Below are 112,705 nucleotides of genomic sequence, written 5' to 3'. Positions count from 1 at the left end.
CACCGCATGGCCGACCAGCTGAGCGGTAGCGTCCGACTGGTTTTCCAGCCCGCTGAAGAGGCCATCGGCGGTGCGCGGGAAATGATCGCCGACGGGATCCTCGAAGGAGTCGACATGGCGCTTGGGTTGCACAACCGCCCCGAAATCGCTGTCGGCAGCTTCGGTATCGTTGAGGGCTTTGCCAATGCCTCGGTCGATACGTTCGATCTGACGATCCACGGCAAGTCGGGCCATGCGGCGCGATCCTATGCCGCGCTCGATCCTATCGTGGTGGCCGCCCAGTTCATCAACCAGGTGCAGACCGTCATCTCGCGAGATGTGCGGGCACTCGAGTCCTGCGTGATCTCGATCGGGTCCATCCATGCAGGCGAGGCACGCAACGTCATCCCCGGGTCCTGCACCATGACCGGCACGATCCGCAGCCGCCATCCTGAAGCGCGGGCCACCGCCGAAAGACGCCTTCGCCAGATCTGTGCGGGGCTCGAGACCGGGACGGGCGCGGGCATGGCGCTGACATTCGTGCACGGGACACCCGGCATCCGCAATGAACCGAAGATGCTTGCCGCAACGCAGACGGCCATCGAGCACCAGTTCGGCGACGTCGCGCTGCGCTATGAGCCAAGTATGGGAGGCGAGGACTTCGCTCTGATCGCCGAAGCCGTGCCATCGTTCCGCCTGCTCGTCGGGTCTTCGCAGCCGGGCCGCAACGACAGGGTCCACAACGACGACTACCAGCCCGACGAGCGGTGCATCGCCTTCGGCACCGAGGCGCTGGCCCGCGCGAGCCTCGACCTGCTTCGATGAGCAGCCGCGCGTTCAGCGATGATTTGAAGCGGAACGGGGGGGCGGGTCAGCAGGTGAAACAACTGGTGGGAGTGTGTGTTGGCGGGTGAAAGAAAACCCTCGCGAGGCTGTCGCCAGATGACGCCGAGATCCGGTGAATTTAGCAGGAACTGGCACGGATCTCGGCGGAGCATATCCTTCTAAAGGCTGGTCCTGCCCGCAGCCCGCCTGTGCAATGTAGCAAGTGCCTGTTTCACGCGCTTTACGACGTACAAACGTCTATGGCCTAGAGAACGTCTCGGGACATCATCTACACGAAGGGGCTCACTTCGTCGCGTTGTTGTGGGCGACCACCCTTGGACGCGCTCGGCAGGTCGATCCGACGTACGATGTCTGCCTGTTCGAGCGCTGCAATCGCCATGTCGATCTGCTCCTGTTTCGCTGGCCCGGCCAATTGCATACGGCGCACCTCTCGTCTGGAAAACTCGGTCCAGCCCTTATGTTTGATCAACTAGATCAAGGCAGGCCCGGAGCGCTCTTTCGCCGACACCGAAGCAGCGCATAGCTACGCTTCGCCATGGGGAAAACGTAGTCCAAGAAGAATGTGGTGACCTTGCGCACCAATACCGCCTCTGTCCGAAGAGTATCTGCCCTCGGCTGGCACGCCCAATTCATGCAGGAAGGACCAGGGAGTGCCGATCAGCCAGCCCGCCAGCTCGTCACGCACTTGTAGCAAGCCCTTGGGCTGACTTTGCATAAGCGTTGCGAACTTCTAAATTGTGACATCTGACAGAGATGGGCGGTGCTCGCGGTCCATCTTCATTCGGGTGGCGGGGATGACCCAGAGCACGGCATCTAGATCGATCTCATGCCGGATTGCGCCGCGCACTTCCTGTGAGCGAGCGGCGGTAGTGCCAGCAATTCGAGTGCCCGTTCTCCGGCGCCGCTGCGCTGCCATCCAAGGCGGGATATCGTCGATCTGAAGCGCTGGCTGATTGGCTTGTTTTGCCACCTTGGCGGCAGCGGGCAGCAGCTCTTCTAGATTACCCAACCATCGCGTGGGGTTGTCTCCCGTCCGCTGCCCGGCAACGGTCGCCCAGGACAGCACCAACTTGATGCGCCCGCGCAGCCGAGATGCAGTCTCGGTCTTGCTCAGCCAGACTGGTTCGAGCACCCGCAGAACATCCTGCACGGTGATGTCCTGCACCAGCATGTCGCCCAGCGCTGGCTCGACGTAGGTCTTGAGGGTGTTGGCCCGTTGTTGGCGATGCTTGGGATTCTAAAGGCATCCGACTTTGCGGTGAGGCCATTTCTCTACGGCGTCCCGAAACGTCATACCTCGGCGCTCTGCGGCCGCGAGTGCGGACTGAGCAGCCTTTCGCTCTTCGCGTGGGTTGATCCCCCTCCAGATCTTCCCCTTGATTTCGCGTGCGCGGTCTCTGGCCTCTGCGAGCGGCACATCGGGATAGCCCCCAAGCCCGATCTCATGTCGCTTACTTGCTATCGAAACGCGCAACACCCAGGTTCTGCCGCCCTTCGGGGTGAGCTGGAGTTGCAGGCCGGAGGGGCCGCCCATTGCGAAATTCTTTTTCCCCCCAGCCCCGGGGTGGCGCAGACGCTTCACCTCGAGCGCAGAGAGTTCTTTGGCAACTTTCGGCAAGAATCAGATTTCATCTTACCCGCCAAAATAGGATGCCAATATTCGACCCTTCATTGCAGCGAACCGCAGCTCTGCATCCGCACACTTGTGCGGTAAGGTGTTGTGACGAGGGGGTAGATTTCTTCTGTCTGCAGTTCCTTGCAACCTAAGTCTGGCGGGCCGAGCCTCCGACAACCTTCTGTTGAATTCGTGCCGCGTCCCTTGCATCGAGGATGAAATGCCTGCGGACCCGGGCGCTACCTTACGCAAGGGTGACGGTGTGCCAGCGCTGCTCAACACCGAGAACAAACCCAGCGCTTGACGCCTTTGCGCATCCCGCAGACACGCGCGTCTTGAGCCCGTGGGGCAAGGCACCACGATGATGCCTTGCCCTGTCTTGTGCTGCACCGCGCCAGCAGCACTGGCTGGCGCGGCTGCTTACGGCCGGATCGGGATCAGGCGCCGAAGCCGCCCGCCGTCGGCGTGGTGACGATGACGGCCTCGCCCGGGGCGACGCTGGTCTGATCGCTGGCCGACAGGACTTCAATGTCACCGGAAAGGCGCCGGATCTCTGTGCGGCCGCACCGGCCCGCGCCGCCACCGGCAAGTCCCTGCGGTGGGTTGCTGCGGTGTGAGGACAGGATCGAAAGATCCATCTCCTCGAGGAAGCGGATCACCCGGGTGGTACCATCACCGCCCCGCACCCGGCCCGCGCCGCCCGAGCCCTCGTCGATGCCGAACCGCTCGAGAAGCACCGGGTAGCGGCTCTCGAGGATCTCGGGGTCGGTGAGCCGCGAGTTGGTCATGTGCACATGCACCCCCGACTGCCCCGAGAACTCGTGCCCGTCATTGAGCCGCCCCGCAGGCGCACCGGCGCAGATCGTCTCGTAATACTGGTGCGTGTCATTGCCGAAGGTGAGATTGTTCATCGTCCCTTCGCTGTTCGACAGTGCCCCGAGCGCGCCGAAGAGCGCGTTGGTGACATGCTGCGAGGTCTCGACGTTGCCCGCGACCACCGCCGCCGGGTAGGTGGGCGCCAGCATGCAGCCCTCGGGGACGATGATGCGGATGGGCCGCAGGCAGCCCGCGTTCATCGGGATCGGTGCCTCGACCATGACGCGGAAGACATAGAGCACCGCGGCGCGGGTGACCGGTTCGGGGGCGTTGAAGTTGTTCTTCTCCATGCCGGAGGTGCCGGTGAAATCCACCACCGCCTCGCCCTTGTCGCGGTCGATGGTGATTTTCACCTTGATGACCTGTCCGGTGTCGGTGGGGTACTCATATGAGCCGTCCTCGAGCCTGCCCAGAACGCGGGCGACCTCGGCGGCGGCGTTGTCCTGCACGTGACCCATGTAGGCCTGCACCACGTCCAGCCCGAACTGGTCGATCATCCGCCGCAGTTCCGCCGCGCCTCGGGCGTTTGCCGCAACCTGCGCCTTGAGGTCGGCGACGTTCTGGTCGGGATTGCGGCAGGGATAGGCGTGATCGGTCAGCAGATCGCGCAGCGGCCCATCGCGGAACCGCCCGTTCTCGACCAGCAGGAAGTTGTCGATCAGGACGCCTTCCTCGTCTACCGAGGTGGCGCGCGGGGTCATGGAGCCGGGCGCGATGCCGCCCACATCCGCGTGGTGCCCACGCGATGCGGTCCAGAACAGGATCTCGCCATCCTCGAACACCGGGGTGACAACCGTGATGTCCGGCAGGTGGGTGCCGCCATTATAAGGCGCGTTCAGCGCAAAGACATCGCCGGGGCGCACCTTGCCCGCGTTCTGGCGAATGATCGCTTCGACCGAGCGGTCCATGGACCCAAGGTGCACCGGCATGTGCGGCGCGTTGGCCACCAGCGCCCCATCCCGGTCGAAGACGGCGCAGGAGAAATCGAGACGCTCCTTGATGTTGACCGACCGCGCGGTCTTTTGCAGGGCGACGCCCATCTGCTCGGCGATGTTCATGAAGAGGTTGTTGAACACCTCCAGCAGCACAGGATCCGCCTTTGTGCCCGCAGCGCCCGCGTGCGCGGCGGCCTCGGTGCGGGTCATCATGACGTGGTCATAGGCAGAGACTTCGGCGCGCCAGCCCGGTTCGACGACGATGGTCTGGTTCTTCTCGATGACCAGCGCGGGGCCCTGAACGTGGCGGCCCGGAGTGAGCGCATCGCGGCGGACCACGGCGGCCTCGTGCCAGCTGCCGCCAGAGAACACGGGCACGCGGGCCTCGATCTCGGCGGCGCCGTCGCCAAGCGCAAGCGTATCGTCTGCCGTTGTCCCTTCGGGGGCCTCGCCCTCGACCTCGACCGCCTCGACGATCAGCGGGGCGTCGGGGTCGGTAAAGCCAAACTCGGCCTCATGCGCGGCCTCGAAGGCGGCGCGGGCGGCGGTCTCGTCGCCGTCCCATGTCACGGGCAGGGCGGTGTCGGTCCCAGCATAGCGCAGATGCAGGCGGCGGCGCAGGTCGATGTCCTCGCGTACGCCTTGCTCTGCCAGCGCCTGCAGGACCTGGGCCTCGAGCCGTTCCAGCGCTGGGCCAAGGTTGGCTGTGTCACCAAAGACGCCTTCCAGCCCCTGCTGGCGGCTTTCGGTCACCCGCGCCAGCCCGATGCCGTAGGCTGACAGCAGCCCCGACAGCGGGTGGATCAGCACGCGGCTCATCCCCAGCGCATCGGCCACGAGGCAGGCATGCTGACCCCCGGCACCGCCGAAGGCGTTGAGCAAATAGCCGGTCACGTCATGGCCGCGCTGCACCGAGATCTTCTTGATCGCATTGGCCATGCTTTCCACGGCGATGCGCAGGAAACCCTCGGCGACCTCCTCGGGGGCCTTGTCGCCTGCGATCTCGGCGAATTTTGCTGCCACAGTGCCCTGGTCCAGCGGCTGGTCCTGATCGGGGCCGAAGATGGCGGGGAAATAGGCAGGGTTGAGCTTGCCCAGCATGACGTTGGCATCAGTCACCGTCAGCGGCCCGCCGCCGCCATAGCAGGCGGGGCCGGGATGGGCGCCGGCGCTGTCAGGCCCCACGCGGAAACGGCCGGGATCGGCGTGCAGGACGGACCCGCCACCGGCAGCCACGGTGTGCACCTGCACCATCGGGGTACGCATGCGGACGCCCGCCACCTGCGTTTCGAACGTGCGCTCGAAGGCGCCGTCGAAATGCGCCACGTCGGTCGAGGTGCCGCCCATGTCGAAGCCGATCACCTTGTCATGCCCGGCGATCTGCCCGGTGCGCGCCATGCCCACGACGCCCCCCGCAGGCCCCGACAGGATCGCGTCGCGTCCCTTGAAGCGGTCGGCGGCGGTCAGCCCGCCCGAAGACATCATGAAGAGCAGCGTCGGCCCGGCCTCGTCCGGAGGGGTCGCACCAAGCGCCCGCGCCACCCGGTCGACGTAACGCGACAGAATTGGAGTGAGGTAGGCGTCAACCACGGTGGTGTCCCCGCGCCCCACCAGCTTGATGAGCGGCGAGACTTCGTGACTGACCGAGACCTGACCAAATCCGACCTCCTTCGCCAGCGCCTCCAGCGCCTGTTCATGGGCGGGCGAGGCCCAGGCATGCATCAGCACGATGGCCACCGCGTCGATACCATCCGCCTTGGCCTGCTGCAGAGCGCCGCGGGCGGACTCAGGGTCGAGCGCCTGTTCCACGGTGCCATCGGCGCGCACCCGTTCGTCGATCTCGATCACCCGTTCGTAAAGCTGTTCGGGCAGCACGATGTCCTTGGCGAAGATCTCCGGGCGGTCCTGGTAGGCGATTCGCAGCGCATCGCGGAACCCCTTGGTGATGAGCAGAAGCGTGCGGTCCCCCTTACGCTCGAGCAGCGCATTCGTCGCGACGGTGGTGCCCATCCGTACGGTTCCGACAAGGCTTGGGTCGATGGTTTCTGCGCCGGTGGCCGTTTTCAGGTGACGGCGAATCCCTTCAATGGCGCTGTCCTCGTAGACGCCGGGGTTCTCCGAAAGAAGCTTCATCGCGGTCAGATTTCCGTTTGGATTCCGTGCGATGACATCGGTGAAGGTGCCCCCGCGGTCGATCCAGAAATCCCATTCCTTACGGCCTGCCTGCTCATTCATTGATCTTCTCCATACAAAACGATGATAATTTGCTTACATTTTGTTGACGAAAGTTTGGTGTGTCTGTCAAGCTTGTCACACGTCATCAGGCGGCGGGCCGGTCCCGTCGCACAGAAAACGGACACGGACGGGCAATGACCCGGACCGACAGAGAGGAGTACGACCAATGACCATCCGCATGCCGCTGTTTGCAGGCGCCCTTGCCGCCCTTGCCGCCCCCGCCATGGCCGAAACCTGGGACATGCCCACGCCCTATGGCGACAGCGTGTTCCACACCCAGAACATCACCCAGTTTGCCGAGGACGTTGCAGAGGCCACCGGCGGTGAACTCGAGATCACCGTGCATTCCGCCGGTTCGCTCTTTGCCCACCCCGAGATCAAGGATTCCGTCCGCCGCGGCCTCGCGCCCATCGGCGAGACGCTGATGTCGCGCCTTGCCAACGAGGATCCGATCTTTGCCATCGACTCGATCCCGTTCCTTGCGTCCAACTACGAAGACGCTGAAAAGCTGTGGGAGGCCTCGCGCCCCATGGTCGAAGAAAAGCTGACCGAGCAGGGCCTGACGCTGCTCTATGCCGTGCCGTGGCCGGGCCAGAGCCTGTTCTCCGCCGGCCCCGTCGAAAGCACCGCTGATCTCGAAGGTGCTGCCTTCCGTGCCTACAACAACGCCACCGAGCGCCTCGCGCAACTGGTGGGCGCCGTGCCGACGCAGATCGAAACGGGCGACATTCCCACGGCCTTCTCCACGGGTCGCGCTGACGCGATGATCACCTCGCCCTCGACCGGCGTGTCGTCGCAGGCTTGGGACTTCGTGTCGAACTACACCGAGCTGCAGGCATGGCTGCCCAAGAACATGGTGATCGTGAACACCCGGTCCTTTGACGCCCTCTCGGATGAGGTGAAGGACGGACTGCTCGAGGCGGCCGCCGAGGCCGAGACCCGCGGATGGGAAATGTCGCGCAATGAGACTGCCGCACAGATCGCGACGCTTGAAGAGAACGGCATGACCATCTCGCAGCCCAGCGAGACCCTCAGCGATGAGCTGTCCGCCATCGGCGAGACCATGACCACCGAGTGGCTCGAAGAGGCGGGCGAAGAAGGCCAGTCGGTCATCGACGCTTACCGCGGCGAGTAACAAACCCGCCCCGGGCCACGCGTTTGCGGCCCGGTGCTGCGGCATATTCAAGAAAGGCTGCCGGGAAAAACCGGCGCCGCCCGCGATCAACAGCAGGGAAGAAAACACCATGAGACAGACACTCGACCGGCTTTATACCGGTGCCCTTGTCCTTGCGGCGGCCTCGTTTGCAGCCATCGCGGGGCTGGTCCTCGTTCAGGTTCTCGGACGGCTTGTGGACCGCGCCGCCCGCGTCTTCGGCTTGCCGCCAGTCGGCATCACCGTACCTTCGCTGGCCGAAATCGGTGGAATGCTGTTCCTGTCCGCCGTCTTTCTCGGGCTGGCTGGCACGCTCATGCGCGGCGGCCATGTGCGCGTGGGCCTGCTGACCAAGGCGCTGCCCGAGGGCATCGCCCGGGCGCTCGAAGCTCTGGTGCTGGTGATTGCCGCAGGGCTTTGCGTCTTTGCGACTTACTCATCGCTGCTGCAGGCCTGGGATTCCTGGGCCTATGACAGCGTGTCCTTCGGTATGGTGCGAGTGCCGCTGTGGATTCCGCAGGGGGTGATGACCCTGGGGCTCGTGTTGTTGTGTGTCGCCCTGCTTGACGGTCTCGTCACGATCCTGCGCGGCGGCACCCCGGCCTATGCCGGTCACGAGGCGGGAGAAGCCTGATGGAAATCGCCGTTCTTGGACCCCTTCTTGTTGTCGTTCTTTTCGTAGCGCTTGCCGCGGGCCTCTGGATCGGCTTCGCGCTGATCGCGGTGGGGCTGGTGGCAATGCTTGCCGCCTCGACCGCGCCGGTCACGCTGGTCTTCGGGACCAAGGTCTGGGGCAGCCTGACGATCTGGGACCTGACTTCTCTGCCCATGTTCATCTGGATGGGCGAGATCCTCGTGAGATCGCGGCTGTCGTCAGACATGTTCGAGGGGCTCGCCCCCTTCACCCGCCGCCTGCCGGGCCGCCTGCTGCACGTCAACGTGCTGGGTTGCGCGCTCTTTGCCGCCGTGTCGGGTTCGTCCGCCGCGACCACCGCCACCATCGGCCGCATGTCGGTGCCCGAACTGCTCGCGCGGGGCTATGATCCCAAGATGGCCATCGGCACCCTGGCGGGGGCGGGCACCTTCGGCTTTCTCATCCCGCCGTCAATCATCCTCATCGTTTACGGCGCCGCGACCGAGCAGTCCATCGCCCAGCTGTTCCTTGCCGGTCTCGTGCCGGGGGCGATGCTGGCAGCGATGTTCTCGGGCTACATCATGTTGTGGTCGCTTCTGAACAAGGACAAGATGCCGGAGCCAGAGGCCGCCGCCGCCGACGGAGACAGCCTGCGCGCGCTGATGCGGCTGCTGCCGGTGGTGGGCCTGATCGCTGCGGTCATCGGGTCGATCTATGCCGGCATCGCGTCGCCCACCGAGGCGGCGGTGATCGGCGTTGCGGGCGCCATGATCCTCAGCTGGGCCACCGGCGCGGTCAGCTGGCGCGGGCTTGGGGACAGCCTTCTGGCGGCCACCACCACCACCTGCATGATCGCCTTCATCATGGCCGGCGCAGGCTTTCTGACCGTTGCCATGGGCTACACTGGCATTCCGCGCGGGCTGGCCGCATGGATCGGAGCGATGGAGCTGTCGCCCTTCGCCCTTCTGGCCGCCCTCACACTGTTCTTCATCGTCATGGGCATGTTCCTCGACGGCATTTCAATCGTGGTACTGACCGTGTCGATCTTCCTGCCCATGGTGACGGCAGTGGGGATCGACCCGATCTGGTTCGGCGTTTTCCTCGTCATCGTCGTGGAGATGAGCCAGATCACCCCGCCGGTGGGCTTCAACCTCTTCGTGCTGCAGAAGATCACCGGGCGCGACATCCTGCAGCTGGCAGGCTATGCGCTGCCGTTCTTCGGGCTGCTCGTAGTGGCGGTTGCACTGCTGTCTGTTTTCCCGCAAATCGCACTGTGGCTGCCAAGGACGATGTGACGATGACCGACGACGAATGCTTCAACGTGGGGCCGGTGGTATCATCGGCCCATCTTGCCAACTCGGCCATGCCCGAGGTGTCCGAGATGGAGTTCGCCATGGCCATGGGCAACCACGCCTTCCAGCGCTGGATGACCCGCTGCATGGATGCCGCCGGGGCGTCCGGCATGGCGCCTTTGGAAATTCAGGTGCTGCACCTCGTGCATCACCGCGAACGGCCAAAGACCCTTGCGGACATCTGCCTTGTCCTCAACATCGAGGATACGCATACCGTCAACTACGCCCTGCGCAAGCTGGCAGAGCGCCAGCTGATCGAGCAGGGGCGCAAGGGCAAGGAGAAGACCGTCTCGATCACGGCGGCCGGGGCCGAGCTGTGCCTGAAATACGGCAAGGTGCGCGAGGCTCTGCTGATCCGGTCGCTCAAGGCCACCGGGATCGACTCTTCCGAAGTGTCCCGCCTTGCGGCGCTGCTGCGGGCGATGTCGGGCGGCTACGATCAGGCGGCGCGCGCGGCGGCCAGTCTCTAAAAGAGCGCCTTTGCCGAAAGCATGGCAAGCAGGTCGCAGACCCGCTTGCCCCGCATCACTACGTGGGTGCGCCTCACGCATCGGTGCCACAGCGTCGCTTTCGATGGCCGACCGGATTGCCCCCCGTGATGCGTCAAGCATTGCAACCTCCATCCCGGCGTACAAAGCTGGCGGCTGGGGTGCAGCCCCGCCCGAAGCCGGGGCCCTCGGATGTGCCCCGAACAGGCAAGCCGCGTTGCTGAAAATCCGGAAGGTCAACCGAGGCGGGGCTTCAGCCGGCTTGCGACGATGGGAGCGATGGCCTAGGGGGCGGAGACCCCATTCAAGCAGGACGGCCCAAGATGACCATCAGTACCCTCGTTACCCATTCCGGCGGCTTCCATGCGGACGAAGTGCTGTCCACCGTCATCCTGACACGCCTTTATCCCGAGGCCGAGATCGTCCGCACCCGCTCGCCGCAGTGGATCACTCCCGCCGAGGGCCGCCTGATCTATGACGTGGGCGGGGCCTACGACCCCGAGGCGGGCATCTTTGATCACCACCAGCGCGAAAGCCCGCTGCGTGAGGACGAGACGCCCTACAGCTCGTTCGGGCTGGTGTGGAAGCACTTCGGCATGGACTACCTGCGCAGCTTCGACATTTCCGAAGACCAGCTCGAGGGCATCCACGGCTCGTTCGACCGCAGCTTTGTCCTCCCTGTGGATCAGGTCGACAACGGGGTGGTCAGCCAGTCCGAGGCGGGCCCGCTGGCCTCGCTGACGCTGCCCGGCCTGATCGAGACGCTCAAGCCGGTGTTCGACGACACCGATCCCGAAAGCGAAACCCGCGCCTTTCACGCCGCCGTCGCCATCGCCAGGCAGTTCGTCGAGGCCCGCATCGGCCGCAGCGCTGCCAAGCGGCGCGCCGAGGTTCTCGCCCGCGAGGCAATTGACGCCGCCGGTGACAGTCCGATCCTCGTGCTGCCCATGGGCATGCCTTTCCGCCCCGCGGTGACCGAGGCAGGAGCCGATCATCTGCTCTTCGTGGTGACCCCGCGTGGGGACAACGATTGGACCATAGGCGGAATTCGCAAGTACGATCAGGGCTTCGAGCAGCGCGCCGACCTGCCGGAGGCATGGGCCGGGCTGTCCGGCGAGGCGCTTGAGGAGGCGTCGGGCGTCAAGGGCGCCAAGTTCTGCCACAAGGCGCGTTTCATCGCCGCTGCCAGCAGCCGCGAGGCGATCATGACGATGGCGCAGCTTGCCGTGGACGAGGCGTTGCGCGTCAACCCCGACCTTGCCGCAGGCGCGACCTCCGCGACCTGAACCAGCGGGGGTGACGGTCGTCAGGCATCGCCGTGGCAGACCACGAGCGGGCGCATCGCCGGGTCTGACCGCCGACGCGTACATTTCCGGTGGTGACTGCAGCCGCATCGGCGCCGAGGCCCGCGCGTGTCGCGGGCCGTGAATCCCGGGGCATCAGGCGCCGCTTTTCTCCATTTCGGCCATCGCGGCCATGGCGGCCATGCGCTCTCGGGCGTGAATCCCGAGCATGAGCAGGGCGGGCCAGAGCAGGTAGGCCTCGATCTCGATGTTCTCGCCGAAGGTCAGCAGGATCATCACCATGCAAAGCCCCAGCGGAAGCCGCCCCGCAGGCCCCACCGCCGCGTCCCGCAGCGCAAGCCCGGTGTGCCACACAAGTGGCACGGCAAAGGCCAGCAGGCCCACCAGTCCCTTTACGAATAGCAGCCCGAACCACGTGTGGTGGCTGCCGATGGGCATGTATTCCACGAGGTGCGGGCCAGGCTGCACGGTGCCATGTCCGAACCAGGGCGCCTCTTCGCGCCAGCGTTCCTGTGCGATGCGCTGCAGTGTGGCGCGCACGCGGGTGCTGTCGGCGCGGGCCGACTTGAACCCGTCCACGGCAGCCATCGCACGGTCGGCCAGCCATGGCCCGGTGATGGCCAGCGAAGCGGTCAGCCCCGACAGCGCAGTCCATGCCCACGATCGCAGGACCAGCGGCATCAGGCGCGGGCCGATTGTGCAGGCGACGAGACCCACCAGCCCCATGCGTGATTTCGATGCGAGGATCATCAGCATCCCGGCGCCGATGCCGGCAGCCTTCCACTTCCGCTCGGGTTCTTCGAGGGCGAACAGCACCATGGTCACGCCCAGCAATGCCGCAAACGGCGACCACGGGGCGAAGAACTGCCAGCGCGGCGTCCAGGATGCGGGATCCCAGGTAAAGAAATAGACCGAGAAATACTCCGGCCCCGGTCCGCCCACCGCCTTGAGCGGCGAAGTCCAGATGCGTTCTGGCAGGCCGACATAGGGCGCGGCCAGCAGGATCGGCGCAAGGCACAGCGTCCAGAACCCAAGACGGCACTGCGCCCGCACCAGAACCTCGCGCCGGATGGGCAGCACTGCACCGGCAAAGGGAAAAAGCGCCAGCAACGCCCAGCCCTTGGCCCAGCCGATCGAGGATTTGATGGTCTGCTTGAGGCCCAGCCCCCAGCCCAGGTGACCGGCCCAAAGTGCCAACAGCATCACCAGCATGCCGATCCACCATCCCCAGATCACCGCGGGCACCGGGCCGGTGGGCGCAAGGTCCCGGCGCATGGCCGGCCCGAGGTAAAGCGCCAATGCCGCGAGCATGGCTAGCAGCCACGCCAGCACCGGCCCTGCAACGTAGAGCCCACCCACCGCGTAAAGCGGCCATGTCCACAGGATCACCCGTTCGACCGCGCGTTCGGCCGGGTTGGCGCCGATGCGGGTGCTGATGCCTGTGCTTGGGTTCATGCACGCAACGCTCATGTCGTTGTGCCCTTTTCGCGGATGAGGCTGGTGATGATTTTGCGGCGGATCCAACCCAGTGACAGCGCAAAGAGCAGCAGCATGCTTGCGGCACCGCCCGCGGCGATCGCCAGCTTGTCGCGGGGCGAGGTCGGGCGGTCGGGCAGGGTGGGGTCTTCGAGCACCTGCACCAGCGGATACGAGGCGTAGACATCCGCCTTGCTCGACTGGGTGCGCGCGATGGCAGAGGCAAAGACCGCTTCGGCCACGTCAAAGTCCCGCTGCAGGTCTTCGAGCCGGGCAGCATCCGGGCCAAGCCGGTCCAGCCGTGCGCGCTGGGCAGTGAGAAGCGCCTCGAGCGCCACCAGTTCCGCCTCGAGCCCCGCGCGTTCACTGTCCTGCCGGACAAGGTCGGTCATCAGCTCGGCCCGGCCGCCGTCAAGCGCCTGTTCCAGCGCTGCCGTCACCCCAAGTGCTGCGCCGCGCGCCGCCGCTTCGGCGCGGGCCGAGGACATGGCGGCTCGGGCCTTGCGCACCTGTGGATGCTGTGCGCCGTACTGTGAACGGGCCTGCACCAGTTCGGTCTCGGCCTCGGCAAGCGAGTCCAGAAGCGCAAGGTAGGTGCTGTCGGTGTTCACCCGCAGGACCGCAGCGGCGCTCGCGGGATCAAGACCCAGCCGTTGTTGAAGCTCGGCCACCGCCGCGACCTTGCGGCCAAGGGCGGCGCGGGCGGTGTCGACGCGCGATTGCAGGGCATTGGCCTCGGCGCGGAGGCTGTCGTAATGGGTGGCGGACTGCAGACCGCTGCGGGTGCGCAGCTGGTCGATGTCGGCGCGGGTCTTTGCGACCGACGCCTGGTAGTCGTGTATGGCATCGAGGCTGCCGGTCTGGCGGCTGTTCAGTTCGTCGCTGCGCAGGCGGTCGATCTCGTCGAAGAAGGCGGCAAGAAGCGCGTCGCCCCGGGCCTGAGCCGCCTCGGGGGCGGGGCCGGTAAGGCGGATGTGGATGAAGGCGGTCTGATCGACCAGCTCGATCTTGGGTTTGCCCAGCTCACTCGGGGCTACACCGGCGCGCGAGGCAGCATCGGCCAGAACCCGGTCCGCCATGAGCAGGCGCTTGTAGGTTTCGGTGGGGCTGATCGAATTGCTCGAAAAGGCCGAGTTTGCGTGGCTCGAGGCCTGGCCGATCTCTGCAAGGTTCACAGACGACGCTGAGCCGGATCCGGGCAGGATCAGCGACATCTGGGTGGCAAAGACCGGCGCAGCGGTCTTGAGATAGCCGGTGATCGGAGCCCAGATGCCCGCAAGGCCAAGGGCGCAGATCCCCGCATAGCGCGGCAGCCGCCCCAGGTCGCGGGCCGAGCCGCCAAGCGCGATGCGGCGCCAGCCGGGCCGGGGAAGCTTCAGCTTGGCGCGGGTCAGGGGCTCTTGCAGGGGCAGGCTGTCTTGCAGGGTCATGGGCATCTCCTTTGCCCGCAACCCTAGCGCCGCTGTCCCCGCCATGCCGCTGCGCGGCCGGTGGGGGCAGGGGCCTTAATGTGCCGTTAACTATCCCATCGGATAGGACACCTACCGGATAGAACGGCGGTGCGCTCAGAACAGCTCGGCGTCGCGTGCGACGATGGCCGCCTGCGTGCGGTTGTTAACGTCGAGCTTGCGATAGAGCGTCTTCATGTGCAGCTTGATCGTCGGTTCGGTCAGGTCCAGATCGCGGGCGATTTCCTTGTTGGACTTGCCTTCGGTGAGTCCGCGCAGGACCTCGAGCTCGCGCTTGGTGAGGCGGCTGGCGATGGGGTGGTCCGTAGTGTCGTCCTGGCCCTGCATGAAATCGATGGGAGCGTATTGTTCGCCCATGGCCATGAACCGCACGGCGTTGACCAATGATTTCGCAGGCAGGGTCTTGGGCACGAAGCCCGCCGCCCCGAGGTTCAGCGCTTGCTGGGCAATCTCGCGCGTGGCCTGCCCCGAAATCAGCGCGACCCGCTGGCCACCGTTCATCGAAATCGCCTCGGACAGGCTGGTCAGCCCGTCCATGCCCGGCATCTTGTAGTCCAGCAGCACGAGGTTGTAGGCCTCGTTGCGCCGGATGCGCTCGCAGGCTTCGTCGAAGCTCGAGGCGCTGTCGAGTTCCATGTCGCCCTCGGCGCCGAGGTAGGCAATCAACGTGTCGCGCAGAAGATCGTGGTCGTCGGCAATCAAAACTCTCATGGGCGAATCCTGTGGCGAAGTTGCACCTCAGGATACACGTTTCAGGGGTTTAATTAAGGCGTTGGTAACCAAATCTGCTGCCGCTGGGGTATATTGGCCTATCCGACCGGATAGGCGGAGGTGTTTCGGCATGGTTAATCGCACCTTCGGACGGGGGCGGGGCACAGACGCCTCGTTTTGGCGCCGCTGCGCCCTCGGCCTCGCCTTGGGCGAAATTGCGCGAGCGGGACGGGCAGGGAAATGTCGGGGAAACGCCAACCCCGGAGAGCCCCATGTATCACCACGCCCTGTTCTACCCCGCCAAGCCCCATGATCTGCCCACGCGCCCCGTGCTTGATCTGCCCGTGGTCGACGCCAGCACCTCGGACACCATAGAGGCCCTGCTGGGCGGTACCGCGCGCAGCGTCTATTTCCTCAATGCCCATTGCGCCAATGTCTGCGCCACGGACCGTGCCTATGCCGCGGCGCTGGCGCGGGCCGATGCGGTGCTGCCTGATGGCATCGGTGTGGAGCTGGCCGCCCGCAGCATGGGCAGCGGGCTGACCGAGAACCTCAACGGCACGGATTTCACCCCGGCGCTGCTGCAAGAGGCAGCCCGGCGTGGTCTGTCGGTCTTCCTGTTCGGTGCCGCTCCGGGCACCGCGGAGCGCGCGGCGGATGCGTTGCAGGCGCGCATTCCCGACCTGATCGTGGCGGGAACGCGTGACGGCTACGATGGCGGGGCCTGCGAGGTCAGCGCCGTGCATGCCATAAACGCCTCGGGCGCGGACATCCTTCTGGTCGCCATGGGCGTGCCGAAACAGGAGCTGTGGATCGACCGCAACTTGCCCCAGCTGCGCCCCCGGCTGGTGCTGGGCGTGGGCGCGCTGTTGGATTTCCTTGCCGGCAACGTCAAGCGCGCGCCCGCGCCGGTGCGCAAGCTGCGGATGGAATGGGCCTGGCGCCTGGCCATGGAGCCGCGCCGTCTCGCAAAGCGCTACCTCGTGGGCAACACGACGTTCCTCAAGCGTACAGTGCGCCGTGCGATGACCGGAGCGGGGCCCGATGCCGTCACCAAGCGGCTCGTGGACTTCGGGCTCGCGTCCTGCCTTGCCATGCTGCTGGCACCGGTGCTGGGGGCGATCGCCCTTGCGGTGCGGTTCGACAGCCGGGGGCCGGTGCTATTCCGACAGACCCGCGTGGGCCGGGACGGCAAGCCGTTCACCATCCTCAAGTTCCGTACCATGCACCCGGATGCCGAGGCGCGGCTTGCCGAGCTGAAGGCGCAATCCGATCGTGACGGCCTGTGCTTCAAGTCCCGCAACGATCCCCGGGTGACCCGTGTGGGGAGGCTGCTGCGCCGGACCTCGCTGGATGAGCTGCCTCAGATATTCAACGTGCTGCGCGGTGACATGTCGCTGGTGGGGCCTCGCCCGGCGCTGCCCTCCGAGGTCGCCGCCTATCCCCGCGGGGCCCGTGAACGGCTGGCGGCACGGCCGGGCATCACCGGGCTTTGGCAGGTGTCCGGGCGGGCCGAGATCGGCTTTGACCGGATGATCGACATGGATCTGGCCTATGTCCGCTCGCGCAGCCTGCTGCTCGACCTGATGCTGCTGGTGCTGACGGTTCAAGCCGTCCGCTCCGGGCGCGGAGCTTACTGACCGCGCCCCCCGGCGCGGCGCCGGCTATCCTTTCGGATAGGGCGCCGCTGCGGATGCGTCCGTGCGTGATGACGGGCGACATGCGAAAAGATGTTAACGCTTTCTGAGGAGTTTCGAGCCATGCTGTCCGCCAAATCCATCGTTCCGAGTGCCGAGATGCGCCTGTCCGTTCTTCTTGCGTGCTGCCTCGCCCTGAGCGCCCAAGCCGCCGAGCTTCCCATGCCTGAAGGCCCGGTCCTGCTCACCGTGTCTGGTGAGATCTCCAACACCAGCGACGGCGAGTCCGCGATGTTCGACCTTGCGGCCCTGCGCGCCCTTGGCGAGAGCAAGATCACCACCGACACCATCTGGACCGAGGGCGACCATGTCTTCACCGGCGTGCGCCTGCACGATCTGCTGCAGCACGTGGGTGCCACCGGGGTCGAAATCGCAGCAACCGCGATCAACGACTACACCGTGACGGTTCCCGTGTCCGACGCCACAGAGGGCGGGCCGATCATCGCCTATGCCATGGATGGCGACCTGATGTCGCGGCGCGACAAGGGCCCGCTCTGGCTGATCTATCCCTACGCCTCCTCGAGTGACTATCGTACCGAAGTGATTTACTCTCGCAGCATCTGGCAACTGGATCGCATCGAACTGGACTGATGGCACCGCGCCCCTCGACCGCAGGCAAACTTGGCCGGCTCTGGACGACAGGCCGGATCGTGCTTGCCGTGCTCGGGGGGCTTTGCATCCTGGCCATTGCTTTCCTGTCCATCGAGACGGTGCGCGAGCTGCGGTTCCTCAATTCCGCCCGGTCCGACAACGTGCACTGGGTGATGTCACAGGCCGAGGTCGAGTTCCTGGATTTCCGCAATGCCGTCGTCGACGCGCGCATGTCGCCCTCGGAGACTGAGCTGGACGAGCTCATCGTGGAATTCGACGTGTTCTACAGCCGGATGGCCACCCTCGGCCGCGCCACCACCTTCGAAGCTCTGCGCGAGGTCGACAGTTTTGGCGTTCCGGTGGCCGAGATTCGCGACAGGCTCGACGCGATGATTCCCCTGATCGACGGGGACCGGGACGTTCTGCGCGCCGCGCTGCCCGAGATCGGTGAGCAGCTGGTCGGAACGCGTCTGCTGCTGCGGCAGGCCGCCACCGCCGCCCTGCATCACTTCGTCGAACTGTCGGACCAAAGCCGCGAACGGTTTGCCCTGACCCTGCGCCAGCTCGCGCTGTTCGCCCTGGGGCTGTTGCTCGCGCTGGCGGCCTTGCTGCTGCGCACCCGCCAGGTCAGTGCCCGGTTCGAACAGCGCGGGATCGAGCTGGCCCAAGCCTATGCGCGGCAGAACACCATTCTCGAAACCTCTCTCGACGCGGTGATCGTCAGCGACATGCAGGGCACGATCCTGAACTTCAACAGCGCCGCCGTGCGCATCTTTGGCCATGACGAGGCCGAGGCTGTGGGCCGCAACATCTCGGACCTCATCGTGCCGGCCCATCTGCGGGCGGCCCACGACGCAGGCATGGCGCGCCTGCGCTCGGGCGAGGAACGGCGCGTTGTCGGACAGGGCCGCGTGCGGCTTGAGGCAATGCGCCGCAGCGGCGAAATCTTCCCGGTGGAGCTTGCCCTCGAGAAGGCGCAGGCGGGCGAGGACGAGGTGATCGTGGCCTTCCTGCGCGATATCTCGGTCAGGATCACCGCCGAGCGCGAGCTGGTGGCCGCCCGTGACCGCGCCCTTGCCGGAGAGCGGGCGAAGGCGGATTTCCTCGCCATGATGACCCACGAGATCCGCACCCCCTTGAATGGTTTGCTGGGCAACCTCGCCCTGATCGGCAAGACCGAGCTCAGCCCCGAACAGGGGCGCTTCGTGCGCAACATGGACATCTCGGGCAAGCTTCTGATGCACCACGTGGATGCCGTGCTGGACGTGGCGCGGTTCGAATCCGGCGCGAGTGTCACCCGCGAGGAGGTCACACATCTTGGCACCCTCGTCGAGGACATCGTCCAGAGCCAGCTCAGCGCCGCCGAGGCGAGCGGCAACCGGGTGGAGTGGGGCTGGGTCGACGCGCCCCGTGACTGGGTGCGGATCGACGCCTCGCGGCTGCAGCAGATCCTGCTCAACCTTCTGGGCAACGCCATTAAGTTCACCAAAGGCGGATGCATCACGATCGAGATGGAGGCGGTGCAAGACGGCGGCGCGAATTGGCTCGAATTGCGGGTGATCGACAGCGGGATCGGTATCGGTGACGCGGATCTTGACCGGATCTTCGGTGATTTCCAGACCGTCGAGGGAGCCAGCCCCAGCGCCGCCAGCGGCACGGGCCTTGGCCTCGGGATCGCACGGCGCTTCGTGCAGGCCATGGGCGGCGAGATCGGCGTCGAAAGCGAGCCGGGCGAGGGCAGTGCCTTCTGGTTCCGTGTGCCATTGGTGCCCGCCGAGCCGCCCGCGCCCAAGCAGGCCGCGTTGCAGGCCGAGGACGTGCCGCCACAGGATGTGCTGGTGGCCGAGGACAACGAGATCAACCTCGAGCTGGTCCGAACGCTTCTGGCCTCGCTTGGCCACCGGGTCACCGAAGCGCGCGACGGGATCGAGGCGGTCAGGGCGGCGCAGGGCCACCGGTTCGACATCATCCTCATGGACATTCGCATGCCCCGGCTCGACGGGCTGCAGGCGACAAAGCAGATCCGGAGCGGTGATGGAGCGAGCCGGGATGTGCCCATCGTGGCCTTGTCCGCCAACGTGCTGCCCGAGGCCAAGGCCCGGTTCCTCGAAGCGGGCATGTCAGCCTTCCTGTCCAAGCCGCTGACGGAGAACGATCTGAACAGCGTGATCCAACGCTTTGCGGAGCCGACATCGGACGCCGCCCCTGACACATCCAGCCCCGACGCCGATCGAGCCGTCGACCCAGCCGCTGATGCAGGTGGTAGGGCCAGCGCAACGCCGAGCCCCGGGACGGGGCCGATGGCCCGGTTGATCGACCGGCATCGGGAGGAGACGCACGCGCTCTTCGACTGGTTGGCCGCAGGGCCGGAGGATACGGTTGAGATCGCCGAGCGCGCCCACCAGGTGGCCGGCAGCGCCGCCGCCTTCGGGCAGGCTCAGCTGCGCGCCGCGCTTGTCCAGCTGGAGATGGCGGCAGAGGGGGGGCAACGTGACGAGATCGCCGCCGCCATTGCCGAGGCCCGCGATGCGTGGGACAGGGCGCCCGAGCCGGTTCTTGCCTGACGACGTCCTGAGCGGCCTCATGCCTTTCTGAACGGACATCGCCCCGATATTTCCTGTTGTCTGCCCTCTGGCGCGCCGGAAGGCTTCAGCGTGTCAGCGTGTCAGCGTGTCAGCGTGTCAGCGTGTCAGCGTGTCAGCGTGTCAGCGTGTCAGCGTGTCAGCGTGTCAGCGTGTCAGCGTGTCAGCGTCAGCGCGTCAGAGCGGTGGCCGTACCCACGGCGGCGACAACGCCTGCCACCTCGGCCAGGTTGGTGATGCTGCTGTCGTAGCAGGCGATGGAATCTCCGGGCAGCAGGAAAGGGTCGTAATCGTCCCGGTCGGCCCGGCGCAGCATCTGTTCGATGTTGCGTTCGATCACCACCGACACGCCGGTGACCGGATCGCGGGTGAAGAGCACCGCCGAACGATGCGCGCTGGTCGCCCGTGCTCCGCCGACGCAGTTGGTGTCCACCACTGCCTGCATGAACCGGGTGCCCCAGGGCATCTCGCGCACCTCGCGCCCGATGGCCGAAACCGCGTTGCCGGTCGCGGGCTGGGTGAGGTTGGACAGGAATAGCGACACGCCCGGAGGGCTCAGTGGGCCGGGGCGCATCAGGTCGTCCTGGAAACACTGGCGTGATGGCACGATGACCTCGTCGCCGCTCAGAAGCATGACATCCTCGGCCCGCCGGCCCTCGAAGACGCCGCGCAGGTCCAGCACGTGGCGGCTCCCGGCGCGGTGCAGCTCGACTGCAGACAGGTCCGCATCGGGGCGGATGCCGCCCGCCGCGCGGATCGCCGCCGAGAGGTTGCGCGCCTCGGTCGAGGCACCAAGTGCCGCCTGACGCAGGCTGTCGCGCGATTCGGCACTTGCCGCGCCGATCTCGACGGCGTGCGGCTCGAACACCGCGCCCGACACGCCGACGCTGGCACTGGCGAAATCTGCCAGCCGCACGGACACGCGAGGGGCCTCGTCATAGAAATCCCCATCGAGAAGCGCACGCACCAGCGCTGCCTCGATCTCGGCCGGGCGACGGCCCTGCGCGGGAATGGCTGGCAGGAAGGGCGGCTTGATGGTGCCATCGCGCGATACGACGTAATCGCCGTTGAAGATCTCGTCATCCTCGACCCGCAGATCCACAAGATCGCCGCGCGACAGGCGCTCTCCGCCAAGGCCCGAGGGCGGGCCGCCATACTTGCCGTCCGAAAGGCCGCCGGCGCCGCGGCAGCCTTCGGCGTTCATCCGCGCTGACAGCAGCATGCGTTCATCGTCCGACGACAGGTCGCGGTACTGCGCCTGGTAGGCGCCGCCGCTGCGCACCGGCGGCAGGTTGTCCGGGGTCGGCGCCGGCCCGCAGCCCACGGTCAGCCCGAGGCAGGAGCCCAGCAGAATGGTTCTCGTGATCCTCATGGTCAGCCCTCGTGGTTGCCACAGCACTCTACAACCTACCGGAAACCCTTGCCCACGCGCGCGCAAGTAAAGCGCACCTATCCGTTTGGATAGGACGCAGTTCTTTCGCGCCCTGTTGCGCGACGGACGCGCCCGCGACCCGGAGCCAGCGCGGATCTATGGTTACTGCAACCTTCGAACGTCCCGACTTCTTCAGCCAAGGACCGAGCTGCCGTGACCCGACCGACCCACTCCTTCCTGAGCCACCTGCTGGCCTACGGCGCCTCCGAGGCAGCGGCCAAGCTGTCGCGACTTGGCGTGGTCATCGTGGTGGCGCGCACCCTCGACGTGACCGAGATCGGCCTTGCCGCCGCAGCGCTCGCCACCGGCGATCTGCTCAAATCCCTGACTGAAAACGGCATAGGCCAGCGCATTGTCGCGGCCCCCGAGGCCGAGCTTGATGCCACCTGCAACCGCGCGCACGGGCTGTTCACCGCCTGGTGCCTCGGGCTCTTCACGCTGCAATGCGGGCTGGCGTCAGGGATCTGGGCTGTGACCGGCAATGCCGCGCTGGCCGGGATGATCGCTCTGCTGGGGGCGGAGTACCTGTTCATGCCCGCCGGCCTCGTGCAGGTGGCGCTGGCCCTGCGGGCGGGCAAGATGCACCGCACCGCGGCCATCGCGGGCGGGCAGGCGGTCTGCGCCAACCTTGCCTCGGTGCTTCTGGCGTTCGTCATCCCCTCGGCGCTGGCGCTGGTGCTGCCCCGGTTGCTGAGCGCGCCGGTCTGGCTGATCGCCGTGCGCCGCCTGCACCCGTGGCAGGCCCGCCCCGAAGCGGGGCTTGCGCCCATCCGTCCCTTTGCCCACTTCGGCGCGCCGATCCTGGGCACCGAGCTGGTGCGCACCGCGCGCCTCCATGCGGACAAGCTGCTGATCGGCGCGCTGCTGGGCCCCGAGATGCTTGGCCTGTATTTCCTTGCCTTCAATGCCGGGTTGTCGCTGGCGACCTCCTTCTCGACCGCCTTCGCCGCCGTGCTCTTCCCGCACCTGTGTGCCCGCACTGACCGTGCCGAGGCGCTGCGCCAGGGGATCGGCCTCTCCGTCGGGCTGGTGGCACCGGTGGTCATCGCCCAGTCGCTGCTGGCGCCCTGGTACGTGCCGCTGCTGCTTGGCCCCGGCTGGGAAGAGGTGACCACCCCGGTCTCCATCCTGTGCATGGCGGCGATCCCCACGATGCTCTGGACCGCCACCGCCGGCTGGCTGCGCGCCGGGATGCGCCCGCTCGAGGAACTGCGCGGCACCGCGATCCTTGCCGCTGCCACCCTCGCCGGAACCGCGCTGGCCGCCCCCTACGGGCTGACCGCCATCGCCTGGACCTACCTTGCCACCGCCTGCTGCGCGATGACCGTGCTGTCGCTGCCGGCCCTCCGTTTCGCCCTGCTGCCCGAGAAAGCCTGAGCCATGACCATGATCTCTGTTGTCATCCCCGTCTACAACGCCGCCGAAACGCTGCCTGCGACCCTGTCTTCGATCCGGGGCCAGCTCTGGACCGACTGGGAGGTGATCCTGGTCGATGATGGTTCCACTGATGGCAGCCGCCTGCTGGCCAAGCGCCTTGCTGCCCAGGACGATCGCATCCGCGCCGTGAGCAATCCCGGCAAGGGCCCGAGCGCCGCGCGCAACCACGGTGCGCTGGAGTGTGCCAACGGCAAGATCATCGCCTTCTGCGATGCCGACGACCTGTGGGAGCCAGAAAAGCTGCTCGATGTCTACTTTGGGCTGCCGGACGATGCGGATGCCCTGTTCGGGGCGGTGCGGTTCTTCGCTGACGACCCCGAAACCTGCCGCAGCCGGTCCACCGTGCCTGAGGGAGATGTCACCATCCCAATGCTGCTGGGGGAAAACCCGGTCTGCACCATGTCGAACCTTTCGGTCCGCCGCGATGTGTTCGCAGCGATCGGCGGGCTGGACGAGACCCTCGTGCACAACGAGGATCTCGACCTGCTGATCCGCCTCGTGGGCAGCGGCTACAGGCTGCGCGGCGAAGACCAGGATCACGTGCGCTACCGTCTCAGCACCGGCGGTCTGTCTGCCAACCTCGATGCCATGCGCGCGGGGCGGGAGGCGGCGCTGAAAAGCGCACGGCGCTTCGGCTTCGAGCCGGACCCGCAGGCCGAGGCGATCCACCAGCGCTACCTCGCCCGCCGTGCGCTGCGCATCGGGGCCACCGCCCGCACCGTGCGCCGGCTGGTGGCGGAGGGGCTCGGCCTGCATGCCGGGGCGTTCCTGTCGCCGATGCGGCGGGGTATTCCGCTCACCCTTGCCGCCCTCTGCCTTCCCGCGCTGCCCCATGCCTGGCGCCGCCGCCTTTTCGCCCGCTGACCCTGCCGAACCGGAGCCTGTCCCATGCCCTACGCCTCGATCATCGTCCCCGCCTACAACGCCGCTCGCACCCTGCCTGAAACGCTTGGGTCGCTCTCGGCGCAGTTCTACCGTGATTATGAGATCGTCGTCGTCGATGACGGCTCGACCGATGACACCGCCACGCTCACCGAGGCGCATGCCCTGCGCGATCGGCGCATCCGCCTCGTGCGGCAGGTCAACCGCGGCCTTGCCGGAGCGCGCAATACCGGTATCGCTGCCGCCACCGGCGAGGTCGTGGGCTTTTGCGACGCGGACGACCTGTGGCGCCCCGAGAAGCTGGCGCAGCATGTGGGCCACCTTGAGAGCATCCCCGAGATCGGGCTGAGCTTTGCCGGATCGCGACTGATCGACGGCGCGTCCCGCGACACCGGCCATGCCCAGCGGCCCCGGCTGCGCCACATCTCGGCGGCGCATGTGTTCAAGCGCAACCCGGTCGGCAACGGCTCGGCTCCGGTGTTCCGTCGCGCGGCGCTCGAGGCGCTGGCCTGGCGGCCCGCGACCGAGACCCGGCGGGACTGGGTGTTCGACGAGACTTTCCGCCAGTCCGAGGACATCGAATGCTGGCTGCGCCTTGCCCTGACCACCGACTGGGTGATCGAGGGGCTGCCGGGCCTGCTGACCGACTACCGCGTGCACGGGGTGGGGCTGTCGGCGAACGTAACCGCGCAGCTTGCCTCGTGGGAGCGGATGGTGACGAAACTGCGTCCGCTGTCGCCGGACTTCTTCGCCCGGCACGAGGCGGCGGCACGGGCCTACCAGCTGCGCTACCTCGCCCGCCGCGCGGTCAGCGCCGGAGACGGCGCCACCGCGGTCCGGCTTGTGGGCGAGGCCTTCGCCAGCTCGGTCCGCCCGCTGCTGGAGGAGCCGGTGCGCAGCCTCACCACCATCGGCGCCGCCCATCTGACCGCCCGTTTCGGAGGCGCACCCCTGCGTCTTGCCCGTTCCGTCCTTACCGCCGCGCGCGGCTGACCGTCATACCAGTTTGGAGTTCATCATGCGTCCCCACATCATTCACCTTTACGACGACAGCACGCCCGGCGGTGTCACCCGCGTTCTCGAACACATGCGCTTTTCCGCGTCGATGACCTCGTGGGCCCGTCATTCCCTGCAGGCAGTGTCGCGCAACGGTGCGATGCCGCAGCTGAAGGCAGACATGATCGTCTCGCACCTCGCTCTGAGCTGGCGCAGGCTGCCGGCGCTGGTATCGTTCCGGGCGCGCCATGCGGGCACCCCGATCATCCACGTTGAACACAGCTACACCGAGGCGTTCTGCGCCCTCAACGTGCCCCACAAGCTGCGCTTCTTCACCATGCTGCGCACGTCGCTGGCGCTGTTCGACAAGGTCGTTGCGGTGAGCGCGGCGCAGGCGGGCTGGCTGGCCGGGCGCAAGCTGGTCCGGGAGGAGCGACTGACGGTGATCGAGCCCATGGTGAACCTCTCGGCCTTCCGCGCGATCCGCGCGCCGGCAGGCCGCCCCCGGGTCATTGGCGGCATCGGACGGATGCACGCGCAAAAGGGCTTTGACGTGCTGATCGACGCGTTCCGTCAACTGGACGATCCGGACCTGCGCCTGCACCTTTATGGCCGTGGCCCCGAAGAGGCGGCTTTGCGCGCCTTGGCTGCGGGGGATGATCGCATCCGCTTCATGGGCTTCGCCGACCCGGCGCTGGCCATGCGCGAGGTGGACCTGGTGGCGATGCCGTCCCGCTGGGAAGCCTTCGGCCTCGTGGCGCTCGAGGCGCGCGCGGCCGGGCGTCCCGTGGTCTGCGCCGACACCGACGGCCTGCGCAGCAGCGCCGGCCCGGATGCGGTGCGGGTCGCCACCCTGGACGCCGGCGACTGGGCGCGTGCCCTGCGCCGCGCCACGGAGGCAGAGCCTTTGGCGCAAGGCAGGCTGGGTGACGTCGAAAGCCATTTCCCCCGGGCCTGGTCCGACCTGTTGAACGAGCAGACAGGCAAGGTGGAGGTTTTGCCCGACGGCCTGGCCAGCGCGACCTTGCAGGCCGCCACGCGGTAATCCGGCGCGCGGAACATCACTCCCGGTGTACCCCTGCTGGTGTGCCGTGAGGTGATCGGGCTTCACTTTGTCGCCGGGCCTTGGCATCGCGGGGGCGGCGGCATGAGGCGGTGTCAGCCCGCCTTGACGGGGGCAGACGTGCCTCCGCACTCCGCGGGGCCCGCGCTGACGAGGCGGGTCCCTTCAACGCCCCGTGTGGTCGAGAAAATCCACTGCGTCGTAATTGTCCATCACCCAGGCGCAGGCCTCGGCGAAATCGTCCTCGTCCGACAGGCGGGCGGCGGCGATGGCACCGGTTTCGAACGCTTCCAGCCCAAGCGCCTTTGCGTCCAGCTGCGCCGAGCGCACGCTGAGCCGCGTGGTGCGGTCCACCAGCAGGAACCGCAGCTCGCCGGACGCCTTGAGCCGGTCATAGCCCGCATCGGGCAGGTCCGTGGGGTCGATGAACTGCTCCTGCACGAAGCCATAGGGCTGGTCCGGGGCAATCTGCCAGACCCAGTAGCCCACCGGCCCGAACGGGGTGGGCACGATGGCGGTCACCAACCCGACCACCAGCGGCAGGTCCGGATCGCTCGCCGCCGCGGCGCGGTCCGCATCGCAGGCGCACAGGATCACCGTCTCGAGGCCCTTTTCGGTCACCGTGTCGTGGAAGGCGACCATGTTGGGCAGCGGCTCTTCGCCTTCGGAGTCTTCGGCGGTTTCGGGCGCGTCGAGATCGGCAAGGATCTCGGCCACGATCCCCGAGCGCGACAGCGCCCCGGTGGCGATATGCTGGCGGAACAGGGGGGCGGCGGCGATGACGCCGTCGCGGGCCAGCCCGGCATGCACCTCTTCGTCCACCGAAGAGGTCCGCGACACCCCGAGCCCGTGCAGCGCAAACACCTTCTCTTCCTCGCCGGTCTCGCTTTCGGTGTCCACGCCCCGGAACAGGCCCAGCATGACGATGTTATAGTCATTCTTCAGCGCGAAATCGACGTCGTCGGACCCGTCCACCAGCACCTTGAGGCTTTCCGACAGGGCCTCTTCGTAGCTGGCCCCGGCTGGGGAGCGTTTCTCGCGCAGGCTGGACCAGCTGTCGTGGCCCAGAAGCGCGCCGATGGTCTTGGTGATGATCTCGGCCTGCGGCGTGCCGCTGATCTGCGACTCTCCGCGAAAGGCGGACTTCGGGTAGGTGATGGACGCGAAATCGGTTTCGCCGAAGACATGGACGATAAGGGCGTTTTCAAGTTCGGACATAAGGGGTTTCACCGGTTGTTCTGGCATCTTGGCTGCGGACCAGCCTAGGGCCCGCACGCAAGGGTGCAAGTTTCTGATGGGCGAGACCAAGGGTAAGGCCCGGCCGGATGAGGCTCCGATCGGCGCGCCGGGTCAGCGGCGCGCATCCTCGTGATCGGGCAGGTAGCTGCGAAAGCCGTGCAGGAAGATGTCGATCTCGAGCGCGAGCCCAACCTCGAAATCATTGAGCTCGGAGCCGCTCCAGCGGTGATCCTCGAGCCGGGCAAGGAACTCGCGGCGGATCTGGTCGTGCTGGCTGCTGAGGGGCAGGGTCTCGGCGGCGCGCAGCAGGTCGATGCGCTTGTGCAGCTCGCGCATCCCGGAAAACGCCTCCATCATGGGCCGGGTCAGGCGCGGGTCGCTCTGCCAGGACCGCCCGCCGAAGACCTCCTGCACCACGCGGTTGCCTGCTCCGAGGCAATCATAGGCGACGCAGCCCGGAAAGCCCTTTTCGGTGAGGCTGTCATGGATCGAACAGGCATGGCCCGAGAGGTTGCGGCACGGCTCTCCGGGGTTCTTGTCGAAGGCAAAGTCGCGCCCCTTGTCGAAGGCCAGCGCGATGCAGCACAGCGCGGCGCATTTCGAACAGTCGGTCCTGAGGTGATCGGGCTGGAGATGGTCGGGCTGGGGCATCTTGAGGATCGCGGCTCCGTCGTCCGGCAGGGGCGTGGTCCCGCCGCTATCCCGCGAAACCGCCCCGGAATGCAAGCGCTGCGCCTTCACGCCTGCTTGCGCTGTGCGCTCCGGGGGCCGTCGCAGGGGGGGGGGCGGCGCCTGTGGGTCACGCCGCACCGGTGAGGGCTCAGCCTGCCTCGGCCGCAAGCCGCGCCTGGGCCAGCCCGGTGAAGGAGGCGATGCCGCGGGGGATGCCGCCATCGTCAAGGTCATAGGCCGGGTGGTGCAGCGCGGCACTGTCGCGGGTCCAGATCAGCGCACCGGGGCGCACGTTCGGGAAGAAGGCGAAATCGTCGCCCGCGAGGGTCGGGGGCAGGGCGGTGCCCACCTTGTCGGCCCTGCGCTGGCGGCATGAGCGGTGGCCGCAGCCTCGTTTGCCGTTGCCGGGTAAAGCCGGATGTCGTCCAGGCGCGCCTCGGTGTCATGGGCCTGCGCGATGTGCTGCGCGATGGTGCCCATGCGCGCCTCGATACAGTTGCGCACGGTTTCGTCCAAGGTGCGCACAGTGCCGCTCATGGTGATCTCGACCGGGCTGCCGATGCTGACCTGCTGGCACATCTGCCCCAGCTCAAGCCCGTGCCGCGCCTGGGCATCCGGGCCGTAACCGTGCGCCGCAAGCATCCCTGCGACAGCGGACGCGACCCATACGACATTGGTAAGCGTTTGGTACGTCCCGGCTGCGGCTTTCGATGACTGACCTGCGTCGCAGCGCGCAGTCCCCGGGCCACGCAGCGTTACAGGACAGTCGTGATGGCGCAGAGGCGCATCCTGTCAGAGCAAGTTCGCGGCGCCATGGCGGGTGGAACATCACGGTTATTTTGGGGGTGGCACACCGATTTTGTGCGCTCTCATTCGGATCTGCCTCGGGCAAGCGGTGGGCGATCCGCATGAGAGCGCGCATCGTTCCGACTGGCGCGGCCAGAGGTGGTCCCGATGGCAGTCATAGGACCGCCATCGGTACCGCGTCACTGCGCGGGCAGCAGGCGGCCGGGGTTCATCAGCCCCTTGGGGTCGAGCGTGGCCTTGATGGCGTGCATCATCGCGAGCTCGGGTGCGGCCTTGTAGCGGGCCATGTCCGGCAGATGCATGGTGCCGATGCCATGCTCGGCGCTGAAGGTGCCGCCCAGATCGGCGGCAATGTCGTTGAGCAGATGGCCTACGTCCTTGGTGAAGACCTTCGGATCGTCCAGCTTTGCCCAGAATTCGCGGGTGAACATGGCGATGTAGTGCATGTTGCCGTCGCCCAGGTGGCCGACCACCACGGGTGTCGCATCGGGGAGCTTTTCGGCCAGCAGCGCATCGGCGCGGGTCAGGAACTCGGGCACCTTGCCGATGGGAATGGCGATGTCATGGGTCAGCCCCATGCCTTCGTGCATGTTCGCTTCGGTCACCGAATGGCGCGGCAGCCAGATCGCCTCGCGCTGACGCTCGTTGCTGGCGAGGATCGCGTCCAGCACGTCCCCGGCCTCCATCGGTGCTTCGAGCGCGGCCATCAGCTTGTCCTGCAGGTCCGCCTCGGTTCCGGCGCCGGCGACCTCGACCAGCAGGGTCCAGCCGGTGCCTTCGGGCATGGCAAGGGCGCGGTCGGGGAAGTGGCGGGCGACGATGTCCTGCTCGCTGCGCGACAGCAGCTCCAGCGCCGACAGCTCGCCGGGGAAGGCAGCGCGCAAAGTGGCCGCGGTTTTCAGCGCCGCATCGGCGGTTGCGAAGAACAGCAGCGTGGTCGCCTCTGCCGCCGGGCGCGGGAACAGCCTCAGTGCCGCGCCGGTGACGATGCCCAGCGTGCCCTCGGAGCCGATGAAGAGGTGCTTCAGATCATAGCCTGAGTTGTTCTTGCGCAGGGTGCGCAGGCCGTTCCAGATGGTGCCATCGGGCAGCACCGCCTCGATCCCCAGCACAAGGTCGCGCATGTTGCCATAGCGCAGCGCGGCGGTGCCGCCGGCGTTGGTGGCGATGTTGCCGCCGATCTGGCACGAGCCTTCGGCACCAAGGCTCATGGGGAACAGCCGGTCGTGGTCGAGCGCGGCCTCCTGCACCACCTGCAGAACGCAGCCCGCGTCGACGGTGACGCTGTCATCCTCGGGGTCGATGGAGCGGATGCGGTTCATCCGCGACAGCGACAGGATGATCGCCGTGCCGCTGTCATCGGGCACAGAGCCACCGCACATGGAGGTGTTGCCCCCCTGCGGCAGCACCGGCACGCCCGCGTCCCAGCAGGCGCGCATGACGGCCGACACGGCCTCGGTGCTGTCAGGGGCGACAACGGCACGCGCCTTGCCGCTAAAACGGCGGCGCCAGTCGATGAGGTTCCCGGCCATGTCCTCGGGGGTGTCTGTGACACTGACACCGGGCAGGGCGCGGAGGGTTTCGATGATCTCGCTCATGGGAGGTCTTCTCTTGCTGTTGTTCGGAGCCCCCCGGGAGGGTGCCCGGGGCGCAGTCATGTGGCGTGTGGCCGGATCGCAGCTTTACTGAGCCGGTACCGGGGCGCAGTCCGCTTCGAGCGCCAGTGCCTGCGGCAGCTCGCGGGCGAGCATGTCGCGGGTATCCTGTGAAGCCGGGCGCAAGGGAGGGAGGCAATCGCCGTGGGGCAGCTCCAGCAGATCAAGCGCGGCGCGCAGCGGGATCGGGTTGTGCTCGCGGTAGAGCATCGACACGAAGGGCATGAGCTTCTGGTGGAAGTCCAGCGCCTCGGCCATGCGGCTTTCTGTGCACAGCGCCTGCAGCCGCGCCCATGCGTGCGGGAACAGACAGGACGATGCAAGGAAGCCGCCCCGTGCCCCGATCGCGCGGTGTGCGGGAAAAACGTTCTCTTCGCCGGTCAGCACATCGATGTCAGCGCCCACCAGTTCGATCACCTTCATCTGCTGCGGAAGGCTGCCGTTGCAGGCCTTCATCGCGGTGATGCGGGTTTCCTTCGCCAGCATCTCGACGGTTTCCGCATCGAGCGAGATGCCGGTGCGGTATGGGATTTCATAGAGCATCAGCGGCAGGTCGGTGTGGTCCGACAGGGCCTTGTAGTAATCCACGATGCCCTCGGGGGTGGCGCGGGCGTAATAGGGCGTCACCACCATCAGCATGTCCGCCCCGGCAGCAGCGAAATCGTCGGCGGCGGCCAGTGCCTCGCCGATGCCCGGCGACAGGATGCCGGGGATCACCGGGGCGCGGCCATTCACCGCCGCCACCGTCAGTTCCAGCATCTCGCGGCGCTGGGCGGGGGTGAGGGCGGTAGCCTCGCCGGTGCCGCCCACCGGCGCGATGCCGGCGCTGGGGGCCGTCAGGATGCGGTCCACCAGCGACGCGACAACGCTGCCGTCGATCGCGCCATCGGCGGTCAGCGGGGTGGGGGTGGCGGTGACGATGCCCTCGAGTCGGCTGGCGCGGGTCATGAGACGTCCTTTCCTGCGGTCATTTGGCCGCAGTATTGGGCGTGGATAAATTTTCGTAAACGAAAATTATGCACTTTACCGAATTAAGCGGCATTTGATGGATGCCATGAGCGAATTGTCAGCATCCCCCGTCCGCAAGGTCCGTCATGCGAAGCCCGGACATGCGCAGCGCCTCTTCGAGCTCCTGCATTAGCCCTGCCAGCGCGGTTTCTGCCCCGGCCTCTCCCTTCGCGGCAAGCCCCCAGAGCGGCAGCCGCCCGGCCAGAACACCGCTGGCGCCCGCATGCAGGTATTTCAGCACGTCCGTGCCGGTCTGCACGCCGCTGTCCGCAAGGATGGTCATGCGGCCCCGCACCGCCTCCGCGATGGGGGGCAGAAGGTCGATGGCGGCGGGGCAGGGATCGAAGTTGCGCGCACCGTGGGACGACACGACGATGCCGTCCATGCCACTGTCAGCCGCGCGGATCGCATCCTGCGGATGGCAGATCCCCTTCAGCAGCATCGTCCCGGCCCATTCAGAGCGGATCTCGGCAATGTCGGACCAGCTGAGCGCCATGCGCAGCCGGACAGCCTTGTCCGGCACCGCACGGACGAGGGTGGGGCGCAGATCGGGACGGTAGTTGCCAAGGGCCGGAAAGCCGCCGCGCGCAAGGTAGGGCAGGATCACCCGCATCACCCAAGGGGCGTGCAGCGCCACGTCGAGCAGCGCGCGGAAATGCCAGGTGAAGGGCATGTCGAACCCGTTGCGGATGTTCCAGTCCTTGCGCGCCCCGGTGGGGGTGTCGACGGTGACCACAAGCACCTCCGCGCCGCTGGCGCGCACCCGGCCCAGCAGTTCGCGGGTGAGGGCGCGGTCTTCCCACGCATATAGCTGGAACCACAGCCGCGCCTCCGGCACCGCGTCGCGGATCTGTTGCACGGAATTGATCGACTGGGTCGACAGGCACACCGGCAGGCCGAGCCTGGTGGCCGCGCGGGCCATGGCGACCTCGCCGTCATGGGCGACAAGCCCGGCCATCGCCGTGGGGGCCACCGCCAGCGGCGCGGCGCAGGGTTGCCCGAACAGAGAGGTGCCAAGGGTTACCGGCCGGTCACCGCCCAGCATGCGCGGGGTGATCTTGACGGCATCGAGGCGGTCGCGCTGGTGGCGCAGGGACACTTCGCGCCCCACGCCGCGGTCGATGTATTCGAACAGGCCCCGCGGCAATCTCCGCCGGGCCTGTCTGCGCCAGTCCTCGAACCCCCGCAGCCGCAGGGGAGGGGTCATGCGGTCATCACCCAAACGACCTCGGCATCGGTGTCGCCGACCGAGATCCACGCGTTGGACGAGCGCGCGTCGTAATAGACGGAATCGCCCGGGCCCAGCTCCAGCGGTTCGTAGATTTCCGAGTGCAGCTCCATCCGGCCCGAGATCACCATCAGGAAGATCTCGCCGTCCGAGCGGGCCCAGGTGGGGTAGTCCTCGAGGCTGCGGGCGATCACCGTGGTGTAGATCGGCACCATCTTCTTGTTCTTGATCTCGGAGCACAGCAGCACGTTGGCGCAGCTTTTCGTCTGGTGCGTCCTGCCTTCACCGGCGCGAGACACCGAGCGGCGACCGTGGCTGAGGTCGCCCTCGCTCTGGAAGGTGAAGAGGTCGGACATCTCGATGCCCAGCCCCGAGGTGATCTTCTGCAGGGTCGAGATGGTGGGCGACAGCTCGTCCCGCTCGATCTTGGACAGGGTCGATGCGGCAACGCCGGTGGCCTTCGACAGGGTCTGCAACGTCATGCTGCGCTCGCGTCGAAGCGACTCGAGCTGGCTGGCCACCGAGCCCGGCGAGCTTGGAGCCCGCCGCTGTGCGACTGCGCCAAACCTGAGGTCGAACTCCTGTTCGTCGATCTCCATGAGGGCCTCTCTCTCGTATCTCTTTGCGTCCGGGATAACGCTCAGGTTGTTGACCGGGCAAGTGAAAAGGAAATTGAATCCATCATATGCAACGACTGAACCGGGCGCCATCTCTCGGATTTGCTGTATTTTCAGGCATAAACTGTAGGATTTCGAGATGCAGGAAGCGGGAGATGGGCATTCGCCCATAAAGTATACGTCCATAGTGGAAAATAAATATCGTTTAAGAAAATTCTTGACTAAACGACATGCAACGCGGTGAAACTGCAGAACACCAATAGCCCACCCGGCAAGAACCGAGGGGCACCACCGACAGGAGGACTGACTATGACCATGAAGACACTCAAGACCACCGCCGCCACCGCGGCGCTTGCCCTCGGGGTGATGTCCGCCGCTGCGCAGGCCGAGTCCATCCGCCTTGCCACCGTCGACGGCGAAGGTGATCTGCTCAACAACGTGTACTGGACCTATACCGAGGTCTTCAACACGGTGCTGTCCAACGCCACGGGTGGCGAATACGACCTGCAAGTGTTCCCCAACAGCCAGCTGGGCGACCTCGAATCGCTGCTCGAGCAGACCGCGCGTGGTTCGCTTCAGGTCGTGGCGGGCATCAGCGCCGGTCACCTTCAGGCCTACACCAACGCCGCAGCTGTGCTGGAACTGCCCTATGTCTTCCCCGACACCGCCACCGCGCGTGAGGTGATGAACGGCCCGTTCGGCGACATGCTGACCGACCAGATCGCCGAGGATTCGGGCGTTCGCATCATCAGCTACCTGCCGTCAGCGTTCCGCAACTTCTCGACCGCGGACAAGCAGATCAAGACGCCCGAGGACATGGTCGGCCTCAAGATGCGCACCCAGCAGATCCCGATTCACGTCACCATGGTCGAAGCGCTCGGCGCCAACCCGACCCCGATCGCCTGGAGCGAGCTTTACTCCGCGCTGCAGACCGGCGTCGTCGACGGGCAGGAAAACGCTCCCTACACCATGCTGATGGCGAACCTTCAGGAAGTGCAGGGCTACTACACGCTCGATCACCACCTCATCAACATGCCCATCATCGCGATGAACGACGACTACTACCAGTCGCTCCCCGAGGAGGTTAAGGCCGCCGTGGACCAGGCCGCTGACGAGGCCGCCTTTGCCATGCTGGGCGTCATCGCCGCCAAGGAATCGCAGGACATGAAGGCGATCCGTGACGCGGGCGTCGAGATCTACCAGCCGACCCCGGAAGAGTTCCAGATGTTCGTGGACAAGGTGCAGGGCCCCGTCGAGGAAGTCCTTGCGGGCATCACCGGCCAGGAGCTGATCGACGAGCTCAAGGCCGCCGTGGCCGAGGTTCAGGCCGACTGATCCGGCGCTCCGGTCACTGCGCCCCGGACCGCCGCACCTGATGCGGTCCGGGGCTTTTCCGTTCGCAAGGGGCGCGCAGCTGCTGCCGCCCCACAGGAGACCTCATGCTCACAGCCCTTGAACGAATTGCCGACTGGCTCGGATGGCTTGCCTCCGCCGCGGCCCGGATCCTGCTGATCGGGGTTGCCGCGTCCCTGATCCTGCAGGTCACTCTGCGCTACGTTTTCAACACGTCGCTGCCCTGGCCCGAAGAGGCCGCCCGCTACCTGATGATCTGGACCGTGATGCTGGCGGGCAGTGTGCTGGTGAAGGACGAACAGCTTGTCCGCGTCGACTTCTTCGACGGGTTCTGGCCCAAGCGCATGCTGTCGATCCGCAACGCGCTGTTCCGTCTTCTGCTGGTGGGCCTGCTGGCCGTGCTGGTCTGGAAGGGCTGGGAAAACGCCATGTTCGGCCTGCGCCGCACCGCCGTGACGCTGCAGATATCGTTCTTCTGGATCTACCTGTCGGTGCCCGTGGGCGCGGCGCTCATGATGTTCCACATGCTCGTCCTTGCCCTGCGCGACCTTGTGCGCGGCACTCCAGACGACGGGCCTTCCGTCCTCAAGGCAGAGGTCTGACCCCATGCAAGATCCGCTTCTCGTAACCATCGGCCTGCTGCTGTTCCTCATGCTTCTCGGCAGCCCGGTGATCTTTGCCATCGGCTTTGCCGGACTGGCCTATTTCTTCGTTGCGCCGGGCATGAGCTCGATGCTCGACATCTATGCCCACAAGTTCTTCACCGGCATGGACGTGTTTATCTGGCTGTCCATTCCGCTGTTCATCATCGCGGGCGAGATCATGGCCTCGATCGGCATGACCGACCGGCTGGTGAACCTGTCGCGCCTCATGGTGGGCAAGCTGCGCGGCGGCCTGGCCTACGTCAACGTCGTCGGCTCGATGATGTTCTCGGGTGTCTCGGGGTCGGCCATGGCCGACATCTCGGCGCTGGGCCCGGTCGAGATCAAGATGATGGAACAGGACGGCTACGAAAAGGACTTCGCCGCGGCGCTGACTGTCAGCTCGGCGATCCAGGGCCCGATCATCCCGCCGTCGATCCCGCTCATCATGTTCTCGGCGCTCACGCAGACCTCGGTCGCGGCGCTGTTTCTTGCCGGGGCCGTACCGGGCCTGCTGCTGGGCGGCGCGCAGATGGCGGTGTTGTTCTTCATGGCCAAGCGCAAGGGCTTCCCGCGCAACCCAATCGAGGGCCTCAACCTGCGCATCGCCATGCGGGTGATCGGCAATGCGTTCTTCGCGATCTTCATGCCGCTCATCATCATCGGCGGTATCGTTGGCGGTATTTTCACCGCGACCGAGGCGGCCTCCATCGCCGTGGCCTACGGCCTGCTGGTGGGCTTCGTCGCCTACCGGAACCTGACGCTGAAGGAGCTCTGGGCGATCCTCGACCGGGCGGCGCGAACGTCGGCCTCGGTCTACCTGATCGTCGGCTTCGCCACGATCATCAGCTGGATTCTGGCCAACGAACGCATCCCGTCCGAGCTGCAGTCACTGATCGTCAATATGGACCTCGAGCCGTGGATGGTCCTGCTGATGCTCAACCTGTTCTTCCTCATCAACGGTCTGTGGATCAGCGACAGCGTGCAGCTTCTGCTGTTTGCGCCGCTGTTCACCCCGCTGGTGGCCTCGATGGGCGTCGATCCGGTGCATTTCGGCGTCATCATGGTGGTCAACGTGATGATCGGCCTGATCACGCCACCCTACGGCATGGCGCTCTACCTCGGCTCGTCCATATCGGGCGTCCCGCTCATCCGCATCGTGAGGGCCGCCGTGCCCTTCATGATCTCCAACCTCGTGGTGCTGCTGCTGGTGACATACGTCCCCGCGATCTCGCTCACCCTGCCGCGGCTGTTCGGCCTCTGAGCCGCCGCATCCAAGTTCAAGAAGGATCCAAGACATGTCCCTCACCAAGCAAGACCTCAACGGCCTGTTCACGGCCATCATCACCCCGTTCACCAAGGACGGCTCGGCGGTGGATTACGATGCGCTGAAGGCCCTCGTGTCCTACCAGATCGCCAATGGCGCTGCGGGCGTCGTGCCCATCGGCGGCACCGGCGAATACCCGGCCCTGTCGCGGGCAGAGCGGGCCGGTGTCGTCTCGGCTTGCGTCGAGGCGGCCGAGGGCAGGCCGGTGATGCCGGGCGTCCTGTCCACCGGCTTCCACGATGCGGTCGATGCGGGCAAGGACTTCTCGGCCGCGGGCGCGGCCGGGGTGATGCTGGTCACGCCCTACTATGCGCCGGGCACACAGGACGGCATGCGCGAATACTTCCGCAACTACCGCGACGCGGTGGACCTGCCGGTGATGGCCTACGAGATCCCGCGCCGCACCGGCGTGGCCTTCAAGGCGGAAACCCTTGCCGGCATGGCCGAGGATGGCTCGATCATCGGCATGAAGTATTCCTCCTACGACATGCCCGAGTTCATCTCGGTGATGAACCTGGCCGGTGACAAAATCGCCGTTCTGAGCGGTGAAGAGCCGCTGTTCGCCACCCATGTGTCGCTGGGGGCCACTGGCGGCGTGCTGGCCTCGGCCAACGTCTACCCGGCGCACTGGATCAAGGTGTTTGATGCGGCGCGATCCGGCGACATGGCCACCGCCGTCAAGCTCCAGCACGAGATGGACCTCGTGTTGAAGAACGTCTTTGCCGAAACCAATCCCGGCCCGCTCAAGGCCTACATGGAGATGGTCGGCATGGCCGCCGGCCCGGTGCGCACGCCGCTGTCCTCGCCCTCGGCAGAGACCATGGAAGGCCTCAAGGCCGCGCTGGCGTCCGTCGGTGCACCCGAGAAAGCCGTCGCCTGATACCTACCCCGTGAGAGGCAGGCGCGATCACGCCTGACCTCTTTTTCGCCCGCGAGCGCCTTTGCGCCTCGCGGGCGCTTTTTGTTTCGCATGAGGGCGTCAGTGCTTGCCTGCGGTTTCGGGTCCGGCACGCTCTGAGAGGCAGAGGCAGAGGCAGAGGCAGAGGCAGAGGCAGAGGCAGAGGCAGAGGCAGAGGCAGAGGCAGAGGCAGAGGCAGAGGCAGAGGCAGAGGCAGAGGCAGAGGCAGAGGCAGAGGCAGAGGCAGAGGCAGAGGCAGAGGCAGAGGCAGAGGCAGAGGCAGAGGCAGAGGCAGAGGCAGAGGCAGAGGCAGAGGCAGAGGCAGAGGCAGAGGCAGAGGCAGAGGCAGAGGCAGAGGCAGAGGCAGAGGCAGAGGCAGAGGCAGAGGCAGAGGCAGAGGCAGAGGCAGAGGCAGAGGCAGAGGCAGAGGCAGAGGCAGAGGCAGAGGCAGAGGCAGAGGCAGAGGCAGAGGCAGAGGCAGAGGCAGAGGCAGAGGCAGAGGCAGAGGCAGAGGCAGAGGCAGAGGCAGAGGCAGAGGCAGAGGCAGAGGCAGAGGCAGAGGCAGAGGCAGAGGCAGAGGCAGAGGCAGAGGCAGAGGCAGAGGCAGAGGCAGAGGCAGAGGCAGAGGCAGAGGCAGAGGCAGAGGCAGAGGCAGAGGCAGAGGCAGACTGCACGGTTGCGGGGCGGCCTTCGGGGCGGCACCATGGCAGGCAACAGCCACCCGGAGGAGACATCCCATGCGCAGCTTCATCGCCCTTGCCCTGATCGCGGGCTCGCCCGTCCTTGCGCCGCTTCCGGCGCTGGCCCAGCAGGCTGCGGATGCCGTCGCGCCCGAGGCGGCAACGGGGCAGGGGGCCGTCACCGCCCCGGTGACTTCCGATGGCTGGATGGTCGTTGCCGCCAACCCGCTTGCCTCCGAGGCCGGGGCAGAGGTTCTGCGCGCCGGGGGCAGCGCCGCCGATGCCATGATCGCCGTGCAGGCGGCGCTGGGGCTGGTGGAGCCCCAGTCCTCCGGCCTCGGGGGCGGCGCGTTCCTTGTTTGGTACGACGCGGAAACCGGCGAGGTGACCACGCTCGACGGACGTGAGACGGCGCCGAGGGACGTGACCCCGACGCTGTTCCAGAAGGATGGCGAGCCCATGGGGTTCTTCGACGCTGTAGTCGGCGGGCTGTCGGTTGGCACGCCCGGCACGCCGATGCTGATGGAAGAGGCGCACCGCCGCTGGGGCACGGCCAACTGGGCGTCGCTCTTTGGGGGCACTATCGCGCTGGCCGAAGACGGCTTCGCGGTCTCACCCCGCCTTGCGGCGCTTGTCGCCGGGGACGCGGAGCGGCTGGCGACCTCCGAGGCCGCCGCCGACTACTTCCTGCCCGACGGCAACCCCATCGCTGAGGGCAGCACTCTCACCAACCCCGCCTATGCGCAGACCCTGCGGGCCATGGCCGAGGGTGGGGCAGATGCCTTCTACACCGGCCCCATCGCCGAAGGCATCGTGGCCACGGTCCGCGAGGCGGCGCAGCCCGGGCTGCTGTCGCTTAAGGACATGGCCGCCTACGAGGTGATCGAACGCCCCGCCACCTGCGCGCCCTATCGCGGGGCGGAGGTCTGCGGCATGGGGCCGCCGTCGTCTGGCGCGCTGACCGTGGGGCAGATCCTCGGGCTCCTCGAACCCTACGACATGGCCGCCCTCGGGGCGGACTCGCCGGAGGCATGGCGGCTGATCGGCGATGCCTCGCGCCTCGCTTTCGCGGACAGGGGTCGCTACATGGCCGACACCGATTTCGTCCCCGTGCCGCGCCTGCTCGACCCGGCCTACCTGGCGGACCGTGCCACGCTGCTCGACGGCGACGATGCGCTGCCCGAGGTCGCGCCCGGCACCCCGCCATGGGATCACGCGGCGCTGGAACTGGGGGATGACCAGTCCATCGAGCTGCCCTCGACCTCGCATATCTCCATCGTGGATGGGCAGGGCAACGCGCTGTCCATGACCACCACCATCGAGAACGGCTTTGGATCGCGTCTCATGACGCCGGGGGGCTTCCTGCTCAACAACGAGCTGACGGATTTCTCCTTCGCCACCCACGACGAAGGCCGCCCCATCGCCAACCGGGTGGAGCCGGGCAAGCGGCCCCGGTCGTCCATGGCGCCCACCATCGTGATGAAAGACGGCACCCCGAACCTTGTCGTCGGCTCGCCGGGGGGCAGCCGGATCATCGGCTACGTGGCCAAGACCATCGTGGCGCATCTTGATTGGGGACTGGACCCGCAGGAGGCAGTGGCCCTGCCGCACCTGCTCAACCGGTTCGGCGCCTATGACCTCGAGGAGGGCACATCGGCCGAGGCGCTCAAGGCCCCGCTCGAGGCGCTGGGGTACGAGACCGACGTGCGTGCGCTGAACAGCGGTCTGCATGCCATCGCCATTGACGGCGGAACCCTTGTCGGCGGGGCCGATCCGAGGCGCGAGGGGCTGGCCATCGGAGAATGATGCCACTGCCCGGAGAATGTGCAGTCCTGCGGCCCGGGCCACCGGGGCAGGGCCGGGTGGTTGCAGAGCGGGGGCGGGCACAATAGGTCTGAGCCCTGATCGCCGCGCCTCCTCCGTGGCGGCATATCCGCAGGTGAACCCATGTCCTTCGCGCCCGACGCCTTTCGCCATCACCCCGGCCTTGCGGACAAGATCCGCGATCCCGCGCAGAGCTTTTTCCGCGATCTTGATCTTGCCGCCATCGATGAGGCCTGGTTCCAGGCGGGGCACACCCAGAACCCGCGCTACAGCGACGAGGTGCGCGAGGCCATGCGCCATGAAACGCTTGCCTCGCGGATGGGGCAGGACATCTGGGTGTTCGCCTACGGATCGCTGATGTGGGATCCGGCGGTCTACTTCTCCGAGGTGCGCCGCGCCCGCCTGCCGGGATACCGCCGGAGCTTCTGCCTTGTGGACCGCTCCGGGGCGCGGGGAAGTGCAGAGGCACCGGGGCTGATGGCGGCGCTCGACCATGGCCCCGCCTGTGACGGGCTCGTGTTCCGCCTTGCTGCCGAAACCGCCGACCGCGAATCCGAGGTGATCTGGCGGCGTGAGATGATGGCGCCCTGCTACAAGGCGGTCTTTGCCCCGGTCGAAACCTCGGAAGGGATGGTCGAGGCGCTGTGCTTCGTCGCCGACCCCGAGGCCGAGATGATCGACACCGGCATCGCCTACGAGGACCAGCTGCGCTATCTCGCCACCGGCGTCGGCCAGCTGGGGACCAGCCGCGAATACCTCGAGAACGTCATCGCCGGGTGCCGCGAGCTGCGCATCGAGGACCCGGACCTCGAGGTGATGCTTGCCGACGTGGGCGCGTGGTGCGAAGTGGCCCCCGGCGCCGGTTGCGAGGCAACCACAAACGGCTGAGGCGATCCCTTATTATTCTGCTTGCGGCTTTGCCGCGCAGGACGGCGCGGACCGGGTGATCGGCATCGATGCCTCGGGTGTCCCAAAGCAGTCCCGTGCGCAGGGGTTTGGCATTGTCGACAATGCCGCCGATCTGATGGGGCTGGTCGTGCGGTTCGTGACGACGAGATCGTCATAAACGAGGACTACGCCCATCCCGCCTATGGTGTCCCTTCGGACGGGACCAACGATGCCACCCGCCTTGCTGCCCGCCCCGAGGCAATGATGACCGACCCGGTGTACGGGGGAAAATCCATTCAAGGCGTGATCGACCTCACCCGCAAGGGGTCCTTCCCCAAGGGGGTGACGGTGCTCTACGCGCATCCTGGCGGCGCGCCGGCCCTCAACGGCCACAGCTATTTCAATAAGGACGGCTGAGAGACCCCGACAGACCGCGTCCAGTCTACAGGGGGAGGATGCGGCTGGCACGCCGAGGTGCACCGACTGGCGCCTGGGAATTGCCTGAAAGGCCAGAACTGTCTTGGGAGTGTAGAGTGGAGGCGAGTACCGGAATCGAACCGGTGTACACGGATTTGCAATCCGCTGCGTCACCACTCCGCCAACTCGCCGCCTCATGGTGTTCCGGGCACTTAGCCCATCCTCGGGCGCCGCGCAAGACCCTCTGCGCAGCCAGTACACTTCCATTCAAGGCGCGCATGCTGTCTTCTGCCTGAATGGGCCCAAGATTGCGCAAGATAGCAGCGGAACCCGTGGCAGATCTCGTGCGTTTATCAATGAAACCGACATTCATGAGGGATTTCACATGGCACAGACCACTCCGAGCGGCCTCGCCGACAGCAAGCCGACCTCCACAAACTCCGACACGGAATCGCTGAACGATCAGATCAAGAACCTGCGTGAAGACCTGTCTTCGCTTGCAGAGCTTGTGGGAGAAATCGGCAGCCGCCGTGGCAAGGAAGCCAAGGCGCGCTTCGAAGCTAAGGCGGGTGAAACCCGCGCCAAAGGTGAAGACATGCTTCACGAGGCCGGCCGTCGTTACGCCGACTATGAAGATCAGGCGATAGACCAGATTCGCTCCAACCCGTTTCAGGCTGTCGGTATTGCGGCAGCGGCGGGCTTCCTTCTTGGTTATCTGAACTCCCGGAGGTAACGGCACTTGTTCTACGGCCTCGAGCTGCGGCTCCGACTCCTTATCCGTCAAATCGTGTTCGGCGCCCTCGCGCTGATCTGTGTGATCGTTGCCGCTGTCTACCTGTCGGATGCGGCGCTGCTTGCCTTGGCCGAAAGTTATGATGCCAAGACCTCCGTCCTGATCGTAGGCGGGTTCTACCTGCTGCTAGGTGTCCTGCTGTTCGCGTACAGCAGACGCCGGAGGGTCGCGCTGCCGCCCCCGCCGGCCTCTAGCGGGGCCAATATCGCAGCGATGCTGCAGGCCTTCCTCGCGGGACGTGCTGCTGGCGGTGCTGCCGCGCGGCGCGACGACGAGGACGAGTGAATCAGGGTATAGTTCCCTGGTGGCTAGTAAAAGGCGGGCAGCTCGGCAGAGTGTCCGCCTTTTTGCTTGCGCGGCCTGGGGTGGGCGCAGCCGTCCTTTAAGCTGGGAATGCAATGCTCTGCGCCGTTGCGGCGGCAACACAACTGTGGCACACCTTTCCAAAGTAATACTGAACGGAAGAGTTTAGCGCATGACCGATTTCGCCACGCGCCGCCGCATGATGGTGGACACGCAGGTCCGGCCCTCGGATGTCACGAAATTCCCGATCATCGAGGCGATGCTACGCATCCCTCGCGAGGAATTCGTCCCCTCGGACAAGCGCGAGGCGGCTTATGCCGAGCGCAGCATCGCCCTTGCCGACGGCCGGGTCGTGCTCGATGCACGTACGCTGGCAAAGATGCTGGATGCCCTGAACATCGACGGTGACGACCTCGTGCTCGATATCGGGTGCGGCATGGGCTATTCATCGGCAGTCATCGCCCGCATCGCCGAGGCGGTGGTCGCGGTCGAGGAAGACGAGGCAATGGTGCCGGAGGCGCAGTCGCTGTTCGGCGAACATGCAGACAATGTCGTGCTGCACGAGGGCCCCCTGACTGAAGGTGCCGCCGCCCATGGCCCCTACGATGCAATTATCATCGAAGGCGGCGTTGAAAAGCTTCCCGAGACGCTGGAGGCACAGCTCAAGGACGGCGGGCGCATAGCTTGCATCTTCATGGACGGTGCTCTTGGCACGGTACGGATCGGGTGGAAGATCGACGGGGTCATCACGTGGCGCTTTGCCTTCAACGGCACCGCGCCTGTGCTTCCCGGATTCCGGAAAGAAACCGCCTTCGCCTTCTGACCGGCCCCTGTCCGGCGTCACATCCGGACCGCGCTTTCAGGCCTGTGTCGGCACTGCGCGACGCGGTTTTGAGACGCCGTATGATGCCCTGTCGCTCCCGGTTCTCGCCCGGGTGCGATGCGTTCAGGTGGGGGCTTTTGCGAGGTGCTGAAAAACATCGGGATATTTCTGCATCTGTTGTCTGCTATCGGCCTTCGGGGTAGACTTCCCGGCGAGGCAAGAGTGGAAAAAGAATGTCGGACCCCGTGACCAATGTGGAAATCGAGGACGTTCTGTCGTCCATCAGGCGGCTGGTGTCCGAGGACGTGCGCCCGCGACCTGCGCCGCGTCAGCGGCCCGAGGCGGTGGTGCAAGCGCCTCAGGCACCCTCTGCCGAGCGGGCTGGCGGTCCGCCGGATACCGATGCGGAACCCGAACCCGAAATCGACGCAAGTTCCGATAGGCTGGTACTCACCCCGGCACAAAGGGTCCCCGAGGCTGAAGACGCCCCGACCAGCGGGCCGATCCTGCTGACCCCGGCCGATTCGGTTCACCTGCCTGAGCCGGGGGCGCCTCGCGCTGTCGGCGCCGCCGACCATGTGCAGGCGGACGAAGATGCCCAAGTGTCGGGCAGCCCGTTCGACGCCGCAGAAGTGTCTTCTCCGCTTATGCTCGACGCATCCAAGGCGGTCGAGAATGCCGCGACCCGGCAGGATGATGGAGACACGTCGCTGCCCAATGGTGGGGATGACAGGTCCGAGCAGTCGGTGATTCCGCATCGGCGGGCGTTCGATGCTGCACATCACGACCCTGACGCGGCGGTCCAGAGCCTGCTTGGCAAGCTCGTTGAGGAGGAACTGTCACGAGCCATGCTGTCCGGAGATGCGCCCGCCTCGCGGCGCAGCATGGCTTCTGTGCCGCCTGAGCCCCAACAACACCCGAAGCCTGAACCACAGTCCGCCGCGGACACGTCTGACGCCTTCGCCACGAAAGCGGTCGCAGAGCCTTCGACAGTTACGGTGGACGCCCTCGAAGTGGACGATCCTGCCAATCTCTGGCCGGACGCCATGGCCGAGCCGCAGGTGGACCCCTCCGTCACCGATGCAGAGCCTGCCCCCTTCACCCTGACCGAGCCCGCCGCAGGGTCGTCTTCCTCCCCTGAACCCGACCATGAGCTTGACCATGCCTTGCTGGCAGGGGCGGTTCGCCAGTTGTCGGGACAAGGCGAGCAAAGCGAAGAGCATGCGACCACGCCCGCCGAAGAGTTGGCTGCAGGCGCTGATGAGCCGACGGAGGGGGCAGGTGACGGTGGCCTCGCGCACAAGATTGCGGCCATCGAAGAGATGATTTCGCGCAGGGGGGATACGTCCTCACGTCCCGCGCGGCGTGTGGCCGATGCGCCTTTCGTACATCGCCCTGCGCCGCCGCTCGACTGGGATGATTACATGCCCTCCACGCCGGCGGCTGCGATGCCGGAAGGGGCGGCCGACCCGGCACCTGCGGCGACTCCCGAAGATCAGGCCGAAGAAGTGGCGCATGCGCCGCTCTCGGGCGACTTCGCCGAAGACGCCTATGATGAGCTCTATGATGACGCGATGATCCTGCAGGGCCCTGTCTGGCAAGGCTCCCAGGCGGGATTCAGCGCGGCTCCGGTGCCAGAGACTACCGCCCGGGCGCTTGCCGATGCTCCGGTGCGGGGCGGCGATCTGGCGTCCCTGCTGGACGAGGATGCTTTGCGCGACATCGTCTCCGAGGTTATCCGTCAGGAGCTTCAGGGGGCCCTTGGAGAGCGGATCACGCGCAACGTCCGCAAACTGGTGCGCCGCGAGATCCACCGCATGCTCATGACCCGCGAATACGAGTGACACCGGAGCCGCCGGGCAGGGTGACACCTGATCGGCGGCTTGGTGCCGGTGTGGCGTGCCTTGCGCTGGCCCCGGTGATGCAAGGTCGGTGCCCCGCACGCCGGACTTCGCTGCTCCGCCATTTCTGCACCTGATACGCGAAAGGCGCGCCCGAGATGTCGGACGCGCCTTTCGCAGCTTGATCTTTCTCGACGTTCGAGGCGTTGGTGCCTCTGACGATCCCGTGGCCCCTGGGCCGGTCGCACGCCCCATACGGGGCGCGCCGTGCGCTGGCTCAGGCCGCTTCGCGGTCTGCGGCGGCGGCAGCGTGGCGACGTTCGCTTTCCTCACGCGACAGCGCGACGGAGGTGCGGATACCCTTGCCCACGAACTCCATGAGGCCTTCCACGACCCGCTCGTTGGGGTCGATGCCGGCGCAGCTCAGAACTTCGCGCCCATCACGGGAGCGCGCCCAGCGGGCAATCTGTTCCGGGCCATTTCCATATTTCTTGTCATCGGCGATCGCGTCGTCGAGCGCAGCCAGCACCACGGCCGCAAAAAGCTTGCGCGCGCGGTTGCCCTGTTCGGCGTTGAAGGCTGTGCTATCCACGAAGTCTTTCATATTTCGACCTTTGATTATTGCTCTTGTCTTTTCCGGCGTACGGCGCGTTATGAACTATTCAGTTCGATTCGGATACACCGCAAAAGCAAGGCACGTATGCATCGGCCGCATGGCTAAGAAGTGTGCGCACACGACATATCGTTGTCTTGCACAGGCAGGACTGGCCAGATATAGGACGCGCCATAAAATCATCAACCATCCGCCAGAGTTTAGTCCCATGCCCAAGATCAACGGAAACGAGATCCGCCCCGGAAACGTTCTCGAACATGACGGCGGCCTTTGGGGCGCTGTGAAGGTCGACCACGTGAAGCCCGGCAAGGGCGGTGCCTTCGCCCAGGTCGAGCTCAAGAACCTGCGTGACGGCCGCAAACTGAACGAACGCTTCCGCTCGGCGGACAAGGTCGAGCGCGTGCGCCTCGAACAGCGTGACATGCAGTTCCTCTACGAGGACGCGGGCCAGCTGATCTTCATGGACACCGAAACCTACGACCAGGTGCAGCTTGACGCGGACCTCCTGGGCGAACGTCGCCCGTTCCTGCAGGACGGCATGACCATCGTGGTGGAATTCTACGAAGAAGAAGCACTCAACGCGACCCTGCCGCAGAAGGTCACCTGCAAGGTCACCGAGACTGAGCCGGTCGTGAAGGGCCAGACCGCGGCCAACAGCTTCAAGCCCGCGACGCTGGACAACGGCGTGCGCATCACCGTCCCGCCGTTCATCGCGCAGGACGAGGACATCATCGTGAACACCGAAACCATGGAATATTCGGAACGCGCATAACCCGCGCGCCGACCGTTCCGTCCCCGTGCGATCCGGCGGCGACATGTAATGGACAGCGAAAGGCCTCCGGCGCAAAGCCAGGAGGCCTTTTTCATGATCCGGAACTTCACCCCCACCGATCTGCCGCACGTGACCGCCCTGTTCGGGCCGGAGACGCGCGCCGCTGCCGGGCAGCACCTCGAGAGGCAGCTGGACGAGGGCGCGCGCCTGTTGGTTTACAGGGCAGAAGGCGTGGCCCGTGGCTGTCTCTTGTGGCGGGTGCAGGCGGGGCAGGAGGGCGCGCGGTGGGCCGTGCTCGACCATGTGACGGTCTCGCCGTCCTGGCGGAGGAGGGGCCTCGCGCGGCGCCTTGTCGGACGCTTCGCCGAGGAAAGCTTCCAGCAGGGCTGTGTGGCGCAGGTTGAGCCGCCACGGTCCCCGTCGATGGCTGCGACGGGGTTTCTCGCGGCCCTTGCCACGTGGCAAATTCCTTGAGCCAAGGAATTTTCAACTCTCTTGGGAAAGAGAGTTGTGGCGCTCAGACCCGTGCCGAGCTGATGAGCCGGGCCACCATGCTCTGGTAGCCTGCGCCGAAGAGGCTCAGGTGCACCAGTGCCGGGAACAGCTGGTAGAACGGGCGGCGCTCTTCCCGGCCGGGCTCGGTGGGACCGTAGCCTGTCCAGAACGCGGGGTGCGGCTGGCCGAACAGTTCGAGCATGGCCAGGTCGACTTCCGCATGCCCGCAATAGCAGGCGGGGTCGATCATCCAGGCGTGGCCCTCGCCGAAATGGGTGTTCCCTGTCCACAGGTCACCATGCAGCAGCGACGCGGGCGGCGCTTCGGGCAGGTAATCAGGCAGGGCGCGGGCCAGTGCCTCGAGTCGCCGCACAAGCGCCATGGGCAGGCTCGGCAGGAAAGGAAGCAGGCGCTGGCGGGCCCAGAACTCGGGCCAGCTCTCGGTGGTGGCGTTGCGGATGGGCAGCCGTCCAAAGGCATAATCCTCGGCCCAGCCGTAGCCGTCCCCGGTGGTGGCATGCAGCGCCCTCAGGCTGGCGCCGAGCGCTTCCCACGTCTCGGGTGTGGGGGGCGCCTCGGGCAGCCATTCGAGGCAGAGCATGTCGCCCGCCTGCATCAGCACCTGCGGCACCGGGGCACCGGCGCGGGCCATGGCCTGCAGCATGCGTGCCTCGGTCGCCACCTTTGGCCCACGCTTGACCGCCATCACGCGGCCGTCGTCGAGGGCCACCTTCACGACCTCCGACAAATCGCCCCCGTGCAGGGCGCTGGCCGAGACCACCTCGGCCCCAAGCAGCCGGTCCAGTCCTTCCATGCTCATGGCGTGTACCGGAGCGTCACGCCGCCGGCCTCCAGGTCGCCCTTTGCGCGATCGAAGCGCAGGTAGGCAATGCCATGACCGGCGGCCTGCGTGTATAGCACGCCAGCGGGTTTCTCGCCCGCGACGATCTCGGAGCCGACCGGGGCCGTGCCGTCCACCTTTACGGTGGCAAGGCCCTTGCGCAGGTCGGTCTTGTGCTTCATCCGCGCCACGATCTCCTGCCCGACAAAGCAGCCCTTGCGGAAATCGACACCGTTCAGGCGTTCGAACCCAGCTTCAAGGATGAAGCTGTCCGGCGTCAGCTCGATGCCGCTCTCGGGGACGCAGGCGGCGACGCGCAGAGCGTCCCAGTCCGCGTCATCCCCGGGCTGCCCGGCATAGCCGCGCCAGCCAAGTGTCGGATCGCGCGGGTCAGAAAAGGCGCCCTCGGGCGGGGTGCCGAGGCCGCGGGTCACGGTGATGTCGGTTTCGGTCACGGCCACCTTGGCGCGCAGCTTGTACAGCGTCAGCGCCTTGAGAAGATCGGGCGCGAAGGCGCTGTCCACGTCGATCAGGATGTCGTCGCCATCGGGCACGAGGAAGAAATCGGCGCGGTACTTGCCCTGCGGCGTCAGCAGGGCGGCATAGACTAGGCCATCGGCCAGCCGCTTCACGTCGTTGGTGACGAGCCCCTGGAGGAAGTCGGCAGCCTCGGGGCCGCTGACCCTCAGCACTGTGCGGTTCGTGCTCATGTGTATACCCCTGTCGCTTCAGGACCGTTCGGCCCCTTTTCTAGGCCCATGTGGCCTCGGATGCGAGGGGGGGGCGTTCAGCTTTCCGCGAACTGCAAGGCATGAAGCCGCGCATAGGTGCCATTTTCGGCAAGAAGTGCCTCATGGGTGCCCTGTTCGACCACCCGGCCCTGGTCCATGACGATGATCTTGTCGGCGCCGCGTACCGTGGACAGCCGGTGCGCGATGACCAACGTCGTGCGCCCCACCGCCAGCCGATCGAGCGCGCCCTGGACCACTGCCTCGGAGCGCACATCCAGCGCCGAGGTTGCCTCGTCCAGCAGCAGGATCGGCGTGTCGCGCAGGATCGCCCGCGCAATCGCCACCCGCTGGCGCTGGCCGCCCGACAGGGCGGAACCGCGCGGGCCGACCCGTGCCTCAAGCCCGCCGTCAAGCCGGGGCAGGAAATCTGCCACATGCGCGGCCTCGAGCACCTCGTTCAGCCGGTCTTCGGGGATGTCCTTGCGGCCCAGCAGGATGTTTTCGCGCAGTGTCTCGTCGAACAGCAGCGCATCCTGGCTGACCACCGAGAACATCTCACGCAGCTCCTGCAGGCGCATGGAGGACACCGGCACACCGCCAACCTCGACCGCGCCCGAGGCCGGATCGACCAGCCGTGTCAGCACGTTGAACACCGTGGACTTGCCCGCGCCGGACGCGCCCACCAGCGCGGTGGTCTTGCCAGCCTCGGCCACGAAGCTGGCTCCGCGCAGCACCGGCTGGTCGCCATAGCTGAGCTGCACGTCGGCAAAGCGCACCTGTGGCACGCCCTCGGGGCGGGGTAGGGGGCTGGCCGGGTCGCGCAGGGCCGGCACCATGTCGAGCAGCTCTTTGAGCCGCTCGATGGAGGCGGCGGCGATCTGCCAGTTGCCGCTGACCGCGCCAAGGCGGCGCAAGGGTTCGAACGCCAGCGCGATGGCGGTGAAGAAGGCCATGAAATCGCCCACGGTCTTTTCGCCCGCGAGGATTTCGCCGCCGCCATAGAACAGCACGCCCATGAAGCCGATGCCCGACATGATGTCGATCAGCCCCGGAATCGTTGCCTGCCCCATAGAGGCGCGGGTTTCCGTCAGGATGCGCCGGTCCGTGAGCTTGCGGTAGCGTTTCGACTGGTAGCGTTCGAGGCGGTTCAGCTTGACCGGCACGATGCCGTGGAAGATCTCGTTGAGACGGGTGGACAGGTCGGCGGCCACGTCCCGCGCCTGCCGGGCGTTGGTGCGCACGTAGCGCTGCACGAGGATCGACGGCAGAACCATGAGCGGCACGCCGACCAGTGCCACCAGCGTCCAGCGCCAGTCGATGCCCAGCGCCACCCCGAAAAGCGAGATCAGCGCCACGACGTCGCGCCCCGCGCCGGTGATGATGATGCGCCAGACCTTGCTGATCTGGCCCACGTCGCCCTCGACCCGCTGCATCAGGTAGCCGGGCCCATGCTGCTGGTGAAAGCTGCCGTCCAGCGTCATCAGATGCGAGACAAGGTCGTTGCGGATATCGCCCACCGTGCGCTCGGACACGTTGGTCATCACCACCTTCTGCACGATGCTGGCAACTGCCCGCAGCAGGAAGCTGCCAAGGATGACAAGACCGACCCACCACAGGTCCGACGCATCGCCGCCGACGAAGACGTTGTCGAACATCGGCTTCATCATGTAGCTGAGCAGGCCGAACATCGACCCTTCGACCATCATGAAGGCCAGCGCCAGAGCCAGCAGGCCCTTGTAGGGCCACAGGTAATTCCACCACAGCCACAGAAACAACCCGCGCGGGTTTCCCTTGGGCGTCTGCGGCTCGCGGTGTTTGTCCTTCTTGCTCACGCCGGTCCGCCTTCTGCGTCTTGCCCGGCCCTCTCGGCCAGCTCTGACGCGATCTCGGCGGGTGGGCGCTTGGCATCAAAGCCGGCCTGCACCGGCTTGCTGTCGTACTCCGTGGCGATCCAGTCCTCGAACCCAATCGGGCCGCGGGTAAGGCGCGCGGCATAGGTGTCGAGGATATACCCCTGGATCCCCGTGCGGGTGAATTCGAGGTGGATGTACTTCAGGCCCATCTGCTTGCGGGCCTCGGACACCGGCACGCCTTCGAAGACCATGAGATAGACCGCCGAGGCAAACCCCGCCCGGTCCGCGCCGGACTTGCAGTGGAACATCATCGGGCGCTCGGCCCGGCGCATGGTGTCGATGAGGTGCTGGATGCGCTCGCGCTTGGGCGCCATGCGGGCCCAGAGCTTGGCATGTTCCAGCGTCAGGCCCAGTTTTTCACAGCTTTCCTTCTCGAAGAGGTAGTGCGAGTATTTCTCTTCGCCGCGCAGGGTGATCACGGTGCGGATGCCCATCGCTGCATACTTGCGGAACCGCCCGTGGGTGGGCTGGTTCGACCGCCAGACACCGGGGGCGATCTGCCAGAAGTTGGTCCAGACGCTGCGCAGCCAAGCGTGATCGAAAAGGTGGTAATGCACAGTCGATAGCGCCCGCGACTGCGGGGTCGAGATGTCCTTGCCGAAGGAATGGCGGACCTTCCGCTCGGCCTTGGTGATCTTTTCCCAAAACTGGGTCAGCATAAATCCGGTTCCCGTGGTGCTGGGGCTGCGCCGGGGTGTAAGGCCCATGCCCCCGCATGGCAAGCGGCGGGGCGCATTGACGCGAGCGCGGCCTTGGATAGGTTGACATCCAGCCCCGGTTTTCAAGGGGTGGTTACGGAGCCCTCTCTCATGTCGCTTGCCAACGGTCGCACCTATCTTGCCATTCCCGGCCCCTCTGTCATGCCGGACGCGGTGCTGCGCGCCATGCACCGTGCGTCGCCGAACATCTACGAGGGCGCGCTTACGGACATGGTGGCGGGCATGATCCCCGAACTGAAGAAGGTGGCGCGCACCGATGGCCACGTGGCAATCTACATCGCCAACGGTCATGGCGCGTGGGAGGCCTCGCTGTCGAATGTGGTGGCCGAGGGCGAAACGGTGCTTGTCGCAGCCACCGGGCGCTTTGGCCACGGCTGGGCAGAGATGGCGGCAGGGCTGGGAATCGAGACGCAGGTGATCGAGTTCGGCACCAAGAGCCCGCTCGATGCCGCGCGCATCGCCGAGGCGCTGGCCGCGGATACCGCGCACAAGATCAAGGCGGTGTTGGTCAATCATGTGGATACCGCGAGCTCGGTGCGCAATGATGTCGCCTCGGTGCGCGCGGCGCTGGACGAGGTGGGGCACCCGGCGCTGCTGATGGTGGATTGCATCGCCTCGCTGGGCTGTGACGAATACCACATGGATGCATGGGGCGCCGATGTGACCCTGACCGGCAGCCAGAAGGGCCTGATGGTGCCGCCGGGGCTGAGCTTTGTCTTTTTCAACGACCGGGCCGCCGCGCAGCGGGCTGCCATGAAGCGAGTAAGCCGTTACTGGGACTGGACACCGCGCGCCGATCCGCAGTTCTTCTACCAGTATTTCGGGGGCACGGCCCCGGCCCATCACCTCTATGGTCTGCGCGCAGCGCTCGACATGATCGGTGAAGAAGGGCTTGAGGCGATCTGGGCTCGCCATGCCACGCTGGCGCGGGCGATCTGGGCGGCGGCGGACGTCTGGGGGCAGGGCGGTCCGCTGACCATGAACATCTCCGATCCGGCCCATCGCAGCCACGCGGTCACAGCGTTGCGCCTTGGCGCGCCCTATGGGGCGAAGTTGCGTGAATGGACCGATACGATGGGCGGGCTGACGCTTGGCATCGGTCTTGGCATGTCCGAGCCGGGTGATCCCGGCGGCACCGGGTTCTTCCGCATCGGGCACATGGGGCACATCAACGCGCACATGGTGCTGGGCGCGCTGGGGGTGATCGAGGCGGGCTTTGGATCACTGGGACTTCCGCATGGAAAGGGCGGCGTTACCGCCGCGTCCGAGGTCATCGGTTCAGCGTTGGCGGCAGGCTGACCGCCGCTGGGGGCTGGCGGCAACGCTCGCCCCGAGCGGGCGCAGCTTCAGGGGCCGGTTTCGCCGGTCCCGGTCTTGGCATCGCTTTGGGCTCCGAGGCGAAGCTCGAGCATGGTGATCAGGTGATTGAGCCCGACCCCAACGATCGCCACAGCTCCGAGACCCCAGTTCACCCATATCGTGCCAAGGATCCAGAGCAGGTTGATGAAGAGAAAGAACAGCGCCGAGGTCGTGTAGTCGGGCGCAGGCTGGCGTGTACGATCGTCCATATTAGGCGTCCTTTTTAAAGGCAGCCCTGCCGTCATCCTGTCGTGCAGGGCAATATCGGCTTTGACCCGCCCTGACCAAGGTGCGCGCGAAAATGGCGGACCAGCACGACCGAATCAATCAGAGTGTGCGGGGGGAACCCTTTCCGAATGGTAATGGTTCCGAGCTCTAACCCATCAGGCCCGAACCCGCGCTCTTTCGCTGAGCCGAGCCGACGATGTCCCGCGACGCGGAAGGGGCATCCGACGCACCGGCGGCAAGGGCATCCTCGGGTCAAAGTGAGGCTGTGCAGTCTCTCAGCCCGCAGTGGCGCGCGCTTCGGCAAGGGCGGCGGGCAGCTCCTCTTCGAGGATATCCAGATCCTGCGCCAGCCCGGCGCTGATGCGGATGCAACGGTCCTGCGGTGCCACGAAGGGCATTCGGACGAAGACGCCTCGCGCCGCCAGAGCCTGGAGCACCGCGCGGGCAAAGGCCCCGTCCGCACCGCAATCCACCGCCACGAAATTGGTGGCTGAGGGCAGCACCGCCAGCCCGTTCGCCGTCGCGATGCGGCCGATGCGGGCGCGGGCCTGCGCCACCTTTTCCGTCACGCCGGCCAGCCAGTCGTCATCGCGAAGGGCGGCCAACGCCCCGGCCTGGGCCGAGCGGTTCATGGCGAAATGGTTGCGGATCTTGTCGAAGGCCCGGATCAGCGGCTCGGCCCCGAAGGCATAGCCGACACGGGCCCCCGCCATACCGTAGGCCTTGGAGAAGGTGCGGAACCGTATCACCCGGGGGTCATCCATGGCGATGCGCGGCGCGGTGCCCTCGGGGGCAAACTCGATATAGGCCTCGTCCAGCGCGAGGACCGTGCCCTCGGGAAGCAGCGCCAGCGCCTCCTCGATGGCAGTGCCGGAATGGCAGCTGCCCATGGGGTTGTCCGGGTTGGCGAGGTAGACGATCTTGGCATCCACCTCGGCGGCGCGGGCAAAGAGCGCGGCCATGTCCTCGGCATCGTCACGGTAGGGGACCTTGTGCAGTACGCCGCCATAGGCGTTCACGTGGTAGGCGAAGGTCGGGTAGGCCCCGTCCGAGGTCACCACCGCGTCGCCCGGAGACACCAGCAGCCGCACCAGATAGCCAAGCAGCCCGTCAATGCCTTCGCCGAAGACGATGTTGGCCGGACCGCAGTCCAGCCGGGCGCAGAGTTCGGCCTTGAGATCGGCGTTGCTTGGATCGGCGTATTTCCAGATCTCCGCATCCGCGTCACGCAGGGCGGCGATGGCCTTGGGGGAGGGGCCAAAGAGGCTTTCGTTCGCACCAAGGCGGGCACGGAACGCGATGCCGGAGGCGCGTTCCAGCTCCTCGGGGCCAGTGAAGGGCACGGTGGCGGGAAGATCGGCGATCAGCTGGGGAAAACGCGGTCCTGTCATGTGTGCGATGTAGGCCCGAGGCAGGCTGGCGGTCAAGTCCGGTGGGGGTGGCACCCGCGTCAGGGTTGTTGGCGCTAGCATCCTTGCACCCGCTCCGAGCCGCAAGCTACACCTCGTTGGACACAGATTTCAAAGGACGAACACATGTCTACGCCGAAGGATTTCAATGATCGCATGCTGTCGCTGGGCCTTGCCCGGGTGGCCGAACAGGCCGCCATCGCCTCGGCGAAGCTGATCGGCCACGGCGACGAGAAGGCCGCCGACCAGGCTGCGGTCAACGCCATGCGCGAGCAGCTCAACAAGCTGGACATCAAGGGCGTCGTGGTGATCGGCGAAGGCGAGCGGGACGAAGCGCCCATGCTCTACATCGGCGAAGAGGTCGGCACCGGCGAAGGCCCGGGCGTGGACATTGCGCTTGATCCGCTCGAAGGGACGACACTCACCGCCAAGGACATGCCCAACGCCCTGACGGTGATCGCCATGGGGCCGCGCGGGTCCATGCTGCATGCGCCGGACGTCTACATGGACAAGCTGGTGATCGGTCCGGGCTATGCTGAGGACACGGTGACGCTGGACATGAGCCCGTCCGAACGGGTGGCGGCGCTTGCCGCGGCGAGGGGCTGCGAGGCGTCGGACATCACGGTGTGCATCCTCGAGCGTCCGCGCCACGAGGAGATGATCGCCGAGGTCCGCTCGACCGGGGCTGCCATCAGGCTCATCACCGACGGCGATGTGGCGGGAGCAATGCACTGCGCCGAGCCGGGCCTCACGGGCATCGACATGTACATGGGATCCGGTGGCGCGCCCGAAGGGGTCCTCGCGGCGGCTGCGCTCAAGTGCATGGGTGGGCAAATGTACGGCAAGCTGCTGTTCCGCAACGAGGACGAGAAGGGCCGCGCGCGAAAGGCCGGGATCACCGATTTCGACAAGGTCTACACGCGCGACGAGATGGTCACCGACCACGTGATCTTTGCCGCGACTGGGGTGACCAACGGGTCCATCCTGCCGGGCATCAAGCGCGAGCCGGGCTGGATCACCACCGAGACGATCCTCATGCGGTCCAAGACCGGATCGGTGCGGCGGGTGTCCTACCGCAACCCGTTCAACTGACGCCGTGCCCGGTCGCGATGCCGGGCCATGCGTATTTGCCGAAGAGAAGAAGGGCAGGGGGCGGCGTTCCGTTCCCTGTCTTTTCGCGTTATGGGCAGGCCTTGAGGTTGAGGCTTGGAGCACGATCATGGATTTTCTCGGGGTATCGGCATCATTGAACGGGCGGCGCTGGGTCGGCCCCGGCGTCGAGGAGGCGCGGCAGGCCGAGGCCATGGCGCAGCAGACCGGGCTGCCGGGCGCGCTTGCCGCCGTGCTGGCGCGGCTGGGCGTGCCGGGCGAGGAGGTGGCGGGCTACCTTGAGCCGAAGCTGCGGGATCTTCTGCCCGACCCCCGGTCCCTGCGGGACATGGAAGTTGCCTCGGGACGGATCATGGAGGCGGTGTCGCGGCGCGAGAAGATCGCCATCTTTGCCGATTATGACGTGGACGGGGGCACCTCGGCGGCGCTCTTGCTGGACTGGCTGGGGCAGATGGGGCGGGGCGCGACGCTGTACATCCCCGATCGCATCGACGAGGGCTACGGCCCCAACGTGCCCGCTATGGAGGCGCTGGCCCGCGATCATGACCTCATCATCTGCGTCGATTGCGGGACGCTGTCCCACGAGCCGATCGCGGCTGCGAAGGGGGCGGACGTGGTTGTGCTCGACCACCACCTTGGCGGTGAGACGCTGCCCGATTGCGTGGCGGTGGTGAACCCCAACCGACAGGATGAGGATGGCGCGCTGGCGCATCTTTGCGCCGCTGCCGTGGTGTTCCTTCTGTTGGTGGATTGCGGGCGGCGGCTGCGCGAGGCGGGTCAGCGCGGGCCGGATCTCATGGCGATGCTGGATCTCGTGGCGCTGGCCACGGTGGCGGACGTGGCACCACTGCGGGGCGTGAACCGGGCGCTGGTGCGGCAGGGGCTGTCGGTGATGGCGCGCCGGGCGCGGCCCGGCCTCGTGGCGCTGGCGGACGTGGCGCGGCTCGATTCGGCGCCGTCGTCCTATCATCTGGGCTATGTGCTTGGGCCGCGGGTGAATGCCGGCGGACGCATCGGCAAGGCGGACCTCGGGGCGCGTTTGCTGGCCAGCCGCGATCCGCACGAGGCACAGGCCATGGCCGAGCGGCTCGAGCAGCTCAACGCCGAGCGCCGCGAGGTCGAGGAAGCGGTGCGCGCTGCCGCCATTGCTCAGGCTGAGGAGCGGGGCCTCGATGCGCCGCTGGTCTGGGCTGCGGGCGAGGGCTGGCATCCCGGCGTTGTCGGCATCGTCGCCTCGCGTCTCAAGGAGCTGACCAACCGGCCTGCCATCGTCATCGGTTTCGCGAATGGCGAGGGCAAGGGCTCGGGGCGGTCGGTGTCGGGGGTCGACCTCGGGGCGTCGATCCAGCGGCTGGCCTCGGAAGGGCTGCTGATCAAGGGCGGCGGGCACAAGATGGCCGCCGGCCTCACGGTGGCCGAAGGCAAGCTGGACGAGGCCATGGCACGGCTGAGCGAGCTTCTGGCAAAGCAGGGCGCCGGGATCGGCGGCGCGGCGGATCTGAAGGTGGACGGGCTGCTCATGCCCGGTGCCGCCACGGTAGAGCTGTGCGAGCAGCTCGAACAGGCGGGGCCGTTCGGGGCCGGGGCCCCCGCGCCACGTTTCGCGCTGCCGGATGTGAGCATTTCCTTCGCCAAGCAGGTGGGATCCGGGCACCTCAAGCTCAGCTGCGGTGATGGGTTCGGGGCCAAGCTTGATGCGATCAGTTTCGGGGCGTTCGACGGGCCAATGGGGCAGGCGCTGCTGAACCATGGCGGGCGGCGCTTTCACCTTGCCGGACGGATCGAGATAAACGAGTGGAACGGCCGCAGGGCGGCCCAGCTGCGGCTCGAGGATGCGGCTCCGGCGGCGGGGTGACGCCACCATGCAAAAACTTTGGGGGTGGTGAGAGAAATGTGAGTTTTCCTCTTGCGCGCTTCCGAGGCATTGCGTAGAAGCCCCCTCACCAACGCGGTCTGGCCCGTTCGTCTATCGGTTAGGACGCCAGGTTTTCAACCTGGAAAGAGGGGTTCGATTCCCCTACGGGCTGCCACTTTTCCCATATTGTCAAAGAGATACGCGTTGCATTGAATGTGGCTGACCTGCGCCGTTTCTGGCACTAGTCCCATCGAAGCGTTTCAGTTCCCAAGACCTGCCCGAACACGTTTTCGCGGTGCCATCTGAGGTTCTCCGCACTCGGCCAGTTGCGTGGATCTTCTGGCCTCTAGAGCTTGCCGCCGGGCCGCAGCAGTCGGTCGACCACCTCGCCGGGCACCTTGTTGCGTGACACGAGAATTGTCTCGCCGTCCTCCGCAACGGAAATCAGCCCGCGATCGAACATCCAGTGCAACGTGCCGGACAGCGCGAGGCCATTGCGTACGGAATCGCTGCCCTGCTTCTCGACGGGTCGAATATGGGCGGCCTGCACCTCGGGGCGTCCGCCACCATTGCGAAGCTGAAGGCCCGATAGCGCACAGCGATACCCGTAGGCCTCGCGCACCTTGCGCCGAAACGCCACATCCCGGTAGGGACGTCGGCTCAGCCGCTCGATGACCGGGCGCTGGAACACGGCCGCGTCCTCCGCGAGCGTCTCGGGGTGGATGGTGTAGCGCCGCGCTTCCTGATGTTCGAGATCCTCCGGCAGGCCCATGTCGACGATTCGCGCGAAATCCGCATCGGGCAGGTGCCGAACCGCCTGCTGGACCAGCCCGCCACGACGCGCAGAGCCGTCCGGCGCGGTCAGCGCCTGCTCCAGCGGGCGTCCGTTCAAGAGGCGCGGCACTTCCGTGTCGAAGGGCAGGTAGCTCCCCGGTGCGATGAGCGCGAGATAGCGGCCTTCGGTGCCGGGCCTCTCGATGATCCGCTCGAGCTTCGCCACGGCGAAATACCCCCTCGGGCCCGCCTTCACCGGCTCGTAATACACGACCCAGTCGCCGACAGCGTCCTGTGCGGCCTTCAGGTAGACGCGGGGGAAGTCGTAGACGGAATCGGGCTCGTCATCGTAGATCGAGTCCGCCTTGTGCAGGAGAACAAGCTTTGCCATGGTGCCAGGAAACGCCCCTGGGCGGTGAAGGCAAGCGCAAGAGGCACCTCGGCAAGGCCTTCGGAGGGGCGCATTTCTCGTGCTGGAGCATGGGCGAAAGAAAAGCGTGTAAAAGGTGCATAAGGGGGCTTGCAAGCTTCCGAGGCATTGCGTAGAAGCCGCCTCACCAACGCGGTCTGGCCCGTTCGTCTATCGGTTAGGACGCCAGGTTTTCAACCTGGAAAGAGGGGTTCGATTCCCCTACGGGCTGCCACCCGCCTCCGCGTTTCCCCAAGAAAACAAAAGCACACAACAACAGTCGTCGCGTAGTTGTGATTTCGGAACGCTGCGGCATTCCGCTTGGCGGTGCCACGGTGATTGACGTGAGGGGGCAGGCGGATAACTCTGGGCGTAGCACAATAGCGACAGTCAGAATGCACCTTTCCAAGTTCACCGACTATGCCCTGCGCGTATGCCTCTATCTTTCTGCCCACGATGGCAGGCTTTCCCCGATCTCCGAAATCGCGCGGGCGCACGAGCTGTCCCATAGCAACCTGATGAAGGTGGTGAACCGGCTGGTGGAGGGCGGCCTTCTCCAGAGCGTCCGGGGGCGCAGTGGCGGAGTCAGGCTTGCCCGGCCGGCGACCGAGATCCGGGTCGGTGCCGTGGCGCGCTACATGGAAGGGGACGAGGCGCTTGTGGATTGTGCCTCCTGCATCCTGCGCGGCAATTGTGGTCTCGTTCCGGGATTGGCCCAAGCCAAGAACGCCTTCTACGACAGCCTTGACCGTTTCAGCCTGGCGGATGCGGTCAATGCCCATCCGCGCACCGTTCCGATTCTCGAAGCCGCGGCACAGGCGCACGGGCGAGGGGCCGCGGCCAAGTAGGCATCCGACGCGTCGTTTTCGGCACCGATTTGGCTGGCGAGCAATCCGCTCGGTTCGGGCATAAGGCGGGTCGGTTCTGCATCGCGTGCGGGCGTAAGCGTGATTTTTGGCAGGCTCCCCGCCCGATATTTCCGAAAAGTCGTTCAAATCCATGCTGCCGACCGTGCCCGCGCTGGAATTGATTGCCGGGAACACACAGCCCTGCGTGGTAAAGGCATATGGCAGGGTGCAGTGGATGCTCTGCCGTGGCTCGCCTTGAGGGGGCACCGTGGGCGCCGGCGGCCCCGCCACTGGTCTCGGGCGCGCCTCTGGCCCCTTTTCAAATCCCTCGCTCATTCCTGGCACCCGCGCTGCCTGCCTTGTCATGGGGCGATGGCCCGGGGCCTCCGAACCTGCGCGGCCCCGAGGGCCACGAGCCAACCCCTCATGCCATGCGAAGACCGCCAGCCCACGCGCCTGATGCCCGGCCAGAAACCTCGCAAAGAACCTCAGGAATCTCTTGGGTCCTTGCCCAAGGAATTCGCGGCCAAGATGGTCGAGGCCGGCGAATCCAAGATCTTCATGTCTACCAAGAACACCCTCATCCGGGCCTAGATGGCAGGGGCCATCCTTGCGCTGGCAGCCGCCTTTGCCGTGCCATCGCGGTCAATTCCAGCAGTTCCCTTGTTGCCTCTTTGCTGTTCCCGGTGGGCTTCTGCACGCTAGATCTGCCGGACTTTAATTTGCTGACCGGCCTCTTCGCCCTGTGCCCGCTTGCGGTGATCGCCAAGCGGCCGGGCTGCTCCCGGCAGGGTGTGTTCCGCAAGGGGGGCCTCGTGTTCTGCGGCAACTTCGCGGGGCCGTAACGACCGCGATCCGCATGGCCATCGGCTTCTCCGAAGCGCCTGACGCCGTGGGCCAGAACATCGGCATCATTGGCGAGGCCCCGACCCTCGACCGTGCCGCCTGCCATGCCGTTGCCTTGCCGGCCGTCCGGAAAATCGGGGGTGGGCGCTTGCTGAACTCAGGAGGCGGGCTAGCTACCGCAACAGAATGACGGCCGGGCAACGGCCGGCCAGAAAAGACCAGAGAGCAGTTCCATGATGTCCCCAGAGCTCGAGCCGCTCGCGATAGACCATCGCGGCAAGATCCTTCGTGGCACCCTCTACATGGGCAACGGCCCCGAGGTCATGCTGCTGTGCCACGGCTTCGGGGGCACACGCACCGGGCCGGGACGGCTGTTCGTGGAAATGGCGCGTGCGCTCCAGGCAGAGGGCACTTCGGTGCTGACCTTCGACCGGATCGGGCATGGCGAAAGCTGCGGATCGCTCGCGGACGTGACCATCGAGGACGAAATCGCGCAGCTGTGCCAGATGCTTGGCGCAGGCCCTGCGCGGGGCCGCATGGTGCACGTGGTGGGCCATTCGCTGGGCGCCATGGAGGCGGCGAGCCTTGCCGCGCGGATGCCCGACCGCATTGCGTCCCTGACGCTGCTGGCACCGGCGGCTGCCATCGTCGATGACGTGGCGCGCGGTCAGATCATCGGCCGTTCACTGGGGCCGATCCGTGCCGGGGGCATAGTGGAGCATGATGGGCAGGCGGTGGCCGCGCCCATCGTCGACAGTGCCCGCACTTTCGATCCATACGCGGGCCTGCGCAGCTATCGCGGGCCGGTGACGCTGCACCACGGCACCGCCGACAGGCTGGTCGCGCCAAGCTATTCAGAACGCTACGCTAAGCTGCTGCCGCGCGCCACGCTGCACTTGCATGACGGTGTGGACCACGATTTTGCCGATGTCGCCCTGCGCCGCCGCATCATCGCCGGGGTGCAGATGCACACTGCCGTTCCCGAAGCAGCCTGATCGACCCCGTAGCGCAGCCCTGAAAAAAAGGCCCGCCGGAGATGGCGGGCCTTTTCGTCTGTCGGGGCAGGGCGGGTCAGTGCCCGAGGATCTGGCTCAGGAACAGCTTCGTCCGCTCGTGCTGCGGGTTGTTGAAGAACTCCTTGGGCTCGTTCTGTTCGACGATCTGGCCCGCGTCCATGAAGATCACCCGGTTCGCAACTGCCTGCGCAAAGCCCATCTCGTGGGTCACGCACAGCATGGTCATGCCTTCCTCGGCAAGGCTCACCATGGTGTCGAGCACTTCCTTGATCATTTCCGGGTCCAGAGCGGAGGTCGGCTCGTCAAACAGCATGATCCGCGGCTTCATGCAGAGCGAGCGGGCGATGGCCACACGCTGCTGCTGACCGCCCGAGAGCTGGCCGGGATACTTGTTGGCCTGCTCGGGGATCTTCACCTTCTCGAGGAAGTGCATCGCCGTCGCCTCGGCTTCCTTCTTGGGGATCTTGCGGACCCAGATCGGGGCGAGGGTGCAGTTCTCGAGGATGGTCAGGTGCGGGAAGAGGTTGAAGTGCTGGAACACCATCCCGACCTCGGACCGGATCTTGTCGATGTTCTTGAGGTCCGAGCCAAGCTCGGTGCCGTCGACGATGATCTTGCCGGCCTGATGTTCCTCGAGCCGGTTGATGCAGCGGATCATCGTCGACTTTCCGGAACCGGACGGACCGGCGATGACGATCCGCTCACCGCGGTGGACGGTGAGGTCGATGTCGCGCAGCACGTGGAAAGTGCCGTACCACTTGTTCATGTTCGAGATCTGGATGGCCACCTCATCGGAAACCTGCATCTGGCTGCGGTCGATGGGGGCGGTCGCTGGAGTGTTCATGATGAGGTGTCCTTAGCGGTGCTCACGACGGAGCTTTTTCTCGAGGAAGAGTGAATAGCGGCCCATGCTGAAGCAGAAGATGAAGAAGCACAGCCCGATGAAGACGAAGAGTTCCCAGTAGATGCCGTTCCATTCCGTGCTGGCACGGATGGCGTTCGACAGGCCGATGGGATCGAGAAGGCCGATGAAGACCACCAGCGTGGTGTCCTTGAAGAGGCCGATGAACGTGTTCACGATGCCCGGGATCGAGATCTTGAGGGCCTGCGGCAGCACCACGAGGCGCATGGATTTCCAGTAGTCCAGCCCCAGCGCATCGCCGGCCTCGTACTGGCCCTTGGGCAGGGCGGCGAGGCCACCGCGCACCACCTCTGCGATATAGGCCGAGGCAAAGAGGGTCACCATGATGATCACCCTGAGCATGAGGTCGAAGTTGGTCCCCGGCGGCAGGAAGTAGTTCAGCAGCAAGGAGGCGGTGAACAGCCACACGATCAGCGGAACGCCCCGGATGACCTCAATGAAGATGACCGAGCTCTTGTTGATGATGAACAGGTCAGACTGGCGCCCCAGCGCGAGCATGATGCCCAGTGGCAGCGACAGCACGATGCCGGCGATGCCGATGATGAGCGCCAGCATGAAGCCGCCCATCTCGCGGCTTTCCACCGATTCCAGCCCCAGTGGAATGATCGACTGCAAAGCACCGGCCAGCGGCTCTGCGATCAGCGCCCAGTAGAGGACAGGCAGCGCGATGGCGAGCAGGATGCCCCCCAGCGCGCCGACCTTCGGCCCGGCAAAGCGGACGGCGGCCCAGCCCACGGCAAAGCCGAGCGCGACACAGATCGGCACCCAGAGGCTGCCGCCCCAGATCAGCCAGAACATCACGAAGGGCGATGCGGCTGACAGCCACAGCATCTTGCGCGGCAGCGAGGCAAAGAGGATGGGGGCGATGGCGGCGAGGAACAGCACAAATGCTAGCACCGGGCGCCAGTAAAGCTCGGGCGGATAGAAGCCAAAGAGCAGCTGCTCCCAGCGCTCGGAGATCACTGCCCAGCAGGCGACCGAGACATCGGCGCCGTAAAGCTCGTCACGGATCTCGCGGCATTGGCTGAGGCTATCGGCATCCCAGATTCCCATGAAAGCCCAGGGCAGGACATGGCTGAGGATGACCCAGATCAGCCAAAGGCCGACGATGGTCAGCGCGATGTTGAGCGGGGTCGAGAACAGGTTCTCGCGGGTCCACTTCACCGCGCCGGACTGGGCGACCGGCGGCTCGCGCTGTTCGGTCATGCTGTCGCGAACGTAGGCGACGGTCTGTGCGTGCGTATCGCTCATGCCTCAGCGCTCCTTCAGCTTCACGGAGTTGTTGTAGACGTTCATCACGCCCGAGATGACAAGGCTCAGGACAAGGTAGAACAGCCCCAGCAACAGCATGCCTTCCAGCTCGCGGCCGGTCTGGTTGATGGTGATGCCGCCAAGGGTGGACCGCGCGTCCATGTAGCCCACGGCGATGGCCAGAGAGCTGTTCTTGGTGAGGTTCAGGAATTGCGAGATCAGCGGCGGGATGATGACCCGCAGCGCCTGCGGCAAGATCACGAGGTTCATCGTGGTCGAGGGGCGCAGGCCCAGGGCAAAGGCCGCCTCGGACTGGCCCTTGGATATGGCAAGGATGCCGCCCCGGACGATTTCCGCGATGAAGGCGCCGGTATAGAGCGATAGCGCCAGCCACAGCGCGATGAGCGAGCCGCGCAGGTGCACGCCGCCGCCAAAGTTGAAGCCCTGCAGCGCCGGCAGGTCGAGAAAGGCTCCCATCAGCACGAAGAGGATGGCGATGGGCAGCACGATGATGCCGATGTTCAGGTACCAGGTGGTGGGGCGGACGCCGGTGGCTTCCTGCTTCACGCCGGCCCAGTGGTTCACCCGCTTGACCGCGAATATCGCGATGGCCAGCACCACGAGGATCACCAGCCAGTTGTAGAGCCCGTTCTCGAAGAAGGGTGCGGCGAAATGGATGGCGGGGATGTAAACGCCGCGGTTGGTGATCGCCACCGCGTCGAGGATCATCGACGAGGCCGGATCGTCTCCGCGGAAGGCCGAGGGGGCGGGGGTGCTTTCGGTCATCAGCGCGAAGATCAGCACGATCCACAGCAGCAGCGGCACGTTGCGGAAGCCTTCGACGTAGACCGCCATCAGCCGCGAGACGAGCCAGTTGTTCGAAAGCCGCAGCACACCGGCGATGACACCCAGCACCGTGGCCAGCACGCAGCCAAGGAAGGCCACCAAAAGGGTGTTGAGGATGCCCACGACAGCGGCCCGCAGATGGGTGCTCTGGCTGTCGTATTCGATCAGGCGCTGGTTGATGTCATAGCCCGAGGGCTGCCCGAGGAACCCGAAGTCGAAATCCTTGCCGAGCGCGTTGAGGTTGGCGATGGTGTTGGACACCAGCCAAGAGAACAGCAGCATCAGCACGATCATCGCCACGACCTGGATGGTCAGGGACCTGTAGCGCGTGTCGTAGATCAGCTGAGACAGCCGAAAGCCCTGCCCCGGCGGGTCAGTCATGGTGGTCATTGTGGTCTCCCCGGAGGTTTCCGTTAAGCGCGACGCTGGTGCCGTTTTCCCGGCATCTCGGGCGTCGTATCGGAAACTCTGTTGGTTGCGGGCCGGTTGTCAGGCCCTCTTGAGGTGAGTGGGGCGCGAAGGTGATCCTTCGCGCCCCATCCTGTTGTTCCGATCAGCGGAAGGGCGGGCTGTAGAGCAGGCCGCCTTCGGTCCACTGCGCGTTCAGGCCGCGCGACAGGCCGATGGGGGTGTTCTCGCCGATGGTCTTCTCGAAAATCTCGCCGTAGTTGCCGTTTGCCATGATGGCGTTCTTGGCCCAGTCGTTCTCGAGGCCGATCATCGCGCCAAGTTCACCTTCAGTGCCCAGCAGGCGATTGATCTCGGGGTTGTCGCCTGCGGACGCCGACAGTTCCTCGATGTTGGCCGAGGTCACGCCGTATTCTTCAGCCGCGATCAGCGCGTTGAGGGTCCAGCGCACGATGTCGCCCCATTCGCTGTCGCCGTGGCGGACAAGTGGGCCGAGCGGCTCTTTCGAGATGATCTCGGGCAGGATGACGTGATCGCCCGGGGTCTCGAAGGACGCGCGTGTTGCGGCAAGGCCGGACGCGTCGGTGGTGTAGACGTCACAGGCGTTTGCAAGGTACTGCTGCTGCGCCTCTGCGTTGGTTTCGATCGGCACCGGCTCGTAGTTGATGTTGTTGACGCGGAAGAAGTCCGCGAGGTTGAGCTCGGTGGTGGTGCCGGTCTGAATGCAGACGGTGGCGCCGTCGAGCTCCTTGGCCGACGAAACGCCGAGGGACTTCGGGATCATGAAGCCCTGGCCATCGTAGTAGTTCACGCCGATGAATTCGAACTTCAGATCGTTGTCACGGCTGAAGGTCCAGGTGGTGTTGCGCGCGAGCACGTCGATTTCACCCGAGGCCAGAGCGGTAAAGCGGGTCTGCCCGGTGGTGGGGGTGAAGTCGACGGCCATCGGGTCGCCCAGCACGGCTGCGGCAACCGCACGGCAGACGGCGACGTCAAAGCCCTGCCAGACGCCGTTGGCGTCGGGGGCCGAGAAGCCGGTCAGGCCGGTGGAAACGCCACAGTTGAGCGTGCCACGCGCCTTGACGTCGTCAAGCGTCGCGGCGGACGCGGCACCAGCCGCAAGGCCCGCGACCGTAAGAGCGCCAAGGATTACGGTGTTCTTCATATTAACCTCTTCCTGTTGTCCGGTCCCGAGTGGGCCGGTTCCGTGGCCCCCGCGTGGGGCCCTTAACCTGGGATGGGTATTTCCCTCCTCCGGTGACGGAAGTGTGGTCGAATTCCTTTTGGCAGGTCAAGCCATCGTGCCTGTAAAAACGCCATATGGCGATGACAAAACAGGCAGCTGACGCAAGGGCGCGTGCGTATTGATCACTCAGTCAATGAATGGAAGAACCGATGGGCGTCCAGGAAGGCAAGCCGTTTGTGCGCGGCCATCTCGGCGGCTTCCTCGTCGACTCCCCAAAGCTCGGCCTGCCAGTCCTCGTCAAGCCGCGACAGAGCCCAGAGCGCCTCGGGATCATGGGTCCTTTCGCTGGCCGCGAGCCCCAGAACCAGCGATCCGGTCAGCGCCACGAGGTCGTGGAAGGCCGCCAGCTCGAACGGATCCATGGCAAAGGCCGGAGCGGCGAGCGCACTTAGCGCGGCCTCGTCCTGGGGGGCATGCATGATGCCGGTGCGCGGCAGCAGGCGGCCACCATGGGCGGCTGCCGCCCAGTCAAGCATCGGATCCCAGCGCTCGGCTTGCCGGGCGGCAAGCTCGTCGGGGGTCTCGGCACGGTAGCACAGCAGGTCGCTATCACCGTACTCTGCCAGCATCGCGGCCACGGCCTCGCGCTGGGGGGCGACCTTCTCGATGGCGCTGTTGGCGGTGCGCGTGAAGGGCATGGTGGTGGGGTCGACCTTCTCGGCCTGCGCGTCCCACTCGGTGGCGATGATCTCGGCCAGCGCGCGGGCAGGCACCACGAGAGGCGACTTGCCGGGGGTCATCACGCGGCGACCATCGAGCGCGACGCCAAAGCCGCCCTCGGCCTCGATCACGGTCACGTCCTTGTAAAAGCGTTTCGGGGCCCATTCGCTCATGCGGGTGTCTCCGTCTCTGTCAGCAGCGCGGGAAGGTCTCGGATGTCGTCGATGACGCGGGCCGCTGCGCCAAGGCGGCTGCGGTCATGGTAGCCCCAGCTGACGCCGATGCCGGAAATGCCGGCAGCGGCGGCCATGTCCATGTCGAAGCTGGTGTCGCCCACCATCACCGCGCGGGCGGCGGGCACGCCGGTGTCCGACAGCGCCGCCAGCAGCATCGCCGGGTGGGGCTTTGACGGGTGATCGTCGGCGCAGTGCTGGCTGACGAAAAGGTGGCGCAGGCCGTGCCCGTCGAGAAGCTTGTCGAGGCCACGCCGCGACTTGCCGGTCGCGATCCCTAGCAGCAGCTCGGGGACGGCGTGCAGCTCTTCCAGAACCTCGCGGACATGCGGATAAAGCGGCGAGCTCTGCGCGGTGCCCTTGGTCTGGCGCAGGGTCATGTAGGCGGCCTTGTAGGCCTCGACCATCCGATCATGGGTGGCCTCGTCCTCGCCCGGGGCAAGCACTGCCATGGCTCGGGGCAGGGACAGCCCGACAATGGCAAGGATCTGCGCGCGCGGCGGCACGGGCAGACGGACCGCCCCGAAGGCGGCGGTCATCGAGGCGGCGATGTCGCCCTGACTGTCGACGAGCGTGCCGTCGACATCAAAGATGACAAGGCGCAGGTCGGTCATCTGAGGCTTTCGAACGGGTCGTCGTCCGCAAGGTCCTCGGTCCAGCCGAAGGTGTCCCAGGTGTTTGCCATGTGCTCGGGCAGCGGAGCCTTGATGGTGACGATCTTGCGGGTCTTGGGGTGCTGGAAGGTCATGGACCGCGCATGCAGGTGCAGCTTCTTCGAGATGATGCCGCCCAGCTGAGCGCCCCAGCCATCGCCGAGGTTCTCCTGCCCCGAACCGCCGTACTTGCCGTCACCCACGATGGGGTGCCCGATCTCGGCCATGTGGGCGCGAAGCTGGTGGGTCCGGCCGGTGATCGGCTCAAGCGCCACCCAGGTGGCACGGCCTGCAACCCGGTAGAGCGCGGAATACAGCGTGTGGGCGCGTTTCGCACCGGGGGTCTTGTCGATCTCGCGCGGGTGCACGCAGATCATCTTCTCGCCCTCGCCAGACCCGCCATGGCCCGGTGCCTTCACAAGGCCGTAGCGCACTTCGCCAAGGTAGGGGGTGGGCACGCCCGCGACGACCGCCCAGTAGATCTTGCGTGTTTCCTTGTGGCGGATCGCGGCCGTCAGACCTTGCGCCGCCTCGCGGGTGCGCGCCAGAAGCAGGACGCCCGAGGTGTCTTTGTCGAGCCGGTGCACGAGGCGCGGCTTTTCATCCATGCCAAAGCGCAGCGCCTCAGACAGCTGGTCCACGTGGCGCGTGGTCTTGGACCCGCCCTGCACCGCAAGCCCGGCGGGCTTGTTGATGGCGATGATGTGGTCGTCCTTCCACAGGACAGCGGCCTGGATCATCGCCGCGTCTTCCTCGGACACGCGGGAGCGGGCCGGAGAGGCAGCCTGCTTGGCGGCCATTTCCTCGGGCTCGGGCAGGGGCGGGACGCGCACCTGCTGGCCAACCTCGAGGCGGGTCGAGGCCTTGGCGCGGGCGCCATCGACGCGCAGCTCTCCCTTGCGGCACATCTTCTCGATGCGGCCCTGCGGCAGGTGCGGGAAATGACGTTTCAGCCAGCGGTCGAGGCGCTGGTCGCCATCTCCGGGGCCTACGGTGACGGTCTGGACGCGGCTCATGCGAAAAAGCTCCGGGCTAGGGCGAGGCCAAGGAAAAGGGCGAGGATCGAGGCGACAACGGACACCGCGGCATAGCCGGCGGCAAGGGCGATGTCGCCACGCTCGTAAAGGGTCGCCACGTCAAGCGAGAAGCTCGAGAAGGTGGTGAACCCGCCAAGGAAGCCTACTGCCAGCAGCGGATGCAGCCGCGTGGCCGACAGGCTTCCCAGCACGGTGATCAGAAGCCCCATGGCGAAGGATCCAAGGATGTTTACCGTGAGCGTACCCCACGGGAATCCCCGCCCGAGCAATGCCGTCACGGCAACGCCGGTCAGATAGCGCGAGGAGGCGCCCAATGCGCCCCCGAGGGCGACCTGTAGCAGGGTCTGGATCATCCACGGGGAATGTCGCGGGCAGGGCGGCTTGTCAAGCGGGGAGGGGGCTCAGCCCCCCCTTGGCTTCGCCAATTCCCCCCGGGGTATTTGGAAAGAGAAGAAGGCGGGCTGACACCTGCAGGTTTCCTCTTGTCTTTAATACCCCAGCTGGAGGCAGGCCGCGCATCGAAGTCCGGTGCAGAGCTGTGGCAGGAGCGGTGCCCTGGCCACCCGTCACCGGTCACGGTGGCGATCCCGGTCTTCATCCCCGGAACCGCAGCCTGAGACGCGATCCCCCTCGCAGCACGGTCATCCCGACCCGGGGCCGAGCAGCGTCGAGAAGCGGAGCCACCTCGTCCGGGCTCTCTACCGCCGCGCCGCCGATGGTCTCGAGCACGTCGCCGGGGCGCAGTCCGGCGCGGGCGGCCAGGGGGCCGGGGTCAGTGATGACGACGCCGCCCTGGGACAGGGGTAGGCCCAGCTCGGTTGCCACCGCCGGGTTGACGTTCGACACCGCAAGTCCCGGCAGGACAGATCTGCGGCCCAGCGTTACCGCGTCACGGGCGGGCTCTTCGGGGGGCGCGATCATTCCGACCTGCGCGCTGCGCTCGTTTCCATCGCGCAGGTAGACAATCTCGGCATCGTGGCCGAGCCCGCGCACCGACATACGGAAGAGCATTTCGGGAGGGGTGTTCACCGGCTGGCCATCCACCGACAGGATGACGTCGCCAACCTCGATGCCCGCGTCTGCGAAAGGGCTCTGCGGATGAAGGTCGGCCACCAGCACTCCCGAAGGCAGCCCGAGGCCAAGGCCTTCGGAGAGGTCGGCATTGACCACCTGGCCCGTCATCCCTGCCCATGGCCGGGCAAAGCTGTGCTTGCCGGCGCGGGCCTGGTCCACGAACTGCGCCACCAGAGCCGAGGGGATGGCAAAGCCGATCCCGTTGGATCCGCCCGAGCGGGTGAGGATCGAGGTGTTCACCCCGATCAGCGCGCCGTTGACATCGATGAGGGCGCCGCCCGAATTGCCGGGATTGATCGGCGCATCCGTCTGTATGAAGTAGCCGCGCGCATTGCCGGTGGCCGTGCCGGAGCGTGCCAGCCCCGAGACGATCCCGGACGACACCGTCTGGCCCACGCCGAAGGGATTGCCGATGGCCAGCACAAGCTCGCCGACCTCGACGGTGTCGCTGTCGCGCAGAGACAGGCTGGGCATGTCATCGGCATCGTCGAGCTTGAGGATGGCAAGGTCTGATTCCTCGTCGCCCAGAAGCACCTCGGCATCATATTCCGCGCCGTTGTTGAGCACGACGCGGATATCCGTGGCCTGGCCCACCACGTGGTAGTTCGACACCACGATGCCGTCTTCGGACAGGATCACACCCGAACCGAGCGAATTCTGCACCTGCGGCCGTCCGCGGAAATCACGGAAGAGATTGCCGAAGAGGGGATCATCCTGAAACGGGCTGCGGCTTTCGACAACACGGCTGGCGTAGATGTTCACCACGGCGGGGGTGGCCTGCTTGACCAGCGGCACGAAGCTGAGAGAGATCTCGGCGGGGCTTTTGGGAACGCGTGTCTGCGCGAGGGCAGGGGATGCGGTCAGTGGAAGGGCGACGATCAGGGCGATAAGGGACTGACGGAGCATGGTTGGTCTTGGCCTCCTGTATGATCGGGGTATGCCCGCTGGACCGGCCCGTTTCAAGCGCGCCAGCCAGACGCGGGGTGCATTGGTCCGAGTGCCGTCCGCGCCGGGTGGCAGGGAACGCTTGGGCGGGTTTGCGCGTTATTTGAGCAACGCATAAACGAAGGAGATACCGCCATGACCGAGCTGAAACAGGACACCTGGGTGGTCGTCACCGACAGCGAGAAGGCTCTCTTCCTGCGCAATCTGACCGACCACGAGAACCCCAACCTCGAGGTGGTCGACGAGGAGCAGCAGGAGAACCCGTCCGATCGCGAACAGGGCGCCAACCGTCCGGGCCGCATGCATGATGGTGGCGTGGGTCACCGCTCGGCCGTGGCCGACACCGATTGGCACGAGCTGCAAAAGGAACGCTTTGCGGCTGACCTTGCTGAAAAGCTCTATGAGGAAGCCCACAAGGGCGCATTCAAGGAATTGGTGCTGGTTGCCTCGCCCAAAGTGCTGGGAGATCTTCGTGCCGAGCTGCACAAGGAAGTGTCCGACAAGATCGTGGCCGAGGTGCCGAAGACCCTTACCAATCACCCTGTCAACAAGATCGAAGAACTGGTGAAGCGCGAGCTTGAAGGCGCCTGAAGGATACTGCGGCCGTCGACATGGGCGTTCTCGGAGAAGCTAGCTGCCACAGGGTCGCTTTTGGGCAGTTTGGTGCAAAGGGCTGCGCGGGAGCGTGCGACTCGCAGCCCTGAACACTATGTCCACGACGCCCGAAGAAGGAGGCCAGTCTCCATTGCGTATGCTACGCTTCGGGATGACGCAGGTTGGTGCGGCGCCGAGATGCTCAAGGGCACCGGAGGCAGAGGAGCTTACTCCCGACTTGTCGGAGTAGCTGCGCCATCAAACCTTCAGAAAACGAAAAAGGCGCCGCGGGGAAACGCGCGGCGCCTTCTTCTTTGGCTCTGGTGCGGCGAGGATCAGTCCTCGGCGGCTTCCAGGGCTTCGAGACGGGCCTTGTCGGCAGCACCCTTGGCGGACACGTCGCGGTCGACGAGCTCGATGATCGCCATCGGAGCCATGTCACCGTAGCGGAAGCCGGCTTTCAGAACGCGGCAGTAGCCGCCCGAACGCTCGGCGTAGCGTGGGCCGAGGATGTCGAACAGCTTGGCGACGTCCTTGTCTTCCTTCAGCTGGGCTGCGGCCTGACGACGGGCGTGCACGTCGCCGCGCTTGCCGAGGGTGATCAGCTTGTCGATGACGCGCTTGAGTTCTTTTGCCTTGGGCAGGGTAGTCTTGATCTGCTCGTGTTCGATGAGCGAGCCGGCCATGTTCGCCCAAAGCGCCTTGCGGTGCTCGTGGGTGCGGTTCAGGCGGCGGTAACCTTTTGCGTGACGCATTGTCGTATCTCCTAGGTGCCCTCTACGGGCGGTTTTGCTTTGTCTGGCCGGCGATGCGTGTCACCGACTCTCCTTGGGGCGAATGCCCGGTTCGCGGGGCTTTAGACCCTGCAGCCTCCGGGCGCAATGCCCTTTGGCGCCTCCGGGCGCAGTGCCCTTTGGCAAGAGGGGCGAGGCCTTGGCCCCGCCCCCTCAAGATCAGAACTGATCTTCGAGTTTCTTGGCGAGATCCTCGATGTTGTCCGGCGGCCAGTCCTCGACATCCATGCCGAGGTGCAGACCCATGGAGGACAGCACTTCCTTGATCTCGTTCAGCGACTTGCGGCCGAAGTTCGGGGTGCGGAGCATCTCGGCTTCGGTCTTCTGGATCAGGTCGCCGATGTAGACGATGTTGTCGTTCTTCAGGCAGTTCGCAGACCGCACGGAGAGTTCCAGCTCGTCCACCTTCTTGAGGAGGAGCGGGTTGAACTCAAGGCCGTCATCGTCGTCCTGACGCGAGGCCGATTCCGGCTCGTCGAAGTTGACGAAGATCGACAGCTGATCCTGAAGGATGCGGGCCGCGTAGGCGATCGCATCGTCCGGGGTCACGGAGCCGTCGGTTTCGACCTTCATCGTCAGCTTGTCGTAATCGAGAACCTGGCCCTCACGGGTCGGCTGCACCTCGTACGAGACCTTCTTGACCGGCGAATAGATCGCGTCGATCGGGATCAGGCCGATGGGTGCATCCTCGGGCTTGTTCTTGTCGGCAGAGACGTAGCCCTTGCCGGTGTTGACGGTCAGCTCGACGTAGAGATCGGCACCATCGTCGAGGTGACAGATGATGTGGTCCTTGTTGAGGACCTCGATGCCGTTGGTTTCCGCGATATCGGCAGCGGTCACCGCACCCGGACCTTTTGCATTGATCGACAGGCGCTTGGGCCCTTCGACTTCCATGCGCAGGGCGACGCCCTTGAGGTTCAGGATGATGTCGGTCACGTCTTCACGAACACCGGCCACGCTCGAGAACTCGTGCAGGACGTTGTCGATCTGGACGCTTGTGATGGCTGCACCTTGCAGGCTCGACAGCAGCACGCGGCGCAGGGCGTTGCCCAGCGTCAGGCCAAAGCCACGCTCGAGCGGCTCTGCCACGACAGTGGCCACGCGCGAGGGGTCTGCGCCGGGGCGAACCTCCAGCTGGGTCGGCTTGATAAGTTCAGCCCAGTTCTTGTGGATCATGCGTCCCTCCATTCCTGTCTATGCCCCATGTCCTAAAGGCAAAGACGCCCGAGGTTGAAATGACGAAGGCAGGGCCCCGCAAATATGCGAGGCCCCGCCCGAAAGTGATTTGCGATCAGACGCGCCGACGCTTCGGCGGGCGGCAGCCGTTGTGTGCGATCGGCGTCACGTCACGGATCGACGTGATGTTGAAGCCGGCAGCAGCCAGGGCGCGCAGAGCCGATTCACGACCCGAACCGGGACCCTGAACTTCGACTTCCAGCGTCTTCACACCGTGTTCCTGGGCTTTCTTGCCCGCGTCCTCGGCGGCCAGCTGGGCAGCGTACGGAGTGGATTTCCGCGAGCCCTTGAAGCCCATGGTGCCGGCGGACGACCAAGAGATCGCGTTGCCCTGCACATCCGAGATCAGGATCTTGGTGTTGTTGAACGACGAGTTAACATGCGCAACGCCTGCTGCGATGTTCTTGGAGACCTTTTTCTTGCCTCCGCGACGGGTATCACGTGCCATTGGTGCGGACCTCCCTTACTTCTTCTTGCCTGCAATGGCCTTTGCGGGGCCTTTGCGGGTGCGAGCGTTGGTGTGGGTCCGCTGACCGCGGACCGGGAGGTTGCGACGGTGACGCAGGCCACGGTAGCAGCCGAGGTCCATCAGGCGCTTGACGTTCATCTGCGTCTCACGGCGCAGGTCGCCTTCAACGGTGAAGTTCGCATCGATGTGCTCGCGAATGGCGAGAACTTCGGCGTCCGACAGCTCGTTTACGCGACGGGTCGCGTCGATGCCGACGGCTTCGCAGATGGCGGCAGCCGAAGTGTGGCCAATACCGGTGATGTAGGTGAGGGCGATGGGCACCCGCTTTGCAGTCGGGATGTTGACGCCGGCAATACGTGCCAAGTCTCTAATTCCTTTCGTTGCGGTTCCGTAGTCCCAGAACCTTTTTTCACAACTTGAGCCCGAAGCGTCGCTGCCACGGGCTGTCCGCTGCTGAGGTGATCTGCCACGCCGACCGATGCCGTCGGGCAAGATTTGATTCTCTGCTAGAGATGGGGGTGGGTATGAGGATTCGCGCAACGGGTCAAGGGCTGTTTTCGGAACCGCGCCTTGCGAGCCGCGTTTGCTTACCATGACGCGCGCCAAAATCATATCGCAGGACAATGCAGCTTCGCCCACGGCGCGCTTCCGGTCGGTATGATCCTTCAACTGCTCTATACAAGCCTGTCTCGGTACGAGCGGGGTCACGAGTCCGACCTCCTGATCCTTCAGTCCGCGATGCAAAGCAATCGCGAGCTGGGGATCACGGGCTATCTTTTACGCGACACCCATTCCTTTTGCCAGGTGATCGAGGGGTTGCCTGAGGTGGTCGAGCCGCTTTTCGCCAGCATCGCCCGGGATCATAGGCATTTCGGCGTGGTGCTGCGCCACCGGGCGCTCCAGCCGACGCGCAATTTCCTTGGCTGGTCCATGGGCTATGCGAGCCTGTCGCCCGAGGACAGCGCCTACTTGTCCACCGCCTTCGCCGACCAGCCACGCGGCATGGTCATGGCCTTCCGCAAGATCTCGCGGCTGGTGGCCAAGCACTGACAGGCAAGGGCGGAAGCCAAGAAAAAAGGCAACCGGATCTCCGGTTGCCTTTGTCTGTGGTCCGCAAGGGGAGGGGCCTCAGCTGTCGAGCTGGTCCGCCAGCGCGGCCTTGACCTCTTCCATGGAGCCCATGCCGTCGATGCGGCTGTAGAGCCCCTTGGCATAGTAGTAACCGATCAGCGGCGAGGTGGTCTTGTAATAGGCCATCAGTCGCGTGCGCAGGGCGTCCTCGGTGTCGTCGGCGCGGGGCGCGTTGCCCGCGGCCACGGCCTCGGCGGCGCGGCCAACGATACGGGCGACAAGCGCCTCGTCATCGACGCGCAGTTCGATCACCTTGTCCAGCTTCTGACCCATCTCCTCGAGCAGCTCGCCGAGGGCGTCCGCCTGGCGCATGGTCCGGGGGAAGCCGTCGAAGATGAAGCCGTTGGTCTTCACCGTCTCGAGCTTTTCGCGGATCAGGCCGATGACGATCTCGTCGGTGACCAGTTCGCCGCGGTCCATGACCTCGGCGACCTTCTTGCCCATTTCAGTGCCGCTGGCCTTCGCCTCGCGCAGCATGTCGCCGGTCGAGAGCTGAACCATGCCGCGCTCTTCCACGAGGAAGCCGGACTGAGTGCCTTTGCCCGCCCCGGGCGGTCCAAGAAGAATGATGTTCATCGCCGTGCAGGCCCTTTCCGCTTCGATTTGGACTTACCCTTGCCGCGAAGCTGCGACTTCTGAATAAGACCTTCGTATTGATGCGCCAGCAGATGGCTCTGGACCTGCTGGATCGTGTCCATTGTCACCGACACAACGATCAGTACCGAGGTGCCGCCGAAGTAGAACGGGATGGCAAACTGCGACCGCAGGATCTCGGGAAGAAGGCAGACGAGCGCGAGGTAGCCTGAGCCGAGCACGAGCACCCGGTTGACCACGTATTCAAGACGCTCGGCGGTCTTCTGACCCGGCCGCACGCCGGGAATGAAGCCGTTCTGCTTCTTGAGGTTGTCCGCCACTTCGTCCGGTTTGAACGACACGTTGAACGTGTAGAAATAGGCGAAGAAGACGATCATCGCGGCGAAGAACAACAGGTAGAGCGGCTGTCCGGGGCCGAAATAGGCGAGGATCGTCGACATGATCGGCCCGCTCGAGCCGTTCTGGCTGAAGGTCGCGATGGTGGTCGGCAGCAGCAGCAGCGAGCTTGCGAAGATCGCCGGGATGACGCCCGCCGGGTTCACCTTGATCGGAAGATGCGAGGATTGCGCCTCTGTCATCTTCATGCCGACCTGGCGGCGCGGGTACTGGATGGTAATCTTGCGCAGGGCGCGTTCCATAAACACCACGAACATGATGACCGCGATCACCATGACGATCACCCCGAGGATCAGCGCAGGCGAGACCGCACCCGAACGACCGCTTGCGAAGAACTGCGCAAGGGCGGCGGGGATCTCGGCGACGATGCCGACGAAGATGATCAGCGAGATGCCGTTGCCGATGCCGCGGGCGGTGATCTGCTCGCCCAGCCACATCAGGAACATGGTGCCGCCCACGAGGGTGATGACCACGGCGGCACGGAAATACCAACCCGGGTCATGGGCAAGATCGCCCGCCTCAAGGCTTACCGCAAGGCCGTAGGCCTGGAACAGCGCCAGAAGCACCGTGCCGTAGCGGGTGTACTGGTTGATCTTCTTGCGGCCGGACTCGCCTTCCTTCTTCAGCTGCTCCAGCGCCGGCACCATGGCCGTGAGGAGCTGCACGATGATCGAGGCTGAGATGTAGGGCATGATGCCCAGGGCGAAGATGCCCATCCGTCCGAGGGCACCGCCGGTGAACATGGAAACCATGCCCCCGATGCCCTGTCCGGCCTGTTCCATGAAGTCACGCAGCGCGCCGCCGTCGATTCCCGGCACCGGAATATAGGTGCCCAGACGGTAGACGATCAGCAGACCGAGGGTGAACAGGATACGATTGCGAAGGTCGGTGGCCTTGCCCAGTGCCGCCCAGCTCGTGTTGGCGGCCATTTGTTCCACAGCGGATGCCATGCGGGTCCTCTCTGAGGCGATAAAGAAACGCCGCCGGAAGCGCTTTCCGGCTCCGGCGGCGTTCATGGAAAACACGGGGGATTGTGTACGCGGCCCGCGGGCCGCTCACAACCCGCTTCTTCGGCCGCTTATTCTGCGGTCGCCGCGACCTTGAGCGCGCCGCCGGCTTTCTCGACCGCCTCGATGGCGGACTTGGAAGCACCGGTGGTCTCGATGGTCAGGGCGGTGGTGACATCACCCTTGGCCAGAACGCGGATACCGTCGAGCTTGCGGCGCACGAGGCCCGAGGACACGAGGGTGTCTTCGTTGATCGAGCCGGCATCGAGCTTGCCCGCGTCGACGAACTTCTGGATCAGGCCCAGGTTGACGACGGCGTAGTCCTTGCGGTTCGGCTTGTTGAAGCCGCGCTTGGGCAGACGCTGGTAGAGCGGCATCTGGCCGCCTTCGTAGCCGTTGATGGCCACGCCCGAACGGGATTTCTGACCCTTGATACCGCGGCCACCCATCTTGCCCTTGCCGGAGCCGGGGCCACGACCGATGCGTTTCTTGGACTGGGTCGCGCCGGGATTGTCGCGCAGTTCGTTGAGTTTCATCTTGCTTCTCCATTGCCGGATGTGGCCCCCGAAGCGATTGGGCCAACCACGGCGTTTCTTGGTGTTCTGAATCAGTGGCGCAAAGCCACCGGGGGCCTATAGCGGCCATGCCCCGTTTAGGCAAGGGCCGAGGGCGCCGCCGCCGGTCCCGGAAACGTATCCTCGCGAGGGCGGCTACTTCGTGCAGTGCGTATTTATCAAAGAGAAGAAGGGCAGGGCCCCACGATTGGCAGGGGCGCCGCGCGCGTCTTCTTCTCTTCCCAAATACGCCCGCCGGAGGCGTCCGGCGCGGCCATCAGGCGCAGGGCCGGGCGCGGTGCGGCAAGGGCCGCGTCCGCGCCGCAAGGGACTGTCAGCCCTGATCCTTTTCGAGCGCATCGAGACGGGCCTTCAGGGCCTCGTTCTCTTCGCGGGCCTTCTGGGCCATGGCGCGGACCGCGTCGAATTCCTCGCGAGTGACGAAGTCGCGGTCGGCGAGCCAGCGGTCGACCATGGAGCTCATGGCGGTCTCGGCCTCCTGCTTTGCGCCCTGGGCGACGCCCATGGCGTTGGTCATCAGTTGCGAGATGTCGTCGAATACCTTGTTGCGCGTCTGCATGGGGAAACTCCTGATGCGGGCCGTCTTGCGGCCGGTGTGCGTGCCTTGTCCCTATATGGTCTGCATGGCCGTCAGGCTCAAGGTTGACTTCCCTGCGAAAGCCGCGTCAACCATGCGCCCATGAAAGCCGCCATTCCCTTTCCGCCCCTCTCGCCCGAGCTGTTCTCGATCTCTCTGGGAGGGTTCGAATTCGCCCTGCGCTGGTATGCGCTCGCCTATATCGCGGGCATTCTCATCGGCTGGCGCATCGCCACCGCCGCGGTAAAGCGCCACACGCTTTGGCGTGACGGTCAGCCGCCCATGAGCGCCGAGCAGGTCGAGCAGTTGATGACGTGGGTGATCCTCGGGGTGATCCTCGGGGGGCGGCTAGGCTTTGTGCTGTTCTACCAGCCGGCCTATTACCTTTCGAACCCGGCCGAGATCCTGATGGTCTGGCACGGTGGCATGTCGTTCCACGGCGGCCTTCTGGGGGTGGTCGTCGCGGTGGTGGCCTTCTGCCTGCGCAGCGGCATCCGCCTCATGCCCACCGCTGACCTTCTGGCCATGGCAGTGCCGCCGGGGCTCCTGCTCGGGCGGTTGGCGAATTTCGTCAACGCCGAGCTCTGGGGGCGGCCCACGGACCTGCCCTGGGGAGTGATTTTCCCCGGTGCCGCGGCGCAGGATTGCGGCCAGCCGCTGGGCGAGATGTGCGCGCGCCATCCCTCGCAGCTTTACGAGGCCGGGCTTGAGGGGCTGCTGCTTGGTGGCCTGCTGCTGGTGCTGGCCTTCGGCATGGGCGCGCTGAAGCGGTCCGGGGTCATCGCAGGGCTGTTCTTTGCGGGCTACGGGCTCGCCCGCTTCGCGGTGGAGTTCGTGCGCCAGCCCGATGCGCAGTTCGTGTCGCCGGGCAACCCGCTGGGCCTCGCGTGGCAGGTTGGCGGCTACGGTCTGACCATGGGGCAGATCCTGTCGCTTCCGATGATCCTGCTGGGGCTGGGCCTTTTGCTTGCGGCGCGCCGCCGCCGCGCGGCCGCTCCGGCGGTCTGATCCGGGAGGCGCCGCCATGACGCATCCGGGCATAACGCCGCTCGAAGCCATCCTGCACCGGCGCATAGCTGCGGAAGGGCCGATGAGCATTGCCGAATACATGGCGATGTGTTTGCTCCATCCCGAACACGGCTATTACACCACCCGCGATCCTCTGGGGCGGGGCGGCGATTTCACCACCGCCCCCGAGATCAGCCAGATGTTCGGTGAGATGCTGGGCCTAGCTCTGGCGCAATGCTGGCTGGACCAAGGGCAGCCCTCTTCCTTTGTTTTGGCCGAACTTGGGGCGGGGCGCGGCACGCTGATGACCGATGCCACCCGCGCCATGGCCTCGGTGCCCGGGCTGCTCGAGGCGGCACAGCTGCATCTGGTCGAGGCGTCCCCGGCACTAAAGACCGCCCAAGCCCAGGCATTGGCCGCGCTTTCGCCGACCTTCCACGACAGTGTCGAGACGCTGCCCGAGGCGCCCTTGTTCCTCGTGGCCAACGAGTTCTTCGACGCCCTGCCGATTCGCCAGTTCCTGCGCAGTGGGGACGGCTGGTCCGAGCGGGTCATCGGCGTGTCGGACGGTGCCCTAGCCTTCGGCCTGACGGACCCCGCGCCCGTGGCGGCGCTGGAGCACCGGTCAGGGGACACCGTCGAAGGCGATCTTGTCGAGACCTGCGCCCCGGCCACCGGCATCATTGCCGAGATCGGGCGGCGCATCGCCGGACATGGCGGTGCCGCGCTTGTCATCGACTACGGCAGCAGCCGCAGCCTCGGCGATACCTTCCAGGCGGTTCGCCGTCACGAAAAGGTGTCCCCGCTCGAGGCTCCGGGAGAGGCGGACCTCACGGCCCACGTGGATTTTGGCGCTCTGGCCGCCGCAGCGCCCTGTGAGGCCACTGATGACGTGCCGCAGGGCGTCTTTCTTGAACGGCTGGGCATCACTGCCCGGGCGCATGCGCTTGCCGCCCGGCTCTCGGGTGGGGCGCTTGACAGCCACGTCGCTGCACATCGCCGGTTGACGCACCCTCAGGAAATGGGTTCGCTGTTCCGGACCCTCGGACTCTTTCCCGCAGGCACCCCGGTGCCGCCCGGACTTGCTGAATGACACTGGAAATCATCACCTCCGATCTTCTCGCGCCGGTTCATCACGGCTTCTTCACCCGCAGGGGCGGCGCGTCGTCCGGCGTGTTCTCCGGGCTCAATTGTGGCAATGGATCGTCGGACCAGTCCGAGATCGTCGCTATCAACCGCGCCCGCGTGGCTGACGCCATGGGCGTCCCGGTGGAACGGCTGGTCAATGTCAGCCAGACCCATTCGGCGCGCGTGGTCACCGTGGACGGCCCGCTTGAAGCCCCGCTGCCCGAAGCGGACGGCATCGTCACCGCCACCCCCGGCCTTGCCATCGCGGTGCTCACCGCCGATTGCCAGCCGGTGTTGTTCTCGGACCCCGAGGCCGGCGTCATCGGTGCCACCCATGCAGGCTGGCGCGGCGCGGTGGATGGCGTGCTTGAGGCGACGATCGAGGCGATGCTGGCGCTGGGGGCCACCCGCGAGGGTATCCGCGCGGTGATCGGACCCACCATCAGCCAGCGCAACTACGAGGTCGGCCCCGAGTTCTTTGACACGTTCCTTGCCGAGGATCAGGAGAACGCCCGCCATTTCGCCGGGGGCGAGGGCGACCGCATGCAGTTCGACCTGCCGGGATTCAGCCTTGCAAAGATGCGGGCCGAGGGAGTCGAAGCAGAGTGGACTCGCCATTGCACGTACTCGGATCCGGGGCGTTTCTTTTCGTACCGCCGGTCCTGTCACGAAAAGGCGGCGGATTACGGTCGGCTGATCTCGGCCATCCGTCTCTGACTTCGGTCGAAACAATCCCGATGTTTTCCAGAAATTGTCTGAGGCGCGACAAGAAGGCGCCCCAATCGGGCAGCATGTTTGGTTCAGGGACGCGGAAAATTCTGCGTCACGAGGCAGATAGACAAACGCAGCCCGACGCAGGGGGACACAGGAGCAGACGCTATGAGCAAGCAGAGCCGTTTCATCAAATCCGTGATCAGCACCGCCAAAATGGCTGAGGTCGAACTGCCCTGGACCCGTGGCCCGCGCCGCGCCGAAGCCATGGCCCGCCGCAATGGCCAGACCGCGCTGCGCAAGAGCGCCTGATCCCAATAATTTTCAAGCATCGCAACTTGATCGAAGGGGCCCGCCGGGCCCCTTCTTGCGTCAGTCTGCCGTGACGACGGGACAGGACATACGCGGGCTGGGACGCGAAACCCCAGAGGCGGCGCCGGGTGGGGCGGAAGATCAAGCGTCACGATTCGCCATGTACCGGCTGAGAATGTGGCGCTTGGCCTCGAGTTTTATGGACAATCGATCAAAAAACCTGTGATTGATCGCGCGCCTTACGTGAAGCTATTTCAATTTTGACAGACTGGCCGGATTGCGGCCAATTCGCGGTCAACGAATACCGCAAATCGTCCTTCTGTCGTTGTTGGTGGGGGCCAGCACGGATGTGACCAACCTGAAAGGGGTTGTCACATGTCGCGTCACTACGAGTCGCAGTCGTCCGTTACCAAAGCGGTTTCCCTTCAGATCGCTCGCGAACCGTCTCTCCGGGCCGGGCGGCCTCAACGCGCATCCTCTCTCATGCGCCGCTACGAGGCCGCCGCTCTGCTGAGCGATCTGTCCATCACAACCACCAGCCGCGTCGCCCCGGCCACGCCTCTGTTTGAAGAGGCAACCACTGCCTTTGCGCGCGGTACGCTCATCCCAACGGTGCGCGGCCCCGTCGCCATCGAGGACCTCATCCCCGGTGATTACGTCGAATCGAACGCGGGCAGCCAGCCGGTGACGTGGATCGGCTCGACCACTTACGTGCCGGGGATCGACGACGATGCCACCACGCTGGCCTCACTCACCCGGATCACCTCGGATGCCTTCGGGCCAAGCCGCCCTCTGGGGGATGTGCTGGTCGGTCCGGCGGCGCGCATGGTGGTGCAGCGGCCCCGGCTCAAGGCGCTGATCGGGCAGGACAGGGTGCTGGTCCCGGTGTCGGATTTCGCCGACGGCGACCGGATCGTGACGGTGACGCCGGTGGGCGCGGTGCAGCTCTATCACCTTATGCTGGGCCATCACGGCACCATCATGGTGGGCGGCATGGCGATGGAAACCTACCATCCGGGCAAGGCACTGTCGCAACTGTCGAACGGTGCGTTGCGGGCGCAGTTCCTGTCGATCTTCCCCAATGTGGACGTGGTTCAGGACTTTGGCGAACTGACGATGACCCGCACCAGCCGGGAAGTGCTCGAATCGCTGTCGGCGGTGTGAGGCGGCGACCCGCCAGGGGCCACCGCGCCTGCCGCGCAGCCCAGGCCTGAAGCTCAGGCAGGCAGCACCAGCGCGATAGTCCTTCGCGAAGACTTGGCGCGGCTCAGGCGCTGCGGCTCAGCCGTTCCTCGAGCACATCGAAGGGCACGCCCGGTTCGTCCTTGGCGCCGCGGATCACCAGCGACGTCTTGACCGATCCCACGTTGGGCGCGGTCAGCAGCTCGCCGGTGAGGAAGCTTTGGAATGTCGACAGGTCCGGCGCCACGCATTTGAGGATGAAATCCACCTCGCCGTTCAGCATGTGACATTCGCGGACCAGCGGCCATGCGCGGCAGCGCTCTTCGAAGGCGCGCAAGTCGGTTTCGGCCTGGCTCTGCAGTCCGACGCTGGCAAAGACCTGCACCTCGAATCCCAGTTCGCGGGGGTCGACCTCGGCGTGGTAGCCGCGTATGAAGCCCTGTTCCTCAAGGGTGCGCACCCGCCGGAGGCAGGGCGGGGCAGAAATCCCCACGCGCTTGGCAAGCTCGACATTGGTCATGCGACCGTCCGCCTGAAGCTCGGCCAGGATCTTTCTGTCGATCGGGTCAAGCCGGTGTCCGGGCATCTGGAGTCCTTTCGCTGAATTCGCGATTGTTATATCACCAGCCGCGGTCGGCGCAATAAAGTTTCATATCTGTGTAAGATTGTTGTGCGATGCTGCATTTCCCCTGTGCAACCGGTGGTGGGGTTTGCGTCGGACCTTCCCGCGTTTATATGCAGCCCCAACGCGCCACGATTCACATGAGCAGGGGCTTTCCCATGTCCGATACCCGTCACACCAAGGTTCTCATCATCGGCTCCGGCCCTGCGGGCTACACCGCCGGTGTCTACGCCAGCCGCGCCATGCTGGAGCCGATCCTCGTGCAGGGACTCGAGCCGGGCGGCCAGCTGACCACCACCACCGAGGTCGAGAACTGGCCCGGCCACACCGAGGTGCAGGGCCCTGACCTCATGGTCTCCATGGAAGAGCATGCCCGTGCCATGGGCACCGAGATCATTGGTGACATCATCTCCAAGCTGGATCTCGACGTGCGGCCCTTCGTGGCGCATGGCGACAGCGGCACCACCTACACCGCCGATGCGGTGATCCTTGCCACCGGCGCGCGCGCCAAGTGGATCGGGCTCGACAGCGAAGAGGCCTACAAGGGCTTTGGTGTATCGGCCTGCGCCACCTGTGACGGCTTCTTCTACCGCGGGCAGGAGATCGTGGTCATCGGTGGCGGCAACACTGCCGTCGAAGAAGCGCTGTTCCTGACCAACTTCGCCTCCAAGGTTACCCTGATCCACCGTCGCGACGAACTGCGCGCCGAAAAGATCCTTCAGGACCGCCTTGCCAAGAACCCCAAGATCGAGCCGCTGTGGTTCCATGCGCTCGAGGAAGTGGTGGGCGAGGATACCCCGAAGGGCGTCACCGGCGTGAAGGTGAAGAACGTCAAGACCGGAGAGGTTTCCGAGATCCCCTGCAAGGGCGTCTTCGTCGCCATTGGCCACGCGCCCGCGAATGAGCTGGTCAAGGACGTGCTCGAGACCCACATGGGCGGCTACGTCAAGACGCGGCCCGACAGCACCGCCACCTCGATCCCCGGTGTGTTCGCCGCCGGTGACCTGACGGACCACAAGTACCGACAGGCGGTGACCTCGGCGGGCATGGGCTGCATGGCCGCGCTCGAGGCCGAGCGCTGGCTGGCCGAGCAGGACCTGGATGGGGGCAAGGACGAAGCTCTGCCGCTGGGCTATGGCGCCCCGGTCGACGCCAGCCACTGAGCCTGTCAGCACCAACGACGACACGAGCCGCTCCTGCGCCCGCCGCAGGAGCGGTTTTCGTTGGCGCGATGCGCACAGCCGAGACCCGGTCGGCGGATCCTTGCACGCATCGCCTGAAAAATGATCTCCTGATGAAATCAGGGGTTCCGCGAAACGGCGAACCATGCGATGCGTTCACGCGTGAACAGACTTTGAGTCGCTTGCCATGTCCGCGCCCGTCGCCAAATCCATGACCGAGGAAGAGGGAAACCTCTTCCAGCTCCTGCGCCAGCTCGACCTGACGCCGGACGCATCGCAGCGTGCGATCTCGGCGGCGATAGGGGTATCTTTGGGGCGGCTCAACGCACAGCTTCGGGCAGCTGCCGAGGCAGGGTTCATAAAGATCAGCGAACGTGAGGGGCCGGACCGGCGCCAGCGTTTCGCCTATGCGCTGACATCGCGCGGCGCGGTGGAAAAGGCCCGGCTTGCGGACCGCTTCCTTGCAAGGAAATTCCGCGAATACCAGGCGCTTCACGCCGAGCTGACAGGCTCTGCCAGCAGCTACGTCCCTACAACGACAAGGACCAGACTAATGCAAAGCAATCTTGCACCCATCCCCGAGCTGTTCGTGTCCTACGACAGTGCCCAGAAGCTGAAGGTTGAAGCCGGCGAGTTGGTCAGCCACGACCTGACCCCGCGCCAGATCTGCGACCTCGAGCTGCTGATGAACGGTGGTTTCTACCCGCTCAAGGGTTTCCTCGGCGAAGAGGACTACAACGGCGTCGTCAACGACATGCGCCTTGCCGATGGTGCGCTCTGGCCGATGCCCATCACCCTCGACGTGACCGAAAAGTTCGCCGACAGCATCGAGCTGGGCCAGGACATCGCCCTGCGTGACCAGGAAGGCGTGATCCTTGCCACGATGACCGTCACCGACAAGTGGGAGCCGAACAAGTCGCTCGAGGCCGAAAAGGTCTTTGGCGCCGATGATGACGCGCATCCGGCGGTCAACTACCTGCACAACACCGCGGGCAAGATCTACCTCGGCGGCCCGATCACCGGCATCCAGCAGCCGGTGCACTATGACTTCCGCGCCCGCCGCGACACCCCGAACGAGCTGCGCGCCTATTTCCGCAAGCTCGGCTGGCGCAAGGTCGTGGCCTTCCAGACCCGCAACCCGCTGCACCGCGCGCACCAGGAACTGACCTTCCGGGCCGCCCGTGAGAGCCAGGCCAACCTGCTGATCCACCCGGTCGTTGGCATGACCAAGCCCGGCGACGTGGATCACTTCACCCGCGTGCGCTGCTACGAAGCGGTTCTCGACAAGTACCCGGCCTCGACCACTTCGATGTCGCTGCTGCCGCTCGCAATGCGCATGGCTGGCCCGCGCGAAGCCGTGTGGCACGGTCTTATCCGCAAGAACTACGGCGTGACTCACTTCATCGTCGGCCGCGACCACGCGGGCCCCGGCAAGAATTCCGCCGGTGAGGACTTCTACGGACCCTATGACGCACAGGAACTCTTCAAGCAGCACGAAGAGGAAATGGGCATCGAGATGGTGCCGTTCAAACACATGGTCTACGTTGAAGAGCGCGCCCAGTACGAGCCCGCCGACGAGATTGCCGACAAGGACAGCGTCAACATCCTGAACATCAGCGGCACCGAACTGCGCCGCCGCCTTCAGGAAGGCCTCGAGATCCCGGAATGGTTCTCGTTCCCCGAGGTGGTGGCCGAGCTGCGCCGCACCAAGCCGCCGCGCTCGAAGCAGGGCTTCACCGTGTTCTTCACCGGCTTCTCGGGCTCGGGCAAATCGACCATCGCGAACGCACTGATGACCAAGCTCATGGAAATGGGTGGCCGTCCGGTGACGCTTCTGGATGGCGACATCGTCCGCAAGAACCTGTCGTCCGAGCTGGGCTTCTCGAAAGAGCACCGTGACCTGAACATCCGCCGCATCGGCTATGTCGCGTCCGAGATCACCAAGAACGGCGGTATCGCGATCTGCGCACCCATCGCGCCTTACGCGGCAACCCGTCGCGCGGTGCGTGAGGACGTGGAGCAGTTCGGCGCCTTCGTCGAGGTGCACGTTGCCACCACGATCGAGGAATGCGAGCGCCGTGACCGCAAGGGCCTCTACAAGCTGGCGCGCGAAGGCAAGATCAAGGAGTTCACCGGCATCTCCGATCCCTACGACGTCCCGGCAAACCCCGAGCTGCGGGTCGAGACCGAGGGCACCGAGGTCGACAACTGCGCCCATCAGGTGATCCTGAAGCTGGAAAGCATGGGTCTGATCGCCGGTCTCTGATCGCTGCGACAGTCAAGACAAGGGGCGTCCCATTCGGGGCGCCCTTTTTTTTGTGATTGGGGACGTTGGTGTGCTGTGGCCATTGCGCCCGGTCAAGCCACAACCGCCCAAGATATCTTCCAAGGTTCGCGGATGCGGTCAGGCGGACGGATGTGCCTTTGACATTATACGGAGAAGTGGGTTGCCTCGACCAAGCGCCGCAAGGACGTATCGCAACGCCGGTAAAATCCATGCCCTGAAGCGATCACGTCACCTCGGGCCGCGCTTGCGGGGGAAAGCATCAGCCAGTGGCTTTCGTCTTCGCGTGGCTCAGAACGTCAGGCGGTAGTTCGTTGTCAGCTTGAGGGGCATCGCAGGATCGAACACCTGCCGGCCATCCACCGACACCGAGATCGACCGCTTCTTGTAGTTCCACAGCAGACCTGCCGCCATGCTTGGGGTGCTGTAGGCGTCGCTCCCGTCGTCGTTGCGCCACATCCCGCGGGACAGTCCGAAATCGAGATATGGCCGCCAGTTGTTCTGCGGGTAGAAGGTGGCGCGGGTTGTCAGGGAGGTGTTCGCGCGGGTGATCTCGAACCCGCGTAGGCGGCCGGTGCCCGGCACCCGCTGATGCGAATAGCCGAAAGAAGCGGAGCCCGACAGCTTGACGAGCTCGAACGTTCGGTCGATGCCAGCGCGCATTCCGGCCCCTACGCGGGTGGCATGCACCCTATCTCCCGAGAACCGGTAGGCCGGGCGCGACAGCGTGGCCCATGTGCGCAGGCGCAGGTATTTGCCCAGCCTTGTCTTGAGGTGGGGGCCGAAGGACAGGGCGCTGCTATGGATTTCTTCGCCGCCGGTGTCGAGATCCGCTTTCCCGATCCCCAGCACGAAGCCCAGCCGGCTGCGGTTCATCACCGGAAGATCGTAGCCCAGCAGGATGCGGCGGCTCGCCCCTCGGGTGTCGCCGTTGTAATCGGTCATGTGGAACGCCGCCCAGGCCCGGGCCATATTGGGCCGGGCCTTCGTCGACAGGAACAGCCCGTTGCCATAGAGGTTCACGTGCCGGTAGCCGGTCATCACCCGTCCCAGCGCCGACTCATGGGCCGAGATGTCGGTGGCCAGCGTGGTCGAGGCGCCGCGCTTGAGGGCATAGCGCAGATCTTCCTCGTTCGCCGTGGCGGGGCCGGGCAGGGTCAGCGCGCAAAGCGCGGGCAATATGACTTTTGCGATCAGCGCATGCATGGGGCAGCGAAGCTCGTGTTCTATTGCAGGGCGTCATTCTGGAATCCGGGGGCCACGGTGGCTCTCCCAGCGCGGACATCCCCGCGATAACGGCCAAGGTGAATCGCTTCAAATCACGTTTTCGCTCCAGCTAAAGGCGACCTCGCGTCAAGCTCTTCCAAGATCAAGAATTGGGCCGTCGAGCAGATCCATGAGGTCGCCGAAATATCCCGCCGACCGTGCCGGACGCAGCGGGTCCGAGGTGATAGCCACTGCAAGATCGCGCCCGGGATGCGCAGCGATGACCTGCCCACCGTACCCGCGCGCCAGCGTCCAGCCGGACCGGCTGAGGAACCAGCCATAGCCATAGCTCAGACCCGAGTAGGGCGACCGGGTGCGTGGCCGCTGGCTGGCCTCGACCCAGGTTGCGGGCAGCGCCTGCCGGTCGTCGATGCGCCCGCCGTCGCGCATGGCAAGGGCGACGCGCAGCATGTGGCGCGGGGTCAGGGCCATCTCGTTGCCGCCGAAGTAGAAGCCCTGCGGATCACGGGTCCAGGGCGGGATCTCGATCCCGAGCGGCTGGCCGAGGTGCCGCCGCGCAAGGGTCAGAAGGCTGTCGCCGGTAGCGGTGGCCAACGCCGCTCCAAGCAGGTGGGTGGTGCCGGTGGAATAGAGCATCCGCCCGCCATTCTCGGCCACGCGGTCACGGGTCAGCACGTAGTCGATCCAGTTGTTCGAACTCACCCAGGCGCCGTAGTTGCTCCCCGACGTGCGCTCGAGCCCCATGCGCAGTGTCACGAGGTCTTCGAGTGTCAGCTCTTCGGTTCCCTCGGTGGCATCACTCGGCAGAAGAGAGGGGGCGACCTGGGCCAGGGTGGCATTGACGCCGGGCACACCCCCGTCCTTGATCACCCCGCCGAGGATCAGCGCCAGCAGGCTCTTGGACACGGATTTGACGTTGGCCAACCCGTCGAGTCCCGGCCCGCGCGGCGCGGTTTCCACCAACACCTCGTCACCACGCTGAACCATGATGGCATGCAGCTGGTCGAGGCCGCGCGCACGGTCTCGGATGTCGCCGGGCGCGGCGCGCAGAACGGCGGGGCAGGCCAGCGCGGCGGCGGCGGTCAGGGCGAAGATGCGGCGGGTCGGTATGACGGGCTCGGTGAGATCAGGCATGTCCATGATCTGGAGGCATTCGCGCGGTTTGTAAGGCAAAGGTTGCTGAACTGCCGTCACGTGGGGTCACGTGGCCGTGAGATGCTGGTAGCTGCGGCATTCGACGGACACTCGGGCTGCGTCTTCGCTGCGCAAGTTGGCAATCGCACCGCAAATAAGCAGAGGTGCGCCCGGCAGGATCAGCACGTCCCGGGTTGCTGGTGCGGCTGCCCTTGTTGCCGATCCAGATCACACTCACCCCACGGGCCACCCCTCCAAGCGCGCCGGTGGAAGCCTCCTGTGGCACCCGCTGCGGGGCGATCCCCCGGGCTGGCTGTAAATCGTGCAGCGCTGTCAGGGCTGCGCTGGTTGCCGGGGCTGATGACGACGCTTGTTGGCAGATCCTCAAGCGCAGCAATCAGCGCTTGCTCCCAGCCCGGTCGCTCAGCTCCTAAGAGGCGCTGCTGCGGTCCGCGCGCCGGGTCGGGACCGGTGTAGAGCCCGTCGCGAGCCGCTGCGTGCTCGTGGTGGCGTGTCTCAAGGCAAGGCAGGGAGGGTAAAGATGAAGGATCGCCAGCGCATGGGGGTGCTCCATCGCTGACGGAGGAAACATACCACGAAATCCGAATATCATGAGCCAGTGAGACCAAAGCCCACCTTCCGACTGGCTCCCGGCAACGGTGCAGCGGGACGTAGACTGGCGCGGGATTCTCGAGGCCGATGGACGTTTTCGGCAGGGAGCCGGGCCGGGGCGTGCAAGAAAACCCGGGCAGCAAGAAAAAAGGGGGCCGCGTGGGCGGCCCCCTGAATGCTCAGCCAAGCGCTTCGCTGCAGCGGGCGCAGGTGGCGGGGTGGGCATGGGTGCCCACATCGGGAAGGATCTTCCAGCAGCGTTGGCATTTCTCGCCATCGGCTTTCTCGAAGACCACGCCAACGCCCGGCACCTCTGCCATGCGGAAGGCTTCCTGCGGAGCAGGATCCGCCGACAGCTCGATGCCGGAGGTGATGCACAGATCCTCGAAGGCCACGGTCTTGAGCGCTTCGAGAGTCGCCTCGTCCTCGACGTGGACCACTGGCGCCGCCTCGAGCGAGGCGCCGATCACCTTGTCGGTGCGCTGGATTTCCAGCGCGGCGGTGACCACGCGGCGGGCGCTGCGCACCTTGGCCCACTTGGCCGCCAGCGCGTCATTCTTCCATTCCGCCGGGGTGACCGGGAAATCCTGCAGGTGCACCGAGGACGCATCGCCAGGGAAACGGTCGAGCCATACGTCTTCCATGGTGAAGACGAGGATCGGCGCCAGCCAGGTGGTCAGGCGGTGGAACAGCAGGTCCATGACCGTGCGCGCGGCACGGCGGCGCGGTGTGTCGCCGTCACAGTAAAGCGCGTCCTTGCGGATGTCGAAGTAGTAGGCCGACAGGTCCAGTGTGCAGAAGTTGAACACGGCCTGGAAGACGTGTTGGAAATCATAGGCGCGGTAGCCTTCCTGCACGATCCCGTCGAGTTCCGCGAGGCGGTGCAATACCCACTGCTCCAGCTCGGGCATGTCCGCCGGGTCCACCCGGTCGCTTTCCTCGAAGTGGCCAAGCGCGCCCAGCATGAAGCGCATGGTGTTGCGCAGGCGGCGGTAGCCGTCGGCCACGCCCTTGAGGATCTCCGGCCCGATGCGCTGGTCGGCGGTGTAATCCGCCTGCGCCACCCAGAGCCGCAGGATGTCTGCGCCGTACTGCTTGACCACGTCATCCGGTGCCACGGTGTTGCCGAGCGACTTGGACATCTTGTTGCCCTTCTCGTCCAGCGTGAAGCCATGGGTGACCACGTTGCGATAGGGCGCACGGCCCTTGGTGCCGCAGGCCTGAAGCAGTGAGGAGTGGAACCAGCCGCGGTGCTGGTCGGTGCCTTCCATATAGACGTCCGCGATACCGTCCTTGGTGCCGTCCTCGCGGTCGCGCAGCACGAAGGCGTGGGTCGAGCCGCTGTCGAACCACACGTCGAGCACGTCGAACACCTGCTCATAGTCGTCAGGGTTCGCCGCGTCGCCGATGAAGCGCTCCTTCGCGCCATCCTTATACCACGCGTCCGCGCCTTCGGCCTCAAAGGCTTCGCAGATACGGGCGTTGACGGCGTCGTCGCGCAGCAGGAAGCCTTCGTCAGTGGGCAGAGCGCCCTTCTTGATGAAGCAGGTGAGCGGCACGCCCCATGCCCGCTGACGCGACAGCACCCAGTCCGGGCGCGCCTCGATCATCGAATACAGGCGGTTGCGGCCCGACTGCGGCGTGAACTTCACCAGCTCGTCGATGGAGCGCAGGGCACGGGTGCGGATCGTCTCGCCGTACGTGTCCTGACCATCGCCCACGGCGCGGTCGATGGATGCGAACCACTGCGGCGTGTTGCGAAAGATCACCGGCGCCTTGGACCGCCAGCTGTGCGGGTAGGAGTGTTTGATCTTGCCGCGCGCCATCAGCCCGCCAACCTCGGCCAGCTTATCGATGACGGTCTTGTTGGCATCGCCTTCACCGCCCTTGCGGTTGAGGATGAACTTGCCACCGAAGAAGGGCAGGTTGGCGCGGAAGCCGCCGTCGTCCATCACGTTGTAGGTGATGACCTGCTCGAGCATCCCGAGGTTACGGTAAAGCTCGTATTCCTCCATGCCGTGCGAGGGGGCGCAATGCACGAAGCCGGTCCCTTCCTCGTCGGTGACGAAGTCGGCGGCGCGGAAGTCGCGGGGCTGGTCCCATTCGCCCTCGCTACCCTCGACCCCGGCAAGCGGGTGCAGCAGCGAGAGTGCCTCGAATTCCGCGGTCTCGACGTCGCGGACCTTGGTCCACTGGTCGTCCGACAGGCGTGCCTTCGCAAAGGTCTGCTCAGCCAGCTTGTTGGCCAGAAGGTACTTTTCACCAACCTTGAGCCAGCAGTCGTCCGGCGTGCCGGTGACCTCGTAAAGGCCATAGGAATAGTCCGCGCCGTAAACCACCGCTTTGTTCGACGGGATGGTCCAGGGGGTGGTCGTCCAGATCACCACATAGGCCCCGGCGAGGTCGCTGGCGCCCTCTGCCTTGAACTTCACCCAAATGGTGAAGCTCTCCTTGTCGTGGTATTCGACCTCGGCTTCGGCGAGGGCGGTCTGTTCCACCGGCGACCACATCACGGGCTTGGAACCCTGATAGAGCGTGCCGGTCATCAGGAACTTCATGAATTCCTCGGCGATGACGCGCTCAGCGTGGAAGTTCATGGTGAGGTAGGGATCGGCCCAGTTGCCGGTGATCCCGAGGCGCTTGAACTCGTCGCGCTGCACGTCGATCCAGCCTTCCGCGAACTTGCGGCATTCCTGGCGGAAGTCGATGACCGGCACGTCGTCCTTGTTCTTGCCCTTCTTGCGGTACTGCTCTTCGATCTTCCACTCGATGGGAAGGCCGTGGCAATCCCAGCCCGGAACGTAGCGCGCATCGTGGCCCATCATCTGGTGCGAGCGCACGATCATGTCCTTGATGGTCTTGTTCAGCGCGTGGCCGATATGCAGATGGCCGTTCGCATAGGGTGGGCCGTCATGCAGGGTGAAGGGCGTGCGGCCCTCGGCGCGCTCGCGCAACGTGTCGTAGACCGCGATCTCGTTCCAGCGGGCCAGCCATTCCGGTTCACGCTTGGGCAGGCCCGCGCGCATGGGAAAGTCGGTCTTGGGAAGGTTCAGCGTGTCCTTGTAGTCGGGCAGGTCCTGAGGGGTATCGGCAGTGGTATCGGCGCACATGTTTTGCGGTCCCGGTGGCTGTAACTGTCTGGAAGGATGGTGCGGCGCGGCGGGTCCATACGCCTTGTCCCGGCGACTCCTGAAGTCAGAGCGCCGGGCAGGTAATTCGAATGATGATCTCGAAACGTCCCATCATGGCGGCGCTTATAGGGGTGGGGCGGGCAATGGTCCAGAGCCTGTGGCGCCGGGGACGCAATGCTGCGGGGCTGCCGGGCCATCCACTTGGTTGCGCGGATTTCCGTGCCTTTCGCGCCGGTTGGGCGGAACCCTGCGTGATGCCCGTTTTTCGAGCGCCCTCATGGCGGGAACCGGCCCGTGGAAAACTCGTCCATGAGCGGCATTTCGCCTCGTTTCGAGGGGGCGGATTTCCCTCCGAGACAGTGGAACGAAAACGATGCAATGCAGCGTTGACTACGGTCCGGCACTGCTCGCCGGTCCGGACATTCCCGAGCCTCTCCCTGCTGCGCCGCGTTCTGCACTGCGTCGCAACGGGGCGGTCCAACCTTTCAAGGACGCTGCCATGTCCATCACGAACCACGATATTTCCCAAAGCTTTGCGCCCGATCCGGCGCAGCAGCGGGCACGCGACCGGGCAATCCCGGCGCTGGATCCGGCAGACGAGCCGGATGCGGACGACCTGCGCGGCTTTGATGGCGCAGCCCTGGCGGTGTTCGGGGTCTTGCTGAGCCTCGGGGTGTTTGTCGCCTTCGATGCACTGACCACCACACGCGACCTTTCGGGCGACGGCGGGGCCTATGCGGCTCCGGTGGCGGTGGACTAGAGACTCAGCGCAGGCGGACAGACGCCCGTGCTGATGATCTGACCAGCCCCGCCAGCATATTCGACGCCTGCCGAGCAGAGCCACTCGCCTGCGCCATGCGGTGCCGTCGGCCCATGGCGAAACGATCAAGGCGAAACGGTCATGGCGAAAAGGCCGTTGCTTCGTTTGGCGACTTCGGGGGCGGCCGGCACCGACGGGATGTGCGGTTTCCGGCGGTCGATCGCGCGCCTTTCAGTGGTCCCTCTTGCCGCCGGTGGTCACGAGGCCCGCGAGCGACGTGCGGATGATCGAGCGCACCGAAGGCCGCTTGCCTGCTGCGAAGGGCAGGGGGCGGCAGACCTCCATCGCGGCAACGCCGACGCGGGCTGTCAGGGCGCCGTTCACCATCCCCTCGCCGAATCTGCGCGACAGCTTGCCGAGAATGCCTCCTCCGAGGATCGGCTCGAGCATGTCGTCTCCCACGGCCACGGCCCCCGTCGCCACGAGGTGGGACATCACCGCCCGGGTCAGCCGCCAACTGCCCAGCGTGCCGGACCGCCCGCCATAGATCTCGGCGATGCGGCGGATCATGCGAAGGTTCGCCCCAAGCGCCGCCACCACGTCCGCCAGCGCCAGCGGCACCAGCGCGGTCACGGTGGCCACCTGCCGGGCCGAGGCCTCGACCTCGCGCCGCGCGGCGGCATCGAGAGGCCCTAGAAGCTCGTTTTCCGCAAGGCCCAGCACCCCAGCGGCATCGAAGATCTCGGGCGAACGGTCGCGCAGGCGCTCGCGTCCCCATGCGGTGTCATCGCGGCCCGCATAGAGCTTGGCCAGCTTGTCCACCGTGGCACGCGCAGCCTTGAGGTCGTCGTCTGCCAGCGCCCTGTCCGCGGCGCGGTGCAGCGCGTCAACGGTCCCGAGCCGCGACAGGGCGGCCAGTTCCTTGACGACAATAAGCAGCACCACCATCACGAACAGCACCATTAGCGCGCTGAGCGCGTAGCCCAGCACCGGCACAGAGGCCACGAGGTCGGTGACAAAGCGCCATGCGGCGATCGACACCAGCGCCGACACCAGCGCGCCCAGCAGCGCCCAGAACCAGCGCGCCAGCCGCGAGGGGCGACGGGCCGCGAGGGCGGCAGCGGTGGCCATGGCACGCCCCTCGGGCAGGCCGGGGGCGGCTTCGGGCTCGGGCACGGGCGGAGCGTCCGACGGGGTCATACGGGGGCTGTCGTCGCCCAGCTCGATCAGCACGGGGCCGCGATTGGCCTTGTCTTCGGGATGGCTCATCGGCTGCGCTCCTCGGAGGGTTCGGAGGGTTCGGAGGGTTCGGAGGGTTCGGAGGGTTCGGAGGGTTCGGAGGGTTCGGAGGGTTCGGAAACGTTTGTGGCGCGCGCAGTGGCGACCGGCGCGGTCCAGCGGTAATGGATCTCGGGCAGACCCTCGTCGCTGCGGTCTCCGTCGCCGCGCGCAGTGATCTCGAACCCGGCGCTGTCATAGAACGCGCGCGCTGCAGTGTTGGCTTCGAAAGCCCAGAGTTCCAGCCGGTCACAGGCGGCCTGCGCCTGCGCCAGTAGCCGTCGCGCGATGCCGCCGCGCCGGGCGCCGGGCGCGACGAAAAGCGCATGCACGTAAGCCCCCTCGCGGGCCATGAACCCCAGCGGCTCGCCCGTGGGGCCCTCGGCCAGTGACACCCAGCCCCGGTCGATCATCGCGCCCGCGTGGGCGATGTCTTCGGCTCCGCTGTGTAGGCGCGGCTTCCAACCGTGCTCGGCTGTGGCCTCGGTCATCATCGCCCCGAGGCTGCCGGCGTCCGTGGGCGCGGCGGGGCGCAGGCGGATCACAGCCGGTCCCCGAAGAGGAACTGTGCCGCCCGGTCGAGCCGGATATGCGGCGGGCCTTCATTGGGCTTCAGCGACAGCGGTGCCGGGGCAAAGCGCATGATGGAATAATCGCCGTCGAGCCATTTCTCGGCCCCTTCGCGGGCCACGCCGAGCAGGCGGCCAGGATCCTGTGGCAGCTCTCCGGGGTAGAACGCCGCTTCCCGGCCACGGGTGCCGTCGTCCTTCAGCAATGTGCCGCGCACGCAATCAAGGCTGCGACCCTCGTGGGGCAGGGTCTGTTCCACCGTGGCGCGCAGGGCGGCAATAGCCATGGAGTGCGTCTCGGCCCCGGCAAAGCGCGCCCGGTCACGGGCGTCACGGGTCAGCGCCTCCATGATCGCCGACAGCCGGCCGTGCTGGGAATGGTGCAGGTGGTCGGCCTTGGTGGCGGCAAAGAGGATCTTCTCGACCCGGCGGCCCAGCAGCAGGCTTTGCAAAAAGGCGTTGGCGCCGGGGCGGAAGGCTCCGAGGATCTCGGCCATTGTGCGGCGCAGATCCTCGACCGCCGCAGGCCCCGCGTGGATCGCGCCAAGCGCGTCCACCAGAACAACCTGCCGGTCGATGCGGCTGAAGTGGTCCCGGAAGAAGGGCCTTACGATCTGGCTCTTGTAGGCTTCGAACCGCCGCTCCATCTCGCGCTGAAGCGATTTGCGCGGTGCGTCTGCCACAGGGGGAAGGGGGGCGAAGGTCAGCGCGGGGCTGCCCTCTTTCTCGCCGGGCAGCAGAAAGCGCCCCGGGGTGCAGTCGGAAAAGCCCGCGTTGCGCGCGGTGTGCAGCGCCTGGGTAAAGCTGGCGGCGAGCGCCTTGGCGCGCGGCTCCTCGAAGGGGGCAGAGCCGTCCTCGGAGCGGGCCATCGCAAGGTAGGTCTCTCCACCGGGGCGCTTGGCAAGGCGCGACAGGGTGTCGGCGGCCCACTGGTCGTAGGTCTTGTCCATCAGCCCCAGATCAAGCAGCCATTCTCCGGGGTAATCCACGATGTCGAGGTGGACCTTGCGCGCCCCGGACACCCCCGCGAGCAGGCCGGTGGGCCGCAGCTTCAGCGACAGGCGCAGCTGTGACACGGCGCGGGTTCCCTCGGGCCAGAACGGCGTGGCGGAGGTCAGCGCACCCAGATGCTGTTCGTAGTCGAAGCGCGGCATGGTGTCGTCGGGCTGCGGTTGCAGGTGGGCGGCAAGGATACGGTTCTCGGCCTCGGCGACCAGCTGCGGCATCCGCGCGCGGTCCAGCAGGTTCGCCACCAGTGAGGTGATGAACACCGTCTTACCCGCCCGGCTGAGCCCCGTCACACCAAGCCGGATCACCGGTTCGGTGAACGGCTGGGCAAGCGTGTCCGTGACGTTGCCAAGGCTGCGGGTGATGCTGTCGGCGAAGTGTCCGATGACCAAGTGCGGTCTCCCTGTCTGTCGTCGCTGCCCGGCGCGAAATCCGCGTGGGTACGTGCGTTAGATAGAGTTGCAGGCGGCATCTTGCCAGTGCTGCGGCCCCGGCCACCCGTGGGCGGGCCGGGGTTAGGGCTCAGACGCCCATGGCGCGCAGGGCCCAGAAGCACAGAGCTGACAGCATCGCGGCGGCGGGCACGGTGATGACCCAGGCGGCGACGATGGTCATGAAATGCGACCGGCGCACCAGCTTGCGGCGGCGTCGTTCGCGGCTTGCCAGGGGACGGGCCGCGCCCTTGACCCGGCCGGGGCGGTTGCGCTCCATGTACCATTCGCGGAAGAATCCGACGCCGAAGATGCCGCCAACGGCGATGTGGGTGGAGCTGACCGGCAGCCCGAGCCACGACGCAGCGATCACCGTGATCGCCGCCGAAAGGGCGACGCAATAGGCGCGCATGGGGTTCAGCTTGGTGATCTGGTTGCCCACCATGCCGATGAGCTTCGGCCCAAAGAGGATCAGGCCGAACGAGATGCCCAGCGCACCGATCACCATCACCCACAGCGGGATCGACACCTCACCGGCAACGCCCGCCGACTGCTGGGCATAGACCACCGCCGCAAGCGGGCCGACCGCATTCGCCACGTCGTTGGCGCCATGAGCAAAGGACAGCAGCGCCGCTGAAACCACAAGCGGCAGGCGGAACAGCACCTTGAGCGACCGGTTGCGGTTCTCCAGCCCCTCGGACTGACGCTTGACCAGCGGCACCGACACGAAGCCGACGACGACCCCGGCAGCGATGCCGATCAGCAGCGCGTGGGCCATGTCGATGTCGATGACTTTGCCAAGGCCCTTGAGCGACAGGTAGGTGGCAAAGGCCCCGGCCATGAAGCCGATAAGCACCGGCACCCAGGTGCGGGCGGCGGCGATCTTGTCCTCGACGTAGATCACCTTCCACTTGATGAATGCCAGCATGGCGGCGGCGAAGACGCCCCCCAGCAGCGGAGAGATGACCCAGCTTGCGGCGATGGCGCCCATCGTGGGCCAGCTCACCGACCCGAGGCCCGCCGCCGCGATGCCCGCGCCCATGACGCCGCCCACGACCGAATGGGTGGTGGACACCGGCGCGCCGATCACCGTGGCAAGGTTGACCCAGATGGATGCGGACAGCAGCGCCGCCAGCATGGCCCAGACGAAGACCCGCACATCCGACAGCCCCGCCGGATCGACGATACCCTTCGAGATGGTCGAGACCACGTCGCCCCCCGCCAGCAGCGCCCCGGCGGTTTCGCAGATGGCGGCGATGGCAATGGCGCCCAGCATCGACAGCGCCCGCGCGCCCACCGCCGGGCCCATGTTGTTGGCCACGTCGTTGGCCCCGATGTTGAGCGCCATGTAGGCGCCGAAGGCGGCGGCCACCGCCACCACGAGGCCCTGCGGTTCCTGCCCCACCAGCAGCGCCGCAGAGAGCGCGGCCAGCGTGACGAAGGCCAGCGACACGCCGATCCCCACCAGCGAGCGCGAGGTGTACATGGTCGCGGCCTCGAGCCGGGACAGCCGGTTGAGGTCCTGGTCGAGCGTCTTCCACTGGCGCTCGGAAGCGTCGGTGCCGGTCTGGTCGTGCTGTGTCACGTGGGGGTCCTTGGATCGCTGGGAGGCCGGCGCATTGTGGCGCCGGGCCGTCCTCAGGAAGCGTCTCCGGCTGTGCCGGATGACGCGCGTTTCCCGTTGCCGCGGCTGTCGGGAAGCTCGGGAAGGTCGCGCACTAGCGCGGCCAGCTCAGGCTCGGCAACCAGCTTCGCAGCCTCTTTGGGAGACATCCAGCGGCGCTCGCGTTCTTCCATCTCGGGCCAGCTGTCGTAGAGCTTTTCGATCTCGATGGCGTAGACATCCACCTCGGTGGACAGCGGCAGTCCGCCATCCATGATCTTGTCGTAACGATAGCGCCCGATCCGCAGCGGCTTGCCACCGCACGGTTTGATCCCGGCCTCTTCCCACGCTTCCTCGAGCGCGGTGCCGCCGGCGTCCGTGCCCTGCATCGGCCATCCCTTGGGGATGATCCAGCGACGGGTGGTGCGCGACGTGATCAGCAGAACCTCGAGCCCGGCGGTGCCATTGCGGTAGCACAGCGCGCCGATCTGGTATCGGGGCGGCCTGCCAAGGAGTGGCGCGAGATAACTTTTCCATATGCCAAAGAGCATGCGGTTCACCGGGAGAAGGTCGGGGTTGACGCGGTCATGTAACGAAGATGCGACAAAAACTCAACAAGGCAACCCCGCGCTGTCCCGGTTGCCGCGTAACGGCATCACTCCGTCAGGGGTGCTCCGGCGCTTCGGGCGCTGATGCCGCTATGAACAGGGGCCTGTGCAAGGCCGCCCGAACCCTGCCAGATGCCCCGCCTGTGCTGCCTCGAAGAGGCGGCTGGGCATTGCTCAGGCGGACACCATTGGCTAAGGCAAGACCATGCCAAGATACGCTCTTCTCGTGGAATATGACGGCGGCCCCTTCGCCGGGTGGCAGCGCCAGGCCGACCAGCCGTCGGTGCAGGGGGCCATAGAGTCCGCCCTGTCGAAACTGGAGCGGCGCGAGCATACCATCGCCGCCGCCGGGCGCACCGATGCCGGTGTTCATGGGCGCGGGCAGGTGGCCCATTGCGACATGGAAAAGGATTGGGATCCGTTCCGCCTGTCCGAAGCGCTCAACCATCACCTGAAGCCCGCCCCGGTGGCGATTCGCGCCTGTGAGCGGGTATCGGACGACTGGCATGCGCGGTTTTCGGCGATGGAGCGGCGGTATCTGTACCGCGTGCTTGCCCGCCGCGCCCCCTGCACCATGGAGCGCGGGCAGGTCTGGCGGGTGATGAACCCGCTTGATGCAGATGCCATGCGCGAGGCGGCGGTGCATCTCGTGGGTCTGCATGACTTCACCACCTTCCGGTCGACCATGTGCCAGGCGAAGTCGCCGGTGAAGACCATGGACGAGATCCGCATCGAGGAGGTCGACGCCTACGCCGGCCCCGAGATCCGGTTCCACCTGCGCGCCAGAAGCTTCCTGCACAACCAGGTGCGGTCCATCGTCGGGACGCTCGAACGGGTGGGGACGGGGGCGTGGGAGCCATCCCGCGTGGCCGAGGCGCTGGCCGCACGGGACCGTGCCGCCTGCGGGCCGGTCTGCCCGCCGGACGGGCTTTACCTGATGGGTGTGGGCTACCCGGACGACCCCTTCGCCTGAGGTCTGTTGCAGGCACAGGCCAGGCTGCTTGTCCTGCGGCCTGGCTTGCGGGCGGCACCTGTTTTTGCGGTCGCAGAGGGCGTTGCCCCCGGCGGGCCCTTGATCCGCTTGCACTCTCTTGGAAGTGTGTCCGCCTGCGGCATTCCCGTTTGCGGGTATGTTGGCAACCGGTGCCTGGCCTGCCGGTGTTATCCGTGCTGCCTGCCGGTGCCTTGCCCGCCGGTAGTCGCCCTTGCCGTGCCGGCGGGCGTGGACCGCCGAGGCTGCCATGGCACCAACAGGCTGCACAAAACCTCCAACAGGGGGGCGGTCAGGTCCTCAATAGCGCACTTTGGTTTGAGCCGGTGGTGCAGCCTGTCTTCTGCACTGGCAAGGCGTGACCATGCCGGCGAAATCCGCCCCCCGGAGTCCCATACGGTTTGCAGCGGCCTGCCAAACCTTGGCGCCAGCGCGGTCGGCGGCATGGCTTGGGATCTGACCCCTGAAAACCGCTCAGGGCAGGCCCTGAACGGGTCCGGGTGCGACGTGCCGTTCGGCTTCGCAAAATCTTTAGGGCCCACGCCCCGAGACAAGGCGCAGTCGGTCGCAAACGGACAAGTTTCCGGCGCTGGCAGACCTGCCCCAACCGCGCGCCTGTGCGAGGGGGCATTGTCCCGGAGCGACCCGGCGCTGGCCGCGCCCCTGCTTCCTGTGCCGACCGTCTCTTGACCTCCTTTTCATGCCATCCTCGGGAGCGTCCGCCCATATGATCCAGGTCCTGTCCGCCGTCTGGGCGCTGCTTGTCGGCGTGGTGTTCATCATGCTGGGCAACGGCATGCACTTCACCCTTATCGGCCTGCGCGGCGACGTTGAGGGCTTCTCGACCACCGCGCTTGCCATCATCACCTCGGGCTATTTCGTCGGCTTCCTCACTGGCGCGCAAATGGCGCCCCGGATGATCCGCCGGGTGGGGCACGTGCGGGTCTTCGCGGCGCTGGGCAGCTTCATGTCCGCCGGCCTCATCGCCTACCCGCTGATCGCCGAGCCCTGGGCCTGGACCGTGCTGCGTCTGATGCTGGGGTTCTGCATGTCCGGCGTCTACGTCACCGCGGAAAGCTGGCTCAACGATGCGGCCACCAACGAAACCCGGGGCAAGATCCTGTCCGCCTACATGATCGCGCAGACGCTGGGCATCATCGGCGCGCAGGGGCTGCTGACCTTCGGAGACGCCGCTGATGCGACGCTGTTCATCGGGGCGTCGATCCTGGTGTCGATTTCCTTTGCGCCGATCCTGCTGTCGGTGACGCCGGTGCCCGCCGCCGCCGTGATCCGGCCCATGTCCCTGCGCGAACTGTTTTCCTACGCCCGGCTCAGCACCGTTGGCATCTTCCTGCTGGGCAGTGCCTATGCCACCCAAAGCGGCATGGGCGCGGTCTTCGGCACCCAGACCGGAATGACCACGGACCAGGTTGCGCTGTTCGTGGCGATGCTCTTTGCCGGGGCGCTGCTGTTCCAGTACCCGATCGGGTGGCTCTCGGACCGCTGCGACCGGCGGGTGATGATCGTCGGGTTGGCGCTCGCCGGTGCCGCTGCAGGGGTGCTCGGGTTCCTCGGCGGCGACGACCTGCGTGTGGTCATGGCCGGGGCCTTCCTTGCGGGCGGGGTGACCACACCGCTCTACGCGCTGTTCCTGGCCTACACCAACGACTACCTCACCACGGACCAGATGCCCGCCGCATCGGGCGGGCTTGTCTTTACCTTCGGCCTCGGCGCGATCATCGGCCCGCTCCTGACTGGCTGGTTCATGCAGCATCTGGGGGCATGGACCTTCTGGATCGTGCTGTCGGTGACCTTCGGCATCATCGTCGGCTACGGCCTGTGGCGCATTGCCCGGGGCGGCGCGACCCCGACGGAAACCGAAAGCTATCTCGGCGTCGTGCCCGGCGCTTCGCCGGTAGCAGTCGAGGCGGCAGGCGCATGGGCTGCCGAACAGGCCGAGCAATCGGAGCAGGGCGAAGACCCGCAGCCGACCTGAGGTTAGTTTCCTGTCAGGCTGGATCGGGAGCGGGCTGCCCGACATCGTCCGTCTTTCACGGGAGCACTGATACGGCGCGCTGACGGGTGATGCCCCCCTCGGCCCGAGGTCGGCCCCCACGACGCCAGCCCCGCTGACATGAGTGCGCCCGAAAAGCGCCACGCGATACTGGGGGGTGCCTGATCCTGTCGCCGCACCCCACGCGCATCGGGGGCAGGGGCGCACAATCCCCCTTCACGCCGCGTCCGAACCGCGCTATGAGCGGCTCCATGACGCAAGCGAGCCTCATCCGACGAGCCTGAACGCTCTTCCCGCGTGCCCTTCGAGGGGCGCGCCCCTCCGCTCTGCGCCATATCCATCCCGCACAACTTGACTTGCCCCCCGGTGCTTGGCACCAATCGGGCCTCATTTCCACGAGGAGATCTCGCATGATCCCGTCCGTCCTGCCGACCTATTCCCGCGCCCCCCTTCGTTTCGCGAAGGGCGAAGGCACATGGCTCGTGGAGGAAGACGGCCGCCGATTCCTCGATCTTGCCAGCGGCATCGCGGTGAACGCGCTCGGCCACGCCCACCCGGCGCTGGTGGCGGCCCTGACCGAGCAGGCGGGCAAGCTGTGGCACACCTCCAACCTCTACGAGATCCCGCAGCAGCAGGCGCTGGCCGACAAGCTGGTTGATGCGACCTTTGCCGACACGGTGTTCTTCACCAACTCCGGCACCGAAGCGTGCGAGCTCGCCGTCAAGATGGCGCGCAAGTACTGGTATGAGAAAGGTCAGCCCGACAAGACCGACATCATCGCCTTCACCGGCAGCTTCCACGGCCGTTCCGCCGCGGGCATCGCCGCCGCCGGGTCAGAGAAGATGACAAAGGGCTTCGGCCCGCTGCTGCCGGGTTTCAAGCACCTCGGCTGGGGTGATCTCGAAGCGCTCGAGGCGGCCATCGACGACAATACCGCCGCCATCATCATCGAACCGGTGCAGGGCGAAGGCGGCATCCGCCCCATGCCCGACGCCGACCTGCAAGCGCTGCGGCAGCTTTGCGATGACAAGAGCGTGCTGCTGATCCTCGACGAGGTGCAATGCGGCGTCGGCCGGACCGGCAAGCTCTTTGCCCATGAATGGGCCGGGGTCACACCGGACATCATGATGGTTGCCAAGGGCATCGGCGGCGGCTTCCCCCTGGGCGCGGTGCTTGCCACCGAAGAGGCCGCAAGCGGCATGACCGCAGGCAGCCACGGCTCGACCTATGGCGGCAACCCGCTGGGCTGCGCCGTGGGCTGCACCGTCATGGACCACGTCGCAGCCCCCGAATTCCTCGCCGAGGTGAACCGCAAGGCGGGCCTGCTGCGCCAGAAGCTCGAGGGCCTTGTTGCCAGCCACCCAGACGTCTTCGAGGAAGTGCGCGGCGTCGGCCTGATGCTGGGGCTCAAGACGAAATGTGCCCCCGGCGATTTCGTGAAGGCCGGCCATGACGCTCTTGTCGCCACCGTGCCCGCCGCCGACAACGTGGTGCGCCTGCTGCCCCCGCTCATCATCAGCGATGACGAGATCGCCGAGGCGGTGACCCGCCTCGACGCCGCCGCCACCGCCATCGAAAAGGCGTGACCCGCACCCTTCTTCTCTTTCCAAATACGCCGGGGGAGGCTCCGCAGGAGACGGGGGCAGCGCCCCCACCGCCCCGGCCGCCAAGAAGCATAGACACATGAAGCATTTCCTCGACATCCACAAAACGGACAAATCCGAGCTCCGGCAGATCATCGACACCGCGAAGCAGATCAAGGATGCCCGCAACGGCCGTCCCAAGGCGTCGCCCGACGCGGATCTGCCGCTCAAGGACCGCATGGTCGCGCTGATCTTCGAAAAGCCCTCGACCCGGACCCGCGTCAGCTTTGACGTGGGCGTACGCCAGATGGGTGGCCAGACCATGGTGCTGTCGGGCTCGGACATGCAGCTAGGCCATGGCGAGACCATCGCCGACACCGCCCGCGTGCTGTCGCGTTTCGTGGACATGATCATGATCCGCACCTTTGACGAGGCGGTGCTGACCGAGATGGCGGAATACGCCACGGTGCCGGTCATCAATGGCCTGACCGACCGCACTCACCCCTGCCAGATCATGGCCGATATCCTCACCTTCGAGGAACACCGCGGCCCGATCGCCGGCAAGAAGGTCGTGTGGTGCGGCGACGGCAACAACGTGTGCTCGTCCTTCCTGCACGCGGCTGGGCAGTTCGGCTTCGACTTTACCTTCACCGGTCCGGTCCAGCTCGACCCCGAGATGGAGTTCGTCGGCCTCGCCCGCAACGCGGGCAGCACCGTGACCATCGAGCGTGACCCGTTCAAGGCGGTCGAGGGCGCGGATCTCATCGTCGCCGACACATGGGTGTCGATGCATGACGCGCAATCGGCCAAGGAACGGCGCCACAACATGCTGCGCCCCTACCAGGTCAATGAAAAGCTCATGGAGGCGGCGGGCAAGGATGCGCTCTTCATGCACTGCCTGCCCGCCCACCGCGGCGAAGAGGTGACCTCCGAGATCATGGACGGGCCGCAATCGGTCATCTGGGACGAGGCCGAGAACCGCTTGCACGCCCAGAAGGCCATCATGAAATGGTGTGTCGAGGGCTGAAGGCCCCGCCAGAGACGTTCGGGCTGAAGGCCCCGCCAGAGACGTTCGGGCTGAAGGCCCCGCCAGAAACGCATGAGCTGAAGGCTCTGGGGCAAACGCTTCGGCTGAAGTCATCGCATGATGCACGAAGACGGAAAGCCCTCACCGAAACCTGTGTGGGATAGGCACTCAAAGTCTCGAACCATATGGGGCGACCATCACGGTCGCCCCCTTATCTTCTGGCCCTGCCGCCCGACGGGGGCACGGATCAGACCGTCGCGGATTGGCCGGAGCCGCGCACATCAGCTCTGCGCGAGAGGGCATTGTTATCGCCAACATTCCTGTTAAGTAGCCTCCCGACGCAGTTAGGAGACGAAAATGGCTGATCCGAAGATCGGGGTATACGGGCTTGGCACCATGGGCTCGGCCCTCGCGCTCAACATGGCGGAAAAGGGGATCGACATTGCGGTCTCGAACGTGACGCCCGACCTGATCGAGGCCTTCGTGCCCCGCGCCGAAGCGGACGGCCTTACGGATCGTGTAACCACTGCCCCGGATCTTGCCGCCCTCGTGCAGGCGCTGCCGCGCCCGCGCCTGTTGCTGGCGATGATTCCCTCGACCGGCCCCATCGACGAGATGCTTGGCCAGGTGATCCCCATGCTCGACGAAGGTGACACGGTGATCGACGCGGGCAACGCCGATTTCCACGACACCCGCCGCCGCGCCGTGCAGCTCGCGGAACATGGCCTGAACTTCGTTGGCCTCGGCGTGTCGGGCGGTGAAGCCGGTGCGCGCAAGGGGCCGTCCATGATGTTCGGCGGCGCACAGGCCAGCTGGGACGGCCTTAAGCCGATCCTCGAACCCATTGCAGCCCGCTTTGGCGATGCGCCCTGCGTGGCGCGACTGGGGCCCGATGGGGCAGGCCATTTCGTCAAGACCGTGCACAACGGCATCGAATATGCCGACATGCAGATGATCGCGGAAACCACCGATCTGCTCCGCGGCGGCCTCGGCATGTCCGCCGAGAAGGTGGCCGACGTGCTCGAGCACTGGAACGACGGCGCGCTGGGGTCCTACCTCGTGGAAATCACCGCCGAAGTGCTGCGCTACGCCGATCCGCACGGGTCCGGCCCCATGGTCGATGCGATCCTCGACAAGGCCGGACAGAAGGGCACGGGTCGCTGGACCGCGATCGAGGCGGTGACCCTTGGCCAGTCGGCCACCATGATCGAAGGCGCCGTTGCAGCGCGTGCATGGTCGTCCGAAAAGCCCCTGCGCGAGGCCACCGGCGCCGCCTTTGGCAGCGCCCGCCTGAACCTTGCCGTGGAGCCCGATGATCTTGAGGCCGCGCTGCTGGCCGCCCGGGTCATCGAGTACGCGCAGGGCTTCCGCATTCTCGAGGCCGCGTCGAAGGAATACGACTGGTCGCTCGACCACGCCGCCATTGCCGAAACATGGCGCGCCGGTTGCATCATCCGAGCCAAGATGTTGGGCGACATCGCCACCGCCTTCCACGAGGGCATCGCGGCGGACCGGCTGTTCCTTGCGCCGGCCTTTGCGGATGTCTTCGCCGTCGGCATCCCGGCCCTGCGCCGCGTCGTCGCAGCCGCCGTGACCGCGGGCTACCCTCTGCCGGTGCTGAGCGCCGCCCTTGGCTTCTGGGACACCATGCGCCAGCCGTCGGGCACCGCCAACGTGATCCAGGCGCAGCGCGATTTCTTCGGCTACCACGGCTTCGACCGGGTGGACGGCAAGGACGCGCGCCACGGCCCGTGGTGGGACTGAGCAGGCCTGACCTGCGGCAAAGCGCCTGATCTTCAGGGGCTGGCCTGCCAGACATGAGACAAGGCGGCGTTGGGGCGACTCGACGCCGCTTTTTGCATGGCGCATAACCGTCGCCATGGACCGACTTCCCATCGACGACGCCCTCCCGGATCTTATCAACGCCCTTCGAGCGAAGGGCCGCGCCGTATTGCAGGCCCCGCCGGGCGCGGGCAAGACCACCCGTGTGCCGCTGGCCATGCTTGACGCAGGGCTGTGCGATGGCCGCATCCTCATGCTCGAGCCGCGCCGCCTTGCCGCCCGCGCCGCCGCCTCGCGGATGGCGGATACGCTGGGCCAGCGCCCCGGCGAGACGGTGGGCTACCGCATCCGCGGCGAGGCCAAGGTGGGCAAGGCCACCCGCATCGAGGTGGTCACTGAGGGCATCCTCACCCGGATGATCCAGTCCGACCCGGAACTTTCGGGCATCGGCGCGGTGATCTTCGACGAATTCCATGAACGGTCCCTGAACGCCGACCTCGGCCTCGCGCTCTGCCTCGAGATCGCAGGCGCGCTGCGCGATGACCTCATCCTGCTGGCCATGTCCGCCACGCTCGACGCCGCCCCGGTGGCGGAGCTGATGGAGGCGCCCATGGTCACCTCCGAGGGCCGCGCCTTCCCGGTGGAAACCCGCTGGCTCGATGCGCCAACGCCGAAAACCCGCCGCTATGAGGAGGCGATGGCCGATCTCATCCTGAAAGCGGCCTGCGAGACCACCGGCGGCATGCTGGCCTTCCTCCCCGGCGAGGGCGAGATCCGCCGCACGGAATCCCTGCTCAAATCCCGCCTGCCGAAGGATGTGCAAATCCGCCCCCTGTTCGGTGCCATGGAGTTCGCCGCGCAGGCCGCCGCCATCCGTCCTGAAACGCAAGGGCGCAAACTGGTGCTGGCCACCTCCATCGCGGAGACCTCGCTCACCATCGAGGACATTCGCGTGGTCATCGACGGCGGTCGCGCCCGACGGGCCCGCTTCGACCCCGGCTCGGGCATGTCGCGGCTCGTGACGGAACGGGTGACCCGTGCCGAGGCCACCCAGCGTGCGGGTCGCGCGGGCCGCGTTGCCGAGGGCACCGCCTACCGGTTCTGGACCAGGGGAGAGGAGGGCGCGATGCTGGCCTTCCCCCCGGCGGAAATCGAAAGCGCCGACCTTGCGGCATTGGTGTTGGAACTGGCGCTCTGGGGGGCGGCACCGACGGATCTGCCGTTTCTGACCCCGCCCAATCCCGGAGCCTGGGCCGAGGCGCAGGCACTGCTGCGCATGCTGGGTGCGCTGGACGAGGCCGGCCTCATAACCGCTCATGGGCGCGCGTTGGCAGCCTTGCCGCTGCATCCGAGGCTTGCGCACATGCTGACGCTGGCGGGGGGGCAGGCCGCCCCGATCGCGGCGCTCCTGTCAGAGCGGGACCCGCTCAAGGGCGCTCCGGTCGACCTCGGGTTGCGGCTCGAGGCGCTGCGCGATCCGCGCCGCTTTGCTGACACCCGGCCCTATGGTCTAAACCGAGCCCCCCTGGAGCGCATCCGCTCCGAGGCGGCGCGCCTACGCAAGCGGTCGGGGCAGGGGCCGCAAATGAGCCCCGCCGCCATTGCCGCGCTGGCCTATCCCGACCGCATTGGCCTGCGCCGCAAGGGGGATGCGGCGCGCTACCAGCTGTCGGGCGGCAAGGGCGCGGTGCTGGACGACGCGGATCCGCTGGCATCGGCTCGGCTGATCGTGGTTACGGACACCGACGGCAACCCGCGCGAGGCCCGCATCCGGCAAGCGGTGCAGGTCGCCGAAGGTGAGCTGCGTGAGCTTTTCGCGGACCGCATCGGCTGGCAGGACACCTGCGACTGGTCCCGCCGCGACCGCCGGGTCGTGGCCCGCAGCCAGGAACGGCTCGGGGCCATCGCGCTGGATGACCGGCTGTGGAAGGACGCCCCGCCCGAGGCCATTGCTCGCGCCATGCTGGACGGGGTGCGCGATCTGGGACTGTCGTTTGCAAACGCCGCCAACCGTTTCCGCGCCCGCGTGGCGATCGGGAGGGAGGGCGGGCTCGACCTGCCCGACATGTCCGACGAGGCGCTGCTCGAGACGCTCGAGGACTGGCTGCTGCCCTACCTGCAAGGGGTGAAGTCTGCCGAAGACTGGAAACGCTTTGACGCGCTGCCCGCTCTGCGCGCACGGCTCGACTGGACCCAGATGCAGGCGCTGGACGCCGCGGTGCCGGGCCGATTTACCACGCCGCTGGGCCGCGAGATCCCCATCGACTACTCGGGCGACCACCCCGAGATCGCCCTGCGCCTGCAGGAGCTCTTTGGCCAGCGCACGCATCCTACGGTGGGCCGCACCCCCCTCCGGGTGACGTTGCTGTCCCCGGCGCAGCGTCCCGTGCAGACAACCATGGACCTGCCAGGCTTCTGGGATGGCTCTTACGCGGATGTGCGCAAGGACATGAAATCGCAATACCCTCGCCACCCATGGCCCGAAGACCCGCGCGAAGCGGATCCCACGCTGCGCGCAAAGCCGCGGGGGCGCTAACTGCCCTCTTGCCGGGCAGAGTGCCAAGCCGAAAGGTCCGGCCTGCCTCCGGCGGGGATATTTGCAGTCAAAGGAAATCCGCAAAAGCGCCTAGTTTCATTTGACGGAAAATATCCCAGGGCGCGCGGGGTGGGGGGGCAGCGCCTCCCCCGGTCGGGCCTTTGCGCATGCGCTAACAGCGGGGCAGGGGGTGGACATCGCCTTCGGGGACGGGTCATTTCAGGCGGACGGGCAGGAGAAGGGGCATCGGCATGGATATCGCGGATCTTGGAAAGCGCATTCTCGCGGGGGAGCGGCGCGCGCTGGCGCGGGCGATCACCCTCGTGGAGAGCGGGCGGACCGATCATCGTGCGCAGGCCCGACAGCTGATCGAGGATCTGCGGGGGCACGATCGGCAGGCCCTGCGCATCGGCCTTTCGGGCACACCGGGGGTCGGCAAATCGACCTTCATCGAGGGCTTCGGCCTCATGCTCACCGAGCAGGGGCTCAAGGTGGCGGTGCTGGCGGTGGACCCAAGCTCGGCGCGGTCCGGCGGCTCGATCCTTGGGGACAAGACCCGGATGGAGCGGCTCAGCCGCGAGCGGAACGCCTTTATCCGTCCCTCACCGTCGCAGTCCCACCTCGGCGGCGTCGCGAGGCGCACCCGTGAGGCTGCGGACCTGTGCGAGGCGGCGGGTTTTGATGTCATCCTCATCGAGACCGTGGGCGTCGGCCAGTCCGAAACCATGGTTGCCGACATGTCCGACCTCTTCCTGCTGCTGCTCGCGCCCGCGGGCGGTGACGAACTGCAGGGGGTCAAGCGCGGCATCATGGAGACCGCAGACCTCATCCTCATCAACAAGGCGGATGGCGATCTCAAGACCACCGCCACCCGGACCTGCGCCGACTACGCCGGCGCCCTGCGCCTGTTGCGCAAGCGGCCGCAAGACCCGGAGGGGTTCCCGAAGGCCCTCACCGTCTCGGCGGTGGAGCTCACCGGCATGGGGACCGCCTGGGCCGAGATGCAGCAGCTGACCGACTGGCGGCGCGAGACCGGGCATTTCGCCGCCCGCCGCGCGGCGCAGGCGCGCCACTGGTTCGAGGCCGAGGTTCGGGAGGGTCTGCTTGCCCGGCTCAGGCGTGAGCCGGTGAAAGGCGCCATGGCGGCGTTGGCGCTGCAGGTGGAGGATGGCGGCATCAGTGCCGTGGCCGCCGCCGAGGAGCTGCTCGAAACCTATCTCGGAGAAACCCGCGAGGCATGAAATCGCAGCGCGTCTTCGATGGCGCGCATCTGCGGGCCGATCTGTTCAAGGGCGGCAACCGGCGGCTCTTTGTCAGCTTCCGCCAGCGCATCGGTGCCCCCGGCGCTTTCGATCCGCCGCGCCCGGTGCTGGCCTATACCGCGCGGGGCTATGCCCACCTGCACATCCAGTCGCGCCTCAACGACTGGTTCATCAACCCCGAGACAAGCGCACTCGAAGCGTTGCTGCGCGAGATGGCCCCACGCTACCGGCGCATCGTCTCCATGGGGTTTTCCATGGGCGGCTACGGTGCGCTGCGCTTTTCCGGGGCGCTGAACATGGCGCAGATTATCGCTATCGCGCCGCAGGTGTCCATCGCGCCGGACCTGGTTCCCTTCGATCTGCGCTACACGGTTGAGGCAGAGGGCTTCGACCCTGCGCTCGGGGATCTTAGGCGGCACGGCAACAAGGGGCTGCGCGGCGCGATCCTGTGCGATCCGTTCAACCGGATGGATCTGCGCCACGCCGGGATGATCCGGCAGCGATTCCCCGGCCTTCGGATCTGCCGGATGGCCGGGGGAGGGCACCCTCCGACCCGTGTGCTGCGGCAAGGGGGCAGCTTTGCACGGATGCAGCTCGAGCTGGTTCACGGGACAGTTGATGCGTCCACGCTCATCGGGTTGCATCGCGCGGCGCGGCGGTTGTCGCCAAGCTATTACGACCATATGCGAAAGGTCGCCCTGCGCCATGGCCGCGACGCCCTCGCCGCCCGATATGAGGCCGCGGGCGCGGCGGCGGTGCCGGTTGTGGCCAAGGGGTGAGCGGCACCTGCAGGAGAGGTGAAAACCCCGCGAAGGAAGGGTTGACGGCATCCCGGCTTGGGGCTAGAGAAGCCCCACCAGATTCAGGGCGCCAGTGGGGCGCCCTTTGATATTGGCGAGCGCTTCGGTCTGCATGTGTCTGATCGGGGGAATCGCCCCAGACAAAGATGAGGATGGACCCATGTCGCGCGTATGCGAACTGACCGGCAAAGGCCCGATGACGGGTCACAACGTAAGCCACGCCAACAACAAGACCAAGCGTCGTTTCCTGCCGAACCTGAACGACGTCACCCTGCAGTCCGAGACCCTCGGCCGCGGTGTGAAGTTCCGGATCTCGGCATCCGCGCTGCGCTCGGTCGACCACCGCGGTGGTCTCGACAAGTTCCTCGCCAAGGCGAAGGACACTGAACTCAGCGATGGTGCGCTGAAGGTCAAGAAAGAGATCGCAAAGGCGCAGGCCGCCAAGGCCTGATGTGACTCCACAGAGTTATCCACAGCCCCGGCGCGAAAGCGCCGGGGCTGTTTCGTTTGTCGCATGACAAACAGCGCCCGTCCGCTTATTCCTTGGTCGATGCGGAGGAAAACACACCCATTTCGGGCTGTAATCCTGGCCCTGGGGCTTGCCACCGCAAGCCTCCAGATGGCAGCCGCGCGCGCTGAACGATGCCGGTAGGCGCAATGGGCATCTGCTCTGGCCTGAGCCTTGTCACTGTCATCGTTGATGAAAATGGCGAGCCTGCAAGCCATGTCCATGTCTGCCCGGATGGGCTGACGACGCTGTTCGTCTCGGTGGGCTGCTCTGACATGCTACCACTGCCCGATGTCGCCGTGCTGGTGCGGGTGCAAGGCAGAGAGGCCACGAAACGCGAAGGGCGGGACGCCCCGACAGTGCAGGCGAGGGAGCCTCCGGTGCTGGTCTGATTGCCTTTCGCACAGACCACCCATTCAAGGATATGCACATGAAGACCCTGATTCTCGCCGGTGCCGTCGCACTGGCCGCCGGCCCTGCCTTCGCCGACATCACCGTGACAGACGCCTATGTCCGCAGCGCCATGCCCGGCGCGCCCACCGGAGCCGCCTTCATGGTCATCGGCAACGACTCGGGCAGTGCCGACCGGCTCGTTTCCGTCGCTTCGGATGCGGCGAAGCGCGTCGAATTGCACACTCACATCTCCGATGACAACGGAGTCATGAAGATGACCCACGTCGAAGAGGGATTCGCCATCCCGGCCAATGGCGAACACGTCCTGGCCCGTGGCGGCGACCATGTCATGTTCATGGGGCTGAATGAGCCCTTGGTGCAGGGCGAAACCGTGACCGTCACCCTGACCTTCGAGAATGCCGGGGCTGTGACCATCGAGATACCTGTCGATTCCGAACGCCAGCCCGATCACGGCGCGATGCAGACCGGCATGGATGGCGGCCACGGGGATCATGACGATCACGGGAAATGACCACCTGAGCGTCTGACAGTCCGAACCATGACGGGCCGTCCTGCTGATCCGCAGGGCGGCCCTGTTTCGCAGTCAGCGCTGCGACAGAAGCTCTTCGACCCAGGCGGGGACGATGCGGCTCGCGGGGCCGGTGCGGCGGTCTTCAAAGGCGGCGCCGATATCGGTGCCCGCAAGGTTCAGCTCGATGGTCGCGGCGCCATAGAGCCGGGCCTCCTGCACGAAACCCGCCGCCGGGTAGACCTGCCCAGACGTGCCGATTGAGGCAAAGAGATCGCAGGTCTGCAAGTGCTCTTCGATGTCGTCCATGTGGTAGGGCATCTCGCCGAACCAGACGACGTCAGGGCGCGCGGTGGGCTGGCCGCAGGCGGGGCAGGGCATGCCGGGGGCCATCTCGGGAGGGGCGGGCCAGCGGTGATCGCAGCAGCCGCAGAGCGCGCCCGCAAGGATCCCGTGCATGTGGATCGCCCGCGCGCCCGCCGCCTCGTGCAGCCCGTCGACGTTCTGGGTGACGATCACCACGTCGCCGGGCCATTCCGCCTGAAGCCGCGCCAGCGCGTGGTGGGCGGGGTTCGGCTGTGCCTCGGACGCCTGCGCCCGGCGCGCGTTATAGAACCGGTGCACCAGTGCGGGATCGCGGGCAAAGCCCTCGGGGGTGGCGACATCCTCGATACGGTGCTGCGACCACAGCCCGCCCTCGTCGCGAAAGGTGCCAAGGCCGCTTTCGGCGGAGATCCCGGCGCCGGTCAGGATGACAATCTTGTCCGCCATGGCTTTTCCCGTGTTCTTCCAAAGATTAAGATGGCCCGCGAAACCATCCCGGGGGTGCTCATGGCCTATTCTATCCTCTTCGTCTGCCTCGGCAACATCTGCCGCTCGCCTGCGGCGGAGGGGGTATTGCGCTGTATGGCCGAGGACCGGGGGCTTGACCTTGATCTTGACAGCGCGGGCACCGGCGCGTGGCATATCGGAGAACCGCCCTATGGCTCCATGCAGGAGGCAGCCCGCGCCCGTGGCTATGACCTGTCGGGGTTGCGGGCGCGCAAGGTGACGCGGGGCGATTTCGACCGCTTCGACCTGATCGTGGCGATGGACGGCGACAACCTTGCAAACCTCGAAGCGATGCAGCCCAGCGGGT

Annotated in this window: 102 protein-coding genes, 3 tRNA genes and 1 pseudogene (2 of these 106 running past the window's edge); 56 read left to right on the top strand and 50 right to left on the bottom strand. The window is 66.1% G+C overall.

Features of this window, described 5'->3' with window-relative positions; translation table 11 throughout:
• On the top strand, nt 1–804 hold the 3' portion of the coding sequence (locus IEX41_RS04900) for a M20 metallopeptidase family protein (protein WP_188789064.1). Its footprint begins 375 nt before the window's first position; only the last 804 of its 1,179 coding nucleotides appear in the window; its start codon lies beyond the left edge, outside the window; its stop codon occupies nt 802–804.
• A 751-nt stretch (nt 805–1,555) separates the two neighbouring features.
• Here IEX41_RS04900 and IEX41_RS04895 read toward each other — a convergent pair.
• The 3 genes and pseudogenes from IEX41_RS04895 to IEX41_RS04885 all read right to left on the bottom strand — a co-directional run.
• Nucleotides 1,556–2,050, bottom strand: a pseudogene (locus IEX41_RS04895) (tyrosine-type recombinase/integrase); the annotation flags it as partial.
• Between the two features lie 12 nt (nt 2,051–2,062).
• On the bottom strand, nt 2,063–2,407 hold the full coding sequence (locus IEX41_RS21830; protein ID WP_373285611.1) for an Arm DNA-binding domain-containing protein: 345 nt from the start codon (nt 2,405–2,407) through the stop codon (nt 2,063–2,065).
• Nucleotides 2,408–2,877: 470 nt separating this feature from the next.
• A complete protein-coding gene (locus IEX41_RS04885; protein WP_188789061.1) occupies nt 2,878–6,486 on the bottom strand; it encodes a hydantoinase B/oxoprolinase family protein in 3,609 nt (1,202 codons plus the stop codon).
• Between the two features lie 166 nt (nt 6,487–6,652).
• Between IEX41_RS04885 and IEX41_RS04880 the strand changes: the two genes are divergently transcribed.
• The 5 genes from IEX41_RS04880 to IEX41_RS04860 all read left to right on the top strand — a co-directional run bounded on the left by IEX41_RS04880 (nt 6,653) and on the right by IEX41_RS04860 (nt 11,399).
• Nucleotides 6,653–7,621, top strand: coding sequence for a TRAP transporter substrate-binding protein (locus tag IEX41_RS04880; RefSeq protein WP_229672927.1), 969 nt, complete (start codon nt 6,653–6,655; stop codon nt 7,619–7,621).
• A gap of 109 nt (nt 7,622–7,730) precedes the next feature.
• A complete protein-coding gene (locus tag IEX41_RS04875; protein WP_188789060.1) occupies nt 7,731–8,273 on the top strand; it encodes a TRAP transporter small permease in 543 nt (180 codons plus the stop codon).
• Nucleotides 8,273–9,568, top strand: coding sequence for a TRAP transporter large permease (locus tag IEX41_RS04870; RefSeq protein WP_188789059.1), 1,296 nt, complete (start codon nt 8,273–8,275; stop codon nt 9,566–9,568). Before IEX41_RS04875 ends, IEX41_RS04870 begins: the two co-directional genes overlap by 1 nt.
• A gap of 2 nt (nt 9,569–9,570) precedes the next feature.
• Nucleotides 9,571–10,095: a winged helix DNA-binding protein gene (locus tag IEX41_RS04865; protein ID WP_229672926.1), complete on the top strand. Its 525-nt coding sequence runs from the start codon at nt 9,571–9,573 to the stop codon at nt 10,093–10,095.
• A 341-nt stretch (nt 10,096–10,436) separates the two neighbouring features.
• A complete protein-coding gene (locus tag IEX41_RS04860; RefSeq protein ID WP_188789058.1) occupies nt 10,437–11,399 on the top strand; it encodes an MYG1 family protein in 963 nt (320 codons plus the stop codon).
• Between the two features lie 153 nt (nt 11,400–11,552).
• Here the strand turns inward: IEX41_RS04860 and IEX41_RS04855 are convergent, their stop codons facing one another.
• The 3 genes from IEX41_RS04855 to IEX41_RS04845 all read right to left on the bottom strand — a co-directional run bounded on the left by IEX41_RS04855 (nt 11,553) and on the right by IEX41_RS04845 (nt 15,073).
• The gene (locus IEX41_RS04855; RefSeq protein ID WP_188789057.1) at nt 11,553–12,872 is read right to left on the bottom strand and encodes an O-antigen ligase family protein; all 1,320 of its coding nucleotides are present in this window, start codon (nt 12,870–12,872) and stop codon (nt 11,553–11,555) included.
• An 11-nt stretch (nt 12,873–12,883) separates the two neighbouring features.
• On the bottom strand, nt 12,884–14,323 hold the full coding sequence (locus IEX41_RS04850; RefSeq protein ID WP_188789056.1) for a GumC family protein: 1,440 nt from the start codon (nt 14,321–14,323) through the stop codon (nt 12,884–12,886).
• A gap of 135 nt (nt 14,324–14,458) precedes the next feature.
• On the bottom strand, nt 14,459–15,073 hold the full coding sequence (locus IEX41_RS04845; RefSeq protein ID WP_188789055.1) for a response regulator transcription factor: 615 nt from the start codon (nt 15,071–15,073) through the stop codon (nt 14,459–14,461).
• 272 nt (nt 15,074–15,345) lie between these two features.
• On the opposite strand from IEX41_RS04845, the gene IEX41_RS04840 reads away from it, so the two are divergent.
• From IEX41_RS04840 to IEX41_RS04830, 3 genes are all read left to right on the top strand, one after another.
• Nucleotides 15,346–16,713: a WecB/TagA/CpsF family glycosyltransferase gene (locus IEX41_RS04840; protein WP_188789054.1), complete on the top strand. Its 1,368-nt coding sequence runs from the start codon at nt 15,346–15,348 to the stop codon at nt 16,711–16,713.
• Nucleotides 16,714–16,833: 120 nt separating this feature from the next.
• Nucleotides 16,834–17,361, top strand: a complete 528-nt coding sequence (locus tag IEX41_RS04835) for a putative pterin-binding protein (RefSeq protein WP_229672924.1) — start codon at nt 16,834–16,836, stop codon at nt 17,359–17,361.
• Nucleotides 17,361–19,925 carry a hybrid sensor histidine kinase/response regulator gene (locus IEX41_RS04830; protein ID WP_188789053.1) on the top strand — a complete coding sequence of 855 codons (2,565 nt, stop codon included), beginning with the start codon at nt 17,361–17,363 and terminating at the stop codon, nt 19,923–19,925. Before IEX41_RS04835 ends, IEX41_RS04830 begins: the two co-directional genes overlap by 1 nt.
• A gap of 187 nt (nt 19,926–20,112) precedes the next feature.
• Here the strand turns inward: IEX41_RS04830 and IEX41_RS04825 are convergent, their stop codons facing one another.
• The gene (locus tag IEX41_RS04825) at nt 20,113–21,315 is read right to left on the bottom strand and encodes a polysaccharide biosynthesis/export family protein (protein ID WP_188789052.1); all 1,203 of its coding nucleotides are present in this window, start codon (nt 21,313–21,315) and stop codon (nt 20,113–20,115) included.
• A gap of 213 nt (nt 21,316–21,528) precedes the next feature.
• On the opposite strand from IEX41_RS04825, the gene IEX41_RS04820 reads away from it, so the two are divergent.
• From IEX41_RS04820 to IEX41_RS04805, 4 genes are read left to right on the top strand one after another with little or no spacing between them, the layout of a single operon-like run.
• Nucleotides 21,529–22,752: an oligosaccharide flippase family protein gene (locus IEX41_RS04820; RefSeq protein WP_229672923.1), complete on the top strand. Its 1,224-nt coding sequence runs from the start codon at nt 21,529–21,531 to the stop codon at nt 22,750–22,752.
• Nucleotides 22,753–22,755: 3 nt separating this feature from the next.
• On the top strand, nt 22,756–23,676 hold the full coding sequence (locus IEX41_RS04815) for a glycosyltransferase family 2 protein (RefSeq protein WP_188789051.1): 921 nt from the start codon (nt 22,756–22,758) through the stop codon (nt 23,674–23,676).
• A gap of 24 nt (nt 23,677–23,700) precedes the next feature.
• Nucleotides 23,701–24,687, top strand: a complete 987-nt coding sequence (locus tag IEX41_RS04810) for a glycosyltransferase family 2 protein (RefSeq protein WP_188789050.1) — start codon at nt 23,701–23,703, stop codon at nt 24,685–24,687.
• 25 nt (nt 24,688–24,712) lie between these two features.
• Nucleotides 24,713–25,735: a glycosyltransferase family 4 protein gene (locus tag IEX41_RS04805; RefSeq protein WP_188789049.1), complete on the top strand. Its 1,023-nt coding sequence runs from the start codon at nt 24,713–24,715 to the stop codon at nt 25,733–25,735.
• Nucleotides 25,736–25,918: 183 nt separating this feature from the next.
• Here IEX41_RS04805 and IEX41_RS04800 read toward each other — a convergent pair whose 3' ends face one another.
• From IEX41_RS04800 to IEX41_RS04790, 3 genes are all read right to left on the bottom strand, one after another.
• Nucleotides 25,919–26,971, bottom strand: a complete 1,053-nt coding sequence (locus IEX41_RS04800) for a hypothetical protein (RefSeq protein WP_188789048.1) — start codon at nt 26,969–26,971, stop codon at nt 25,919–25,921.
• A gap of 132 nt (nt 26,972–27,103) precedes the next feature.
• On the bottom strand, nt 27,104–27,643 hold the full coding sequence (locus IEX41_RS04795; RefSeq protein ID WP_188789047.1) for a hypothetical protein: 540 nt from the start codon (nt 27,641–27,643) through the stop codon (nt 27,104–27,106).
• Between the two features lie 169 nt (nt 27,644–27,812).
• The gene (locus IEX41_RS04790) at nt 27,813–28,013 is read right to left on the bottom strand and encodes a hypothetical protein (RefSeq protein WP_188789046.1); all 201 of its coding nucleotides are present in this window, start codon (nt 28,011–28,013) and stop codon (nt 27,813–27,815) included.
• Between the two features lie 23 nt (nt 28,014–28,036).
• Here IEX41_RS04790 and IEX41_RS04785 point away from each other — a divergent pair, with 23 nt between their 5' ends.
• Nucleotides 28,037–28,378 carry a hypothetical protein gene (locus IEX41_RS04785; protein WP_188789045.1) on the top strand — a complete coding sequence of 114 codons (342 nt, stop codon included), beginning with the start codon at nt 28,037–28,039 and terminating at the stop codon, nt 28,376–28,378.
• Between the two features lie 272 nt (nt 28,379–28,650).
• On the opposite strand, the gene IEX41_RS04780 is transcribed toward IEX41_RS04785, so the two are convergent.
• The 4 genes from IEX41_RS04780 to IEX41_RS04765 all read right to left on the bottom strand — a co-directional run bounded on the left by IEX41_RS04780 (nt 28,651) and on the right by IEX41_RS04765 (nt 32,961).
• Complete coding sequence (locus IEX41_RS04780) at nt 28,651–30,069, bottom strand: FAD-binding oxidoreductase (RefSeq protein ID WP_188789044.1); 1,419 nt, start codon at nt 30,067–30,069, stop codon at nt 28,651–28,653.
• A gap of 84 nt (nt 30,070–30,153) precedes the next feature.
• Nucleotides 30,154–31,074 (bottom strand): 4-hydroxy-tetrahydrodipicolinate synthase, encoded by a 921-nt coding sequence (gene dapA, locus IEX41_RS04775; RefSeq protein WP_188789043.1) that lies wholly within the window; start codon nt 31,072–31,074, stop codon nt 30,154–30,156.
• Between the two features lie 118 nt (nt 31,075–31,192).
• Nucleotides 31,193–32,341: an alpha-hydroxy acid oxidase gene (locus IEX41_RS04770; RefSeq protein ID WP_188789042.1), complete on the bottom strand. Its 1,149-nt coding sequence runs from the start codon at nt 32,339–32,341 to the stop codon at nt 31,193–31,195.
• On the bottom strand, nt 32,338–32,961 hold the full coding sequence (locus IEX41_RS04765) for a helix-turn-helix domain-containing protein (protein ID WP_188789041.1): 624 nt from the start codon (nt 32,959–32,961) through the stop codon (nt 32,338–32,340). The genes IEX41_RS04770 and IEX41_RS04765 overlap by 4 nt, the downstream gene beginning before the upstream one ends.
• A gap of 327 nt (nt 32,962–33,288) precedes the next feature.
• On the opposite strand from IEX41_RS04765, the gene IEX41_RS04760 reads away from it, so the two are divergent.
• The 7 genes from IEX41_RS04760 (at nt 33,289) to IEX41_RS21420 (ending at nt 41,007) form a co-directional block, all read left to right on the top strand.
• Nucleotides 33,289–34,314: a TRAP transporter substrate-binding protein gene (locus IEX41_RS04760; RefSeq protein WP_188789040.1), complete on the top strand. Its 1,026-nt coding sequence runs from the start codon at nt 33,289–33,291 to the stop codon at nt 34,312–34,314.
• Nucleotides 34,315–34,418: 104 nt separating this feature from the next.
• Nucleotides 34,419–34,934, top strand: a complete 516-nt coding sequence (locus IEX41_RS04755; protein WP_188789039.1) for a TRAP transporter small permease — start codon at nt 34,419–34,421, stop codon at nt 34,932–34,934.
• 4 nt (nt 34,935–34,938) lie between these two features.
• The gene (locus tag IEX41_RS04750) at nt 34,939–36,237 is read left to right on the top strand and encodes a TRAP transporter large permease (RefSeq protein WP_188789038.1); all 1,299 of its coding nucleotides are present in this window, start codon (nt 34,939–34,941) and stop codon (nt 36,235–36,237) included.
• Between the two features lie 34 nt (nt 36,238–36,271).
• Complete coding sequence (gene dapA / locus IEX41_RS04745) at nt 36,272–37,180, top strand: 4-hydroxy-tetrahydrodipicolinate synthase (protein WP_188789037.1); 909 nt, start codon at nt 36,272–36,274, stop codon at nt 37,178–37,180.
• 755 nt (nt 37,181–37,935) lie between these two features.
• On the top strand, nt 37,936–39,684 hold the full coding sequence (ggt, locus tag IEX41_RS04740) for a gamma-glutamyltransferase (protein ID WP_188789036.1): 1,749 nt from the start codon (nt 37,936–37,938) through the stop codon (nt 39,682–39,684).
• Nucleotides 39,685–39,825: 141 nt separating this feature from the next.
• Complete coding sequence (locus IEX41_RS04735; RefSeq protein WP_188789035.1) at nt 39,826–40,590, top strand: gamma-glutamylcyclotransferase; 765 nt, start codon at nt 39,826–39,828, stop codon at nt 40,588–40,590.
• A 264-nt stretch (nt 40,591–40,854) separates the two neighbouring features.
• Nucleotides 40,855–41,007, top strand: coding sequence for a hypothetical protein (locus tag IEX41_RS21420; RefSeq protein WP_229672922.1), 153 nt, complete (start codon nt 40,855–40,857; stop codon nt 41,005–41,007).
• 117 nt (nt 41,008–41,124) lie between these two features.
• Here IEX41_RS21420 and IEX41_RS04725 read toward each other — a convergent pair.
• Nucleotides 41,125–41,198: transfer RNA gene (locus tag IEX41_RS04725), tRNA-Cys, on the bottom strand.
• 194 nt (nt 41,199–41,392) lie between these two features.
• Between IEX41_RS04725 and IEX41_RS04720 the strand changes: the two genes are divergently transcribed.
• The 4 genes from IEX41_RS04720 (at nt 41,393) to IEX41_RS04705 (ending at nt 44,770) form a co-directional block, all read left to right on the top strand.
• The gene (locus IEX41_RS04720; protein ID WP_188789034.1) at nt 41,393–41,740 is read left to right on the top strand and encodes an ElaB/YgaM/YqjD family protein; all 348 of its coding nucleotides are present in this window, start codon (nt 41,393–41,395) and stop codon (nt 41,738–41,740) included.
• A gap of 6 nt (nt 41,741–41,746) precedes the next feature.
• Nucleotides 41,747–42,085, top strand: a complete 339-nt coding sequence (locus IEX41_RS04715; protein WP_188789033.1) for a phage holin family protein — start codon at nt 41,747–41,749, stop codon at nt 42,083–42,085.
• A 190-nt stretch (nt 42,086–42,275) separates the two neighbouring features.
• The gene (locus IEX41_RS04710; protein WP_188789032.1) at nt 42,276–42,926 is read left to right on the top strand and encodes a protein-L-isoaspartate O-methyltransferase family protein; all 651 of its coding nucleotides are present in this window, start codon (nt 42,276–42,278) and stop codon (nt 42,924–42,926) included.
• Nucleotides 42,927–43,159: 233 nt separating this feature from the next.
• The gene (locus IEX41_RS04705) at nt 43,160–44,770 is read left to right on the top strand and encodes a hypothetical protein (RefSeq protein WP_188789272.1); all 1,611 of its coding nucleotides are present in this window, start codon (nt 43,160–43,162) and stop codon (nt 44,768–44,770) included.
• A 274-nt stretch (nt 44,771–45,044) separates the two neighbouring features.
• Here the strand turns inward: IEX41_RS04705 and IEX41_RS04700 are convergent, their stop codons facing one another.
• Nucleotides 45,045–45,371, bottom strand: coding sequence for a DUF6280 family protein (locus tag IEX41_RS04700; RefSeq protein WP_188789031.1), 327 nt, complete (start codon nt 45,369–45,371; stop codon nt 45,045–45,047).
• A gap of 217 nt (nt 45,372–45,588) precedes the next feature.
• On the opposite strand from IEX41_RS04700, the gene efp reads away from it, so the two are divergent.
• A complete protein-coding gene (gene efp / locus IEX41_RS04695) occupies nt 45,589–46,152 on the top strand; it encodes an elongation factor P (protein WP_188789030.1) in 564 nt (187 codons plus the stop codon).
• 93 nt (nt 46,153–46,245) lie between these two features.
• Nucleotides 46,246–46,626: a GNAT family N-acetyltransferase gene (locus IEX41_RS04690; protein ID WP_188789029.1), complete on the top strand. Its 381-nt coding sequence runs from the start codon at nt 46,246–46,248 to the stop codon at nt 46,624–46,626.
• Nucleotides 46,627–46,669: 43 nt separating this feature from the next.
• On the opposite strand, the gene IEX41_RS04685 is transcribed toward IEX41_RS04690, so the two are convergent.
• The 4 genes from IEX41_RS04685 to IEX41_RS04670 all read right to left on the bottom strand — a co-directional run bounded on the left by IEX41_RS04685 (nt 46,670) and on the right by IEX41_RS04670 (nt 50,791).
• Nucleotides 46,670–47,467 (bottom strand): fructosamine kinase family protein, encoded by a 798-nt coding sequence (locus IEX41_RS04685; protein WP_188789028.1) that lies wholly within the window; start codon nt 47,465–47,467, stop codon nt 46,670–46,672.
• The gene (ygfZ, locus tag IEX41_RS04680; protein ID WP_188789027.1) at nt 47,464–48,198 is read right to left on the bottom strand and encodes a CAF17-like 4Fe-4S cluster assembly/insertion protein YgfZ; all 735 of its coding nucleotides are present in this window, start codon (nt 48,196–48,198) and stop codon (nt 47,464–47,466) included. The genes IEX41_RS04685 and ygfZ overlap by 4 nt, the downstream gene beginning before the upstream one ends.
• 77 nt (nt 48,199–48,275) lie before the next feature.
• Nucleotides 48,276–50,051 carry an ABC transporter ATP-binding protein gene (locus tag IEX41_RS04675; protein WP_229672921.1) on the bottom strand — a complete coding sequence of 592 codons (1,776 nt, stop codon included), beginning with the start codon at nt 50,049–50,051 and terminating at the stop codon, nt 48,276–48,278.
• On the bottom strand, nt 50,048–50,791 hold the full coding sequence (locus IEX41_RS04670) for a phosphatase domain-containing protein (RefSeq protein ID WP_188789026.1): 744 nt from the start codon (nt 50,789–50,791) through the stop codon (nt 50,048–50,050). Before IEX41_RS04670 ends, IEX41_RS04675 begins: the two co-directional genes overlap by 4 nt.
• A gap of 150 nt (nt 50,792–50,941) precedes the next feature.
• Here IEX41_RS04670 and IEX41_RS04665 point away from each other — a divergent pair, with 150 nt between their 5' ends.
• On the top strand, nt 50,942–52,150 hold the full coding sequence (locus IEX41_RS04665) for a pyridoxal-phosphate-dependent aminotransferase family protein (protein ID WP_188789025.1): 1,209 nt from the start codon (nt 50,942–50,944) through the stop codon (nt 52,148–52,150).
• A gap of 47 nt (nt 52,151–52,197) precedes the next feature.
• Here the strand turns inward: IEX41_RS04665 and IEX41_RS04660 are convergent, their stop codons facing one another.
• The gene (locus tag IEX41_RS04660) at nt 52,198–52,419 is read right to left on the bottom strand and encodes a histidinol phosphate aminotransferase (RefSeq protein WP_188789024.1); all 222 of its coding nucleotides are present in this window, start codon (nt 52,417–52,419) and stop codon (nt 52,198–52,200) included.
• 294 nt (nt 52,420–52,713) lie between these two features.
• On the bottom strand, nt 52,714–53,829 hold the full coding sequence (locus IEX41_RS04655) for a pyridoxal phosphate-dependent aminotransferase (RefSeq protein ID WP_188789023.1): 1,116 nt from the start codon (nt 53,827–53,829) through the stop codon (nt 52,714–52,716).
• 144 nt (nt 53,830–53,973) lie between these two features.
• Between IEX41_RS04655 and glpX the strand changes: the two genes are divergently transcribed.
• The 3 genes from glpX to IEX41_RS04640 all read left to right on the top strand — a co-directional run bounded on the left by glpX (nt 53,974) and on the right by IEX41_RS04640 (nt 56,987).
• Entirely contained in the window at nt 53,974–54,939 is a 966-nt protein-coding gene (gene glpX, locus IEX41_RS04650; protein ID WP_188789022.1) for a class II fructose-bisphosphatase, read from the top strand.
• Nucleotides 54,940–55,066: 127 nt separating this feature from the next.
• Entirely contained in the window at nt 55,067–56,812 is a 1,746-nt protein-coding gene (gene recJ, locus IEX41_RS04645; RefSeq protein ID WP_188789021.1) for a single-stranded-DNA-specific exonuclease RecJ, read from the top strand.
• 100 nt (nt 56,813–56,912) lie between these two features.
• A tRNA-Glu gene (locus IEX41_RS04640) sits at nt 56,913–56,987 on the top strand.
• A gap of 171 nt (nt 56,988–57,158) precedes the next feature.
• On the opposite strand, the gene IEX41_RS04635 is transcribed toward IEX41_RS04640, so the two are convergent.
• A complete protein-coding gene (locus IEX41_RS04635; RefSeq protein WP_229672920.1) occupies nt 57,159–57,977 on the bottom strand; it encodes an HNH endonuclease in 819 nt (272 codons plus the stop codon).
• Nucleotides 57,978–58,155: 178 nt separating this feature from the next.
• Between IEX41_RS04635 and IEX41_RS04630 the strand changes: the two genes are divergently transcribed.
• The 3 genes from IEX41_RS04630 (at nt 58,156) to IEX41_RS04620 (ending at nt 60,684) form a co-directional block, all read left to right on the top strand.
• Nucleotides 58,156–58,230: transfer RNA gene (locus IEX41_RS04630), tRNA-Glu, on the top strand.
• 160 nt (nt 58,231–58,390) lie between these two features.
• Nucleotides 58,391–58,843: an RrF2 family transcriptional regulator gene (locus tag IEX41_RS04625; protein WP_188789020.1), complete on the top strand. Its 453-nt coding sequence runs from the start codon at nt 58,391–58,393 to the stop codon at nt 58,841–58,843.
• A gap of 1,079 nt (nt 58,844–59,922) precedes the next feature.
• Nucleotides 59,923–60,684, top strand: a complete 762-nt coding sequence (locus IEX41_RS04620) for an alpha/beta fold hydrolase (protein ID WP_188789019.1) — start codon at nt 59,923–59,925, stop codon at nt 60,682–60,684.
• A gap of 76 nt (nt 60,685–60,760) precedes the next feature.
• Here IEX41_RS04620 and IEX41_RS04615 read toward each other — a convergent pair whose 3' ends face one another.
• From IEX41_RS04615 to IEX41_RS04575, 9 genes are all read right to left on the bottom strand, one after another.
• Complete coding sequence (locus tag IEX41_RS04615; protein ID WP_277874160.1) at nt 60,761–61,549, bottom strand: amino acid ABC transporter ATP-binding protein; 789 nt, start codon at nt 61,547–61,549, stop codon at nt 60,761–60,763.
• A gap of 12 nt (nt 61,550–61,561) precedes the next feature.
• On the bottom strand, nt 61,562–62,878 hold the full coding sequence (locus IEX41_RS04610; protein ID WP_188789018.1) for an amino acid ABC transporter permease: 1,317 nt from the start codon (nt 62,876–62,878) through the stop codon (nt 61,562–61,564).
• Between the two features lie 3 nt (nt 62,879–62,881).
• Nucleotides 62,882–64,114 carry an amino acid ABC transporter permease gene (locus IEX41_RS04605; RefSeq protein WP_188789017.1) on the bottom strand — a complete coding sequence of 411 codons (1,233 nt, stop codon included), beginning with the start codon at nt 64,112–64,114 and terminating at the stop codon, nt 62,882–62,884.
• A 163-nt stretch (nt 64,115–64,277) separates the two neighbouring features.
• Complete coding sequence (locus tag IEX41_RS04600; RefSeq protein ID WP_188789016.1) at nt 64,278–65,297, bottom strand: amino acid ABC transporter substrate-binding protein; 1,020 nt, start codon at nt 65,295–65,297, stop codon at nt 64,278–64,280.
• A 203-nt stretch (nt 65,298–65,500) separates the two neighbouring features.
• Nucleotides 65,501–66,211 (bottom strand): ATP12 family chaperone protein, encoded by a 711-nt coding sequence (locus IEX41_RS04595; protein WP_188789015.1) that lies wholly within the window; start codon nt 66,209–66,211, stop codon nt 65,501–65,503.
• Entirely contained in the window at nt 66,208–66,885 is a 678-nt protein-coding gene (locus IEX41_RS04590; RefSeq protein WP_188789014.1) for an HAD-IA family hydrolase, read from the bottom strand. Before IEX41_RS04590 ends, IEX41_RS04595 begins: the two co-directional genes overlap by 4 nt.
• Nucleotides 66,882–67,940: an RluA family pseudouridine synthase gene (locus IEX41_RS04585; protein WP_188789013.1), complete on the bottom strand. Its 1,059-nt coding sequence runs from the start codon at nt 67,938–67,940 to the stop codon at nt 66,882–66,884. Before IEX41_RS04585 ends, IEX41_RS04590 begins: the two co-directional genes overlap by 4 nt.
• Nucleotides 67,937–68,314, bottom strand: coding sequence for a fluoride efflux transporter CrcB (crcB, locus tag IEX41_RS04580; protein WP_188789012.1), 378 nt, complete (start codon nt 68,312–68,314; stop codon nt 67,937–67,939). Before crcB ends, IEX41_RS04585 begins: the two co-directional genes overlap by 4 nt.
• A 241-nt stretch (nt 68,315–68,555) precedes the next feature.
• Nucleotides 68,556–69,941 carry a trypsin-like peptidase domain-containing protein gene (locus IEX41_RS04575; RefSeq protein ID WP_188789011.1) on the bottom strand — a complete coding sequence of 462 codons (1,386 nt, stop codon included), beginning with the start codon at nt 69,939–69,941 and terminating at the stop codon, nt 68,556–68,558.
• Nucleotides 69,942–70,115: 174 nt separating this feature from the next.
• Here IEX41_RS04575 and IEX41_RS04570 point away from each other — a divergent pair, with 174 nt between their 5' ends.
• Complete coding sequence (locus tag IEX41_RS04570) at nt 70,116–70,571, top strand: host attachment family protein (RefSeq protein WP_188789010.1); 456 nt, start codon at nt 70,116–70,118, stop codon at nt 70,569–70,571.
• Between the two features lie 338 nt (nt 70,572–70,909).
• On the opposite strand, the gene rplQ is transcribed toward IEX41_RS04570, so the two are convergent.
• The 4 genes from rplQ to rpsM form a co-directional block, all read right to left on the bottom strand.
• The gene (rplQ, locus tag IEX41_RS04565) at nt 70,910–71,329 is read right to left on the bottom strand and encodes a 50S ribosomal protein L17 (RefSeq protein WP_188789009.1); all 420 of its coding nucleotides are present in this window, start codon (nt 71,327–71,329) and stop codon (nt 70,910–70,912) included.
• Between the two features lie 198 nt (nt 71,330–71,527).
• Complete coding sequence (locus tag IEX41_RS04560) at nt 71,528–72,544, bottom strand: DNA-directed RNA polymerase subunit alpha (RefSeq protein ID WP_188789008.1); 1,017 nt, start codon at nt 72,542–72,544, stop codon at nt 71,528–71,530.
• 115 nt (nt 72,545–72,659) lie between these two features.
• Entirely contained in the window at nt 72,660–73,052 is a 393-nt protein-coding gene (gene rpsK, locus IEX41_RS04555; protein WP_188789007.1) for a 30S ribosomal protein S11, read from the bottom strand.
• 15 nt (nt 73,053–73,067) lie between these two features.
• The gene (gene rpsM, locus IEX41_RS04550; RefSeq protein WP_188789006.1) at nt 73,068–73,436 is read right to left on the bottom strand and encodes a 30S ribosomal protein S13; all 369 of its coding nucleotides are present in this window, start codon (nt 73,434–73,436) and stop codon (nt 73,068–73,070) included.
• Nucleotides 73,437–73,730: 294 nt separating this feature from the next.
• Here rpsM and IEX41_RS04545 point away from each other — a divergent pair, with 294 nt between their 5' ends.
• Nucleotides 73,731–74,123 carry a BLUF domain-containing protein gene (locus tag IEX41_RS04545; protein ID WP_188789005.1) on the top strand — a complete coding sequence of 131 codons (393 nt, stop codon included), beginning with the start codon at nt 73,731–73,733 and terminating at the stop codon, nt 74,121–74,123.
• 78 nt (nt 74,124–74,201) lie between these two features.
• On the opposite strand, the gene IEX41_RS04540 is transcribed toward IEX41_RS04545, so the two are convergent.
• The 4 genes from IEX41_RS04540 to IEX41_RS04525 form a co-directional block, all read right to left on the bottom strand.
• Nucleotides 74,202–74,780 carry an adenylate kinase gene (locus tag IEX41_RS04540; protein WP_188789004.1) on the bottom strand — a complete coding sequence of 193 codons (579 nt, stop codon included), beginning with the start codon at nt 74,778–74,780 and terminating at the stop codon, nt 74,202–74,204.
• On the bottom strand, nt 74,777–76,144 hold the full coding sequence (secY, locus tag IEX41_RS04535; RefSeq protein ID WP_188789003.1) for a preprotein translocase subunit SecY: 1,368 nt from the start codon (nt 76,142–76,144) through the stop codon (nt 74,777–74,779). Before secY ends, IEX41_RS04540 begins: the two co-directional genes overlap by 4 nt.
• Before the next feature lie 128 nt (nt 76,145–76,272).
• Nucleotides 76,273–76,737 (bottom strand): 50S ribosomal protein L15, encoded by a 465-nt coding sequence (rplO, locus tag IEX41_RS04530; RefSeq protein ID WP_188789002.1) that lies wholly within the window; start codon nt 76,735–76,737, stop codon nt 76,273–76,275.
• Between the two features lie 352 nt (nt 76,738–77,089).
• Nucleotides 77,090–77,335 carry an accessory factor UbiK family protein gene (locus tag IEX41_RS04525; RefSeq protein WP_188789001.1) on the bottom strand — a complete coding sequence of 82 codons (246 nt, stop codon included), beginning with the start codon at nt 77,333–77,335 and terminating at the stop codon, nt 77,090–77,092.
• A gap of 120 nt (nt 77,336–77,455) precedes the next feature.
• On the opposite strand from IEX41_RS04525, the gene lgt reads away from it, so the two are divergent.
• The 5 genes from lgt to IEX41_RS04500 all read left to right on the top strand — a co-directional run bounded on the left by lgt (nt 77,456) and on the right by IEX41_RS04500 (nt 81,676).
• Nucleotides 77,456–78,361, top strand: coding sequence for a prolipoprotein diacylglyceryl transferase (gene lgt / locus IEX41_RS04520; protein ID WP_188789000.1), 906 nt, complete (start codon nt 77,456–77,458; stop codon nt 78,359–78,361).
• A 31-nt stretch (nt 78,362–78,392) separates the two neighbouring features.
• Nucleotides 78,393–79,454: a class I SAM-dependent methyltransferase gene (locus tag IEX41_RS04515; protein ID WP_188789253.1), complete on the top strand. Its 1,062-nt coding sequence runs from the start codon at nt 78,393–78,395 to the stop codon at nt 79,452–79,454.
• Nucleotides 79,451–80,206, top strand: a complete 756-nt coding sequence (pgeF, locus tag IEX41_RS04510) for a peptidoglycan editing factor PgeF (protein WP_188788999.1) — start codon at nt 79,451–79,453, stop codon at nt 80,204–80,206. Before IEX41_RS04515 ends, pgeF begins: the two co-directional genes overlap by 4 nt.
• A gap of 162 nt (nt 80,207–80,368) precedes the next feature.
• Nucleotides 80,369–80,512 carry a hypothetical protein gene (locus IEX41_RS04505; RefSeq protein ID WP_188788998.1) on the top strand — a complete coding sequence of 48 codons (144 nt, stop codon included), beginning with the start codon at nt 80,369–80,371 and terminating at the stop codon, nt 80,510–80,512.
• 483 nt (nt 80,513–80,995) lie between these two features.
• Complete coding sequence (locus IEX41_RS04500) at nt 80,996–81,676, top strand: Hint domain-containing protein (protein WP_188788997.1); 681 nt, start codon at nt 80,996–80,998, stop codon at nt 81,674–81,676.
• Between the two features lie 103 nt (nt 81,677–81,779).
• Here IEX41_RS04500 and IEX41_RS04495 read toward each other — a convergent pair whose 3' ends face one another.
• Entirely contained in the window at nt 81,780–82,280 is a 501-nt protein-coding gene (locus tag IEX41_RS04495) for an Lrp/AsnC family transcriptional regulator (RefSeq protein WP_188788996.1), read from the bottom strand.
• Between the two features lie 194 nt (nt 82,281–82,474).
• Between IEX41_RS04495 and trxB the strand changes: the two genes are divergently transcribed.
• Nucleotides 82,475–83,479: a thioredoxin-disulfide reductase gene (trxB, locus tag IEX41_RS04490; RefSeq protein WP_188788995.1), complete on the top strand. Its 1,005-nt coding sequence runs from the start codon at nt 82,475–82,477 to the stop codon at nt 83,477–83,479.
• Between the two features lie 205 nt (nt 83,480–83,684).
• Complete coding sequence (locus IEX41_RS04485; RefSeq protein ID WP_188788994.1) at nt 83,685–85,763, top strand: bifunctional sulfate adenylyltransferase/adenylylsulfate kinase; 2,079 nt, start codon at nt 83,685–83,687, stop codon at nt 85,761–85,763.
• 309 nt (nt 85,764–86,072) lie between these two features.
• Here the strand turns inward: IEX41_RS04485 and IEX41_RS04480 are convergent, their stop codons facing one another.
• From IEX41_RS04480 to ileS, 3 genes are all read right to left on the bottom strand, one after another.
• The gene (locus IEX41_RS04480) at nt 86,073–86,987 is read right to left on the bottom strand and encodes an autotransporter domain-containing protein (protein WP_188788993.1); all 915 of its coding nucleotides are present in this window, start codon (nt 86,985–86,987) and stop codon (nt 86,073–86,075) included.
• A gap of 147 nt (nt 86,988–87,134) precedes the next feature.
• Entirely contained in the window at nt 87,135–88,142 is a 1,008-nt protein-coding gene (locus IEX41_RS04475) for a serine hydrolase domain-containing protein (RefSeq protein WP_188788992.1), read from the bottom strand.
• 791 nt (nt 88,143–88,933) lie between these two features.
• Entirely contained in the window at nt 88,934–91,864 is a 2,931-nt protein-coding gene (gene ileS / locus IEX41_RS04470) for an isoleucine--tRNA ligase (protein WP_188788991.1), read from the bottom strand.
• 520 nt (nt 91,865–92,384) lie between these two features.
• Between ileS and IEX41_RS04465 the strand changes: the two genes are divergently transcribed.
• Nucleotides 92,385–92,645: a hypothetical protein gene (locus tag IEX41_RS04465; protein WP_188789271.1), complete on the top strand. Its 261-nt coding sequence runs from the start codon at nt 92,385–92,387 to the stop codon at nt 92,643–92,645.
• A gap of 231 nt (nt 92,646–92,876) precedes the next feature.
• Here IEX41_RS04465 and IEX41_RS04460 read toward each other — a convergent pair whose 3' ends face one another.
• The 5 genes from IEX41_RS04460 to IEX41_RS04440 form a co-directional block, all read right to left on the bottom strand.
• The gene (locus IEX41_RS04460) at nt 92,877–93,914 is read right to left on the bottom strand and encodes a YcjF family protein (RefSeq protein ID WP_188788990.1); all 1,038 of its coding nucleotides are present in this window, start codon (nt 93,912–93,914) and stop codon (nt 92,877–92,879) included.
• Nucleotides 93,911–94,468 (bottom strand): GNAT family N-acetyltransferase, encoded by a 558-nt coding sequence (locus IEX41_RS04455; RefSeq protein WP_229672919.1) that lies wholly within the window; start codon nt 94,466–94,468, stop codon nt 93,911–93,913. Before IEX41_RS04455 ends, IEX41_RS04460 begins: the two co-directional genes overlap by 4 nt.
• The gene (locus IEX41_RS04450; RefSeq protein WP_188788989.1) at nt 94,465–95,892 is read right to left on the bottom strand and encodes a YcjX family GTP-binding protein; all 1,428 of its coding nucleotides are present in this window, start codon (nt 95,890–95,892) and stop codon (nt 94,465–94,467) included. Before IEX41_RS04450 ends, IEX41_RS04455 begins: the two co-directional genes overlap by 4 nt.
• A 130-nt stretch (nt 95,893–96,022) precedes the next feature.
• The gene (locus tag IEX41_RS04445) at nt 96,023–97,516 is read right to left on the bottom strand and encodes an inorganic phosphate transporter (RefSeq protein WP_229672918.1); all 1,494 of its coding nucleotides are present in this window, start codon (nt 97,514–97,516) and stop codon (nt 96,023–96,025) included.
• A gap of 53 nt (nt 97,517–97,569) precedes the next feature.
• Nucleotides 97,570–98,085 (bottom strand): NUDIX hydrolase, encoded by a 516-nt coding sequence (locus IEX41_RS04440; RefSeq protein WP_188788988.1) that lies wholly within the window; start codon nt 98,083–98,085, stop codon nt 97,570–97,572.
• 262 nt (nt 98,086–98,347) lie between these two features.
• Between IEX41_RS04440 and truA the strand changes: the two genes are divergently transcribed.
• The 11 genes from truA (at nt 98,348) to IEX41_RS04385 (ending at nt 111,570) form a co-directional block, all read left to right on the top strand.
• The gene (gene truA / locus IEX41_RS04435; protein WP_188788987.1) at nt 98,348–99,115 is read left to right on the top strand and encodes a tRNA pseudouridine(38-40) synthase TruA; all 768 of its coding nucleotides are present in this window, start codon (nt 98,348–98,350) and stop codon (nt 99,113–99,115) included.
• Between the two features lie 745 nt (nt 99,116–99,860).
• Complete coding sequence (locus tag IEX41_RS04430) at nt 99,861–101,129, top strand: MFS transporter (protein ID WP_188788986.1); 1,269 nt, start codon at nt 99,861–99,863, stop codon at nt 101,127–101,129.
• 428 nt (nt 101,130–101,557) lie between these two features.
• Nucleotides 101,558–102,733, top strand: coding sequence for an aspartate aminotransferase family protein (locus tag IEX41_RS04425; RefSeq protein WP_188788985.1), 1,176 nt, complete (start codon nt 101,558–101,560; stop codon nt 102,731–102,733).
• A gap of 97 nt (nt 102,734–102,830) precedes the next feature.
• Nucleotides 102,831–103,757, top strand: coding sequence for an ornithine carbamoyltransferase (gene argF, locus IEX41_RS04420; protein ID WP_188788984.1), 927 nt, complete (start codon nt 102,831–102,833; stop codon nt 103,755–103,757).
• Nucleotides 103,758–104,114: 357 nt separating this feature from the next.
• On the top strand, nt 104,115–105,521 hold the full coding sequence (gene gnd, locus IEX41_RS04415) for an NADP-dependent phosphogluconate dehydrogenase (protein ID WP_188788983.1): 1,407 nt from the start codon (nt 104,115–104,117) through the stop codon (nt 105,519–105,521).
• 115 nt (nt 105,522–105,636) lie between these two features.
• A complete protein-coding gene (gene hrpB / locus IEX41_RS04410; RefSeq protein WP_188788982.1) occupies nt 105,637–108,075 on the top strand; it encodes an ATP-dependent helicase HrpB in 2,439 nt (812 codons plus the stop codon).
• A gap of 251 nt (nt 108,076–108,326) precedes the next feature.
• Nucleotides 108,327–109,316, top strand: a complete 990-nt coding sequence (gene meaB / locus IEX41_RS04405) for a methylmalonyl Co-A mutase-associated GTPase MeaB (RefSeq protein WP_188788981.1) — start codon at nt 108,327–108,329, stop codon at nt 109,314–109,316.
• On the top strand, nt 109,313–110,116 hold the full coding sequence (locus tag IEX41_RS04400) for an alpha/beta hydrolase (RefSeq protein WP_188788980.1): 804 nt from the start codon (nt 109,313–109,315) through the stop codon (nt 110,114–110,116). Before meaB ends, IEX41_RS04400 begins: the two co-directional genes overlap by 4 nt.
• A 181-nt stretch (nt 110,117–110,297) precedes the next feature.
• Entirely contained in the window at nt 110,298–110,588 is a 291-nt protein-coding gene (gene rpmB, locus IEX41_RS04395) for a 50S ribosomal protein L28 (protein ID WP_188788979.1), read from the top strand.
• 206 nt (nt 110,589–110,794) lie between these two features.
• A complete protein-coding gene (locus tag IEX41_RS04390; RefSeq protein ID WP_229672917.1) occupies nt 110,795–111,037 on the top strand; it encodes a hypothetical protein in 243 nt (80 codons plus the stop codon).
• A 38-nt stretch (nt 111,038–111,075) separates the two neighbouring features.
• A complete protein-coding gene (locus IEX41_RS04385) occupies nt 111,076–111,570 on the top strand; it encodes a copper chaperone PCu(A)C (RefSeq protein WP_188788978.1) in 495 nt (164 codons plus the stop codon).
• 72 nt (nt 111,571–111,642) lie between these two features.
• Here IEX41_RS04385 and IEX41_RS04380 read toward each other — a convergent pair whose 3' ends face one another.
• Nucleotides 111,643–112,338, bottom strand: coding sequence for an NAD-dependent deacylase (locus tag IEX41_RS04380; RefSeq protein ID WP_188788977.1), 696 nt, complete (start codon nt 112,336–112,338; stop codon nt 111,643–111,645).
• A gap of 60 nt (nt 112,339–112,398) precedes the next feature.
• On the opposite strand from IEX41_RS04380, the gene IEX41_RS04375 reads away from it, so the two are divergent.
• Nucleotides 112,399–112,705, top strand: partial view of a low molecular weight protein-tyrosine-phosphatase gene (locus IEX41_RS04375; protein WP_188789250.1) — the 5' portion only. It continues 158 nt past the right edge of the window; 307 of the gene's 465 nt are visible here — the first part of the coding sequence; it begins with the start codon at nt 112,399–112,401; its stop codon lies off the right edge, out of view.

It is taken from the genome of Salipiger pallidus, assembly GCF_014643635.1.
GTDB classification, from domain to species: Bacteria; Pseudomonadota; Alphaproteobacteria; order Rhodobacterales; family Rhodobacteraceae; genus Salipiger; species Salipiger pallidus.
The sequence above is the reverse complement of the archived record's forward strand: the minus strand, read 5'-3'. Positions and strand labels throughout refer to the sequence as shown.

Excerpts from the sequence above, each read along its gene's own strand:
- IEX41_RS04885 (WP_188789061.1), bottom strand. The coding sequence starts at position 6,486 with ATGAATGAGCAGGCAGGCCGTAAGGAATGGGATTTCTGGATCGACCGC.
- IEX41_RS04880 (WP_229672927.1), top strand. The coding sequence starts at position 6,653 with ATGACCATCCGCATGCCGCTGTTTGCAGGCGCCCTTGCCGCCCTTGCC.
- IEX41_RS04875 (WP_188789060.1), top strand. The coding sequence starts at position 7,731 with ATGAGACAGACACTCGACCGGCTTTATACCGGTGCCCTTGTCCTTGCG.
- IEX41_RS04870 (WP_188789059.1), top strand. The coding sequence starts at position 8,273 with ATGGAAATCGCCGTTCTTGGACCCCTTCTTGTTGTCGTTCTTTTCGTA.
- IEX41_RS04865 (WP_229672926.1), top strand. The coding sequence starts at position 9,571 with ATGACCGACGACGAATGCTTCAACGTGGGGCCGGTGGTATCATCGGCC.
- IEX41_RS04860 (WP_188789058.1), top strand. The coding sequence starts at position 10,437 with ATGACCATCAGTACCCTCGTTACCCATTCCGGCGGCTTCCATGCGGAC.
- IEX41_RS04855 (WP_188789057.1), bottom strand. The coding sequence starts at position 12,872 with ATGAACCCAAGCACAGGCATCAGCACCCGCATCGGCGCCAACCCGGCC.
- IEX41_RS04850 (WP_188789056.1), bottom strand. The coding sequence starts at position 14,323 with ATGACCCTGCAAGACAGCCTGCCCCTGCAAGAGCCCCTGACCCGCGCC.
- IEX41_RS04845 (WP_188789055.1), bottom strand. The coding sequence starts at position 15,073 with ATGAGAGTTTTGATTGCCGACGACCACGATCTTCTGCGCGACACGTTG.
- IEX41_RS04840 (WP_188789054.1), top strand. The coding sequence starts at position 15,346 with ATGTATCACCACGCCCTGTTCTACCCCGCCAAGCCCCATGATCTGCCC.
- IEX41_RS04835 (WP_229672924.1), top strand. The coding sequence starts at position 16,834 with ATGCTGTCCGCCAAATCCATCGTTCCGAGTGCCGAGATGCGCCTGTCC.
- IEX41_RS04830 (WP_188789053.1), top strand. The coding sequence starts at position 17,361 with ATGGCACCGCGCCCCTCGACCGCAGGCAAACTTGGCCGGCTCTGGACG.
- IEX41_RS04825 (WP_188789052.1), bottom strand. The coding sequence starts at position 21,315 with ATGAGGATCACGAGAACCATTCTGCTGGGCTCCTGCCTCGGGCTGACC.
- IEX41_RS04815 (WP_188789051.1), top strand. The coding sequence starts at position 22,756 with ATGACCATGATCTCTGTTGTCATCCCCGTCTACAACGCCGCCGAAACG.
- IEX41_RS04810 (WP_188789050.1), top strand. The coding sequence starts at position 23,701 with ATGCCCTACGCCTCGATCATCGTCCCCGCCTACAACGCCGCTCGCACC.
- IEX41_RS04805 (WP_188789049.1), top strand. The coding sequence starts at position 24,713 with ATGCGTCCCCACATCATTCACCTTTACGACGACAGCACGCCCGGCGGT.
- IEX41_RS04800 (WP_188789048.1), bottom strand. The coding sequence starts at position 26,971 with ATGTCCGAACTTGAAAACGCCCTTATCGTCCATGTCTTCGGCGAAACC.
- IEX41_RS04795 (WP_188789047.1), bottom strand. The coding sequence starts at position 27,643 with ATGCCCCAGCCCGACCATCTCCAGCCCGATCACCTCAGGACCGACTGT.
- IEX41_RS04785 (WP_188789045.1), top strand. The coding sequence starts at position 28,037 with ATGAGCGGTGGCCGCAGCCTCGTTTGCCGTTGCCGGGTAAAGCCGGAT.
- IEX41_RS04780 (WP_188789044.1), bottom strand. The coding sequence starts at position 30,069 with ATGAGCGAGATCATCGAAACCCTCCGCGCCCTGCCCGGTGTCAGTGTC.
- dapA (WP_188789043.1), bottom strand. The coding sequence starts at position 31,074 with ATGACCCGCGCCAGCCGACTCGAGGGCATCGTCACCGCCACCCCCACC.
- IEX41_RS04770 (WP_188789042.1), bottom strand. The coding sequence starts at position 32,341 with ATGACCCCTCCCCTGCGGCTGCGGGGGTTCGAGGACTGGCGCAGACAG.
- IEX41_RS04765 (WP_188789041.1), bottom strand. The coding sequence starts at position 32,961 with ATGGAGATCGACGAACAGGAGTTCGACCTCAGGTTTGGCGCAGTCGCA.
- IEX41_RS04760 (WP_188789040.1), top strand. The coding sequence starts at position 33,289 with ATGACCATGAAGACACTCAAGACCACCGCCGCCACCGCGGCGCTTGCC.
- IEX41_RS04755 (WP_188789039.1), top strand. The coding sequence starts at position 34,419 with ATGCTCACAGCCCTTGAACGAATTGCCGACTGGCTCGGATGGCTTGCC.
- IEX41_RS04750 (WP_188789038.1), top strand. The coding sequence starts at position 34,939 with ATGCAAGATCCGCTTCTCGTAACCATCGGCCTGCTGCTGTTCCTCATG.
- dapA (WP_188789037.1), top strand. The coding sequence starts at position 36,272 with ATGTCCCTCACCAAGCAAGACCTCAACGGCCTGTTCACGGCCATCATC.
- ggt (WP_188789036.1), top strand. The coding sequence starts at position 37,936 with ATGCGCAGCTTCATCGCCCTTGCCCTGATCGCGGGCTCGCCCGTCCTT.
- IEX41_RS04735 (WP_188789035.1), top strand. The coding sequence starts at position 39,826 with ATGTCCTTCGCGCCCGACGCCTTTCGCCATCACCCCGGCCTTGCGGAC.
- IEX41_RS21420 (WP_229672922.1), top strand. The coding sequence starts at position 40,855 with ATGACCGACCCGGTGTACGGGGGAAAATCCATTCAAGGCGTGATCGAC.
- IEX41_RS04720 (WP_188789034.1), top strand. The coding sequence starts at position 41,393 with ATGGCACAGACCACTCCGAGCGGCCTCGCCGACAGCAAGCCGACCTCC.
- IEX41_RS04710 (WP_188789032.1), top strand. The coding sequence starts at position 42,276 with ATGACCGATTTCGCCACGCGCCGCCGCATGATGGTGGACACGCAGGTC.
- IEX41_RS04705 (WP_188789272.1), top strand. The coding sequence starts at position 43,160 with ATGTCGGACCCCGTGACCAATGTGGAAATCGAGGACGTTCTGTCGTCC.
- IEX41_RS04700 (WP_188789031.1), bottom strand. The coding sequence starts at position 45,371 with ATGAAAGACTTCGTGGATAGCACAGCCTTCAACGCCGAACAGGGCAAC.
- efp (WP_188789030.1), top strand. The coding sequence starts at position 45,589 with ATGCCCAAGATCAACGGAAACGAGATCCGCCCCGGAAACGTTCTCGAA.
- IEX41_RS04690 (WP_188789029.1), top strand. The coding sequence starts at position 46,246 with ATGATCCGGAACTTCACCCCCACCGATCTGCCGCACGTGACCGCCCTG.
- IEX41_RS04685 (WP_188789028.1), bottom strand. The coding sequence starts at position 47,467 with ATGAGCATGGAAGGACTGGACCGGCTGCTTGGGGCCGAGGTGGTCTCG.
- ygfZ (WP_188789027.1), bottom strand. The coding sequence starts at position 48,198 with ATGAGCACGAACCGCACAGTGCTGAGGGTCAGCGGCCCCGAGGCTGCC.
- IEX41_RS04670 (WP_188789026.1), bottom strand. The coding sequence starts at position 50,791 with ATGCTGACCCAGTTTTGGGAAAAGATCACCAAGGCCGAGCGGAAGGTC.
- IEX41_RS04665 (WP_188789025.1), top strand. The coding sequence starts at position 50,942 with ATGTCGCTTGCCAACGGTCGCACCTATCTTGCCATTCCCGGCCCCTCT.
- IEX41_RS04660 (WP_188789024.1), bottom strand. The coding sequence starts at position 52,419 with ATGGACGATCGTACACGCCAGCCTGCGCCCGACTACACGACCTCGGCG.
- IEX41_RS04655 (WP_188789023.1), bottom strand. The coding sequence starts at position 53,829 with ATGACAGGACCGCGTTTTCCCCAGCTGATCGCCGATCTTCCCGCCACC.
- glpX (WP_188789022.1), top strand. The coding sequence starts at position 53,974 with ATGTCTACGCCGAAGGATTTCAATGATCGCATGCTGTCGCTGGGCCTT.
- recJ (WP_188789021.1), top strand. The coding sequence starts at position 55,067 with ATGGATTTTCTCGGGGTATCGGCATCATTGAACGGGCGGCGCTGGGTC.
- IEX41_RS04635 (WP_229672920.1), bottom strand. The coding sequence starts at position 57,977 with ATGGCAAAGCTTGTTCTCCTGCACAAGGCGGACTCGATCTACGATGAC.
- IEX41_RS04625 (WP_188789020.1), top strand. The coding sequence starts at position 58,391 with ATGCACCTTTCCAAGTTCACCGACTATGCCCTGCGCGTATGCCTCTAT.
- IEX41_RS04620 (WP_188789019.1), top strand. The coding sequence starts at position 59,923 with ATGATGTCCCCAGAGCTCGAGCCGCTCGCGATAGACCATCGCGGCAAG.
- IEX41_RS04615 (WP_277874160.1), bottom strand. The coding sequence starts at position 61,549 with ATGAACACTCCAGCGACCGCCCCCATCGACCGCAGCCAGATGCAGGTT.
- IEX41_RS04610 (WP_188789018.1), bottom strand. The coding sequence starts at position 62,878 with ATGAGCGATACGCACGCACAGACCGTCGCCTACGTTCGCGACAGCATG.
- IEX41_RS04605 (WP_188789017.1), bottom strand. The coding sequence starts at position 64,114 with ATGACCACCATGACTGACCCGCCGGGGCAGGGCTTTCGGCTGTCTCAG.
- IEX41_RS04600 (WP_188789016.1), bottom strand. The coding sequence starts at position 65,297 with ATGAAGAACACCGTAATCCTTGGCGCTCTTACGGTCGCGGGCCTTGCG.
- IEX41_RS04595 (WP_188789015.1), bottom strand. The coding sequence starts at position 66,211 with ATGAGCGAATGGGCCCCGAAACGCTTTTACAAGGACGTGACCGTGATC.
- IEX41_RS04590 (WP_188789014.1), bottom strand. The coding sequence starts at position 66,885 with ATGACCGACCTGCGCCTTGTCATCTTTGATGTCGACGGCACGCTCGTC.
- IEX41_RS04585 (WP_188789013.1), bottom strand. The coding sequence starts at position 67,940 with ATGAGCCGCGTCCAGACCGTCACCGTAGGCCCCGGAGATGGCGACCAG.
- crcB (WP_188789012.1), bottom strand. The coding sequence starts at position 68,314 with ATGATCCAGACCCTGCTACAGGTCGCCCTCGGGGGCGCATTGGGCGCC.
- IEX41_RS04575 (WP_188789011.1), bottom strand. The coding sequence starts at position 69,941 with ATGCTCCGTCAGTCCCTTATCGCCCTGATCGTCGCCCTTCCACTGACC.
- IEX41_RS04570 (WP_188789010.1), top strand. The coding sequence starts at position 70,116 with ATGACCGAGCTGAAACAGGACACCTGGGTGGTCGTCACCGACAGCGAG.
- rplQ (WP_188789009.1), bottom strand. The coding sequence starts at position 71,329 with ATGCGTCACGCAAAAGGTTACCGCCGCCTGAACCGCACCCACGAGCAC.
- IEX41_RS04560 (WP_188789008.1), bottom strand. The coding sequence starts at position 72,544 with ATGATCCACAAGAACTGGGCTGAACTTATCAAGCCGACCCAGCTGGAG.
- rpsK (WP_188789007.1), bottom strand. The coding sequence starts at position 73,052 with ATGGCACGTGATACCCGTCGCGGAGGCAAGAAAAAGGTCTCCAAGAAC.
- IEX41_RS04545 (WP_188789005.1), top strand. The coding sequence starts at position 73,731 with ATGATCCTTCAACTGCTCTATACAAGCCTGTCTCGGTACGAGCGGGGT.
- IEX41_RS04540 (WP_188789004.1), bottom strand. The coding sequence starts at position 74,780 with ATGAACATCATTCTTCTTGGACCGCCCGGGGCGGGCAAAGGCACTCAG.
- secY (WP_188789003.1), bottom strand. The coding sequence starts at position 76,144 with ATGGCATCCGCTGTGGAACAAATGGCCGCCAACACGAGCTGGGCGGCA.
- rplO (WP_188789002.1), bottom strand. The coding sequence starts at position 76,737 with ATGAAACTCAACGAACTGCGCGACAATCCCGGCGCGACCCAGTCCAAG.
- IEX41_RS04525 (WP_188789001.1), bottom strand. The coding sequence starts at position 77,335 with ATGCAGACGCGCAACAAGGTATTCGACGACATCTCGCAACTGATGACC.
- lgt (WP_188789000.1), top strand. The coding sequence starts at position 77,456 with ATGAAAGCCGCCATTCCCTTTCCGCCCCTCTCGCCCGAGCTGTTCTCG.
- pgeF (WP_188788999.1), top strand. The coding sequence starts at position 79,451 with ATGACACTGGAAATCATCACCTCCGATCTTCTCGCGCCGGTTCATCAC.
- IEX41_RS04505 (WP_188788998.1), top strand. The coding sequence starts at position 80,369 with ATGAGCAAGCAGAGCCGTTTCATCAAATCCGTGATCAGCACCGCCAAA.
- IEX41_RS04500 (WP_188788997.1), top strand. The coding sequence starts at position 80,996 with ATGCGCCGCTACGAGGCCGCCGCTCTGCTGAGCGATCTGTCCATCACA.
- IEX41_RS04495 (WP_188788996.1), bottom strand. The coding sequence starts at position 82,280 with ATGCCCGGACACCGGCTTGACCCGATCGACAGAAAGATCCTGGCCGAG.
- trxB (WP_188788995.1), top strand. The coding sequence starts at position 82,475 with ATGTCCGATACCCGTCACACCAAGGTTCTCATCATCGGCTCCGGCCCT.
- IEX41_RS04485 (WP_188788994.1), top strand. The coding sequence starts at position 83,685 with ATGTCCGCGCCCGTCGCCAAATCCATGACCGAGGAAGAGGGAAACCTC.
- IEX41_RS04480 (WP_188788993.1), bottom strand. The coding sequence starts at position 86,987 with ATGCATGCGCTGATCGCAAAAGTCATATTGCCCGCGCTTTGCGCGCTG.
- IEX41_RS04475 (WP_188788992.1), bottom strand. The coding sequence starts at position 88,142 with ATGCCTGATCTCACCGAGCCCGTCATACCGACCCGCCGCATCTTCGCC.
- ileS (WP_188788991.1), bottom strand. The coding sequence starts at position 91,864 with ATGTGCGCCGATACCACTGCCGATACCCCTCAGGACCTGCCCGACTAC.
- IEX41_RS04465 (WP_188789271.1), top strand. The coding sequence starts at position 92,385 with ATGTCCATCACGAACCACGATATTTCCCAAAGCTTTGCGCCCGATCCG.
- IEX41_RS04460 (WP_188788990.1), bottom strand. The coding sequence starts at position 93,914 with ATGAGCCATCCCGAAGACAAGGCCAATCGCGGCCCCGTGCTGATCGAG.
- IEX41_RS04440 (WP_188788988.1), bottom strand. The coding sequence starts at position 98,085 with ATGCTCTTTGGCATATGGAAAAGTTATCTCGCGCCACTCCTTGGCAGG.
- truA (WP_188788987.1), top strand. The coding sequence starts at position 98,348 with ATGCCAAGATACGCTCTTCTCGTGGAATATGACGGCGGCCCCTTCGCC.
- IEX41_RS04430 (WP_188788986.1), top strand. The coding sequence starts at position 99,861 with ATGATCCAGGTCCTGTCCGCCGTCTGGGCGCTGCTTGTCGGCGTGGTG.
- IEX41_RS04425 (WP_188788985.1), top strand. The coding sequence starts at position 101,558 with ATGATCCCGTCCGTCCTGCCGACCTATTCCCGCGCCCCCCTTCGTTTC.
- argF (WP_188788984.1), top strand. The coding sequence starts at position 102,831 with ATGAAGCATTTCCTCGACATCCACAAAACGGACAAATCCGAGCTCCGG.
- gnd (WP_188788983.1), top strand. The coding sequence starts at position 104,115 with ATGGCTGATCCGAAGATCGGGGTATACGGGCTTGGCACCATGGGCTCG.
- hrpB (WP_188788982.1), top strand. The coding sequence starts at position 105,637 with ATGGACCGACTTCCCATCGACGACGCCCTCCCGGATCTTATCAACGCC.
- meaB (WP_188788981.1), top strand. The coding sequence starts at position 108,327 with ATGGATATCGCGGATCTTGGAAAGCGCATTCTCGCGGGGGAGCGGCGC.
- IEX41_RS04400 (WP_188788980.1), top strand. The coding sequence starts at position 109,313 with ATGAAATCGCAGCGCGTCTTCGATGGCGCGCATCTGCGGGCCGATCTG.
- rpmB (WP_188788979.1), top strand. The coding sequence starts at position 110,298 with ATGTCGCGCGTATGCGAACTGACCGGCAAAGGCCCGATGACGGGTCAC.
- IEX41_RS04390 (WP_229672917.1), top strand. The coding sequence starts at position 110,795 with ATGGGCATCTGCTCTGGCCTGAGCCTTGTCACTGTCATCGTTGATGAA.
- IEX41_RS04385 (WP_188788978.1), top strand. The coding sequence starts at position 111,076 with ATGAAGACCCTGATTCTCGCCGGTGCCGTCGCACTGGCCGCCGGCCCT.
- IEX41_RS04380 (WP_188788977.1), bottom strand. The coding sequence starts at position 112,338 with ATGGCGGACAAGATTGTCATCCTGACCGGCGCCGGGATCTCCGCCGAA.